Source organism: Pseudomonas sp. 910_21, from assembly GCF_052850735.1.
The window spans coordinates 1-99024 of record NZ_VXCY01000013.1 but is presented as its reverse complement, the minus strand read 5'-3'; the positions used below and the strand labels follow the sequence as shown (position 1 = coordinate 99024).

General features: G+C 64.9%; 93 protein-coding genes, 2 pseudogenes and 1 riboswitch. Of the genes and pseudogenes, 58 read left to right on the top strand and 37 right to left on the bottom strand.

What is annotated here, in order from left to right:
• The 6 genes from FW796_RS30910 to FW796_RS30885 all read left to right on the top strand — a co-directional run.
• Window positions 1-682: aldehyde dehydrogenase family protein (locus FW796_RS30910; protein WP_446440626.1), on the top strand; the 682-nt coding region annotated here is incomplete at its 5' end.
• A 313-nt stretch (window positions 683-995) separates the two neighbouring features.
• Complete coding sequence (gene pqqA, locus FW796_RS30905) at window positions 996-1067, top strand: pyrroloquinoline quinone precursor peptide PqqA (RefSeq protein WP_011060521.1); 72 nt, start codon at window positions 996-998, stop codon at window positions 1065-1067.
• Window positions 1068-1128: 61 nt separating this feature from the next.
• Window positions 1129-2043: a pyrroloquinoline quinone biosynthesis protein PqqB gene (pqqB, locus tag FW796_RS30900; RefSeq protein WP_446440625.1), complete on the top strand. Its 915-nt coding sequence runs from the start codon at window positions 1129-1131 to the stop codon at window positions 2041-2043.
• 265 nt (window positions 2044-2308) lie between these two features.
• Window positions 2309-3472, top strand: coding sequence for an alcohol dehydrogenase-like regulatory protein ErcA (ercA, locus tag FW796_RS30895; protein WP_346635706.1), 1164 nt, complete (start codon window positions 2309-2311; stop codon window positions 3470-3472).
• On the top strand, window positions 3456-5183 hold the full coding sequence (locus FW796_RS30890; RefSeq protein WP_404939178.1) for a PAS domain-containing hybrid sensor histidine kinase/response regulator: 1728 nt from the start codon (window positions 3456-3458) through the stop codon (window positions 5181-5183). Before ercA ends, FW796_RS30890 begins: the two co-directional genes overlap by 17 nt.
• Window positions 5184-5319: 136 nt before the next feature.
• Window positions 5320-6171, top strand: coding sequence for a VanW family protein (locus tag FW796_RS30885; RefSeq protein WP_404939180.1), 852 nt, complete (start codon window positions 5320-5322; stop codon window positions 6169-6171).
• On the opposite strand, the gene FW796_RS30880 is transcribed toward FW796_RS30885, so the two are convergent.
• A complete protein-coding gene (locus tag FW796_RS30880; protein WP_446440624.1) occupies window positions 6145-6693 on the bottom strand; it encodes a YniB family protein in 549 nt (182 codons plus the stop codon). The two genes, FW796_RS30885 and FW796_RS30880, sit on opposite strands and share 27 nt — an antisense overlap.
• A 184-nt stretch (window positions 6694-6877) precedes the next feature.
• Here FW796_RS30880 and FW796_RS30875 point away from each other — a divergent pair, with 184 nt between their 5' ends.
• From FW796_RS30875 to FW796_RS30860, 4 genes are all read left to right on the top strand, one after another.
• Window positions 6878-7546, top strand: a complete 669-nt coding sequence (locus FW796_RS30875) for an ABC transporter ATP-binding protein (protein ID WP_346635710.1) — start codon at window positions 6878-6880, stop codon at window positions 7544-7546.
• 1 nt (window position 7547) lies between these two features.
• Window positions 7548-10028: an ABC transporter permease gene (locus FW796_RS30870; protein WP_446440623.1), complete on the top strand. Its 2481-nt coding sequence runs from the start codon at window positions 7548-7550 to the stop codon at window positions 10026-10028.
• Window positions 10018-11100 carry a lipocalin-like domain-containing protein gene (locus FW796_RS30865; protein WP_404939186.1) on the top strand — a complete coding sequence of 361 codons (1083 nt, stop codon included), beginning with the start codon at window positions 10018-10020 and terminating at the stop codon, window positions 11098-11100. Before FW796_RS30870 ends, FW796_RS30865 begins: the two co-directional genes overlap by 11 nt.
• A gap of 104 nt (window positions 11101-11204) precedes the next feature.
• Window positions 11205-11792, top strand: coding sequence for a hypothetical protein (locus FW796_RS30860; RefSeq protein ID WP_404939188.1), 588 nt, complete (start codon window positions 11205-11207; stop codon window positions 11790-11792).
• Window positions 11793-12129: 337 nt separating this feature from the next.
• On the opposite strand, the gene FW796_RS30855 is transcribed toward FW796_RS30860, so the two are convergent.
• Window positions 12130-12516: a hypothetical protein gene (locus tag FW796_RS30855; protein ID WP_404939190.1), complete on the bottom strand. Its 387-nt coding sequence runs from the start codon at window positions 12514-12516 to the stop codon at window positions 12130-12132.
• Between the two features lie 208 nt (window positions 12517-12724).
• On the opposite strand from FW796_RS30855, the gene FW796_RS30850 reads away from it, so the two are divergent.
• Window positions 12725-13081 carry a hypothetical protein gene (locus FW796_RS30850; protein ID WP_317072614.1) on the top strand — a complete coding sequence of 119 codons (357 nt, stop codon included), beginning with the start codon at window positions 12725-12727 and terminating at the stop codon, window positions 13079-13081.
• A gap of 15 nt (window positions 13082-13096) precedes the next feature.
• Here FW796_RS30850 and FW796_RS30845 read toward each other — a convergent pair whose 3' ends face one another.
• Together FW796_RS30845 and hglS are read right to left on the bottom strand one after the other, a co-directional pair.
• Complete coding sequence (locus tag FW796_RS30845) at window positions 13097-14503, bottom strand: FAD-binding oxidoreductase (protein WP_346635715.1); 1407 nt, start codon at window positions 14501-14503, stop codon at window positions 13097-13099.
• A 145-nt stretch (window positions 14504-14648) separates the two neighbouring features.
• Entirely contained in the window at window positions 14649-16043 is a 1395-nt protein-coding gene (gene hglS, locus FW796_RS30840; RefSeq protein ID WP_446440622.1) for a 2-oxoadipate dioxygenase/decarboxylase HglS, read from the bottom strand.
• Window positions 16044-16352: 309 nt separating this feature from the next.
• On the opposite strand from hglS, the gene FW796_RS30835 reads away from it, so the two are divergent.
• Window positions 16353-17435, top strand: coding sequence for a diguanylate cyclase (locus FW796_RS30835; RefSeq protein WP_346635717.1), 1083 nt, complete (start codon window positions 16353-16355; stop codon window positions 17433-17435).
• 184 nt (window positions 17436-17619) lie between these two features.
• Here FW796_RS30835 and FW796_RS30830 read toward each other — a convergent pair whose 3' ends face one another.
• The 11 genes from FW796_RS30830 to FW796_RS30780 form a co-directional block, all read right to left on the bottom strand.
• Window positions 17620-18534 (bottom strand): ABC transporter substrate-binding protein, encoded by a 915-nt coding sequence (locus FW796_RS30830; RefSeq protein ID WP_446440621.1) that lies wholly within the window; start codon window positions 18532-18534, stop codon window positions 17620-17622.
• Window positions 18527-19279, bottom strand: coding sequence for a (2Fe-2S) ferredoxin domain-containing protein (locus tag FW796_RS30825; RefSeq protein WP_446440620.1), 753 nt, complete (start codon window positions 19277-19279; stop codon window positions 18527-18529). Before FW796_RS30825 ends, FW796_RS30830 begins: the two co-directional genes overlap by 8 nt.
• Window positions 19280-19290: 11 nt before the next feature.
• Window positions 19291-21339 carry a TonB-dependent receptor plug domain-containing protein gene (locus tag FW796_RS30820; protein ID WP_446440619.1) on the bottom strand — a complete coding sequence of 683 codons (2049 nt, stop codon included), beginning with the start codon at window positions 21337-21339 and terminating at the stop codon, window positions 19291-19293.
• Window positions 21340-21368: 29 nt separating this feature from the next.
• Window positions 21369-21571, bottom strand: a riboswitch (cobalamin riboswitch).
• 33 nt (window positions 21572-21604) lie between these two features.
• The gene (locus tag FW796_RS30815; protein WP_346635721.1) at window positions 21605-22678 is read right to left on the bottom strand and encodes an arginine N-succinyltransferase; all 1074 of its coding nucleotides are present in this window, start codon (window positions 22676-22678) and stop codon (window positions 21605-21607) included.
• Between the two features lie 49 nt (window positions 22679-22727).
• Window positions 22728-23744, bottom strand: a complete 1017-nt coding sequence (locus tag FW796_RS30810; RefSeq protein ID WP_446440618.1) for an arginine N-succinyltransferase — start codon at window positions 23742-23744, stop codon at window positions 22728-22730.
• 173 nt (window positions 23745-23917) lie between these two features.
• Window positions 23918-25267 (bottom strand): APC family permease, encoded by a 1350-nt coding sequence (locus FW796_RS30805; RefSeq protein ID WP_123723563.1) that lies wholly within the window; start codon window positions 25265-25267, stop codon window positions 23918-23920.
• Window positions 25268-25451: 184 nt separating this feature from the next.
• A complete protein-coding gene (locus FW796_RS30800) occupies window positions 25452-26204 on the bottom strand; it encodes an N-formylglutamate amidohydrolase (RefSeq protein WP_404939202.1) in 753 nt (250 codons plus the stop codon).
• On the bottom strand, window positions 26188-27543 hold the full coding sequence (locus FW796_RS30795; RefSeq protein ID WP_346635724.1) for a glutamine synthetase family protein: 1356 nt from the start codon (window positions 27541-27543) through the stop codon (window positions 26188-26190). Before FW796_RS30795 ends, FW796_RS30800 begins: the two co-directional genes overlap by 17 nt.
• On the bottom strand, window positions 27540-28184 hold the full coding sequence (locus tag FW796_RS30790) for an isochorismatase family cysteine hydrolase (RefSeq protein ID WP_346635725.1): 645 nt from the start codon (window positions 28182-28184) through the stop codon (window positions 27540-27542). The genes FW796_RS30795 and FW796_RS30790 overlap by 4 nt, the downstream gene beginning before the upstream one ends.
• Before the next feature lie 2 nt (window positions 28185-28186).
• Window positions 28187-29041 carry a MurR/RpiR family transcriptional regulator gene (locus FW796_RS30785; RefSeq protein ID WP_446440617.1) on the bottom strand — a complete coding sequence of 285 codons (855 nt, stop codon included), beginning with the start codon at window positions 29039-29041 and terminating at the stop codon, window positions 28187-28189.
• 766 nt (window positions 29042-29807) lie between these two features.
• Window positions 29808-31805: an EAL domain-containing protein gene (locus FW796_RS30780; protein WP_446440616.1), complete on the bottom strand. Its 1998-nt coding sequence runs from the start codon at window positions 31803-31805 to the stop codon at window positions 29808-29810.
• Window positions 31806-32019: 214 nt separating this feature from the next.
• Here FW796_RS30780 and FW796_RS30775 point away from each other — a divergent pair, with 214 nt between their 5' ends.
• On the top strand, window positions 32020-32583 hold the full coding sequence (locus FW796_RS30775) for a histidine phosphatase family protein (protein WP_404939208.1): 564 nt from the start codon (window positions 32020-32022) through the stop codon (window positions 32581-32583).
• Between the two features lie 87 nt (window positions 32584-32670).
• Window positions 32671-33432 carry a precorrin-6A synthase (deacetylating) gene (gene cobF, locus FW796_RS30770; RefSeq protein ID WP_446440615.1) on the top strand — a complete coding sequence of 254 codons (762 nt, stop codon included), beginning with the start codon at window positions 32671-32673 and terminating at the stop codon, window positions 33430-33432.
• A gap of 152 nt (window positions 33433-33584) precedes the next feature.
• Here the strand turns inward: cobF and ftrA are convergent, their stop codons facing one another.
• Window positions 33585-34553, bottom strand: coding sequence for a transcriptional regulator FtrA (gene ftrA / locus FW796_RS30765; RefSeq protein WP_446440614.1), 969 nt, complete (start codon window positions 34551-34553; stop codon window positions 33585-33587).
• 103 nt (window positions 34554-34656) lie between these two features.
• Here ftrA and FW796_RS30760 point away from each other — a divergent pair, with 103 nt between their 5' ends.
• From FW796_RS30760 to FW796_RS30740, 5 genes are all read left to right on the top strand, one after another.
• Window positions 34657-35091 (top strand): rhodanese-like domain-containing protein, encoded by a 435-nt coding sequence (locus FW796_RS30760; RefSeq protein ID WP_346636403.1) that lies wholly within the window; start codon window positions 34657-34659, stop codon window positions 35089-35091.
• A 274-nt stretch (window positions 35092-35365) separates the two neighbouring features.
• On the top strand, window positions 35366-36145 hold the full coding sequence (locus tag FW796_RS30755; RefSeq protein WP_346636404.1) for an ABC transporter substrate-binding protein: 780 nt from the start codon (window positions 35366-35368) through the stop codon (window positions 36143-36145).
• A gap of 114 nt (window positions 36146-36259) precedes the next feature.
• Window positions 36260-37372: a succinylglutamate desuccinylase/aspartoacylase family protein gene (locus FW796_RS30750; protein WP_404939214.1), complete on the top strand. Its 1113-nt coding sequence runs from the start codon at window positions 36260-36262 to the stop codon at window positions 37370-37372.
• A gap of 121 nt (window positions 37373-37493) precedes the next feature.
• Window positions 37494-37958 carry a hypothetical protein gene (locus FW796_RS30745; RefSeq protein ID WP_346636406.1) on the top strand — a complete coding sequence of 155 codons (465 nt, stop codon included), beginning with the start codon at window positions 37494-37496 and terminating at the stop codon, window positions 37956-37958.
• A complete protein-coding gene (locus tag FW796_RS30740) occupies window positions 37955-38671 on the top strand; it encodes an alpha/beta hydrolase (protein ID WP_346636407.1) in 717 nt (238 codons plus the stop codon). Before FW796_RS30745 ends, FW796_RS30740 begins: the two co-directional genes overlap by 4 nt.
• A gap of 13 nt (window positions 38672-38684) precedes the next feature.
• Here the strand turns inward: FW796_RS30740 and FW796_RS30735 are convergent, their stop codons facing one another.
• Both FW796_RS30735 and FW796_RS30730 read right to left on the bottom strand, forming a co-directional pair.
• Window positions 38685-39263: a hypothetical protein gene (locus FW796_RS30735; RefSeq protein ID WP_404939216.1), complete on the bottom strand. Its 579-nt coding sequence runs from the start codon at window positions 39261-39263 to the stop codon at window positions 38685-38687.
• A gap of 190 nt (window positions 39264-39453) precedes the next feature.
• Window positions 39454-40218 (bottom strand): hypothetical protein, encoded by a 765-nt coding sequence (locus tag FW796_RS30730; RefSeq protein ID WP_446440613.1) that lies wholly within the window; start codon window positions 40216-40218, stop codon window positions 39454-39456.
• Window positions 40219-40652: 434 nt separating this feature from the next.
• On the opposite strand from FW796_RS30730, the gene folE reads away from it, so the two are divergent.
• Genes folE through FW796_RS30715 form a run of 3 tightly spaced genes read left to right on the top strand, consistent with a single transcriptional unit; the run spans window position 40653 to window position 42293 of the window.
• Window positions 40653-41213 (top strand): GTP cyclohydrolase I FolE, encoded by a 561-nt coding sequence (gene folE, locus FW796_RS30725; protein ID WP_446440612.1) that lies wholly within the window; start codon window positions 40653-40655, stop codon window positions 41211-41213.
• Complete coding sequence (locus tag FW796_RS30720) at window positions 41214-41741, top strand: chalcone isomerase family protein (RefSeq protein WP_346636411.1); 528 nt, start codon at window positions 41214-41216, stop codon at window positions 41739-41741.
• A gap of 24 nt (window positions 41742-41765) precedes the next feature.
• Complete coding sequence (locus FW796_RS30715) at window positions 41766-42293, top strand: DUF3833 domain-containing protein (RefSeq protein WP_446440611.1); 528 nt, start codon at window positions 41766-41768, stop codon at window positions 42291-42293.
• A gap of 18 nt (window positions 42294-42311) precedes the next feature.
• Here FW796_RS30715 and FW796_RS30710 read toward each other — a convergent pair whose 3' ends face one another.
• Window positions 42312-42773, bottom strand: a complete 462-nt coding sequence (locus FW796_RS30710; protein ID WP_404939220.1) for a thiol-disulfide oxidoreductase DCC family protein — start codon at window positions 42771-42773, stop codon at window positions 42312-42314.
• Between the two features lie 157 nt (window positions 42774-42930).
• On the opposite strand from FW796_RS30710, the gene FW796_RS30705 reads away from it, so the two are divergent.
• Window positions 42931-44250, top strand: coding sequence for an Nramp family divalent metal transporter (locus tag FW796_RS30705; protein ID WP_446440610.1), 1320 nt, complete (start codon window positions 42931-42933; stop codon window positions 44248-44250).
• 74 nt (window positions 44251-44324) lie between these two features.
• Here the strand turns inward: FW796_RS30705 and FW796_RS30700 are convergent, their stop codons facing one another.
• Window positions 44325-45287, bottom strand: coding sequence for a LysR family transcriptional regulator (locus tag FW796_RS30700; protein ID WP_346636415.1), 963 nt, complete (start codon window positions 45285-45287; stop codon window positions 44325-44327).
• A gap of 192 nt (window positions 45288-45479) precedes the next feature.
• On the opposite strand from FW796_RS30700, the gene FW796_RS30695 reads away from it, so the two are divergent.
• Window positions 45480-45905, top strand: coding sequence for a DMT family transporter (locus FW796_RS30695; RefSeq protein ID WP_404939964.1), 426 nt, complete (start codon window positions 45480-45482; stop codon window positions 45903-45905).
• A 2-nt stretch (window positions 45906-45907) separates the two neighbouring features.
• Window positions 45908-46354 (top strand): DMT family transporter, encoded by a 447-nt coding sequence (locus tag FW796_RS30690; protein WP_346636417.1) that lies wholly within the window; start codon window positions 45908-45910, stop codon window positions 46352-46354.
• Between the two features lie 19 nt (window positions 46355-46373).
• Here the strand turns inward: FW796_RS30690 and glcF are convergent, their stop codons facing one another.
• Genes glcF through glcD form a run of 3 tightly spaced genes read right to left on the bottom strand, consistent with a single transcriptional unit; the run spans window position 46374 to window position 50158 of the window.
• Complete coding sequence (glcF, locus tag FW796_RS30685; protein WP_446440609.1) at window positions 46374-47591, bottom strand: glycolate oxidase subunit GlcF; 1218 nt, start codon at window positions 47589-47591, stop codon at window positions 46374-46376.
• Between the two features lie 3 nt (window positions 47592-47594).
• A complete protein-coding gene (glcE, locus tag FW796_RS30680) occupies window positions 47595-48659 on the bottom strand; it encodes a glycolate oxidase subunit GlcE (protein WP_446440608.1) in 1065 nt (354 codons plus the stop codon).
• Window positions 48659-50158: a glycolate oxidase subunit GlcD gene (gene glcD / locus FW796_RS30675; RefSeq protein WP_346636420.1), complete on the bottom strand. Its 1500-nt coding sequence runs from the start codon at window positions 50156-50158 to the stop codon at window positions 48659-48661. Before glcD ends, glcE begins: the two co-directional genes overlap by 1 nt.
• 252 nt (window positions 50159-50410) lie before the next feature.
• Between glcD and FW796_RS30670 the strand changes: the two genes are divergently transcribed.
• Window positions 50411-50581, top strand: coding sequence for a metallothionein (locus FW796_RS30670; protein WP_123723590.1), 171 nt, complete (start codon window positions 50411-50413; stop codon window positions 50579-50581).
• Between the two features lie 46 nt (window positions 50582-50627).
• Here FW796_RS30670 and FW796_RS30665 read toward each other — a convergent pair whose 3' ends face one another.
• The gene (locus FW796_RS30665) at window positions 50628-50855 is read right to left on the bottom strand and encodes a DUF6555 family protein (RefSeq protein ID WP_011060569.1); all 228 of its coding nucleotides are present in this window, start codon (window positions 50853-50855) and stop codon (window positions 50628-50630) included.
• 235 nt (window positions 50856-51090) lie between these two features.
• Between FW796_RS30665 and FW796_RS30660 the strand changes: the two genes are divergently transcribed.
• From FW796_RS30660 to FW796_RS30650, 3 genes are all read left to right on the top strand, one after another.
• The gene (locus FW796_RS30660; protein ID WP_346636421.1) at window positions 51091-51867 is read left to right on the top strand and encodes an AraC family transcriptional regulator; all 777 of its coding nucleotides are present in this window, start codon (window positions 51091-51093) and stop codon (window positions 51865-51867) included.
• 222 nt (window positions 51868-52089) lie between these two features.
• Complete coding sequence (locus FW796_RS30655; protein ID WP_346636422.1) at window positions 52090-52263, top strand: DUF1427 family protein; 174 nt, start codon at window positions 52090-52092, stop codon at window positions 52261-52263.
• 41 nt (window positions 52264-52304) lie between these two features.
• Window positions 52305-53261: a quinone oxidoreductase family protein gene (locus FW796_RS30650; protein ID WP_446440607.1), complete on the top strand. Its 957-nt coding sequence runs from the start codon at window positions 52305-52307 to the stop codon at window positions 53259-53261.
• 106 nt (window positions 53262-53367) lie between these two features.
• On the opposite strand, the gene FW796_RS30645 is transcribed toward FW796_RS30650, so the two are convergent.
• Together FW796_RS30645 and FW796_RS30640 are read right to left on the bottom strand one after the other, a co-directional pair.
• A complete protein-coding gene (locus FW796_RS30645) occupies window positions 53368-54396 on the bottom strand; it encodes a purine-nucleoside phosphorylase (RefSeq protein WP_446440606.1) in 1029 nt (342 codons plus the stop codon).
• Window positions 54397-54489: 93 nt separating this feature from the next.
• Window positions 54490-55446, bottom strand: a complete 957-nt coding sequence (locus tag FW796_RS30640; protein ID WP_446440605.1) for a nucleoside-specific channel-forming protein Tsx — start codon at window positions 55444-55446, stop codon at window positions 54490-54492.
• 250 nt (window positions 55447-55696) lie between these two features.
• Between FW796_RS30640 and FW796_RS30635 the strand changes: the two genes are divergently transcribed.
• The 3 genes from FW796_RS30635 to mnmH are packed head-to-tail and all read left to right on the top strand — an operon-like array spanning window position 55697 to window position 58239.
• The gene (locus FW796_RS30635) at window positions 55697-56062 is read left to right on the top strand and encodes a nuclear transport factor 2 family protein (RefSeq protein ID WP_404939230.1); all 366 of its coding nucleotides are present in this window, start codon (window positions 55697-55699) and stop codon (window positions 56060-56062) included.
• Window positions 56063-56107: 45 nt separating this feature from the next.
• Complete coding sequence (gene selD / locus FW796_RS30630) at window positions 56108-57142, top strand: selenide, water dikinase SelD (RefSeq protein WP_446440604.1); 1035 nt, start codon at window positions 56108-56110, stop codon at window positions 57140-57142.
• Window positions 57142-58239, top strand: coding sequence for a tRNA 2-selenouridine(34) synthase MnmH (gene mnmH, locus FW796_RS30625; protein WP_446440603.1), 1098 nt, complete (start codon window positions 57142-57144; stop codon window positions 58237-58239). The genes selD and mnmH overlap by 1 nt, the downstream gene beginning before the upstream one ends.
• A 169-nt stretch (window positions 58240-58408) precedes the next feature.
• On the opposite strand, the gene FW796_RS30620 is transcribed toward mnmH, so the two are convergent.
• Both FW796_RS30620 and FW796_RS30615 read right to left on the bottom strand, forming a co-directional pair.
• Entirely contained in the window at window positions 58409-59464 is a 1056-nt protein-coding gene (locus FW796_RS30620) for a permease (protein ID WP_404939236.1), read from the bottom strand.
• A gap of 101 nt (window positions 59465-59565) precedes the next feature.
• On the bottom strand, window positions 59566-60228 hold the full coding sequence (locus FW796_RS30615; RefSeq protein WP_346636430.1) for a histidine phosphatase family protein: 663 nt from the start codon (window positions 60226-60228) through the stop codon (window positions 59566-59568).
• 218 nt (window positions 60229-60446) lie between these two features.
• Between FW796_RS30615 and FW796_RS30610 the strand changes: the two genes are divergently transcribed.
• From FW796_RS30610 to FW796_RS30585, 6 genes are all read left to right on the top strand, one after another.
• Complete coding sequence (locus FW796_RS30610; RefSeq protein WP_346636431.1) at window positions 60447-61151, top strand: glutathione binding-like protein; 705 nt, start codon at window positions 60447-60449, stop codon at window positions 61149-61151.
• A gap of 1029 nt (window positions 61152-62180) precedes the next feature.
• Window positions 62181-63023, top strand: coding sequence for a PhzF family phenazine biosynthesis protein (locus FW796_RS30605; protein WP_446440602.1), 843 nt, complete (start codon window positions 62181-62183; stop codon window positions 63021-63023).
• 220 nt (window positions 63024-63243) lie between these two features.
• The gene (gene hemB, locus FW796_RS30600; protein ID WP_346636347.1) at window positions 63244-64218 is read left to right on the top strand and encodes a porphobilinogen synthase; all 975 of its coding nucleotides are present in this window, start codon (window positions 63244-63246) and stop codon (window positions 64216-64218) included.
• Between the two features lie 118 nt (window positions 64219-64336).
• Window positions 64337-64858 (top strand): sigma-70 family RNA polymerase sigma factor, encoded by a 522-nt coding sequence (locus FW796_RS30595; protein ID WP_346636348.1) that lies wholly within the window; start codon window positions 64337-64339, stop codon window positions 64856-64858.
• The gene (locus FW796_RS30590) at window positions 64855-65826 is read left to right on the top strand and encodes a FecR domain-containing protein (protein ID WP_346636349.1); all 972 of its coding nucleotides are present in this window, start codon (window positions 64855-64857) and stop codon (window positions 65824-65826) included. The genes FW796_RS30595 and FW796_RS30590 overlap by 4 nt, the downstream gene beginning before the upstream one ends.
• A 103-nt stretch (window positions 65827-65929) precedes the next feature.
• Window positions 65930-68404, top strand: a complete 2475-nt coding sequence (locus FW796_RS30585) for a TonB-dependent siderophore receptor (RefSeq protein WP_446440601.1) — start codon at window positions 65930-65932, stop codon at window positions 68402-68404.
• Window positions 68405-68459: 55 nt separating this feature from the next.
• Here FW796_RS30585 and FW796_RS30580 read toward each other — a convergent pair whose 3' ends face one another.
• Window positions 68460-69368, bottom strand: a complete 909-nt coding sequence (locus FW796_RS30580; protein ID WP_404939242.1) for a LysR family transcriptional regulator — start codon at window positions 69366-69368, stop codon at window positions 68460-68462.
• Window positions 69369-69550: 182 nt separating this feature from the next.
• Here FW796_RS30580 and FW796_RS30575 point away from each other — a divergent pair, with 182 nt between their 5' ends.
• Complete coding sequence (locus FW796_RS30575; RefSeq protein ID WP_446440600.1) at window positions 69551-70408, top strand: SDR family NAD(P)-dependent oxidoreductase; 858 nt, start codon at window positions 69551-69553, stop codon at window positions 70406-70408.
• Here FW796_RS30575 and FW796_RS30570 read toward each other — a convergent pair.
• Together FW796_RS30570 and FW796_RS30565 are read right to left on the bottom strand one after the other, a co-directional pair.
• Window positions 70395-71945, bottom strand: coding sequence for an FAD-dependent oxidoreductase (locus FW796_RS30570; RefSeq protein WP_446440599.1), 1551 nt, complete (start codon window positions 71943-71945; stop codon window positions 70395-70397). The two genes, FW796_RS30575 and FW796_RS30570, sit on opposite strands and share 14 nt — an antisense overlap.
• A gap of 63 nt (window positions 71946-72008) precedes the next feature.
• On the bottom strand, window positions 72009-72623 hold the full coding sequence (locus FW796_RS30565; protein WP_123725004.1) for a LysE family translocator: 615 nt from the start codon (window positions 72621-72623) through the stop codon (window positions 72009-72011).
• 228 nt (window positions 72624-72851) lie between these two features.
• On the opposite strand from FW796_RS30565, the gene FW796_RS30560 reads away from it, so the two are divergent.
• Both FW796_RS30560 and FW796_RS30555 read left to right on the top strand, forming a co-directional pair.
• The gene (locus tag FW796_RS30560; protein ID WP_446440598.1) at window positions 72852-73943 is read left to right on the top strand and encodes a DUF1615 domain-containing protein; all 1092 of its coding nucleotides are present in this window, start codon (window positions 72852-72854) and stop codon (window positions 73941-73943) included.
• A 490-nt stretch (window positions 73944-74433) separates the two neighbouring features.
• Complete coding sequence (locus FW796_RS30555) at window positions 74434-75057, top strand: ATP phosphoribosyltransferase regulatory subunit (RefSeq protein ID WP_446440597.1); 624 nt, start codon at window positions 74434-74436, stop codon at window positions 75055-75057.
• A 154-nt stretch (window positions 75058-75211) separates the two neighbouring features.
• Here FW796_RS30555 and FW796_RS30550 read toward each other — a convergent pair whose 3' ends face one another.
• A complete protein-coding gene (locus FW796_RS30550) occupies window positions 75212-76009 on the bottom strand; it encodes a DUF4349 domain-containing protein (protein WP_446440596.1) in 798 nt (265 codons plus the stop codon).
• A gap of 364 nt (window positions 76010-76373) precedes the next feature.
• Between FW796_RS30550 and FW796_RS30545 the strand changes: the two genes are divergently transcribed.
• The 3 genes from FW796_RS30545 (at window position 76374) to FW796_RS30535 (ending at window position 77681) form a co-directional block, all read left to right on the top strand.
• Window positions 76374-76934, top strand: coding sequence for a DUF2975 domain-containing protein (locus FW796_RS30545; protein WP_346636358.1), 561 nt, complete (start codon window positions 76374-76376; stop codon window positions 76932-76934).
• A gap of 9 nt (window positions 76935-76943) precedes the next feature.
• Window positions 76944-77174: a helix-turn-helix domain-containing protein gene (locus FW796_RS30540; RefSeq protein ID WP_123725008.1), complete on the top strand. Its 231-nt coding sequence runs from the start codon at window positions 76944-76946 to the stop codon at window positions 77172-77174.
• A gap of 87 nt (window positions 77175-77261) precedes the next feature.
• Window positions 77262-77681: a PaaI family thioesterase gene (locus FW796_RS30535; protein WP_346636359.1), complete on the top strand. Its 420-nt coding sequence runs from the start codon at window positions 77262-77264 to the stop codon at window positions 77679-77681.
• On the opposite strand, the gene rtcR is transcribed toward FW796_RS30535, so the two are convergent.
• Window positions 77678-79282, bottom strand: a complete 1605-nt coding sequence (gene rtcR, locus FW796_RS30530; protein WP_446440595.1) for an RNA repair transcriptional activator RtcR — start codon at window positions 79280-79282, stop codon at window positions 77678-77680. The two genes, FW796_RS30535 and rtcR, sit on opposite strands and share 4 nt — an antisense overlap.
• 204 nt (window positions 79283-79486) lie before the next feature.
• On the opposite strand from rtcR, the gene FW796_RS30525 reads away from it, so the two are divergent.
• From FW796_RS30525 to FW796_RS30475, 11 genes and pseudogenes are all read left to right on the top strand, one after another.
• Window positions 79487-81037 carry an RNA-binding protein gene (locus tag FW796_RS30525; protein ID WP_404939252.1) on the top strand — a complete coding sequence of 517 codons (1551 nt, stop codon included), beginning with the start codon at window positions 79487-79489 and terminating at the stop codon, window positions 81035-81037.
• 761 nt (window positions 81038-81798) lie between these two features.
• The gene (locus FW796_RS30520) at window positions 81799-83025 is read left to right on the top strand and encodes an RtcB family protein (RefSeq protein ID WP_041117328.1); all 1227 of its coding nucleotides are present in this window, start codon (window positions 81799-81801) and stop codon (window positions 83023-83025) included.
• 4 nt (window positions 83026-83029) lie between these two features.
• A complete protein-coding gene (locus FW796_RS30515; protein ID WP_404939254.1) occupies window positions 83030-84373 on the top strand; it encodes a HEAT repeat domain-containing protein in 1344 nt (447 codons plus the stop codon).
• 16 nt (window positions 84374-84389) lie between these two features.
• On the top strand, window positions 84390-85019 hold the full coding sequence (locus tag FW796_RS30510; RefSeq protein ID WP_446440594.1) for a hypothetical protein: 630 nt from the start codon (window positions 84390-84392) through the stop codon (window positions 85017-85019).
• 15 nt (window positions 85020-85034) lie between these two features.
• Window positions 85035-85823, top strand: coding sequence for a nucleotidyltransferase domain-containing protein (locus FW796_RS30505; protein WP_346636364.1), 789 nt, complete (start codon window positions 85035-85037; stop codon window positions 85821-85823).
• A gap of 8 nt (window positions 85824-85831) precedes the next feature.
• Window positions 85832-86860 carry an RNA 3'-terminal phosphate cyclase gene (rtcA, locus tag FW796_RS30500; protein WP_404939258.1) on the top strand — a complete coding sequence of 343 codons (1029 nt, stop codon included), beginning with the start codon at window positions 85832-85834 and terminating at the stop codon, window positions 86858-86860.
• Window positions 86861-87010: 150 nt separating this feature from the next.
• Complete coding sequence (locus tag FW796_RS30495; RefSeq protein ID WP_446440593.1) at window positions 87011-88123, top strand: site-2 protease family protein; 1113 nt, start codon at window positions 87011-87013, stop codon at window positions 88121-88123.
• A gap of 212 nt (window positions 88124-88335) precedes the next feature.
• Window positions 88336-88629: a DUF3144 domain-containing protein gene (locus FW796_RS30490; RefSeq protein WP_047285710.1), complete on the top strand. Its 294-nt coding sequence runs from the start codon at window positions 88336-88338 to the stop codon at window positions 88627-88629.
• A 324-nt stretch (window positions 88630-88953) separates the two neighbouring features.
• On the top strand, window positions 88954-89370 hold the full coding sequence (locus tag FW796_RS30485) for a fascin domain-containing protein (protein ID WP_346636367.1): 417 nt from the start codon (window positions 88954-88956) through the stop codon (window positions 89368-89370).
• A 255-nt stretch (window positions 89371-89625) separates the two neighbouring features.
• Window positions 89626-90543, top strand: a pseudogene (locus tag FW796_RS30480) (cache domain-containing protein); the annotation flags it as partial.
• Window positions 90529-91665: a methyl-accepting chemotaxis protein gene (locus FW796_RS30475; protein ID WP_446440627.1), complete on the top strand. Its 1137-nt coding sequence runs from the start codon at window positions 90529-90531 to the stop codon at window positions 91663-91665. The pseudogene FW796_RS30480 and the gene FW796_RS30475, both read left to right, overlap by 15 nt.
• A gap of 73 nt (window positions 91666-91738) precedes the next feature.
• Here FW796_RS30475 and FW796_RS30470 read toward each other — a convergent pair whose 3' ends face one another.
• Both FW796_RS30470 and FW796_RS30465 read right to left on the bottom strand, forming a co-directional pair.
• A complete protein-coding gene (locus FW796_RS30470; RefSeq protein ID WP_446440592.1) occupies window positions 91739-92194 on the bottom strand; it encodes a hypothetical protein in 456 nt (151 codons plus the stop codon).
• A gap of 26 nt (window positions 92195-92220) precedes the next feature.
• Window positions 92221-93144: a LysR family transcriptional regulator gene (locus FW796_RS30465; protein ID WP_446440591.1), complete on the bottom strand. Its 924-nt coding sequence runs from the start codon at window positions 93142-93144 to the stop codon at window positions 92221-92223.
• A gap of 127 nt (window positions 93145-93271) precedes the next feature.
• Here FW796_RS30465 and FW796_RS30460 point away from each other — a divergent pair, with 127 nt between their 5' ends.
• Together FW796_RS30460 and FW796_RS30455 are read left to right on the top strand one after the other, a co-directional pair.
• Window positions 93272-94708, top strand: coding sequence for an MFS transporter (locus tag FW796_RS30460; RefSeq protein WP_446440590.1), 1437 nt, complete (start codon window positions 93272-93274; stop codon window positions 94706-94708).
• Between the two features lie 36 nt (window positions 94709-94744).
• Window positions 94745-96469, top strand: coding sequence for an alkaline phosphatase D family protein (locus FW796_RS30455; RefSeq protein WP_346636372.1), 1725 nt, complete (start codon window positions 94745-94747; stop codon window positions 96467-96469).
• A gap of 7 nt (window positions 96470-96476) precedes the next feature.
• Here FW796_RS30455 and lysA read toward each other — a convergent pair whose 3' ends face one another.
• Complete coding sequence (gene lysA, locus FW796_RS30450) at window positions 96477-97709, bottom strand: diaminopimelate decarboxylase (protein WP_446440589.1); 1233 nt, start codon at window positions 97707-97709, stop codon at window positions 96477-96479.
• A 129-nt stretch (window positions 97710-97838) separates the two neighbouring features.
• Here lysA and FW796_RS30445 point away from each other — a divergent pair, with 129 nt between their 5' ends.
• Complete coding sequence (locus tag FW796_RS30445) at window positions 97839-98762, top strand: LysR family transcriptional regulator (protein ID WP_446440588.1); 924 nt, start codon at window positions 97839-97841, stop codon at window positions 98760-98762.
• 33 nt (window positions 98763-98795) lie between these two features.
• Here the strand turns inward: FW796_RS30445 and FW796_RS30440 are convergent.
• A pseudogene (locus FW796_RS30440) lies at window positions 98796-99024 on the bottom strand (acetyl-CoA C-acetyltransferase); the annotation flags it as partial.

Below are 99024 nucleotides of genomic sequence, written 5' to 3'. Positions count from 1 at the left end.
CAAATTCATCGAAAAGGCTGCCGAAGGCCTGGTGCTGGCGTTCTTCAACCAGGGTGAAGTCTGCACCTGCCCGTCCCGGGCCCTGGTCCAGGAATCGATCTACGAGCCATTCATGGCCGAGGTGATGAAGAAGATCGTCAAGATCAAGCGCGGTAACCCCCTGGACACCGAAACCATGGTCGGCGCCCAAGCGTCCCAGCAGCAGTACGAGAAGATTCTGTCCTACCTGCAGATCGCCCAGGAGGAGGGCGCCGAACTGCTCACCGGTGGCGCCGCCGAGCTGTTGGAAGGTGACCTGTCCAGCGGCTATTACATCCAGCCGACCCTGCTCAAGGGCCACAACAAGATGCGCGTGTTCCAGGAAGAGATCTTTGGCCCGGTGGTGGGCGTGACCACCTTCAAGGACGAAGCCGAAGCCCTGGCGATTGCCAACGACAGCGAGTTCGGCCTGGGCGCCGGGCTCTGGACCCGTGACATCAACCGCGCCTACCGCATGGGCCGGGCGATCAAGGCCGGTCGCGTGTGGACCAACTGCTACCACCTGTACCCGGCCCACGCCGCGTTCGGTGGCTACAAGAAATCCGGCGTGGGTCGCGAGACTCACAAGATGATGCTCGACCACTACCAGCAGACCAAGAACCTGCTGGTGAGCTACGACATCAATCCCCTGGGCTTCTTCTAAGGGGCTGGATCGGGCGCGGTGGTTGGGTGCCACCGCGCTTGTGCGGGACGGACACGGGGAGGGCTCATGGGTGGGCACCTCCCCGTGTGCGTTGTGGGCACAGCACGCGATGCGCGCCCCCTACCGGGCAAGCCCGCACCACCGCCATCCCTGTAGGAGCCAGCTTGCTGGCGAAGAGGCCCGCAAGACCAGCCCCCAATCTCCCCCTACCAATGCACCCCGCCGGCTCGTCCCAAAGTAGCATTCGGCCCCCGCGCCTCCCGTGCATTAATGCCTCTACCGGAATCCCCCGGCACAACAAGAGGCTTGACCCATGTGGCATAAACCCGCGTACACCGATCTGCGCATTGGCTTTGAAGTGACCATGTACTTCGCCAACCGCTGAGCCGTCCCACTCCGGCCGCTCCTGGTGTTGGCCGGAGTCTTTTGCCCTTCTGGAGCACGTCATGCATATCCGCATTCTCGGTTCCGCGGCGGGTGGCGGTTTTCCCCAGTGGAACTGCAACTGCCGCCACTGCGCCGGGGTGCGCGACGGCAGCCTGCGCGCCGAGCGCCGCACCCAATCGTCCATTGCCCTGAGTGACCACGGCAGCGACTGGATTCTGTGCAATGCATCGCCGGATATTCGCCAACAGCTGGAGGCGTTCCCGGTGCTGCAACCGGCCCGGCAGCTGCGGGACACGGCCCTGGCCGGGGTGATTCTGCTGGACAGCCAGATCGACCATTGCACGGGGCTGCTCAGCCTGCGCGAGGGCTGTCCGCATCAAGTCTGGTGCACCGAGATGGTCCACCAGGACCTCTGCAGTGGCTTCCCCTTGTTCAACATGCTCAGCCACTGGAACGGTGGCCTTGAGTGGCAACCGATCCACCTCGACGGCCGTGAGTTCAGCTTGCCGGCCTGCCCGGACCTCGCCTTGCGGGCCATTGCCCTGCGCAGCAGCGCGCCGCCGTATTCGCCCCATCGCGGCAACCCGCATCCGGGGGACAATATCGGCCTGTTCATCGAGGATCGGCGCAGCGGCGCCAGCCTGTTCTATGCCCCGGGGCTGGGGCAGGTGGATGAGGCCTTGCTGGCGTGGATGGATCGCGCCGACTGCCTGCTGGTGGACGGCACCCTGTGGCGCGACGATGAAATGCGCATCTGTGGCGTCGGCGACAAGCTGGGCAGCGAAATGGGCCATCTGGCGCAAAGCGGCCCCGGCGGCATGCTTGAAGTGCTGGAGCGTTTTCCCCGGGCGCGCAAGGTGCTGATCCACATCAACAACACCAACCCGATCCTCGACGAAGACTCCGCCGAACGTGCGCAACTGGCCCGCCGTGGCATCGAAGTGGCGTACGACGGCATGGATATTCACCTCTGATCTGCACAGCGCATGCACCGCACGCCGTACGCTACATACCGTAGGAGCCAGCTTGCTGGCGAAGGGGCCCGCAGACCGCCTTCGCCGGCAAGCCGGCTCCTACAATGCGTGGGGCTGCAAGATTGCCTTCGCCGGCAAGCCGGCTCCTGCAGGGGGGATGCAGGCAGGGTCCGGATCACCCCAGCCGATGGTCGGATTGCTTTCAGCAACGGATGCTTTAGGCTGGCGTTCTCCTTCCAGAACAATAAGAAAACAGGCTTCCCCCATGAGCCAGAATCTCAGTCTGCTGCGCAAGTTCGTGTCCCCGGAAATCATCTTTGGTGCCGGTTGCCGGCATAACGTCGGCAACTATGCGAAGACCTTCGGCGCGCGCAAGGTCCTGGTGGTCAGCGACCCCGGGGTGATCGCCGCCGGTTGGGTCGCCGACGTCGAGGCCAGTCTCCAGGCCCAGGGAGTCGACTATTGCCTGTACAGCCAGGTGTCGCCCAACCCGCGGGTGGAGGAGGTGATGCAGGGCGCCGAGGTCTACCGCGAAAACGCCTGCGACGTGATCGTCGCCGTCGGCGGCGGCAGCCCGATGGATTGCGGCAAGGGCATTGGCATCGTGGTGGCCCACGGGCGCAGCATCCTCGAGTTCGAGGGGGTGGACATGATCCGCGTGCCGAGCCCGCCCTTGATCATGATTCCCACCACCGCCGGCACCTCGGCGGACGTCTCGCAGTTCGTGATCATCTCCAACCAGCAGGAACGGATGAAGTTCTCCATCGTCAGCAAGGCGGTGGTGCCGGATGTGTCGTTGATCGACCCGGAAACCACTCAGGGCATGGACCCGTTCCTCTCCGCCTGCACCGGCATCGACGCCCTGGTGCATGCCATCGAGGCGTTCGTCTCCACCGGCCACGGGCCGCTCACCGATCCCCATGCCCTGGAAGCCATGCGTCTGATCAACGGCAACCTGGTGCAGATGATCGCCAACCCCGGGGACATCGCCCTGCGGGAGAAGATCATGCTCGGCAGCATGCAGGCCGGGCTGGCGTTCTCCAACGCGATTCTCGGTGCGGTGCATGCCATGTCCCACAGCCTGGGGGGCTTTCTCGACCTGCCCCACGGCCTGTGCAACGCGGTGCTGGTGGAGCATGTGGTGGCCTTCAACTACAGCTCGGCGCCGGAGCGCTTCAAGGTGATTGCCGAGACCTTCGGCATCGACTGCCGCGGGCTCAACCAGCGGCAGATCTGCGGGCGTCTGGTGGAGCACCTGATCGCCCTCAAGCGCGCCATCGGCTTCCACGAAACCCTGGGCCTGCATGGGGTCAGCAGCAGCGATATTCCGTTCCTGTCCCAGCATGCGATGGACGATCCGTGCATCCTCACCAACCCGCGCGAATCCAGCCAGCGTGACGTCGAGGTGGTCTATGGCGAGGCCCTCTGACGACCAGCAACGGGCCCTGGCCGGGCTCTTGGGGCTGGGCAACCACTCCGCGCGCAAGAGCCATTACCCGGAACTCGCGGCGCGCCTGGAGGACCTGGAAACCGAGCGCAACCGCTACAAATGGCTGTTCGAGCACGCAGTGCACGGGATCTTCCAGGCCAGCCTGCAGGCCGGCCTGCGCGCGGCCAACCCGGCCCTGGCGCGCATGCTGGGTTATCAGGACCCGCAGGAAGTGCTGTTCTCCCTGGCCGACCTGGCCGGCAATCTGTTCGTGGGTGGCGCTGCGGAACTGGCGGCCATCGGCGAGCAGCTGCAGCGCCAGCGCAGCCTGTTGGGTTATGAAACCCAGCTGCGGCGCAAGGACGGCAGCAGCATCGATGTGCTGATGAACCTGCTGCTCAAGCCGGACCAGGACGGGCTGGTGGAAGGTTTCGTCGCCGACATCACCGAACGCAAGCTGGCCCAGCAGCATCTGGAACAGCTCAACGACCAGCTGGAGCAGCGGGTCGCCGCGCGCACCGATGAGTTGCTGGAAGCCAACCGCAACCTGCAGCAGCAGATCGCCCGGCGCGAACGTATCGAGTGCGACCTGCGGGATGCCCGGGACGCCGCCGAGGCGGCCAATCGCAGCAAGGACAAGTACCTGGCCGCCGCCAGCCACGACCTGCTGCAACCCCTGAATGCCGCGCGCCTGTTGATCTCCACCTTGCGCGAGCGGCGCCTGCCGGCCGCCGAGCAACTGCTGGTGGAACGCACCCACCAGGCCCTGGAGGGTGCCGAGGACCTGCTCACCGATCTGCTGGACATCTCCAAGCTCGATCAGGCGGCGGTCAAGCCGGACCTGGCGGCTTATCGCCTGGATGAAATGCTCGCGCCGCTGGTGTCGGAGTTCCAGTCGGTGGCCGAGGCCGCGGGCCTGGATCTGCGAGTACGGTTCGGTGATTTCGCCCTGTTCACCGACCTGCGGCTGATGACCCGGATTCTGCGCAATTTTCTCAGTAATGCCTGCCGTTACACCGAACGCGGCAGCATCCTGCTGGCAGCGCGCCGTCGCGGCGATCAGCTGCGGCTGGAGGTGTGGGACACCGGGCGCGGCATTGCCGCCGACCGGCTGGAGTCGATCTTCCTGGAGTTCAATCAGCTGGATGTGGGCCGTGCCGCCGACCGCAAAGGGGTTGGTCTGGGGTTGGCCATCGTCGAGCGTATCGCCAAGATCCTCGGCTATCGGGTGCAGGTGCAGTCGCGGCCAGGACGGGGCTCACGGTTCAGCATCGAGGTGCCCCTGGCGGAACGGGTGCCATTGCCCATCAGCTTGCAGGCACCGCAGCCGGGCACCGGCAACCCGCTGCCGGGCCGGCGTTTGCTGGTGCTGGACAACGAGCTGAGCATCCTCGAGAGCATGGCCGCGCTGCTCGGGCAGTGGGGTTGCGAAGTGCTTACCGCCACCGATCAGGCTGCGGCCCTGGCGGTGCTCCAGGGGCGGGCGCCGGAACTGATCCTGGCGGATTTTCACCTGGATCACGGGGTGACCGGCTGCGAGGTGGTGCAGCAGCTGCGTGAGCACTTCCAGCAGCCACTGCCGGCGGTGATCATCACCGCCGACCGCAGCGACCCGTGTCGCCGGGCCTTGCAGCAGCTGGGGGCGCCGCTGCTCAACAAGCCGGTGAAGCCGGGCAAGCTACGGGCCGTGCTCAGTCAGTTGCTGGGGTAGGGCGAGGCCTCTGGCACAAGGCTCTCTAGTGTGGGGCTTCTAGTATGGGTTCAGGCTTGCAGCTAAGATGCCGCTCTTTTTTTCAAGGACGAAGCCGGTTCCTGCGCCGTCGCGCCGGGCCGCCGTTTAGCCATCGATGAAACCCTTGTCCTCGTACCACCCGCTGCTGTACTGGATGCGAGTACGTCAGAAGCGCCTGATGCGTCACCTGGCCTGGCGCTTTTCCGGGCGCCGTTATGCCCGGCCCGAGGCCGACAGCCCGCGCTTGCCCCATCGCCTGATCAAGCACACCTCGAAACTGATTCGCACCCTGGGCGACTCCGACCTGGCGCTGCAGCACAACAAGGTGATCAACCTCAGGCTGGCGGTGGCCTGCATCGATGGCGTGCGCATCGCCCCTGGGGAGTATTTTTCTTTCTGCAAACTGGTGGGCCGGCCCAGTCGCGAGCGCGGTTTTGTCGAGGGCATGGAGTTGTCGTTCGGCGAGGCGCGCAGCGGCATCGGTGGTGGCATCTGCCAGTTGAGCAACCTGATCCACTGGATGGCGATTCACTCGCCGCTTGAGGTGGTGGAACGGGCCAACCACAGCTTCGACCCGTTCCCCGACGAGGGTCGGGTGCTGCCCTTCGGTTCCGGGGCGGCGATCTTCTACAACTACATTGATCTGGTGCTGTACAACCCCGGGCCCCAGACCTTGCAGCTCAAGCTGCAGGTCGGCGCGCAACAGCTGGAAGGCGAGCTGCTCTGCGAGCAGCCGCGCGAGCATCGCTATCACGTTTACCAGCGGGCCCATCGCTTTGTTCGTGAGGGTGCCCGGGTGTACCGGGAGAACCAGATCTGGCGCGACATCCGCACCAAGGGGCAGGACGCTGTGCTGTTGCGTCAGGAGTGCCTGTATCGCAACCGGGTGGTGGTCAAGTACCCGGTGGCCGAGGCGCTGCTCGATCAGTCGGCGCCGGGCTCAGATGATGCCCAGCATCCACAGTAGGCCCAGGTAGACCGCCGCACAGCCCAGGGGCCAGAGCACCAGCAGGCGGGTCTGGCTGAAGAACGATGGCGCCTTGCCCACCAGGGTCGAATCCTCCAGCTGTTGCAGGGTCTTGGGGGGCACGCCTTCCTCGACCGGGGCGTTGAGCTGGGCTTCGATCAGCGGCTCGACCTCTTCGACCTTGCGGATCATCCCCCGGCCCGTGGCGAACAGCGCCGCGCCGACGAAGATCAGAAGGTAGATCACCAGGAACTTCCAGTGGGAGGAGTAGCTCAGGTCGATGAAGCTGGGGGTCGGGCTGTTGTCCCAGAACCAGTTCAGCGGCTGGGTATTGGCATTGACCTGGTACACGAAGTATTTGATCGGGCGATTGATGGTCGAGGCCATGGCGGTGTAGCTGTCCAGGCGCCAATAGAGCATTTTCAGGGTCGAGAAAAAGGTCGAGATCAAGGCACCGGCAAACAACAGTGCGCCTGCGGCGATGTACAGCCGGTACTGCAATTGGGCCCTGGTGTAGGTCATGGGTGCTTCCTGCGATGAAGAAAAGGGGCGCAATACTATATTTCGTGGCGGCTGGACGATAGGGGCCAGTAGTCGTCCATCGGTCGCAGAGCTCCTGACGGCCTGTGGGCGGTGAAGGTTTGCGCAAGTCCGGGGGCGACACGGGTTATCCTTGGCTCCCCTCTCAGGTCGGACGAGTCAGCCCATGCTTGAAGTACAAGGAGTGTTCAAGAGCTACGCCACGCCCCAGGGGCCGCTGGCGGTGCTGCAGGGTGTCGATTTGCACCTGGGGCAGGGCAGCAGCCTGGCGCTGATGGGCGAGTCGGGCAGCGGCAAGAGCACCCTGCTGCATCTGGTGGCGGGGCTGGACAAGGTCGATCGCGGCAGCATCCGCATTGGCGAGCACTGCCTGGAGCAGATGAACGAACACCAGCTGGCCCACTGGCGCCGTACTGAAGTGGGCCTGGTGTTCCAGCAGTTCAACCTGATCAGCAGCCTGCGGGTCGAGGACAACCTGAGCTTCCAGGCGCGCCTGGCCGGACGTTTCGATTCCCTGTGGCAGGCGCAGTTGGTGGAGCGCCTGGGCTTGGGAGACTTGCTGCGGCGTTACCCCGAGCAGCTCTCCGGCGGTCAGCAGCAGCGGGTCGCCCTGGGTCGGGCCCTGGCCTCCAAGCCCGGGCTGCTGTTGGCGGATGAGCCCACCGGCAGCCTCGACGAGGCCACCAGCGACGAGGTGTTGCAGCTGTTACTGGAACTCCTGGCCGACAGCCCCACCAGCTTGTTGATGGTCACCCATAGCCAGCGGGTGGCCAGCCGCCTGCAACAGACGGTGGTGCTGCAACGCGGTCGTCTGGCCGACCCGGTCGGGGGTTGAGATGCGGGTCTTTGCCACAGCGATGCAGGCGCTGCTGAGCCACTGGCGTCAGCATCCGGTGCAGTTTTTCAGTGTGCTCACCGGACTCTGGCTGGCCACCAGCCTGTTGACCGGGGTCCTGGCCCTCAACAGTCAGGCCCGGGACAGCTATGCCCGGGCCAGCCAGTTGATCGGCGGCGAGCCCCAGGCCAGCCTGAGCAGCGCCAATGACGCGAGTTTTTCCCAGCAGTGGTTCGTCGACCTGCGCCGTGCCGGCTGGCCGGTGTCGCCGGTGCTCCAGGGGCGGGTGCTGCTCAAGGATCACCCGGACCAGCCCCTGCAAGTGATGGGCATCGAGCCGTTATCGCTGCCCGCCAGCTCCGCGGTGGCCGGGCAGGTCCTTGGGCTGCAACAGATGGTCGAGTTCTTCAGTGCGCCGGGCACCACCTGGCTGGCGCCGCAGACTCTGGCCAGCCTGGGCGTCCAAGAGGGCGGGCAACCCCAGGTACTGGATGGCCAGCGTTTGCCGCCGCTGCGGGCGCGGGCGGACATGGCCCCGGGGCTGCTGTTGATGGACATCGGCTTTGCCCAGCAGGTGCTAGGCCAGCCCGGGCAGTTGAGCCGCTTGCTGCTGCCCAAGGACTTTGCCGCCCAGGCGCCGCCACTGCCGGCGGCACTGGCGGGGCAACTGGTGCTGCGTCAGGGCGAAGCACAGAGCGACCTGGCGCGCCTGACCGAAAGCTTTCACCTGAACCTGGATGCCCTGGGATTTCTCTCCTTTGTGGTGGGGCTGTTTATCGTGCATGCCGCCATCGGCCTGGCCCTGGAGCAGCGGCGCGGTTTGCTGCGCACCCTGCGTGCCTGCGGGATCAGTGCACGGCTGCTGATCGGCTGCCTGAGCGTAGAGCTGGGAGGGCTGGCGCTGTTGGGCGGTGTGGCTGGGGTGGTCAGCGGCTACCTGCTGGCCGGGCTGTTGCTGCCGGACGTGGCCGCCAGCCTGCGGGGCTTGTACGGCGCGCAAGTGCCGGGGCAGTTGAGCCTGAGTCCCTGGTGGTGGTTCAGCGGCATCGGCCTCAGTCTGCTGGGGGCCTTGCTGGCCGGTGGCGCCAGTCTGTTACGGGCGGCGCGCCTGCCGTTGCTGGCCCTGGCCAACCCCCAGGCCTGGCATCAGGCCCATGCCCGCTGGTTGCGGCGCCAGGGCTGGATTGCCTCTCTGGCGTTGTTCGTCGCCCTGGCGGCGTGGCGTTGGGGTGACAGTCTGGCCAGCGGTTTCGTGCTGATGGCGGCTTTGCTGCTGGCGGCGGCCCTGGGCTTGCCGGTGCTGCTCAATGCCGTGCTGGGCCGTTTGCTGGGGCGCAGTCGCGGGGTGCTGGGGCAGTGGTTTCTCGCCGATTGCCGGCAGCAGTTGCCGGCCCTGAGCCTGGCCTTGATGGCCTTGCTCCTGGCCCTGGCGGCGAACATCGGCGCCGGCAGCATGACCGCCGGTTTTCGCCAGACCTTCAACGACTGGCTGGAGCAGCGCCTGAGCGCCGAGCTTTACGTCAACCCGCAAAGTCCCGAACAGGCCCGGCAACTGCTGGACTGGCTGCCGCGTCAGCCCCAGGTAGCGGCGGTGCTGCCCAGCTGGCAGGTGGCGTTGCAGGTTCAGGGCTGGCCGGCGGACCTGTACGGGGTGATCGACCATCCGAGCTATCGCCAGCATTGGCCATTGCTGGAGGCCCTGGGGCCCGATCCCTGGGCGCAGTTGGCGGCGCACGACAGCCTGATGCTCAGCGAGCAGTTAGCCCGGCGGCTCAAGGTCCGCCTGGGGGATCGCCTGGAACTGGCGGTGCCTGCCGGGCACTGGGCGCCCCAGGTGGTGGGGATCTATGCCGACTACGGTAATCCCAAGGGGCACTTGCTGGTGAATGTGCAGCACCTGCTGGAGCATTGGCCGCAGCTGGCGCCGAGCCGTTTCAACCTGCGCCTGGAACCGGGTGCGGTTGCGCCGCTGATCGGTGCGCTGCAACAGCAGTTTCACCTGGACGACAGCCGGATCATCGATCAGGCCCGGCTCAAGGGCTGGTCACTGCAGGTCTTCGAGCGCACCTTCGCCGCCACGGCGGCGCTCAATAGCCTGACCCTGGGGGTGTCCGGCGTGGCGCTGTTCATCAGCTTGCTGACCCAGAGCCAGAGCCGCCTGGGGCAGTTGGCGCCACTCTGGGCCCTGGGGGTGGGCCGGCGCCAGTTGATGCTGCTGAACCTCGGGCAGACCTGGCTGTTGGCGGTGCTCACCCTGATGCTGGCGTTGCCCCTGGGGATTGTCCTGGCCGGGTGCCTGAACAGCGTGATCAATGTCCAGGCCTTTGGCTGGAGCCTGCCGTTGCGGGTGTTTCCATGGCAGCTCCTGCAACTGCTGGGCTTGGCCATGCTGGCCACTCTGGCGGCCTCGGCCTGGCCGCTGTTCAAGCTGTACCGTGCACAACCGGCGGATTTGCTGAGGACCTTTGCCCATGAAGATTGATTGCCGGTGGCTGTCGCTGCTGCTTCTGGCCCTGGCGCTGGCCGGCTGCGACCAGGACGCCGCGGCGCCCCAGGGTTTCGCCGGGCTGGGCAATGAGGCCTCGGCCTTTACCCCGGTGCTGCCGGGGCGCAGGTTCAGCTTTCCTGCCGATCATGGCCCCCACGACGGTTTTCGCATCGAGTGGTGGTACCTGACCGCCGACCTGAAGGACGCCCAAGGCCGGCATTTCGGCGTGCAATGGACGCTGTTTCGCAGCGCCTTGCGCGCCGCGCCCGAGCAGCCGGGCTGGGGCGCACCGCTGGTCTGGCTGGGGCACGCGGCGGCCACTTCGGCCAACAGTCACCATGCCGCCGAGCGTTTTGCCCGGGGCGGGGTGGGGCAGGCCGGGGTCACGGCGCAGCCGTTCCAGGCCTGGATCGATGACTGGCGTTTCACCAGCCTGTCCGCCGGGGACAATCCCCTGGCACAGATGCAGGTGCAGGCCAGCGGGCCGGGGTTCGCCTATCGGTTGCACCTGTCCAGCAGCCAGCCTCTGGTGCTGCAGGGCGCGGGCGGCTACAGCCGCAAGTCGGACCAGGGCCAGGCGTCCTATTACTACAGCCAGCCGTTCTTCCAGGCGTCGGGGCAGTTGCAGATCGACGGCCAACACTATGAGGTCAGCGGCCCGGCGTGGCTCGATCGGGAGTGGAGCAGCCAGCCCCTGGCCGCCGACCAGACCGGCTGGGACTGGTTCTCCCTGCACCTGGACAACGGTGAACGCTTGATGCTGTTCCAGGTGCGGGAAAACAATCGCGCGCCTTACATCACCGGCACCTGGATCAGCGCCGATGGCCATACCCAGAGCCTGGGGCGCGAGCAGATCCGCATGACCCCGGTGGACTATTCCCAGGTACTGGGGCGTCGCCTGCCTACGTCCTGGCACTTGCAGATCCCCGACAAGGGGCTGGACATCAACACCCGAGCGCTCAATCCCCAGGCCTGGATGAACCTGAGCATTCCTTACTGGGAGGGGCCTGTGCACTTGAGCGGCAGTCACAGCGGCAGCGGTTACCTGGAGATGACTGGGTATTGAGGGGGAGGGCGTTCTTCCCGGTGAAAGCCGTCAAGGCGTCTATGCTCAGGGGCCTGGTCTGAACCCACGGACAGGTTTTTTCAACCACTAAGGAAGGTCGAACCATGAAAACCCTCAATACCCTGACCCGCGCCATCGCCCTGGCCACTGTGCTCGGTGCTGCCAGCCTCAGCGCCCACGCTGCGGATATCCCGCTGTCGGGCGCCATTGAAGCCGACCAACTGGTGACCAAGGTCATCTCGGTGGATGCCGCCAAGCATCAGGTGGTGCTGGAGGGCGCCGGTGGCAAGCCGGTGCATGTGCAACTCAGTGACCAGGCCAAGGACCTGGGGCATTTGAAGAGCGGCGATCAGGTCAAGGTCACCGTGACCCACTCGGTGGTGGCGGTGCTGGATACCGATGTGCACAAAGGCAAGCCGGAGGCTGCCGAATCCACCGGTGTGGTGCGCGCCACGGCGGACAATCCCCACCCGGGCGGCGCGGCGTATCGCCAGGTGCAGGTGCAACTGAAGATCACCGACATCGATCTGAAGAAGAACCAGCTGACCTTCGAAGGCCCGGCGGGCAACAAGAAAGTAGTGAGCGTGGAGAAACCCGAAGTCCAGCAGCGCCTCAAGGACCTCAAGGTCGGTCAGAGCGTACTGGTGACCTACACCGATATCCTGCAGGTCACCACCGCCAACGAGGGCTGATGCGGCAGGGCTGGGGGGCGTATTGCTCCGGGAGTTGCGGATAATGCTGGTGTCCAGTTTTATTCAGAATCTGCTCACGGACTTTCCCCCTCAGTTGCACTAGAATGCCAATCGTTCGCCCGGTGCAAGGGCTCTTTACCGGTGCATGGATTGCCAAGGCCAGAGCACTGGGCGAACACCCTCCCTGAGTCCTGTACTGCGACTGCCGTATCCTGCGAGCACTGCGTTTTGTGACTGTCGCGTCCTGCGTTTTTCGAGCCCTTGAAAGGCGCTCGGCCTCCCATTCAAACACTCCCCGGCAGGTTTGCTGTGCTGCGCCGTGGTTCGTCGTGGGCGCTCAAAGGGCAATGGGCTGCAGGCTGACCTGGCGGGCGCGGAGGCTGACCCACTGGGGTGTGCACTCGGGGCCGCCCAGAAGGGACAGAAGGACGATCGATTGGCCTATTGCCAGAGCCGCGACACCCTCTTCCTCGACCCGAACCAGGTGCCCGCTGACTTGCAAGGCCCCCTGGTCCCAGTGCAGGCGGGCCGGGCCGTGGGTACAGGGCTCCAGGTTGTCATTCCAGCTGAATTCGTCTTCCAGGCTCAGTTCCACTTCATAGTCTTGCCCGACCTGCGGCCGGGGCCCCAACCAGTGGCCGCGGCCGTTGCCGAAGGCACTGGAGAAGCCGACGCAGAGGTCTTGCGCTGCAGTGAGGTGGATATCCGTCAGGGTGATACGCATGCCAGGGTTTCCCGATAGGCAGTGAATGGGAGTGGCGCCAAGCTGTTTGCGCGGTTGCCGCGCCGGGCAAGGCTGAAGGCTCTGCCGGCGTCTGGCAAGTGCCCACGGTTTTTCATTGCGCAGTCGCGGGGCCTTCAACAAAATGGCCGACTGCTCCGCGGGACCGCTCGCGGAGGTGGATGGTAGTGGAGATCCTGGATTGATCTGGTTGAAGCGTTTTCTCATGTCGATCGGCGCACTGACGCTGATACTGGTTGCCCTCGGGATTGCCTGGACGAGCCCTTTCAAAGAAGCCGTGCACACATTGCCGGAACATCCCCTAGCCCGGTGGCAGGGCGGTGTCGATGGTGGGTACTACGTTGAAGTCACCCGCAGCGAAGCGCCTTACTACTTCGTCCAGATGCGTTATGAAAGCGGCGACCTGTGGTCCGAGGGCTGGCTGCGGCATGAGCACGGCGGCGGTGCTCCGTTCAGCGCTGACGATGTGATCGCCTTTGACGGCGACGGGGTGATTTACCTGCAGCAACGCAAGGTGCTGGCCGACGACAAGTCCGGGGCCCGTTGAGCCCCGGAGTGCGACCTATTGGTTGCGGGTGTCGCTGCCGTAGGCATCCCATAGCTTGTTGCGAAACTTGTTGTGCGGATCGACCCGCGCCTTCAGCGCCAGAAACTCCCCCGCCCGCGGATAGGCCGCCCGAAACTGCTGCGCGGTGGCGTGGATCTGATAGGGCAAGTAGTAGCTGCCGCCGCGCTTGATGGCGCTGTCCACCAGGGCGCGGGTCCATTCGCCGACCTCATTGCGCTCGGCCTGCGCGGTGCTCTGCTGGTAGTACAGCACCAGGGCGAAGACCTCGGTCTTGGCCCAGGCCAACAGGGTGCCGGGGTCGGCCTTGGCGTGGCGGATCGACAGGTTGATCACATTGACCTTGTGCGCCCGCAGGGTCGCGCCCATTTCAGCGACGAAGCTTTCCAGCTGGTCGGGGGGTACGAAGTATTCCTGCAGCACGTAGGTGCGCTTGGCCCGGGAGCCGGGTTCCAGTTCACGCACGTCGAGGCTGGCTTCGTGGTTGCGCCAGGACACTTGGGGCTTCTTCAGCACCAGGGGGTCGATCACCTCTTGGCGCAGGGTCTTGCCCCCGGGCCATTGGCTCACCACTTTCAGGGCTTTCTGTTCTTTCCAGTAGTTCTGGTCCAGGGGCGTGAGGCGTTCCTTGACCGTTACCGGCAGGTCGGTCTGGCTGTAGGAAACCGCGCGCAGGGTCTGGTACTGGTCGGGGTAGAGCACGGCGTTATGCAGAATGACCTTGGGGTTGTGCTCGACCTGGGCGAGGAAGTAGGGGCGGTAGTCGCTCAGGGGCATTTCTTCGAAGCTGCGCAGCAGGCGCACGTTGTCGCTCAGGCGCAAGGTGGCTTCGACTATCACCCCGAGGCCGCCGTAGCCGCCGATGGCGCCGTAGAACAGTTCGGCGTTGCTGTGGGGGCTGGCCTCGACCACCTGGCCGTCGGCCAGCACCAGCTTGATGGATTTCACCGAGGTCACCAGCGGTCCATAGCCGACGTAGCGGCCATGGGCGTTGACGCTCAGGGCGCCGCCGACGGTGAAATTGGCGTAGCTCTGCATGATGCTCACGGACAGATCGTAGGGGTCGATGAAACTCTGCAGGGCGCGCCAGGTGATACCGGGCTGCACGGTGATTTCCTTGTGCTCCCGGGAGAAGCCGAGCACCCGGTCGAAGCCGCGCATATCGATCTGCAAGGCATGCTCGGTGGCGGTCTGGCCGCCCATGCTGTAGCGGCCGCCGCCAATGGCGATGGGGCCAGGGTGTTCGGCCACCAGTTTGACGATCTGCTCCAGGGTGGTGGGGCGGGCCACCTGGTCCACCACGATGGGGTTGAGCTGGGTGATGTCGTTGACGGTTTCTGCTGCGTGGGTGCTCAGCGCTGCGCCGAGGGCACAGCATAAAAGCAGGGCGGTCGCGAATCTCATGTCGCCGTGTCCATCCTTGGTGGTGGCGCGCCGCGGGTTCGGGCGCAAGTGACGGCAGAATAGCGCTCCGGCCAGGCCATGACCATGGGGGGAAACGACGGCAGGGGAGACGGCATCGACCCGCAAGGCCGATGCCGGACAGGGCTCAGAGCGCAGGCAGGCCCAGGCTGGCGGCGCATTGCTCCAGGGAGCGCTGCTGGGTCTGGGCGTAGAGCTGCAACTCATCCAGGGTGGCGCGGCCCAGGGCCGTTTCGAAGGCCTGGCGGTTGGAGTGTGCGGCGTAGTGGCTCTGGCTGTCGTCCCCCAGGTTGGACTGGAAGATCCCGGCGGCGCTCACTGGCAGGAAGTCCTCATACACCAGGGGTTCGGCCCGCAGGTGCCCGGCCGCCAGCAACGCTGACAAGGTGGTGGGCCGCTGGGGCTGGTTGCGCGCCGCCAGTCCGGCGTCGCTGACGAAGTAGCGGAAATAGGCCAGGCCCTGTTCACGCATGGCGTCGTGGTTGTCGGGGAACTCGTCGAAGTGCGCCTGCATCAGCTGGTTGTAGCGCTGGGCATTGCTCTCGCTGGGGAAGTCTCCCAGGGCGTCGCGGGCCGCGTTCAGCAGGCGGTCGTAGAGGGCCCGGCCCTTGGGCGTCAGTGCCGCGCCGCGTTGTTCGATCTCGCCGAAGCGGGCGCTGTGGCTGCCCTGGCGCAGGTCCTGGTCGGTGAAGGCCACGCTTTCCTCCAGGGCCTTGAAGCTGGTCTGGCGCAGCAGGATCGGGCACGCCCGGCGGGGCGGACCCTCGATCACCGCCTTGGGGGTGATGCCGTGCTCGGGCATCAGCCGTTGCACTTCATCGATATCCAGGGTCCGCGGGGTCAGGTGATTGATGTGCGGGCCCTTGAACGCCACCACATCGGCGATCAACCGGTGCTGGGCGCTGAGGCTGGCGTACTGGGCGGCGGTCACTGTGGCGTGGTGGTGCCAGCGGAAGGTCTCCAGGGCTTCCTGAATGAAGCGTTGGGCATCGCGGTCATCCAGGCCACCCTGGGCGTGGGCCTGTTCGATCAGTTCCAGCACTTTGGGGGTGAAGATCGAACGCCGGGCCAGCACCTGTTCGGTAAAGCGCCGCAGTTCGAGGTTGTCGATCAGTTCCAGGCGCAGCAACGAGGTGAAGACCCGGAACGGGCTGACGTGCAGGGCCTCTTCATGCACCGCGCGAAAGGCCGTGGAGTGCACCGGCACCCCGGCGGGGGTCAGGTCGTAGTAGCCCACCGGCTGCATGCCCATCACCGCGAACAGCCGGGCCAGGGTTGCCAGCTCGGCGGCGCTGCCGACACGGATGGCGCCGTGGCGCTCCAGGTCCAGGCGCTGCAGTTCGCCGCTGTGCTGCAAGTGCCGGGCAATGGCCGGCTGCTGTTCCAGGACCTGGGCATTGACCTGCGCCACCAGCTCCATCAAGGCGCCGTAGAGGGGCACCTCCTCACGGTACATATCCGACATCGCCCGGGAAAATCCCTGGCGGATCAGATCAGGACTGACGAAGTGCTGGTTGCTCATGGACAGGGTTCCCGTGACAGTGGATCGAGGCATGAAAAGGGCGGGGCGGCCTTGATTCTGCTGGGGGCTGCGGGGGCTGACAAACGAAGTTTCCTCTGAACTTCATTCTGCAAATGAATGCATGGCGCGCGACCCCGCTCCGGCTGGTGGAAGGCTGGAGGTTGAGCGCCGCAGATTCCCGCCGTGCGGGCCCGACCGGGCACGGGTAGGGGGTGTACACTGATGGCGCTTTGAACCCATGCTGATAGACTTTCACCGGTTGATGGGTACCCACTCGATCCACCTTTTCCATCGCTGGACGGAGGCGACTTGGCCCCTGCGCAGTACACCAGAGGGAAGGGACTGTCACTGGCCAGGAGGCTTTACACCTCGCGTACCCTGGGCCTGGCCCTGGGCTTTTTCTGCGTCGCCACGGGCATGTCGCCGCTGCAACCGGCGCCCTGGGTCTGGGGCTTCATGCTGTTCAACGCCTTCGCCTGGCCGCACCTGGCCTATCAGTGGGCCCGATTGTCCCGGGTGCCGTTTCGTGCCGAGTACCGCAACCTGCTGATGGATTCGCTGCTGGGCGGGTTCTGGGTCGCGGCCATGCATTTCAATCCGCTGCCGCTGGCCACCACCCTGGGCATGATGGCGATGAACAATATCGCCCTGGGCGGGGTGCGTTTCTTTCTGGCCGGTTGTGGGGCCCAGGTCCTGGGCATCGGCATCGGCCTGTGGGTGTTCGGGCCGTCGTTCATTGCCCTGACCACGCCGGAGCAGTTGTATGCCTGCCTGCCGATGCTGACCCTGTACCCGATGGCGCTGGGCTACATCTGCTACCAGCAGGCAGTGACCCTGGGTCGGCACAAGCGCGAGCTGCTGGCCCTGAGTCGTACCGACAGCCTGACCGGGCTGCTCAACCACGGCGCCTGGAAGGACCAGCTGGAGATCGAGTTCCAGCGTTGCCAGCGCCAGACCCATGGCGGCGCCATCGCCCTGATCGACATCGATCACTTCAAGGCCATCAACGACACCTACGGCCATGTGGCCGGGGATGTGGTGCTGCGCCAGTTGAGCAAGATCCTCAAGCAGAACCTGCGAGTCAGTGATCAGGCCGGGCGTTATGGTGGCGACGAGTTCTGCGTGATCCTGCCGGACGTGCCGCTGGAACATGCCGCCGACCTGATGGAAGCCCTGCGCGGGCGTTTCGCGGCCCTGGGTTACGAACAGAGTCCGACGTTGCAGGTGAGCTTGAGCATTGGCCTGGCGGCGTTCAGCTCCATGCACGAGGACGCCATGGGTTGGTTGAACGATGCCGACCAGGCCTTGTATGCCGCTAAGACCTGCGGTCGCAACAACGTCACCTGCCATCCGCCGGAACTGCCTTCGCGCAGGGTGTTGAATCCCCTGTAATACCTGCCTCTTGTCGGGCTTGCCCGCGATAGCACCGGGGGTACGCCCCGGGGATGGTGGTGCTCCCTTCGCCGGCAAGCCGGCTTCTACAGAGGCTGTGGTTGGTAGGAGCGGGCTTGCCCGCGAAAGCGTCGGGAGGGACGCCGCGAGGTTGGCGGTGTTCCGTTCGCCGGCAAGCCGGCTCCTACGGGGCGGGGTGCAGGCGCCGGGCCAGTTCCAGCGCGGTGCGGCCGCTGGCGATGCCCGGTACCAGTTGGGTGAAGGGGATGTCGAGCAGCCGCTCCTCGCGCACCGCCCGCAGCCGCGACAGCACCGGGTCACGCTGCAGCAGCTGGCGTTTGCGCGTGGCCGGTGACCACAGGGCGTCCGCCAGGAGCAGCACGTCCGGGTCGTTGTTCAGCAGGGTTTCGCTGTCTACCGTCAGGCGCGGGCGGTCGATGGCGGCGAAGCTGTTGCGGGCCCCGGCGGCCTGCAGCAATACCCCGACAAACCCACGCTGGCCCTGGCTGGCGAGGCCGTTGACCTCGCTGTCCAGGTAGAACACCGCCGGCGTGTCGCGGCCCCGATACAAGGCTGCTGCCGCGGCAAGGTCGGCGTCCATGGCCGCGATCAGTTGCTCGGCCCGGGCTGGCTGATGCAACAGCCGGCCCAGGGTCTGCAGGTCGCGGCGTATATGCCCGAAGTAGTCCTCATCATGCCCGGCGCAGGCCGACTCCAGCAGGTAGCTGCCGACGCCGATGGCCCCCAGGCGCTCCCGGGAGCTGAAGTTGTCGGGAAACGCCGAAGCGAAGCCGCCCACCACCAGGTCGGGCTTCAGGCTGTAGAGCACCTCCGCCGACGGGTATTGCCGGGCGATCACCGGCACGCCGTGGTACTGCCCCTGAGCCTGGGCCCGACTGTCGTCGTCCAGGTAGGCGACGCCGATCATCGATGGCCCGGCGCCCAGGGCCAGCAACAGGTCGGCGCTGTGCTGGTTGAGGGCAACGATGCGCCGGGGGGCGTCCTCGACAGTCCAGGTCTTGCCGCAATTGTCATAGCTGGCCGCCAGGGCCGGGCCGGTCGCCAGCCATAGCAGCAGGCCGAGGATTTTCCTAGGCATCCGCCACCCCCGCATAAGGCGAGGGGATCAGCAGATCCTGCACCGGCTCACCTGCCAGCAGATGCCCTTGCACCAGGCGCACGACCTGGCTGTCGTCGCTGACCCGGTACCAGCAGCCATCGGGGTGCACGGTCAGCACCGGCCCCAGGTTGCAGGGGAACTGGCAGGCGGTGCGAGTCAGCAGCACGCCGCCGGGGGTTTCCATGTGCTCAAGGCGCAGCAGTTCACGGCGCAGGGTCTTCCACAGCGCCAGGGCACCGCGGCGCACGCAGCGCGGGCCGGTGCACAGGAACACCTGCCGGGCATGGGGCGGCACCCGGGACCAGTCCGGGTCGCTGGCCACGGCATTGACCTGATCGCAGGGCAGGTGCCGTTCGCCCTGGGCGATGCTGGCGCAGGCCAGCGCCGCATCCAGCCCGCGACGGCCCAGGGCCTGGGCGGTGATCCACAGCTGCGGCGCCTGGGGGTGGGCCCGGGCCAGGCGTCCCAGTTCATCGCGCAGCCAGTCCAGGTAGGCGCTGTCGGAACTGGGCTCCAGGTCCACCACCAGCAGCGCCGCGCCGTCCTCGGGCAAGGGTTCCTCCAGGGCGGCCCAGAGGCTGTCGAAGCCGTCCAGGGTGTCGATCACCCGGGTGCCGGCGTCATCGCTGCGCAGCGCCTTCAGCTCCCGGCCAAAGGCCTCGCCCAGGGCGCCGCCGTGCAGGCCGGGGCCGACGAACAGCACCCGTTGATAGTCCTTGTGCATGTCGATGGGCCTCAGAAGCGGTAGGTGTAGCGCACTTCGGTAGTGAAGGGGCGGCCGAGGTTGTCCACCGCCGGCGAGCTGCTGGTCATGCTGGTGGTGTAGTCGCGGTCGAACAGGTTCTCCACCAGCAGGCTCAGGCGATGTTGCTGGGCCCTGTCGAGGTAGCGATAGGCATCGGCGTCGACCACCGAGTAGTGGCCGTAGTCGACCTTCTTCGCGCTGTCGATCTGGCCGATGTAGCGGAGTGCGCCACCCACTCCCCACTGACGATCCTCGGACTCGTAGCCCAGTCGCGAGCGGGCGAAGAAGCCGGGGATATTGCTCAGGGTCACGCCGTTGCGCGACTCCAGCAGATTGCGGGTCAGGTCCGCCGAGAGGTTCCATCGCGGGCTGAACTGCCAGCGGCCGTCGACCTCCATGCCGCGCACCTTGATCCGCCCCTCGCCATTGACCCAGTGGATGCCATCGAGGGCGATCAGGTCGTCGATCTTGCGCTGGAAGGCGGTGACGCTGGCGTTGAACTCGCCGGCCAGCAGGCTGCCCTTGTAGTCCAGGCCGAGTTCAGCATTCAGGCTCTTTTCCGGCTTGAGGTTGCGGTTGCCTTGTTCGTAGTCCTCGTTGACGAACAGCTGCTCGGCGTTGGGCAGCTTGAAGGCGCTGCCGTACTGGCCGCGCAGTTGCCAATGGGCATTGAGGTCGTACAGGGAGGTGAGCATGCCCACGGTGGCGCTCTCGCCGCCGCTCATCTTCTCGTGGCGGATGCCCAGGCTCGGATGCCAGTCGGGCAGCGCCGCGAACACCGGCCGCAACTGGGTGTACAGGGCATTGGCCTGGGCCTGGTTATTGTCGATCTTGAGCACATCGTCCTGGCCCTTGAACCACTGGTTGTCGGTGCCGAACACCAGCACATGGCCGCCGTCCAGCTCGGCCTTGCCTTCGGCCTGAACGCCCCAGTCGGTGAAGCCCCAGTAGTCGTTACGGTTCCTGGTCACCAGGCTGCCGTCTTTGAGGCTGTCGATCTTGGTGTAGCGCGTGTCCCAGTCGTTGACATGGCCCTTGATGAAGTAGCTGAAGCGCTCGCTCAGGCGCTGCTCGAAGGTCGCGGTGGCGATCTGCTGGATGCGGTCGTTGGTGGTTTTCTTGTTGTTCACCGGGCGGGCGAAATCCAGGTTGGCATCGCTGTACTGGTAGAACAGTTCCAGGCGCGAATCGTCGGCGAAGCCCTGGATCGCCTTGGCGCCGAAGGTGGTCACTTCATAGGCGCGTTTCTTGTCCCGGGTGCTGGCGCTGTAGGCGCTGTTGCGATAGGGCTGGTAGCCATCGGAGACGTTGTGGCTGACATAGGCCAGCAGGCCCAGGTCGCCCAAGCCGTTGCTGAGGATGCGCTCCACCCGGGCATCGCCGCTTTGGCCCATGAAGCTGTCCAGGCCCAGGTTGACCTCGCCGGAGGTGTCGCGGGTCTGGGGGCTGCGGGTGACGATGTTGATCACCCCGGACACCGCCTGGGTACCGAACAGCAGGCTCTGGCCGCCCTTGAGCACCTCGATGCGCTCGATGGCATTGGCCGGCAAGGTGTCCAGGTACAGGCCGCCGTACAGGCGGTTGTTCAGGCGTACGCCGTCCAGCAGGATCAGGGTGTCGTCGTTGCGGCCCCCCAGCAGGGAATAGGTGCCGTAGTCGAAGGGGCCGTTTTTCGGCGCGACGTAGAGGCCGGGCACGTACATCTGCAGGACCCGGGTGATGTCGCTGCTGGGGCCGGCGCGTTCGATCTGCTGGCGATCGATGATCTCCACCTTGCTGCCGTACCTGGCCATCTCGGCCACGGTGGTGGATTCCACCGAAGGCGCGGAAACGAACTGCTGCTCCAGTTGCAAGCCGCTGTCCTCGGCCAGCAGCAGGGGGCTGAACAGGCAGCCCAGCAGGGCGCCCCCCAGGGAGCAGCGCGGTGCACGCCAGTCGCAGGCAGGGGAAGTGTCGAAGGTTGTTGTCATTCTTGGTCTTCTCGAAAGTGTCTTCGGGAAGCACGCAGGAGAAGGTATCGGCCACAGGCACGCGACCATACCGGCCCATGCCCGCCCACCGCAGGATTGCCAAACAGAAGTTCCAGGCCGGTCTCCGGGCTTGCGAGTCTGGCGGCATTCGCCTTCCCATACCTTGGGTACAGTGGCGTGTTGAATGCAGCACTCGCTTACCGTTGCGGGGGCAGCACCGGACTGGCCCTGAAGGGGCGCACCGGTTTCCCGTTTCACCTCGTGCACGGCGGCATGAGGCACCTGAAACTGGGCGGCATATGAACATTCGCCCCGGCGTTCGTCAATCTCGTGGCTACAGGGGCAGGGCGGCGCCAGGCGCGAGGGCGATGCCGGACGGGCCCAGAGGCCGCGCCGGGCAGGCCAACAGTGGCACGGCGCGTACCGAGTCCCCTGGCTGCAGTTGCAGGCGTTTGGCGGTCAGGCGGTCCACCAGCAGGCAGCCGGCTACCAGGCGCCCGGGGGCGGCGGTGATGCGGCAGCTTTCCAGGCGGCGGTTGTGAATCAGCCACACCGGCGCCTGTTCGTCCGGGCTGCCCACCAGCAAGGGCAGGGTCTGGCTTTCACGCACGCTGCGGATCTTCGCCACTTCGGCCTCGATCAGCGGCCCGCCGTCGAAGATATCGATGCAGCCCTGATGGCTGAAGCCTTCGTCGCGCAGGATGTTCACCGCCTGCTCGGTGCTCTGGTGGGCCTGGCCGATGGCCGCCTGGGCCTGTGGGCTGAGCAGGCAGGTGTACAGCGGCTGGCGCGGCATCAGTTCGGCGATGAAGGATTTGCTGCCATGGCTGGACAGGCGATTGGCCTGCTGGAAGTCCATCTTGAAGAAGTGTCGCCCCAGGCTGTCCCAGAACGGTGAGCAGCCCTGGCTGTCGAGCTGGCCACGCAATTCGGCCACCAGCTTGTCGCCGAACAGCGCCGGGTGCTCGGCGACGAACAGCAAGCGTGCAGTGGACAGCAGGCGGCCGGTGTAGCCCTGGCGCTGGTCGCGCCGCAGAAACAGCGAGCACAGCTGGGATTGCCCGGTCATCTCGTTGCACAGGAACAGGGTCGGAACCTGCTTGTCGATACCCAGCCCCGGGGCTCTGCCACGGGTGATGCCGACCCGGTAGTTGTAGCAAGGCTCGCGCAGGCCGATGGCGCCGCTCAGGCCACAAATGCCGATGACTTGCTGGTCGTCGTCCTCCAGCACGAACAGGTAGTCGGCATCGGCCCGTTCCACCTGGCTGGCGAAGGTGCGCTGAGCCCAGCGCAAGCGATGGGCCAGGCGCTCGGGGTCGGTGGAGAGGTTGTTCAACTCGCGACAGCTGCCTTCCAGCAAGGCCAGCACCCCCGGCAGATCGGTAACGCGGATCGGACGGACGATCATCGGTGGACTCCTTGCAGCGGTCCCGGGCAGCGCAGCAACAGCGGGCAACTCATAACGCGATTCCCCGTACCGGTTCGCCCGGTGTCAGTTGCAGGGCCTGGAGCATCGACAGGTCGAGCCCGACCACATCGCCCGGGGCTTCATCCAGGGGCGCGACAATGGCGCGAAATCCTTGCAGTCGGTCATTGCTCAGCAACCAGTGGCGACCGCGGCCGCTCTGGGGGCTGAGGTAGCTGATCGCGACCCGGCTCTGAACGATCGAGCGTAGCTGGTTGTTGCGGGCTTGCAGGGTCGGTCCGGCATCAAACAGGTCCACATACTGGGTAGGCGCAAACCCCTCGTCGAGCAGGATGTCGCAGGCTTCTCGCGCATCGGGGTGAATCTGTCCGATGCAGTCCTGGGCCGACTGCGGCAGCATCGGGATGTACAGCGGGTACTGGGGCATGAGTTCGGCCAGAAAGCCCCGGCCCTGCAGGGCGCACAGGCGTTCGGCCTCGATGTAGGGCAGGTCGAAGAAGTGCTGGCCCACCGCCTCCCAGAACGGCGATTCGCCGGCAGCGTTGCTGTAGCCGACGATCTCGCTGATGGTGCTCTCGGCAAAACGCTGGGGGTGGGCGGCCATGAACAGCAGACGGGCCCGTGACGTCAGCTGCGCCAGGGGCGTGCCCGACAACGCCGGGTCCACATGGAAGCTGCGCAGCAGGGTCTGTTCGCTGAGGTCCTGGCACAGGGACAGGGTCGGCACCCCGTGCTCGATGTTCAGCTCCCTGGAGCTGCTGATGAAGGGCCGGTTGCGCAGGCTGTAGAACGGCGCGGCAAAGCCCGCCGTGGCGAGAATGTCGGAGCAGCCGTGGAGCAGGCCGCTGGCAGGGTCCTCAAGCACCAGAAAGTAGTTCTCCGGGCCCTGGCTGGCCTCGGCCTTGGCGAAGGACGCCAAGGAGTCGAGGATCTTTTCCCGCAGGCAGGTTTCGTCATCCACCAGGGACGTTACGCCCAGCAGGCGTTCGCGGGCCAGGCGCCGCAGTTGGGGCAGATCGAATAACGCCACGGGACGCAAGGCCAGCATGGGTGCACTCCTGTATCAAGGGCCGCTCGCCCCGGGGGCGAACATTGGCCAGACATCACTGTCGGTTACCACGCAGTTCCACGGCCACGGCATCCGGCGGCCTGTCCCCGGGCGGCTCTTGGCGGCTGCCTCGGGGGGAAGCGCGACGCCATCCGGCGCCGCAGGGAAGTCACTTAGGGTTTGAGCGGATCGGGCAGGGCGGCACCGCTGCCCAGCTTGTTCAGCAGGAACAGGTAGACCAGCCCGGCGACTATCCAGATGGCGCCGAGTTTCTGCGCATCCACGCCCATGTTGTACATGATGGCGCTGACGATCACGAAGCCGATCACCGGGCAGATCAGGTGACGCACCACCTGGCCGGATTTCTGCCGGCGCCAGTAGAAATTGATCACCGTGATGTGCAGCAGCATGAAGCCGCTCAGGGCGCCGAAGTTGACCAGTGAGGTCAGGGTGTCCACCGAGTTGATGAACAGGTAGCAGATCAGCAGCGACAGCACCGCCACCAGGTAGATGCTGATGTGCGGGGTGTTGTGTTTCGGGTGGACCTTGGCCAGCACCTTGGGCAGCTTGCCGTCCCGGGCCATGCCGAACAGCAGGCGCGATACCGCGGCTTGCGAGGTGATGGCCACCGCCACGCCCCAGGCCAGCGCCGTGGCCACCCCGGTGAGGGTCGCCAGCCAGCTGCCGGCGGCCAGTTCGGCGATTTCATAGAAGGCGGTGTCGGCGGACTTGAAGCCCATGCCGGCGGCCAGGTCGGTGGCGATCCAGGTCTGCACCACGAAGATCGCCCCCATCACCACCAGGGTGATCAGGGCGGCGCGGCCGACGCTGCGGCCCGGGTCGCCCTTGACCTCTTCGGCCAGGGTCGAGATGGCGTCAAAGCCCAGGAACGACAGCACCGCAATCGATACGCCCTGCATCAGCATGCCGAAGTGGAAGTTTTCCGGGCTGTACAGCGGCGCCAGGGTCAATTGGCCGTTGCCGGTGCCACCGTGCAGAGCGTTCCAGGCGTAGAACAGGAAGATCCCCAGGACCACCAGTTGTGCCAGCAGGAACAGGATGTTCATCCGCGCGGTGAAGGTGATACCCCGCAGGTTGACGAAGGTAGCGCTGACCAGGAACGCCAGGATAAAGCCGACCTTGGGCACTTCCGGGTACAGGTGGTTGAGGGCCATGGCCGCGTAGACGTAGAGCAGCGGCGGGATCAGCAGGTAGTCCAGGAGCATCAGCCAGCCGGCGAGAAAGCCCACGTGGGGGTTGAGGCCGCGCTGGGCGTAGGAGTAGACCGAGCCGGCGATGGGGAAGGCGCGGGCCATGGCGCCGTAGCTCAGGGCGGTGAAGACCATCGCCACCATGCCGATGATGTAGGCCAGGGGCACCATGCCCGGGGCTTCCTGGTTGACGTAGCCATAGACCCCGAACGGGGCGATGGGGATCATGAAAATCATCCCGTAGACCACCAGGTCGCGCAGGCTCAGGCCACGCTTGAGTTCCTGTTTGTAGCCGAATTCTTCAATCTCCATGAAGCAGTTCTCCTTGTAGCCAATGTAAGTGGGCGCATCCGGCGGCGAGGGTCGTCATTGACGCCTCGTGCGCCGGTCTGTGTTTGAACCTGGCAGGGTTAAAGACACACCACAGCGGTTTTTCTTGTTGTTGTACCTGTCCTGCAAACAGCCTTTGTTGCGTTCAAGCGTCTTTCAATATCCGTTACAGCAGCGGCGCCAGACAGTCGCTCCAGTGCTGCACCGCTTCAGGGCTGCGCAACAAGTCGTTGCGCACCTCGATCAGTACCGATTCCAGGCCCCGGGCATCACCGTGCACCGGCACGGTCATGTCGCTCAAGGGGTTGATCTCGTAAGGCTGGTTGCCCGCCACCTTTATCGGCAGGGTCCACAAACCTTCCAGTATTCGCGCCGCGTAGGCCGTGGCACTGCCATACAACACGCCGACTTCCAGCGCACGTGGCTGGCTGTAGTAGATCGGGGTGAAGCTGTGAATCCCCACCACGCGCACCTCGCGGCCTTCGGCCAGGCGCCGGTCGATGAGCCGCTGCAGACGCTGGTGGAACGGCGTGAACAGTTGCTGGCGGCGGTACTCGCGGGTGGCCTCGTCCAGGTGCTGATTGCCCGGCACCTGATAGATCTCGCTTTGCAGCGGGATGCTGTCGGGGGCATGTCGCGGCCGGTTCAGGTCGATCAGCAGGCGCGAATAATTGGCCGCGATCAGGGTTGCGCCCAGGGCCTGGGAAAGGCTTTGGGCCAGTTCCAGGGCGCCCGGGTCCCAGGCGATATGCTCCCGGGCCGCCACCGGGTCCAGGCCCAGGTCGTGCAGGGCCGGTGGAATGTAGTGGCTGGCGTGTTCGCACACCAGGATCAGCGGATGCGTGGAGTCTTCGCGGAACAGGCGATAGGCCGGCTCGGTGTAGAACCCCAGCTCGGCGGGTTTAGTACAGGTGTCCATAGTGCTCACAGAGATCGGCAGCGGTCAGGTGCTCGGTCAGGGACACTTCCTTTTGTTTGACGGCGAAATAGGTGCTCAGCAGCTCCGGCGGCAGGGTCTGCAGCAACTCCGTGTTGCTGCGCAGGCATTCCAGGGCCTGGGTCAGGGTGCCGGGCAGGGGCACGATGCCGCTGGCCAGGCGCTGTTCGGTGCTCAGCTCGTCGGGGACCTTGTCGGTCACCGCGTTGAGGGGCAGCTTCTGTTCAATGCCCAGGCGTCCGGCGATCAGGATCACGGCCATGGCCAGGTGTGGCGAGGCGGTGGCGTCCAGGGCACGGAATTCCAGGTTGTACTGCGGCGCCACGGGCTTGCCGCCGATGTCCACGGTGGGGCAGATGCGCAGCGAGGCTTCGCGGTTGCGCAGGCCCAGGCAAGCGTAGGAGGCGCTCCAGTGATGGGGCAGCAGGCGCTCATAGGACAGCGGCGTCGGCGCAGTGAAGGCGCACAGTGCCGGCAGGTGCTTGAGCACCCCGGCGGCCCAGTGCTGGCCCAGCCGCGACAGGTCGTCGCCGCTGACCGCCTGGGGATCGTAGAGCAGTGGCGTGCCGTCCAGGTCCTGCAGGCTCAGGTGCAGGTGCACCCCGTTGCACACGGCATCCGCCGCGGTCTTGGGGGCGAAGCTGACCCGTTGCCCCAGTTGCCGGGCAATCTCCCGGGTGATCTCGCGTACGTTCACTGCGCGGTCGGCGGCGGCCAGGCCCTGGGTCGGGCGACAGGTGATCTCGTATTGCTGCTTGCCGTATTCGGGGAGGAACATTTCCGGTTCGACACCGGCCGCCCGCAATGCCGAGAGCAGCCAGCCACCGAAGGCCGCGCCCTGGCGCTGGGCCTCCAGGGAGAAGGCCAGGTGCTCGCGCTGAGCGGCGCCGCTGTCGAGGTTGAACTCGTGTTCGAAGGCGGCGGTGATCTGGATGCCCAGTTCACGGTAGCGCTGCACCTCGTTGCGCAGCAGGGTCCGCGGGCAGGCGGCCCAGGGTCGGCCATCGGTCTCGCAGATGTCGGCGTGAATGAAGTCCAGGGGCGCCGACGTGGCATCCGGCCCGGCACCGACAGTGACCCGGCTGTCCAGGTCGGGAATCAGCCGCAGGTCGCCATGGGCGCCCCAGGGGTTGTCCTCGGCGATCAGGTCCTGGGGCGTCAGGGCGCTGTTGGCCGGCACCCAGCCACAGCCGCCGATCCGGTAGCGCTCCAGCTCGTCGCTGGGAAAGGAACGGCCCCGAGTGACGCCGATCAGGTCGGTGGTGACGATGCTGGTCATGGCCAATGGCGTCAGGGCCTCGATGCCCTGGCCGCGACTCATCCGCGGATCTCCCGCAGGCGGCCGAGCACGGTGTTGGTGTCGGTGATCCAGCAGTAGCCCTTGATCGCGTTGAGGCAGGCCTGGTGCCGGGTATCGCCATAGGTGGCGCAGGCGTCCTCGACCAGGGTCACCAGATAACCGCGGTCGGCGGCGTCGCGCACCGCCATGTCCACGCACTGGTCGGTGACGATCCCGGCGATGATCAGGTGGCGGGTTTCCAGGTTGCGCAGCACGTAGTCGATGTTGGTGGAGTTGAACACCCCGGAAGAGGTTTTGGGCAGGACGATCTCGTTTTCTACCGGCGTCAGCTCGTCGATGATCGCTGCCTGGGGGCTGCCCTTGGGCAAGTGCATGTCCGACAGCTTGTGGTCCAGGGAGCGGTCACGGCCGTCGGCGGTCAGGCTTTCGATAATGGTGTGCAGCACGTTCTGGCGTGCTTCGCGCACCGCTGCCAGGAGGCGTTGCTGGTTGGGGATCACCTGTTCCCGGGCTCGCTTGAGAAAGGCCTCGCCCTCGGGGCCTTGCAGGTGCGGGTCGAACTGCGGTTCGAGCCAGGCGCGCTGCATGTCCACCAGCAGCAGGGCGGTGTGATCGACGACGAAGGGCAAGTCCCGGGGCGAACGGTGGGGCAGGCTGAACATCCTTATTTTTCCTCCAGCACATGGGTATCGAATTGCGCCCGCAGGGCGTCGATGCCCTCCAGGCGCTGATCAAGATGGGCGCTGCGCGGGGTCAGGCAGGCGATCAGCGCCTCGACCTGGGCCAGCGCCGGCACCAGGGTGTCGAATGGCGACAGGGACTCCACCGGGGCACTGATGATCAGGTCCGCCAACTCCCGCAACGGCGAGGCATAGATGTCGGTGAACAGCACCACCCGGGCGTTGCGCGCCTTGGCCGCGCTGGCGACCCGCAGGGCCTGGGACTGATAGCGGCGGTAGTCGAACAGCAGCACCAGATCCTGGCGCTGCACATCGAACAGGCGGTCCGGCAGTTGCGCGTTGTCTTCAAGAAAGAAACAGCCTGGGCGCATCAACCGCAGATGGTTGAGCAGGTAGTGGGCCAGGAAGCTGCTGAAGCGTCCGCCGAAGCAGTACAGCTGGTGGCGGCTGTCCAGCAGCCAGTCCATGAGTACGCGGATGTCTTCGGGCTGGGTCAGGGCCTGGGTGTCTTGCAGGGCGCGCTGGCTGTCCGCCAGGTAGCGGCCCCAGGTATCGCCCTGTGCCACTTGCGCCCGTGGGCGCAGCAGGGTGCTGGGCGAGCGCAGGCGGTCGTCCATGTCGCTGAGCAGGGCTTCCTGGAATTTGCCGTAGCCGCTGAAGCCGAGTTTCTTCACCAGCCGCACGATGGTCGGGTCGCTGACCCCGGCGTGTTCCGCCAGGCGTGACATCGGCCCCAGTCCGTTGCGCGGGTAGTGGTCGAGCAGGGCGCGCACGACTTTGCGCTCTGAAGGCGTCAGGTCGAGGGCGGGGTCGGTGATCAGGTCTCTGAGAGAGGGCATCGGGGTGCCTTGGAAGCTGAATGTCGTTTTTGTTTCATAAAATGGCTAAATGATATTTATGTAATGGACGTTACATGTCTAGTGAAATTTGCTTTGGTGGCGAAATGCTTTGGACTGGGGCGTTGGGTTGTGGTTGTAGGGGGGGGAGGGGGCATATCCATTCCTGCGGGTGTGGCGGCTTATGGTTTCGCCCTTACGGCGAGTCACTTTGGAAAGAGCCCAAAGTAACCAAAGGCTCTTGCCCCTCCACTCGGTGCCTCGCCTAGGCTCGGCATGCCCTCACTCCGGCATTGATCCGTGGGCCGCCGCCACCGGCCATCCCTGGCCGGGTGGCGGCTAACCCGGCGTCCTGCCGGGTTACCCACGGCTCAATGCCTGCGTTCGGCCATCGTGGTTAACGGGGCGCTCAGATCAAAATCAAAATCAAAAGCGCGACGGCGGCCTTGCGGCCGGCCTGAAGCTAAGGGTGGGTGCGTTTCTGTAGGAGCTGGCTTGCCAGCGAAGGCGCCCGCCCAGGCGCTACATGTCTCACGGGCCTCTTCGCCGGCAAGCCGGCTCCTCCGGGGAACTGCACGGTGTATCTGTCTGCTGTAGGAGCTGGCTTGCCAGCGAAGGCGCCCGCCCAGGCGCTACATGTCTCACGGGCCTCTTCGCCGGCAAGCCGGCTCCTACGGGGAACTGCACGATGTATCTGTCTGCTGTAGGAGCTGGCTTGCCAGCGAAGGCGTCCGCCCAGGCGGGGGGCGAAAAACTCCGATCAAGGCGCTCAGGCTTGATCCGGGCCGTCGAGCGGTCGAGCCCGGGCGGTTCCCTTTGTCCCAACGCTCCCCAGTGCGATCAGTTCGGCCAGGGGCACCGCCGGGGAGAAGAAGTAGCCCTGGGCGCAGCGGATGCCAATCTTCTGGAGAATGTCGATCTGCTCCTGGGTTTCGACCCCTTCGGCCGTCAGTATCGCCTGGTACAGGCGGGCGCTTTCCTGGGCGATGGAGACCGCGGTGCGCATCCGCTCATAGTGCAGCAGGGAAATCATCGAGTGGTCGATCTTCACTTCGCTGAAGGGATACTTGGCCAGGATGCTCAGGGCCGAGTAGCCGGTGCCGAAGTCGTCAAGGGACAGTCCCACGCCGTGATCCTTGAGCAGGAGCATGTTGTGCGCCACTTGCCGAGTGTCTTGCAACAGGGTGTTCTCGGTCAGTTCCAGGGTCAGGCGTGCACCGGGAAGACCGGCTTCCTTGAGGCGCTGGATCAGCAGGACGGCAAAGTTGGCATCGCTCAGGGTCGAGGAGGAGACGTTCACCGCCAGCGGCCCTTTGAGGCCGGCATCGATGTAGTGCCGGGCGTCGCGGATCACCGCTTCGATGGTCGCCCATTCGAAGGCTTGCTGCAGGTCGTGGTGGCGGATCACTTCCAGTATCAGCAGGGGTGAAATCGTTGCGCCCTGGTCGTCCTGGGCCCGCAGCAGGGCTTCGGCGCCGATGATCGTGCGCTGGCTCAGGCAGAACTTCGGCTGGTAATACAGCGGCGGGGTGTTCGATCGCACCCACTCCAGCAGTTGCTGGCGGATGCGTTCGTTGCTCTGGGCCTGTTCGATCAGCGACTGGTGCAGGTAACGCACCGGCTGGCTGCAGTCCTGCAGGGCCAGGCTGATGTTGCGCAAGGTGACGTTGGCGCTGTCTCCGGCGCACGCATCGATCACGCAGAACTGCAGCTTGGGCGCCAGGCTGCCGTCACTGGGCAAGCCGGCCTGCAAGGTCATCTGCAGGGTAGCGAGCAGCGCCGACTCTTCGACCTGCTGGATGGAACGGTGCGGCACGATCAGTGCCAGGTTCAGGTCCGAGAACATGAAGGTGCGGGGGGCGGCACTGGCTTGCAGGGCATGGCTGGACGCCCCGCTGCTGAACTCTTGCGCCAGGGAGATCAGCAACTGGTCGGTCCAGTCATGGCCGTGGATGGCGACCAGGTCCTTGAGGTTGCTGATGTTGATCACGATCAGGGTGTGGGGCGCGCGCTGCTCTTCGCTTTGTTCCAGCAGTTGGTCGAGGTGGTTGCGCAGGGCGCGTCGATTGGGCAGTTGGGTGGTCGGATCGGTCAGGGCCTGTTGCAGCAGGCTGTGCTGGGCCTGCTGGTAGCGTGCTTCGCGGCGCAGCATGGCGAGTATCAGGATGATCATGGGCAGGGAGAGCAGGGTCGAGCTCAGTCGCAAGGACAGCAGTTGCGCGGTGATGCTGGAGCTGATTGTGCCCATCCAGTCGATGATCTGCATCGGGACGATGGCGGCGCCGACTCGTACCAGAATCACCAGTAGCACTTCCTTCAGGCTCAGGGCGCACAGGTCGCGGGTCTCGAACCAGCGATGGAGCAGCATGCCCCCCAGGGTCACCAGGCCAAAACTGAACAGCGCCTCTTCGAACTGCTCGGCGCCGGCAATGCAGTAGCGAGCCAGCGCCACCAGGGTCAGGCAGGTCATACCGCCCCACCAGCCCCCCAGCAATCCGGCGAGAAACAGCATGTCGTTGCTCAGGAAAATCTTCACCGGGGCCTGCATGAACCCGGAGGCGAGGGCGATCAAAGCGGCGTTGCTGGTGCCCAGAATCAAACCCAGCAGGATCTTTTTCGACTTGATCAGGCGCTGGGCGTCCTGACGCAGCATCAGCAGGATGCTGAAGATCCCCACCAGGGCAACGTATTGCAGCAGGATGATGGGCAGGAGCGAGGCGTTGAGAGCAAGGTCGAGAGACAAGAGCTCCCAAATACCGCTGTGCATGGTGTCGAGGTACCTGAATTCGAGTCGAAGCGTGGGAAGGTCGCGGAGGATAAAGGCGTCCTGCTTGGGCTGCCTATAGGCTGTTTCCTGTTTGGTGGTCAGGCTTTTCTTGAGTTTATGAAGAATTTTCCACCAGCTTTCTGCTGGGAATCTGCCCGGTCGCCGTGCTAAAAACCCTGCCTCAGCCCTGATTGTCCTTTGTCGAGATAGCCCCTTGCCGGCCACCCGTTTGACCCTGATCTGCCACGCCCGTACCGCCGCCCAGAAGCTCGGGCGTTTTCCCCTGGACGAAGCCGTGGAGATGGATTGGCAGGCCCAGGCCCTGAGCCGGGCGCAGCCGTTCAGGCACAAGCTGCAGGTGCTCTGCGGGCCGGAGCGGCGAACCTGTCAGACGGCGGCGCTGTTCAGCGCGGCGCCGCAAGTGCAGGAAGCCTTGCGCGACTGTGGCTTCGGTGCCTGGCAGGGGATGGCTATCGGCGATCTGCAACGGCAGCAGCCGCAAGCCTTGCAGGCCTGGCTGGAGGACCCCCACAGCGCCCCGCCGGGAGGCGAGTCGGTCGCCGAGTTGTGCCAGCGGGTGGCGCAGTGGCTGGAGCTGATGGCCCAGCGTCCCGGGCACTGGTTGGCGGTGACCCATCCCTTTGTCATGCGTGCCGTGCTGCTGCAATTGCTGCAGGCGCCCCTGGCCAGTTTCAATCTGATGGATATCGAGCCCCTGTCACGGATCGACCTCAGCCATGCCGATCGTTGGCGCCTGCGCCTGGATGGCCGCGACTGAGGAGCAGTGTCGGGTGTTGGGGCATTTCTCCGGGCGCCAAAGCCGCCCATACTTGCCCCTTGGCCCAGCAGCGAGAACCTGAACCCCATGAAAACCCTCCTGGTCATCGGCATCGGTGCCGGCAACCCCGACTTCATCACCATCCAGGCGATCAAGGCGCTGAACCGCAGTGACGTGGTGTTCCTGATGGACAAGGGGCCAAGCAAGGATTCGCTGATCGATCTGCGGCGCGAGCTGTGCCAGCGCTACCTCACCGAGCGTCCTTATCGCTTCGTCGAAGCCCAGACCCCGGAACGTCAGCGCGGCGAAGTGGACTACCAGGCCAGCGTCCAGGCCTTGAACCAGGACAAGCAGCAGATCTTCGAGCGCCTGATCAATGAGGAACTGGCGCAGGACGAGACCGGCGCCTTCCTGGTCTGGGGCGACCCGGCGCTGTACGACAGTACCCTGCGCATCCTGCAGCAGATCCTGGCCAGTGGTGCGGCGCAGTTCGAGTATCAGGTGATCCCCGGCATCACCAGCGTCCAGGCCTTGGCGGCGCAGCACAAGGTGGCGTTGAACCGTATTGGCCGCTCAGTGGAAATCACCACCGGGCGGCGCCTGGCGGCGGGGCAGTCCGGTGATGCCGACAGCCGGGTGGTGATGCTCGACGCCGAGGATTCCTACCGCCAGCTGCGCCATCAGGACCTGGACATCTACTGGGGCGCCTACCTGGGCACGGCGGACGAGATCCTCATTTCCGGACGCCTCGACGAGGTTGCCGACGACATCCAGCGGGTTCGTCGCCAAGCGCGCGAGGCACATGGCTGGATCATGGACACCTACCTTCTGCGCAAACCGGAGCCTTAGGCGCCGGCCGGGTTGGACGCCGGCGGATAAGCGTGGTGTTCTTCGCCGGCAGCGGGGTCTCCCTCTTTTCCCGTAGGAGCGGGCTTGCCCGCGAAGAGGCCGGGATGGACACCACCGTATGAACGTCGTGTTCTTCGCCGGCAAGCCGGCTCCTACGGGGGGGATTTTTCGCCGAAGCGTTCGCGGTAGGCCGAGGGCGGCAGGCCCACCAGGCTGCGAAAGGCCACGCGAAAACTTTCCACCGAGCGATAACCGCAACGCAGGGCGATGCTTTCCGTGGTTTCGCTGCCGCTTTCCAGCAGCTCCCGGGCCCGGGCCATTCGCTCATGCTGCAGCCAGGCCTTGGGCGAGGCGCCGGTGGCGTCGTTGAAACGTCGCAAGAAGGTGCGTTCGCTCATCAGCGCCCGGGCCGCCAGGTCGCTCACCGCCAGCGGTTCATGCAGGCGTTGCCGAGCCCATTGCATGACCCGTGACAGGTCGCTGCGCGGGGTGCGGCTGACCGGGGCTGGAATGAACTGGGCCTGGCCGCCGGTACGTTGGGGCGACATCACCAGGCGCCGGGCCACGCTGTTGGCCACCTGGGTGCCGAAGTCCCGGGCCACCAGGTGCAGGCAGGCATCGATGCCGGCGGCGCTGCCGGCAGAGGTGATCAGTTGGCCGGCGTCCACATAGAGCACGTCCGGGTCCACCGAGATGTCCGGGAAGCGCTCGGCCAGCTCTTGGGTGTAGCGCCAGTGAGTGGTGGCGCCCAGGCCGTTGAGCAGGCCGCTGGCCGCCAGAGCGAACACCCCCGAGCAGATCGACAGCAGCCGCGCGCCGCGATGGTAGGCCCGGCGCAGGGCTTGCAGCAGCTCGGGCGGCGGCGCCTCGTCGCGGTTGCGCCAGCCGGGAATGATGATGGTCCGGGCCTGTTCCAGCCGTTCCAGGCCGCCATCGGCCAGTATCCGGATACCGCCCGCTGCGCGCATCGGCCCCGGGTCTACGGCGACGATGCAGTGCTCATACCAGGGAAAATCGAACTCCGGCCGGGCCAGGCCGAAGATTTCCACGGCAATGCCGAATTCGAAGGTGCAAAGGCCGTCGTAGGCCAGGATCGCGACCAAACCGGGGGGATTGTGCATTTGGCGGAAAGTTACCAGTCGGTGTCCGGAGCGCCACTTTAGCGCGGTAGGGCAGGGCCTATAAAGTCCTTCTCACCTTAATCGCGAGTTTCTGGAGACGCCCATGACCAGCCTGGTCCGCAGCACTGCCGCCGCCCCTTCGGCCATTGCCCTGATGCATTTTTGCAACCGCCTGACCTTCGAAACCGACTGTTCCGACGTCTACAGCAGCCAGGAGGCCGGGGAAGTGGATTTTGTCCTGGTGGATGTGCGTGGCCCCGAAGCCTTTGCCCGTGGCCATGTCCCCGGGGCGATCAATCTGCCCGGGCGCTTGCTCACTGCAGAACACCTGGCCGGTTATCCTCGTGACACTCTGTTCGTGGTGTATTGCGCCGGCCCTCACTGCAATGGCGCGAACAAGGCGGCGGTCAAGCTGGCGGCCCTGGAATACCCGGTCAAGGAGATGATCGGCGGTGTCACCGGCTGGCTCGATGAAGGCTTCCAGCTCAGCACCGGGCAAGCGCGCCGCGAGGGAGCGGATCTGTCCTGCGCCTGCTGAAGGGCTCACTGCGCTGGCAGCGGCCTCAGGCTGGGGCCAGCGGGTGATGTGTCGGTAAACATGGCGCGTTCTGAGGCGAACGTCGGGTTTTTCAGGGACAAACGCACCACGTCGGGGCGCGGCAGGAGGTAGAGGGTCGCGGTTGCATATTTTTTATAAGTATTTGTCGCATAAACACAATTTGCTTCCCGGGAGCCGCTCTAGACTGCTGGCCACTTCGATTTGCCCATAATCGAAACCAGCCAATAAAAGTCTCCGTCTCCTGGAGTTATAAATGAACAAGTTTGTGCTGTTTGGTGCCCTGGCACTGTCGCTGTTTTCCTTCACCGCCTCCGCCGACGAGGCCAAGCCGATCCGTATCGGTATCGAAGCCGGCTACCCACCGTTCTCGATGAAGACTCCCGACGGCAAGCTCACCGGTTTCGATGTGGACCTGGGCGATGCCCTGTGTGAGCAGATGAAGGTCAAGTGCACCTGGGTCGAGCAGGAATTCGACGGCCTGATCCCAGCGCTGAAGGTGAAAAAGATCGACGCCATCCTGTCGTCCATGACCATCACCGACGATCGCAAGAAGAACGTCGATTTCACCATCAAGTACTACCACACCCCGGCGCGCTTCGTGATGAAGACCGGCACCGCCATCAAGGACCCGCTGACCGAGCTCAAGGGCAAGAAAGTCGGTGTGCTGCGCGCCAGTACCCACGACCGCTTCGCCACTGAAGTGCTGGTGCCGGCCGGTATCGACCTGGTGCGCTACGGCTCTCAGCAGGAAGCCAACCTGGATATGGTGTCCGGTCGCGTCGACGCGCTGCTGGCGGACTCGGTCAACCTCGACGACGGTTTCCTGAAAACCGACGCCGGCAAGGGCTTCGCCTTCGTCGGTCCCGAGTACAACGACCCGAAATACTTCGGTGGCGGTGCCGGCATCGCCGTACGCAAGGGCGACAAGGAGCTGGCAGAGAAATTCAACACCGCCATCACCGAGATCCGCGCCAACGGCAAGTACAAGCAAGTGCAAGACAAATACTTCGACTTTGATGTCTACGGCGAGTAAGCCGCAGGCTGCAAAGTTTGGCTAAAAAAGGTGGCGCCCGTGATCCGGTCGCCACCTTTTTTGTGCGCCGCTGTTTTATTCTGCGCCACGCCTTTTTTGATCCCCGGAGCCACTATGCAACGCATCGACCATTCCTTGCCCTGGGGCCACCTGGGCACGGCGCGCCAGCTCAGCGTGTTTCGCTTCGGCAGCGCTGGCCGCAAGGTGTATATCCAGGCCAGCCTGCACGCCGATGAACTGCCGGGCATGCGCACGGCCTGGGAGCTGAAGCAACGCCTGGCGGAACTGGAGCGCCAGGGGCGTTTGCAGGGCGTGATCGAACTGGTGCCGGTGGCCAACCCCATCGGCCTGGACCAGCAGGTTCAGGGCAGTCACCTGGGGCGTTTCGAACTGGGCAGTGGCAAGAACTTCAACCGTGCCTTCGTCGAACTCAGTGGTCCGGTGGGCGACCTGATCGGCAAGCAGCTGGGGGATGACGCAGCGGCCAACGTTGCCCTGATCCGCCACACCATGCTCCAGGTGCTGGATCAGCTGCCGGCTCCGGACTCGCAGCTGCAAGCCTTGCACCGGCTGCTGTTGCGCCACGCCTGCGACGCCGATATCACCCTCGACCTGCATTGCGATTTCGAGGCGGCGATCCACCTCTATGCCTTGCCCCAGCACTGGCCGCGGTGGCAGTCCCTGGCGGCACGTCTGAAGGCCGGGGTGGCGTTGCTCTGCGAGGATTCCGGCGGCAGTTCCTTCGACGAATCCTGCTCCTCGCCCTGGCTGCGCCTGGCCCGGGACTTTCCCCGGGCGGCGATTCCCCCGGCCAACCTGGCCGCCACCCTGGAGCTGGGCAGCATGGGTGACACCCGGGTCGAGCAGGCCCGGGCCAATTGTGAAGCCATCCTCGGCTTTCTGGCCGAGCAGGGCCTGATCAGTGGCCAGTGGCCCGCTGCGCCGGGTGAGTGCTGTGAAGGCATGCCCTTCGAAGGCACCCAATACCTGTTCGCCCCGCACCCTGGCGTGGTCAGTTTTCTGCGGGATGCCGGCGAGTGGGTGGAGCGCGGCGACGCCCTGTTCGAAGTGGTCGACCCCTTGAACGACATCGTCAGCACCGTGCGTGCCGGCATCAGCGGCGTGCTCTTTGCCCTGGATCGCGGTCGCTATACCCAGCCGGGAATCTGGCTGGCCAAGGTGGCCGGACGCGAAGCGATCCGCAGCGGCAAGTTGATCAACGACTGACCCGCCAAGGTGACGTCGACCGGGGAAGAAGCGGGCTTGCCAGCGAAACCCCCGGCGCGTCCGCCGTCGATCTGCTTTTGCCCCCTTTGCCGGCAAGCCGGCTCCTGCGCCAGAGGTGTCCATGTCCCGAGTGTCGCTGTGCATCCGCCTGCTGTTTGCCCTCTGCCTGCTGGCGGCGACTTTCAATCACCTGCGCGCGGCCCTGGATCACGGCCTGCTCTGGGATTATGGCTACGGCGCCGAAACGCCCCTGGCCAGCCGCGCCTTCTGGGGCTCGCTGACCCTGTTCGACCCTCTGGCGGCGCTGCTGTTGTTCGTGCGTGCGCGCTGGGGGCTGATCCTGACCCTGGCCATCATCCTGCTGGATGTCCTGCATAACAGCTTCTATGTGGCCGCCCACAGCCAGTGGCTGGAAACCTTCTACCTGTCTCAGGTGGGCTTTGGCCTGGCGGTGGTGGTGCTGTTGCCCTGGGCCTGGCGCGGTCTGGCGCTGGAGCGCGCGGCAACTGATCTTGCAGGCCCGGCGATGCTAGGCTCTGACACTGCATTTTTCGTCACCCCTTCGCAAAAAAGGAGCAGGACATGATCCGCTACCTGGCGCTTCTGGCGCTGTTGGCCGTGCCCTTGGTTCACGCCCAGACCCCGCTGCACGACGACTTGCCGCTGCGCTATCTGGAGCAGGCTCCCAGCGACACCCGCAACCAGCCGCTGGTGATCTTCCTGCATGGCTACGGCAGCAACGAAGCCGACCTGTTCGGTATCCGCGAGCGTTTGCCGGCCAGCTATACCTACCTGTCGGCCCGGGCGCCACAGACCCTGGAAGAGGGCAGCTACCAGTGGTTCAACCGAAAGGGGCAGGGCGCCTATGACGGCGTCACCGAGGAGCTTTCCAGCAGCGCCGAACTGATCGGCCAGTTTGTCCGCGGTGCGGTGGCCAAGTACCAGACCCAGCCGGACAAGGTGGTGCTGGTGGGGTTCAGCCAGGGTGCGGTGATGGCCTATGAAGTGGGCCTGCGTCATCCGCAGTCGGTGCGGGGCATTGCCGCCTTGAGCGGGAAGATCCTGCCGCTTTTGGCCTCCCAGGTGAAGAACAACCCGACCTTGCAGCGCCTGGGAATCTTTATCGGTCATGGCACCGCTGACCAGCGCCTGCCCTACAGCGATGGGGTCGAGGCCAACGACTTGCTGCAGGAGCAGTCCCTGACGCCGCAGTTCCATGCCTACCCGGGCATGGGCCACAGCATCAGCGAAGTGGAGATTGAAGACCTCAACCGCTGGCTGCAGGGGCTCAACCCCTGAGCCGGGGGCCAGGTTACTGAGGCAGGATCTGTTTCATCAACGCTGCGTGACCGGCCTTGTCCGTCCCCCGGGAAATCACCTGGATCACCGCCATGCGGGTGCCGGAGCCGGCGATCAGGGTCGAGTTCAGGGTCAGGCCACCGCCCTGGGTGGCGGTACTGTCGATCTGGCGCACGCCGAGCCCCTTGAGGGTCATGCTCTTTTCACTTTGCTTGCTGAAGTCCGGCAGCGCTGCGGCCTGTTGCGACAGGAATCCGCTGACGGCGGCATCGAGAAAGGCGCCGTCGTTGTCCTTGACCCGAGCACCGTTGGGAATGGTGTTCTGGGCGGCGATCACCACGGTGCGAGTGGTGGCGTTGGAGTACAGGGTGCCGCTGGCGCCCGCGGTGCCGTCGGCCTCGCTGCCGGCCGGCAGGGCCGAGGCGCTGAAGCCCTTGGGCAGGGTAAAGGCCAGCTTGCCGTCGAGCATCGAGACCTTCTCCCCCGGCGCCGGTTTGGCCGAGGACTGGCCGGCGGCAACCGCGTTCAGCGCACCGAGGCCCGCCACTGCGGCGAACACCAGGACCAGGGCTTTTCTAGCGAAGGATGACATGCACAATCTCCAGGCATTGGATCGAAGGCGCGCATCATCCCACGGCCGTCACGGCCTGCTCCAGAGGGATTTTTCCCGACGGACCAATGGCCGGGAATGCGTGCCGGCGCGGCTTGTGCTGGAGCGGTGGGCGGCGTTCTGCTTGCCGGTGCACAAGTCCGCGAGACGGCTTTCGCCGGCAAGCCGGCTCCTACGTGGTTGTTCGAGGTGTGCTCAACAATCGTTTGCTCAGGGCCAGCACCAGCATTGATACCGCCACCCCCAGCACGAAGGCCCACAGCCCCAGCGAGGGCAGGGCTGTGGCCAGCACCAGGCAGAACGCGGCGAAGGAGTACAGGCCGGTGCTCAAGGCACGCAGCAGCACGGTGGTGAAGGCCACCCCATGGCTCTGATGGGAGAACACCGCCAATACGCTGCCCAACACCGGGAAGACCGCCAGCATGCCGCTCCAGCGTTCGCCGACGGTGCTGGCCAGTAAGGTGACGGCCAGGGTCAACAGGGCCCCGGCGAGCATGCGATACACCAGTTTGTCGGACTGGGTGCCGGGCAGGGCGGGCACAGTCCTGACCCGGGGGAACACCCGGGGCGCCAGTAACAGGGCGCTGGCGGCACAGAAAATCGAGAACCCCAGGGAGGCCGGGACCTGGGCGATCACGCTGGCCAGCAGCACCCAGACCAGGGTGGCGATGCTCAGGGCCCCGGGCCAGGCCAGGGTCTGCGCGGCATGGGTGTAGGCAACGCTGAAAGCGATCATGGCGAACAATGCCGAGAGGGCCGCCACTGCGGCGTGGGTGGCGAACACCGGGCCTTGCTCCAGGGCCAGAAACAGCAGGATCGGCCCCACCACTACCGGAAAACCCGCGAGCCAGCCGGCAACATTCGGCCCCCAGCGCTTGCTCGCCAGGGAAATCAACAGCAGGAATCCGGGAACTGTCAGCAGTTTCAACAGCAGCATGGGAGGACTCGGTGGATGAACGGTGCGCCACCCTAGCATCCAACCCGGCATTTGGTGCGTATCTGATACCTGTACCTGGCAAATAGCCAAGCGCCGGAGAGGGTAGGACAGTGCTGGGTTTTCTTGTACGAAACATTGAGGATGAATCGGGTTTTGAGCTTTTTGTACAAGTATTAGTGAGTTTTATCGGGTTTTTATCGATAAAAGTTGTACAAAAATTAAATTCTCGTATAGGTTTTTCAGTGTGGGATGAGGTGATAACTGCCAGTTTTTGCGGCTCAGGCTGTCACTCCCCGCGCTTTTGGGTTCCCGAGGTCAAGCCCTGGTGGAATCGGGGCTGGGTCAGTTGTGTGGTTGGCCACCTCGGGACCCTTTTTTTCCTTGGTGCGTGCAAGGAAATGCCCGCTTCATCAACCTTGCGGAATCTGTGCGCCATGTACGATCCACTCTCCGAACATTTTCACGGCATTCTCCAGGGGCTGGGTGAAGACCCGTACCGCGAAGGCTTGCGGGACACCCCGCAGCGAGCGTCAAAGGCCTTGCGTTATCTGTGCCATGGTTACGAAACCAGCCTCGAAGCGTTGGTCAACGGTGCGTTGTTCAGCTCCACCAGCGACGAGATGGTGATGGTCCAGAACATCGAGTTGTATTCCCTGTGCGAGCACCATTTGCTGCCCTTCATCGGTCAGGCCCATGTGGCTTACATCCCCACCGGCCAGGTACTGGGCCTGTCCAAGGTGGCGCGGATCGTCGACATGTATGCGCGACGCCTGCAGATCCAGGAAAACCTGACCCGGCAGATTGCCGAGGCGATCCAGGAAGTGACCCGGGCTGCCGGGGTGGCGGTGGTCATCGAAGCGCGGCACATGTGCATGATGATGCGCGGGGTCGAGAAGCAGAATTCGCTGATGAACACCTCGGTGATGCTGGGGGCCTTTCGCGAGTCCAGCAGCACCCGCCAGGAGTTTCTCCAACTGTTGCGCAGGCAGCCCTGAATGAAGCGCATCCGGCGAGTGGGCGCGGCCCGGTGGTTGTGGCTGCTGATGCTGCTCTGCGCCACGGCCAATGCCGGCTGGCAAGCGTCGTTGCCCAATGCCCGACTGCTGGGCAGCGGTGAGTTCAGCTGGTTCGGCTTCAAGGTCTACAGCGCGCGGCTCTGGGGCACGGCGTTGCCATTGGCGGACGACAGCCCCTTTGCCCTGGAGCTGACCTACCGGCGCACGATCCGGCGTGACGAGCTGGTGCAGACCAGTCTGGATGAGATCCAGCGCTTGTCCGGCACGGCGGTCAGTGCGGCGCAACTCAAGGATTGGCAGGCGCAGATGCAGCGCGCCTTCGTCGATGTCGAACCGGGTCAGCGCATCACCGGGGTGTTCCTGCCCGGTCGCGGGGTGCAGTTTTTTGTCGACCAGCGCTTGCAGTACACGGTCGACGACGAAGCCTTCGCCCGAGCGTTCTTCGCCATCTGGCTCGACCCGCGCACCCGCAATCCGCAGTTGCGCGCACAACTGCTGGGCCGATAGCGGGCGCAGCACAGGAGATGTTCCATGCTCAAGAAATACTTGCTGGTGCTGTGCCTCGGCCTGGTCGCTTGCAGCGACACCGACGTCAAGCAATACCGTGACCAGAAGCCCGAGCTGGAGCTGCGGCAGTTCTTCAGTGGCCGGGTGGAGGCCTGGGGCCTGTTCCAGAAGCGCTCCGGCGAGGTGATCAAGCGCTTTCATGTGCAGATCGACAGCCGCAGCGAAGGCGAGAAGTTCATCATGCACGAGGACTTTACCTACAGCGACGGCAGCCGCCAGACCCGGGTCTGGACCCTGGTCCAGACGGGCCCCGGTCTGTGGCGCGGGACCGCCGACGATGTGGTCGGTGAGGCCCTGGGCGAAGTCTCCGGCAATGCCCTGCGCTGGCGTTATGTGCTCAACCTGCCGGTGGACGGCAAGACCTATCAGGTGCACTTCGATGACTGGATGTACCTGTTGGACGAAAACACCCTGGCCAATCGTTCCTACATGACCAAGTTCGGCTTCGAGCTGGGGCAGGTGACCCTGTTCTTCCGGCGCCAGCCCGGCTGATGGGGCTCGCTCCGGGTGTCAGGACGGGTCGTCGAGAAAGCGCCCGCGATGGTCGGGGCTGGGCAGCAGGCAGACGTCGTGCCGACCGAACCAGCGGTAGCGGTTGCCGGCGATACGGTCGTAGCCCCAGTCCCGCAGTGGCCGGGGAATCCAGCGCAGCAGGCGCAGCCAGCGCCAGGGGGCGGGCAGTTGCGCCATCAGGCGGATAAAGGCCTCGGAGCGTTGGGACAGACCCTGGTCCTCGATCAGTAGCACTGAGTCGAACTGCTCGGTGGGCTGGCCGAACCATTTCAGCAGCGCCTGGCCCTGGGGCGATTGCATCGACGCCAGTTTGATTCGCCGCTGGCTGTCGTGGTGGATGACGAAACGCACCGAGGCATTGCACAGCTTGCACACACCGTCGAACAGCAGCACCCGGTCGCCGGGATGCAGGAAGGGGGGCTGGGTGTCGGGTTCTGGAACTGGCGCACTGCTGTTCACGGGGCCACCTTGGGCAGGAAGTCGATGCCTGCAGCAGGCGTCGCAAGGGTCTGGAATGGCTGCAGCATACTCGCCTTCAGGGTGAAAATTCAGGCTTGGGTGCCTGCGCTGAAACCTCTAAGCTGGGCCCTTGCGTCAATTCGTCGTGGAAATCCCCGTGAAATTCAGCCTACCGAACATAGCCACCGCCCCCTTTTGTCCGCCGGAAGTGGCGGGCTCCGTGTCCGTCGATCCCCGCGCCTCGCTGTTCAAGCGTTTGTTGCGTTTTGCCGGTCCCGGGTTGCTGATTTCCATCGGTTACATGGACCCGGGCAACTGGGCCACGGCCATCGAGGCGGGGTCGCGCTATGGCTACAACCTGCTGTTCGTGGTGTTGCTGGCGAGCCTGGCCGGCATGGCGGTGCAATGCCTGTGCTCACGCCTGGGTATCGCCACCGGGCGCGATCTGGCGCAGCTCTGCCGGGAACGCTACAGCCCCCGTTCGGCCCGGGCCCAGTGGCTGGCGGCAGAGGTGTCGATCATCGCCACCGACCTTGCCGAAGTGCTGGGATGTGCCCTGGCGTTCCACCTGTTGCTAGGGGTGTCCCTGAGCACCGGGATTGTCATCACCGCCTTCGACACGCTGTTGGTCCTGGCTTTGCAGAATCGCGGCTTTCGCCGGCTGGAGGCGATCATGCTGGCGCTGGTGGCGACCATCGGCGTGTGTTTCTTCATTGAACTGCTGCTGATCAAACCCTATTGGCCGGACGTGGCCCGGGGCTTCACCCCCTCGCTTTCGGCCATCAGCGACGCCGCGCCGCTGTACCTGGCCATCGGCATCCTTGGCGCTACGGTGATGCCCCACAACCTCTACCTGCACACTTCGGTGGTGCAGACCCGCTTGATCGGCCAGGACCGGGCCAGCCGCGCCGATGCCATCAAGCTGGCGCGGATCGACACCATCGGCTCCCTGGCCCTGGCGCTGCTGGTGAACGCGGCGATCCTGATCCTTGCCGCCGCGGCCTTCCACAACACCGGACACAGCGATGTGGTGGAAATCCAGGATGCCTACCACCTGCTGGACCCGCTGGTGGGTGGAGCCCTGGCCAGCGTGCTGTTCGGCGTGGCGCTGCTGGCCTCGGGACAGAGCTCGACCTTCACCGGGACCATTGCCGGGCAGGTGATCATGGAGGGTTACCTGAACCTGCGGATTCCCTGCTGGCAGCGGCGCCTGATCACCCGGGGGCTGGCGCTGATTCCGGCGTTTATCGGCGTCTGGCTGCTGGGGGATGGCGCAGTGGGCCAACTGCTGGTGTTGAGCCAGGTGGTGCTGAGCCTGCAACTGCCGTTTGCCCTGTACCCGCTGATCCGCATGACCAACGACCGGCGCCTGATGGGCGAATTCGTCAACCGCTGGCCGACGCGATGGCTGGCCTGGAGCTTGTTCGCCGTCATCAGCGCAGCCAACACCTGGCTGATCGCCCAACTCTTCCTCTAACAGCCGGCTTGCCGGCGAAGGGGTTGTTGAGCCTTGAGCAGGTCCTGCCGACGCCTTCGCTGGCAAGCCAGCTCCTACGGGGCGGTGGTGGGTGTGGGGGTTGGGCGGCGGTCCCAATACGGCTCCGGGCCGAATTTGTCGACGAAGAAGTCGATCACCGTGCGCACCTTCACCGAGAGGCGCCGGCTGCCGGGCCAGAGGGCGGCAATCTGCTGCGGCTCGAGACTGGTGGCCACATCGAAGTCTTCGAACAAGGCCACCAGGCGGCCTTGATGCAGGGCCTCGCCAATCAGCCATGAAGGAAACATCACCAGCCCCAGGCCCTGTTCGGCGGCCTGGGTCAGGGTGTCGGCGTGGTTGCCGGTCAGGGGGCCCTTGACGCTGTAAGGCGTCCAGTCGCCCCGGCCCTGACGGAAGAACCAGCGCTGCTGGCCGGTTTCGCCCTTGTAGGCCAGGCACTGGTGCTGCTGCAACTGCTGCGGGTGTCGCGGTGTGCCATGGCGTTCCAGATAGGCGGGGCTGGCCGCCACCCGATAGCGCTGGGGGGCGAGCAGGCGTGCCTGCATCGAGGAGTCCTCCAGAACGCCGATGCGAAACAGCAGGTCGGTGCCGTCCTGCAAGGGGTCGATGTAGCTGTCGGTCTGCTGGATATCCAGTTGCAGCTTCGGATAGCGCCCGTGCAGTTCCCCCAGCCAGGGCGACAGGTGCCGCTGGCCAAACACCACCGGAGCATTGATCCGCACCAACCCGGCGGGTTCGTCCTGCTGTTCCTGCAAGGCTTGTTCCGCCTCTTCCCATTGCGCCAATACCCGCCGGGCGTGATGCCCCAGCAGGCGTCCGGCTTCGGTGGGGCTGACGGCGCGGGTGTGGCGATAGAGCAGTTGCTGGCCCAGGGCTTGCTCCATCAGTTGGATCTGCCGCGAGATGGAGGACGGCGCCAGCCCCTCGCGGCGCGCCACGGCGGAGAAACTGCCCTGGTCAAGCACCGCGACGAACAGGCGCAGGGCCTTGAAGCCCAGGTCGTTGAAGCCTTGCATGGGAAATCCTTGCTGTGCGTTTTGCGCAAAGGTGTTGTCGGCATGCTCCCATTTATCGCAAAGCTGACGCAATCGATAATGCCCGCCATTCCTTGATCTCCAAGCAGGTGTTGCATGTCTTCCAATGTTTTAGATCCGGCGCTGCCGACCCCGGCGGCCCTGGTTGAACCCCGCGCTGGCTGGCAGCGCTGGATGTTGTTGCCGCTGGTGATCCTGGCGGGCATGGGGCTGTCGGTGGAGGCTGGTCTGTTGGGGCCGCTGGGAGCCAAGGTCGGTCATCTGTGGGCGACCTTGAGCATCTTCGGTGTGGGCACGGCATTGCTGTTTCTGCTGCTGTTGTTCAGCGGTCCGCAGCCGGGGCCGGCCTTCAGCCAACTGCCGCGCTGGCAATTGCTCGGTGGGGTGCTGGGACCGATCTACGTGGTGGTGCTGACCTTGGCCACGCCCCATATCGGCATTGCCATGACTATGATCGCGATCCTCTCCGGGCAAGTGGGCAAGAGCGTGCTGATCGACCATTTCGGCTGGTTCGGCAGCGCCCGCAAGCCGGTCAACGGCGAACGCTGGCTGGCCCTGGTGCTGATTGTCGTGGCCCTGATCCTGATTGCCCGAGGTTGAACATGAACCTGATTCTATTGTTGGTGCTGGTGGTGGCCGCGGGTGCGGTGCTCAGTGTGCAAGCGGCGATCAATGGCCGCCTGGGTGAAAGCGTCGGGGTGTTGCGCAGCAGCCTGCTGACCTTTGCCGTGGGGGCCTTGATCACCGGTCTGTTGATCGTGTTTTTCCAGCCGCCCCAGGCCATGACCTTGCTCCAGGCGCCGAAATGGCAGCTGACCGGGGCCTTGTTCGGCGTGGTCTACATGCTGGTGATGGTGGGGGCGGTGCCCCGGGTCGGCGCGGCGGTGGCCACGGTGGCGGTGATCCTTGGGCAGTTGGGCATGGGCATGCTGATCGACAACTTCGGCTGGTTCGGCAACCCGGCCATCGAGCTCTCCGCCAGCCGGATTCTGGCGATGCTGTGCCTGGCCCTGGCGCTGCTGTTCATGTACCGCAGCAGCCGGCGTTAGCCGCGGCGCCCGGACTCGATCAGGGCAGGGCGGCTTCCAGCACCTCGATCCAGTGGCGGACCGGGGTGCGGCCGGCACTGTCGAGGTGCGTCTGGCAGCCGATGTTGGCAGTGACGATCAACTCCGGCTGGTCGCTTTCCAGGGCCCGCAGCTTATCGTCCCGCAGTTGTCGGGCCAGGGTTGGCTGGGTCAGGGAGTAGGTGCCTGCCGAGCCACAGCACAGATGGCTATCAGGCACCGTGGTCAGGTTGAACCCCACTCGCTGCAACAGCGCCTCCACGGCGCCGCCGAGTTTTTGCCCGTGCTGCAGGGTGCAGGGGCAATGGAAGGCCAGGCGCTGTTGGCTGTGGGCCCCCAGTTGTTCCACGGGCTCGTCGCGCAGCACCTCCACCAGGTCCCGGGCCAGGGCGCTGACCCGCCGGGCCCGGGGCCCATAGACCGGGTCATGGGCCAGCAGGTGCTGGTAGTCCTTGATAAAGGCGCCGCAGCCGCTGGCGGTCTGGATGATGGCTTCGGCCCCCTGTTCCAGGTACGGCCACCAGGCGTCGATATTGCGCCGCGCGCGCTGCAGCCCGGCTTCCTGAGCGTTGAGGTGATAGTCCACGGCGCCGCAGCAGCCGGCCGCGCTCACCGCTTGCACGCTGATCCCCAGGCGGTCCAGGACTCGCGCCGCCGCGGCGTTGGTGTTGGGTGACAGCCCCGGCTGCACGCAGCCTTCGAGCAGCAGCACTCGGCGTGGGTGGCTCATGGCCGGCCGCGCCTTGGCTGGGGGCACCTGACGCGGCAGTTTGTCCTGCAGCGCCTGGGGCAGTAGGGGATGCAGGCGGGCGCCACTGTTGATCAGGGCCTTGAACAATTGCGCATTGGCGCTCAGGGCCCGCAGTCCGCGACGCAGCCATTGCTGGCCCAGGGGCCGGGGCACGGCGGCGTCCACCACGGCGCGGCCGATGTCCAGCAGGTGGTGATAATCGACCCCGGACGGGCAGGTGGTCTCGCAGTTGCGGCACGACAGGCAGCGGTCCAGGTGTTGCTGGGTCTGCGCGGTGGCGGGGGCGCCCTCCAGCACCTGCTTGATCAGGTAGATGCGGCCCCGCGGGCCATCCAGTTCGTCGCCCAGCAACTGGTAGGTGGGGCAGGTGGCATTGCAGAAACCGCAGTGCACGCAGCTGCGCAGGATGCGCTCGGCTTCTGCCGCCCGGGGCAGTTGCCGGGCCTCTGGGCTGAGGGTGGTCTGCATGGGCTAGAGCTCCGCGTAGAGTCGGCCGGGGTTGAAGATCCCTTGGGGGTCCAGTTGCGCCTTGAGGCGCTGGTGATAGTGCAAGAGGGTGGGCGCCAGGGGCTGGAAGGGGCTGTCCAGCAGGCCGTGGCTGTAGCAGGTGGCGTGACCGCCGACAGCGCTGGCGGCGGCGCGAATGGATGCGGCAGGTGCCTCGGACCTGAGCCAGCGCTGGGCCCCGCCCCAGTCCAGCAGTTGGGCGCCGGGCAGTTCCAGTTGCGCAGTGTTATGGGGCAGCGACAGGCGCCACAGCGGCGGGCCGGGATCGAAGAAATCCAGCTGCTGTTCGTTGAGCTGGCTCCAGTACTGCGAGTCCAGAGGCTCGCCGCCAAGCCGATCATGGGCCGCCGCCACCGAGCCTTCACCGCCCTCCAGGCGCAGGTGCAGGCGGGTGCCGTCATGACAGGCGGCGCTGATGGGCAACGGCTGCTGGCCCCATTCGGCGAGTCTGGCCAAGGCTTGGCGGGGCGACATTTCCAGGCTCAGGCTCAGGCATTGCCGGGGCTTGGGCAGGACCTTCAGCGACACTTCGGTGACCAGCCCCAGGCAGCCGAAACTGCCGGCCATCAGGCGCGACAGGTCGTAGCCGGCAACGTTCTTCATCACCTCGCCACCAAAGCGCAGGTGCTGACCCGTACCGCTGATGATCCGGGTGCCCAGGACGTAGTCGCGCACGGCCCCGGCCCAGGGCCGGCGCGGGCCGGACAGGCCGCTGGCGAGCATGCCCCCCAAGGTGGCGCCGGCGCCGAAGGCCGGGGGCTCGCAGGGCAGCATCTGCCCGGCGGCGTCCAGGGTGGCCTGCAGTTGCACCAGCGGCGTGCCGGACCGGGCACTGATCACCAGCTCCGTGGGGTCGTAGCTGACGATGCCGCAATGGCTGCGAGTATCGAGGATTTCCCCGGCGCACTCGCGGCCGAGAAAGGCTTTGCTGTTGGCGCCCTGGATACGCAGCGGAGTGCTGTCCTGCAGGGCATTGCGGACCTGTTCCAGCAGCGCGGCGCTGGCATCGCCGTCGGGTGGCGTAGTCATCAGAAGCGCTCCAGTTCGGGGAAGGGCAGTTGCCCATCATGGATGTGCATGGCGCCAAATTCGGCGCAACGCTGCAGAGTCGGGATGTTCTTGCCGGGGTTGAGCAGGCCGCCGGGATCGAAGGCCGCCTTGACCCCATGGAACAGGGCCAGCTCGTGGGCGTTGAACTGGGCGCACATCTGGTTGATCTTCTCCCGGCCCACGCCGTGTTCGCCGGTGATGCTGCCGCCCACGGCCACGCACAGTTCGAGGATCTTGCCCCCCAGGGCCTCGGCCCGTTGCAGCTCCCCCGGCTGATTGGCATCGAACAGGATCAGCGGGTGCATGTTGCCGTCTCCGGCATGGAACACGTTGGCCACCCGCAGTTGATGCTCGGCGGCGAGACGGGCAATGCCCCGCAGCACCCCCGGCAGCTGGCGCCGGGGAATGGTGCCGTCCATGCAGTAGTAGTCCGGGGCCAAGCGGCCTACCGCCGGAAAGGCATTCTTGCGCCCGGCCCAGAAGCGTATCCGCTCAGCTTCGTCCCGGGCCTGGCGCACCTCGGTGGCGCCGGCCTGCTGCAGGACCTGGCGCACTCGCTCGCAGTCGTCATGCACATCGGCTTCCACCCCGTCCAGCTCGCACAGCAGGATGGCTTCGGCGTCTACCGGGTAACCGGCGTGGATAAAGTCCTCGGCGGCGCGCAGGGCCAGGTTGTCCATCATTTCCAGGCCGCCGGGAATGATCCCTGCGGCGATGATCTGGGCCACCGCATGGCCGGCGGCCTCCACCGAGTCGAAGGCCGCCAGCAGCACCTTGGCCACCTGGGGTTTGGGCAGCAGCTTGACTGTGACTTCAGTGATCACCCCCAGTAGGCCCTCGGAGCCGGTGAACAGTGCCAGCAGGTCGAACCCCGGGGAGTCCAGGGCCTGGCTGCCCAGCGTCATGGCTTGGCCCTCGACGGTGAGCATCTGCACCTGCAGCAGGTTGTGCACGGTCAGGCCGTATTTCAGGCAATGCACGCCCCCGGCGTTTTCCGCGACGTTACCGCCGATGGAGCAGGCGATCTGCGATGAAGGATCGGGGGCGTAGTACAGACCGAAGGGCGCCGCCGCCTGGGAAATCGCCAGGTTGCGCACCCCCGGCTGGACTCGGGCGCAGCGGGCGGCAGGGTCGATGTGCAGGATGTCCTTGAAGCGCGCCATCACCAGTAACAGGCCTTTTTCCAGGGGCAGGGCGCCTCCGGACAGCCCCGTACCGGCACCTCGGGCGACCACCGGCACTCGGTGCTCGTGGCAGATCTGCAGCAAGCGCCGGACCTCGTGCAGCTGCCGCGGCAGGGCCACCAGCATCGGTGTGGTGCGGTAGGCACTCAGACCGTCGCATTCGTAAGGCTTGAGCTGCTGTTCCTGATCCAGCAGTTCCAGGTCCGGCAATTGGCTGCGCAAGGCCCGGATCAGGGCTTGCTTGTCGACGTCGGGCAGGGCGCCGTCGAGGGTTTCGTCATAGAGAATCGTCATGGGCGGCGAATGACCTTGGGTTGTTCTTGTCAGGTCGAGACAGCATTACGACTGCCTGCATCATTGGCTTGCCGGGCCTGGGTGTCCATCGGTCCGTGCGTGCGCTGGCCGAACCACTTTAGTCGCTGCTGGCGTGGCGGTGGGGCCGGGTTGGCCTAGTCTTTGGAGTACTCGTGCCGTGCAGTGGCCGCCGCTGTCTCAGGTGGTCCGGTGATCGAGTCCCCTGAAAGACTGATAAAAAGGAACCCTGCCATGTCCAATGAAACCTGCGCCTGTCCGGCCTGCACCTGCAAGCTGGGGGCTCATGCGATTGTCCGTCACGGCAAGCACTACTGCTGTCAGGCTTGCGCCGATCATCACGCCCACGGTGAGCCTTGTGCGTCCACCGAAGGGTGCAAATGCGCCAAGGGCGCCCACGGCTGAGGAGCGGATGCGGGTGGGGCTGCGGCTCCACCCGTTGCCGGCAGGCCTAGACCGATGGCCGCCAGGTGACATTCTCGATACCGAACTTTTCCGCCATGGGCTTGCTGGTCTTCTTCACCCGTTCCCGGCCGAAACGGCCGATGCGGCCCACTCCCGCATCACAACTTGCCCAGTGCCAGGCCTCGGCGTTGTCCATCTTCTCCTGGCGAATGATGAAGGACTTGGGAGCGCCGTGAAGGGTGTATTCGATGACGAAGAGTTTTGCGTTGTTCATAAAGCCTCTATTCCTCCCTGTGATCCTTGAGTGATCCCGCGCACGCGCAAAAATTCACTTTGATTGCCCGACTCTGGCACCAACGGTCATGGCGTCCTGCAGCGGCGCTCCAGAGGCCGTGCAAGCGGCGCCAAGCCCCTTGGCAAACAGTGGCCTTCAGAGTGTTTTCGGGTGTCTGGCGGGCCGCAGGGCAGCTAGTTACCATGGGCCCCCGCCGACCCTTTGCGAGCTAGCCATGGCCCTGGCCACCCCACCCGATCTGAGCGACACCGCGATCCCGGTGCAGCCCCTGGCGCGCACCTATCCCCGGGGCCTGTTCATCGAGCCCCACGAGCACGCCTGGGGCCAGTTGCTGTATGCCATGAGCGGCGTGATGTGGGTCGAGACGCCTTCCGAAGCCCTGGTGGTGCCGCCGCAGCGGGCGGTGTGGCTGCCGCCCGGCGTGGTCCACGGCATTCGCGTGGTCAGCGACTTGCAGATGCGCAATATCTACCTGCGTCCGTCCCTGGCGGCGACCCTGGACGCCAGGGTCCAGGTGCTGCAGGTGGACAGCCTGCTGCGGGAGTTGATCGTGCGCCTGGTGGAGCTGGAGCCGCCGCAGCCGGACTACTACGAAGCCCTGGTGAGTCTGGCGTTGCTGGAGCTGCAACGGGCCCGCCGCTCGCAGTTGAAGATCGCCTTGCCGGACGCCTCCGACCGCCGTCTTGGCCGCCTGTGCCAGGCGGTGATGGCCGCGCCGTCCCTGGCCATTTCCTTTGAGCAGCATGCCGATGCGGTGGGTGCCAGCGTGCGCACCCTGGCGCGGCTGTTCAAGGAACAATTGGGCCTGGGCTTTGCCGAATGGCGGCGTCAGGTGCAACTGGCCACCGCGGCCGCCGAGCTGATCCAGGGCGTGCCGGTAAGCCGTATTGCCCGGGAGCTGGGTTACTCACCCAGCAGCTTCAGCGACATGTTCCGTCGTGAGCTGGGTGTCGCGCCGTCCCAGTACGCCGGTGGCGAAGCGACTGCCTGATCGCCCGCCGTGATCGGCTCAAGGGCGCTGGAACCAGGCCCTGTGGCCGGACCTTGCAGCTGTTTCGCGGGCCTGCGAGCCACGACAGGGGCGCCGCTGAATGACGGTGGTTTTGGCCGAAATCCTGAAGCACTTGACCGATGCCCCAGGCGCCCGCTGCCTAGACTTTGCCCCAGACGCCACCACCCTTCGGCGTGATCGCCACGGCTTCTGGAGCGCAGCATGAACTACCTGATTTCCCTGGCGGCCGGCCTGCTGGTCGGACTGCTCTACGGCGCCTTGCAGGTGCGCTCCCCGGCCCCTCCGGCCATCGCCCTGGTGGGCCTGCTGGGCATGCTCGGCGGCGAACAGCTGTGGCCCCTGGGGCGGCAGTTGTTCAGCAACTGGTTGTCCTGAACAGGCCTTTTCTTGCTGATCCCCATTCTTTGGAACCGACGATGAAAGCACTGCAATTTTCCAAGACAGGCGACCTCGCTGCCCTGCGCGTGGTGGAGGTCCCGACCCCGGTCCCCGGCGCCGATCAGGTGCGGGTGCGGATCAAGGCCGCAGGCCTCAACCCCAGTGACGTGAAGAACGTCCTCGGGCGCTTTCCCTACACCACGCTGCCACGGATTCCCGGCCGGGATTTCGCCGGAGTCGTGGAGCAGGGGCCGGCCGAGCTGCTGGGCCTTGAAGTCTGGGGCACCGGCCGGGAATTGGGCTTTTTCGCCGACGGCAGCCATGCCCAATACGTGGTCCTGTCGGCCAGGGGCGTGGCCCTAAAGCCCAGGGTCTTGAGCTTTGCCCAGGCCGCCAGCCTCGGCGTGCCTTACACCACTGCCTGGGATGCCCTGGAGCGCAGTGGCGTGGTGGCGGGTACGCGTTTGCTGGTGATTGGCGGCGGTGCAGTGGCCACTGCGGCGCTGGCCCTGGCCAAGGTGCGCGGCGCTCGGGTGCTGGCGGCGGCGCGACGTCCGGAGCAGGTCCGGATGCTGCAGGTCCAGGGTTATCCGAGCCTGCAACTGGCACAGCCCGAGGCCCTGGCGGCCCAGGTTGCGGAACATTACGCCGATGGCGCTGACGTGATCTTCGACACCACTGGCTTCTGGCTGCCGGCGGCGGTGCCGGCCTTGGCCACCTTCGGCCGCATCGCCATCATTGCCGCGCCGGTGGACGGGCATGTGCAACTGCCGGCCCTGGGCTTGTACCGCAAGGGCGGCTCGGTGGTGGGGATCAACTCGCTGCTGTACGGCGTCGAGGCGTGCGCGGCGATGCTGGAGCAGTTCGGCCGCTATTTCGATGAGGGTTTGCTGCCCTTGCCGGAAGGCTTGTACGAATCGCCGCTGGAGCAGGGGCTGGAGCGCTATGCCGAAGTGAACCAGGGGCGCGGCGAAAAAGTCATCCTCATCCCCTGAAATCCCACGATGCACCTGCGCCCCGGTAGGAGCTGGCTTGCCAGCGAAGAGGCCCCTGAGACCGCCTTCGCCGGCAGCCGGCTCCTACGGGTTATGGGTTGGGGGATCAGGCTTCGGGGACGCCTTTTTCCCATGTCGACCAGTGGGTGAGGATGTCCTGCACCAGGGGGTTGCCGGCCCGGTACAGGTTCTCCAGGGCCGGGACAAAGCCGCCCTGGTCGGCGTACTTGAGCAGGTTGTCGACTTCGCTGGCCCCCGGTGCCGGGCGGTCGAAGTCGGAACCGGCGCGCAGCACCGCCAGCCGCTGGATGTCCACCAGGCCCTCACGGCTGGCCCGCAGCAAGGCTTCGTAGGTGGAGTTGTCTTCCTGTTGGGTGGTGCAATAGGTGCCTTTATTGTCAGTCAGCAGTCGGGTCCAGACTTCGGCCCGTTCGCTCAGGCGAGTGCCGGAGAACCAAGTGTTGCCCGCCAGGGTGTCGCAGCGGGTCACCACGGGTGGCTGGTTGGCTGGGGCCTTGGGGTATTTCAGGCGCCAGGCCGCCGACTCCTGGCTCTCGCTCAAGCTCACCTTGTGGCTCAGGGCGAAGGCCTTGGCCTGGAGCTTGGGGTTCAGCTCGAAGACTTCGGTCTTGTAGTCCAGGGGCGGTTTTTCGTTCGGGCTCTTGGTGTTGATCCCCAGGTAACCGGTGGGCCAGTCCTTGGGCGCATCCCGGGAATCGAGTTCCCACTGGGTGCCGAACTCCACCAGGTAATGAGCCCAGGCCGCGGTGCCGATGGTGCCCTGGTGCGGGCTGATGCCGGCGATTCCGGCAATCAGGAAATAGCTTTTGCGCAGGTCGAATTTGGGCGACAGGGCCAGCGCCAGGGTCGACGCCGCGGCATTGGTCTGGCCCATGCCGGTGGTCAACAGGCACACGTCCCGGTCATTGCAGCGAATGCTCGGATACTCCGCCGCCAGCCCCGGCACGCGAATCTCGCGCTTGAGCTCCAGGCGCTCGATCCAGTGCTGCGCTTCCGGCGCGAACATGCTGATCAGCACCACCTTGGGCTTGATCGGTGCCTCACCGGCCCAGGTGCTGCTGGCGAGCGCAACACTCAAGCCCAGTCCCCACGAAACCTTTTGAATCCCACGCATACAACCTCCATGACTGCCGTTAGCCGGCGCTAATCCTGCCTGATCCAGATGGCAATTCATCGACTGCCCCTGACTTGCCGCTTGCAACTGCTTCTAGAACTGATAGCCGACCCCGGCGTAATAGCCCCAGCCATTGGAGCGGGCACGGAACTCGCCGTCGCCGAAATTCAGCACGCTACCGTCTTCCCAGTTGCCGCCGTTGTGGAAGTAGCGGCCCACCAGGGTGAAGCGCAGGTGAGTGAAGGCGTACAGCAACACGTTGGTAGCCACTGTGGCGTTGGCGGTGCGGGCCGGATTGTCCTGGTGCAGGTCGGAGCCGAAATCGAAATTGGTGAAGCCGATGTAGGTCAGCGAGGCGCCGTTGCTGAAGGTGTCGATGGGCACGATGTATTTCAGCTGGGCGCGGTAGCCGTCCCAGGAATATTCATTGCTGGCACCGTAGTTTTCCCACTGGTAGCGCCCGTAGAAGTTGGCCGAGAGGTTGACCCGCGAATGAGTGTCGATGTCGGTGCCCAGGCCGCTGTACAGGGTGTTGGCGCGGTTGGCGGTGCGGCTGCCGTGGTCGTAGATCCAGTCGAAGGCCACGTACCACTCCTTGAACGGGCCGATGGCCAGGCTGCGGCCGGCCAGGTAGTCGATGGAGATTCGCGGTTCGTGCTCCATGAACAGCGGCGAACCGTGATCCCAGATGCCCTTGTCGTGGCTGTTGCCGATGTCGAGGATCTTCGGCAGGTCGATGTAGCCGTACAGTTCGAAGGGGCCCTTGCGCCCGAAGTATTCGTATTCCAGGTAGATGTCGTCTGCCGGACGCGGGCCGAAGCTGATGTCCTTGCTGCCGATCAGCATCAGGTCCTGGTTGTACCAGTCCGAGAGGTAGGCCCCGGGCTTGGCCGGTTGTACGTCGTTGCTGAGGCTTTCGCCCTGGGCCGATTCGTCCGGCGGGGGCGATTGGGCCAGCGCGGCGCTGCTGAGTAGACCCGTAACGCCGGCCAGCCCAAGGGAAACAGCCCATCGGTGGCGGGAAACGAAGCGTGGAAAGCGGTTGTGCATGGAAAGTCCCTGTTCTTGCGGTGTGAAGTCCCTGATGTCCGCTCGCGCGCATGGCGGTGGCGAACACCCACAAAATTGCAACTCGCAAACGTTTGCACATGGCGTACCAACTTGAAATAGGCAGTTGAAAAACAATTGGAAACGCCTCGGAAGCTGGCTCTGGGGTCAAAAAATGCCCGGGCAGGGGGCGGTGCGCGCGAAAGCGGGGCACTGTTAAAGTCCGGGGCTGGATTTTCTGCGGAGCTCGACCATGGCGTTGCATCAACTCTTGCTGGAATTGGAAACCCGCCTGCAGCAGGCCGAGGTGCGTGGCGATCGCCAGGCGCTGGACGCCTTGCTGGCCGATGATTTCCTCGAATTCGGCGCCAGTGGCGGGCGTTGGGACAAGGCGCAGGTGCTGGAAAGCCTGCCGCAGCAAGTGTTTATCGAGCGCCGGATCAGTGAGTTTTCGCTGCAGCCGCTGGCGGTCGATCTGGTTCAGGTCACCTACCTGTGCCATAACGCCGCAGTGGGCGAGCGCCCGGCCAGCAGCGCCTGGCGCAGCTCGCTGTGGCGCTGCCGTGAGGGCCATTGGCAGATGCTGTTCCATCAGGGTACGCCCCGGCCCGGTGCCTGACCCCCTCTGCTAGAATCCGCCGTCCTGAACTTGACGAGGTGTCCCATGAGCGAACCGATTCGCCTGACCCAGTACAGCCACGGAGCCGGCTGCGGCTGCAAGATTTCGCCCCAGGTACTGGAGGTGATCCTGGCCGGCAGCGGGGCGCAGAACCTCGATCCCAAGCTGTGGGTCGGCAATGCCTCGCGCGATGACGCGGCGGTCTATGCCATCGACAGCGAGCGCGGTGTGGTCTCCACCACCGACTTCTTCATGCCCATCGTCGACGATCCTTTCGATTTCGGTCGCATTGCTGCCACCAACGCCATCAGCGATATCTACGCCATGGGCGGCGACCCGCTGATGGCCATTGCCATTCTCGGCTGGCCGGTGAATGTGCTGGCCCCGGAAATCGCCCGGGAAGTGATCCGTGGCGGGCGCGCCGTGTGCGACGCGGCGGGCATTCCCCTGGCGGGCGGCCACTCCATCGACGCCCCTGAGCCGATCTTCGGCCTGGCGGTGACCGGGCTGGTGGAAAAGCGCTTCATGAAGCGCAACGACACCGCCACGGCCGGTTGCCTGCTGTACCTGACCAAGCCCCTGGGGATCGGCGTGCTCACCACCGCCGAGAAAAAGGGCAAGCTGCGCAGCGCCGACATCGGCCTGGCCCGGGACTGGATGTGCACCTTGAACAAGCCCGGCAGCCGTTTCGGCAAGCTCGAAGGGGTGACCGCGATGACCGACGTCACCGGTTTCGGCCTGCTCGGGCACCTGGTGGAAATGGCCGACGGCAGTGGCCTCAGCGCACAGATTCACTACGACCGGGTGCCCCGCCTGCCAGGCGTCGAGTACTACCTGGACCAGGGCTGCGTGCCCGGCGGCACCTTGCGCAACTACAGCAGCTACGCCGAGAAAATCGGCCGGGTTCAGGAGTTGCACAAACGGGTGCTCTGCGACCCACAGACCAGCGGTGGCCTGCTGGTGGCGGTGACGCCTGAAGGCAATGCCGAGTTCCTCGCCCTGGCGGCAGAACTGGGTCTGCAGCTGGCGCCTATCGGCGAGCTGGTAGAGCGACGGAGTCACGCGGTCGAGGTGTTCTGATGCCTTTTGACTGCACCGATTACCGTGAGATTTTCCTCCGCGACCGGCCGATGATGGACACCCGGGCGCCGATCGAATTCACCAAGGGCGCCTTTCCCGGGGTGCTCAACCTGCCACTGATGACCGACCAGGAACGCCAGCGGGTCGGCACCTGCTACAAGCAGCAGGGCCAACAGGCGGCGATTGTCCTGGGCCATCAGCTGGTGTCCGGCGACATCAAGCAACAGCGCATCCAGGCCTGGGCCGAGTTTGCCCGTGCCCACCCCGACGGCCTGCTGTACTGCTTCCGTGGCGGCCTGCGCTCGCAGATCGTCCAGCAATGGCTCAAGGACGAAGCGGGCATCGACTACCCGCGGGTCGGCGGCGGCTACAAGGCCATGCGTACCTTTCTTCTGGACACCACCGAGCAGGCTCTGCAGCAGTGCGAATTCGTCCTGCTGGGGGGCATGACCGGCACCGGCAAGACCGAAGTGCTGGGCTTGCTGGACAACGCCCTGGACCTGGAAGGCCACGCCAACCACCGCGGCTCCAGCTTTGGCCGGCGCGCCACCGGGCAGCCAAGCAACATCGACTTCGAAAACCGCCTGGCGGTGGATCTGCTGAAAAAGCGCGAGCGCGGCGTGCAGGGTTTTGTCCTGGAAGACGAGAACCGCATGATCGGCAGCTGCGCCTTGCCGTTGCCGCTGTACCAGAGCATGCAGGGCTTGCCCATGGTCTGGCTGGAGGACCGCCTCGACAGCCGAGTGCAGCGCATCCTTGAGGATTACGTGGTCAACCTGTGCGCCGAGTTCATCGAGGTGCATGGCGAGGCGGGCTTTGCGCTGTTTGCCGAGCGTCTGCTGGAGAGCCTGAACAAGATCCACAAGCGCCTGGGGGGCGAGCGTCACCGTCGCCTGTTGCTGCTGATGGAAGCGGCCCTGGCCGAACAGGCCCGTAGCGGCGATGTGGAACTGCATCGGGGGTGGATCGAAGGCTTGCTGGGCGAGTACTACGACCCGATGTACGCCTACCAGCGCGAGAGCAAGGGCGCGCGGATCGAGTTCAGCGGCGACCACGGCGCCGTGCTCGATTACCTGCGCCAGCGCTCACCGCGCTGACCCGTTCGCCGGCAAGCCGGCTCCTACATGGGCAGCTCCCACCAACCGTAGGAGCTGGCTTGCCAGCGAAGGGGCCCGCGAGATCGCCTTCGCCGGTAAGCCGGCTCCTACATGGGCAGCTCCCCACCGACCGTAGGAGCTGGCTTGCCAGCGAAAGGGCCCTCCAGCCCTACAACAACGCCGCGCCAATCAACCCGCAGACAATCCCCACCAGCATGGTCAGCACGGCCACGGTCACCAGTACCCGGGCATCGAAGTCTTTGCGCAGCATCAGCAGTGACGGCAGGCTGATGCTTGGCAGGGTCATCAGCAGCGCCACCGCCGGCCCGGTGCCCAGGCCCAGGGTCATCATGGTCTGGACGATGGGAATCTCTGCCGCCGTAGGGATCACGAACAAGGTCCCGGCAATCGCCAGCGGTACCAGCCACCACAGGCTGTCGCCCATGGCGCCGTCGATATGCGGGAACAGCCAGACCCGCGCTGCGCCCAGCACCAGCACCGCCAGCACGTAGATCGGAATGGTGCTCCAGAACAGTTGCCACAAGGTTTTGCCCCAGCGGCTGAGGAACGGCTGATCGTTCACCGTGCTGGCTTCCACCACCGCATCCACTGCGGCCTCGGGTAGTTGCTCGGGGCCGGCGACCCGTTGCGCCACCAGGGACACGCCCAGCACCAGGACAATGCCCGCCACCAGGCGCAGGGCGGAAAAGCCCCAGCCCAGGACAAAGCCCATGAACACCAGGGTGGCCGGGTTGAGCACCGGGTTGGCGATCCAGAACGCCAGCGCCGCGCCCACCGAGACCTTCTGTCGGCGCAGGCCAGCAGCCACCGGGGCTGCGCAGCAGGAGCACATCATGCCCGGCAGGGCGAACAGCCCGCCGCGCAGGGTCGAGCCGAAGCCGGCGCGGCCGAACAGGCGCAGCAGCCAGTCCCGGGGAATCAGCACTTGCAGCAGCGAGCCGAGGATCACCGCCAGCACCGCGGCCTTCCAGATGGCCAGGAAGTACACCTGGGAATAGGCCAGGGCGGCGCTCCAGGGCGAACTTTGCTGATCGTTGAGGATCGACGCGCCGATGCTATGGCTGTCGGCGGCGACAAAGGCCTTGAGGTAGTAGGGCGACCATTTCACGTAATACAGGCCGATGGCGGCCACGAGTAGAAACAGCAGGGGTTTGCACCAGAACGCCCAGCCGCGGGTGGGCTGGGTGGGGGCGAGGTTGGACATTGAGGCAATTCCGCACAAAGACAATAGGCGCGAATTGTAGCCGCTGGCGCCGGTGCGCCGCGAACCGATAAGCCGGTCCTCGGTCGCTGCTACCGCTGCGCTCAGCTCGGGCAGTCTTGCTCGCCATTGTCCAGGCCCTGCTTGTAGCTCTGGCTGTGCAGGCTGGCCTTGCCGTTGTGCCAGGTCAGGGTCAGCACGTACAGCGAGTCGAAGTCGCTGGAGGCCCAATCCTCAGTGATCGGGCGCTTCTCGCCCACCGCCTCTTCGGCGACCTTGTTGATCAGCTCCGGCAGATAGCCGTGGGACCAGGCGGTGTAGATGATCGAGTTGTGGTAGCGGTCATGCAGCAGCTCATCCGCCAGGTCGCTGGTGTCGTTGGCGGCGAAATCGATGTTCACCGGCAGGCCGAGCTTGATGGCGCTGGGGCTGATGGTCATCAAGGGGCGGATGTAGCTGTAGGAGTTGTCCAGCTCGCCTTCCTCGACATTGCGTGTCGGGTCGGCGGCGAACACGTACTGCGCCTTACCGAACTTTTCCGGTAGCAGCGAGGCCAGGTCGATGGCCCGGTTCAGCCCCTGGCAGTTGAGCTGGCCCAGGCCGCCGGCGGGTTTCTCGGCATGGCGCAGGAACACCAGGGTCTGAGTGCCGTCCGCCGGTTGTGCACGACTGACGCTGGACTCCAGGGACAGGCACAGGGCGCTACCCAGCAACAAGGTCGGTAGCAGCAGGTAGGCGCGGTTCTTGAAGCGGCGGAGCAGGGGCATGGCGGGATTCTTCAGCGCAAGGGGTGGAGGCTGACAAACCTGTGTATTCCCTGTCATCACGGCCGGTGAAGGCAGTGCTTCTGAGTCCCTGGACGGCGTTTGGTTCGATGAGGCGTCAGACTAACCGCGGTATGTTGCCGATTTAAGAAAACCCGGCGGATAATCGCCGACCGTTGCCTTGTGTGGCGCCCCCCTTTGACTGTCATTGGAAGCCTGTCATGACCGATCTTTCCGCTTTTGCCGTTACCCAGAAATGGCCTGCGCAGTTTCCCGAATGGATTCAACTGTATTCCCTGCCGACTCCCAACGGGGTCAAGGTCTCGATCATGCTCGAAGAGATCGGCCTGCCTTATGAAGCGCACCGGGTCAGCTTCGAGACCCAGGATCAGATGACCCCTGAGTTCCTCAGCGTCAGCCCGAACAACAAGATCCCGGCGATTCTCGATCCCCATGGTCCTGGCGATCAGCCTTTGGCGTTGTTCGAATCGGGGGCGATCCTGATCTACCTGGCGGACAAGAGCGGGCAACTGCTGGCTCAGGAATCGGCGGCCCGTTATGAAACTATCCAGTGGTTGATGTTCCAGATGGGGGGCATCGGGCCGATGTTCGGGCAGGTGGGGTTCTTCAACAAATTTGCCGGCAAGGAATACGAGGACAAGCGGCCGCTGGAGCGTTACGTGAACGAGGCCAAGCGTTTGCTGGGGGTGCTGGACAAACACCTGCAGGGGCGGGAGTGGATCATGGGCGAGCGCTATACCATTGCCGATATTGCGACCTTTCCGTGGATTCGGAATTTGATCGGGTTTTATGAGGCGGGTGAGTTGGTGGGGATTGATAGCTTCCCTGAGGTGCAGCGGGTGCTGGCGAAATTCCTCGCGCGGCCGGCGGTGGTGAGGGGGTTGGAGATTCCCAAGGTTGTTTGAGGTGTTTTTTTAGGGGGGAGGGGACATATCCAGTGTTGTGGTGATGGCGGTTTCGCCCTTACGGCGATGGGGGGCGGGGTGCATATCCGTTGCTGCGGTTATGGCCGCTGGTGGTTTCGCCCTTACGGCGATGGGGGGGGTACATATCCGTTGCTGCGGTTATGGCCACTTAGGGTTTCGCCCTTACGGCGACTCACTTTTTTCAAACGCCAAAAAAGTAAGCAAAAACGCTTGCCCCTCCATGGGCCCCTCGCTGGGGCTCGGGGTGCCCTCTCTCCGGCATTGCTCCGGGGGCCCGCCGCCAACCGGCCATCCATGGCCGGGTGGCGGCTAGCTCGGCATCCTTGCCGAGCTGCCCCCTACGCAACGCCTACGCTCGGCCGGCTGGGAAGGGGCCTGAAGATCAAGATCAAGATCAAGGTCAAGAGCAAGATCAAAAGCCAGAGCCAAGCGCGTTTTACGCGCTGTCCGTAGGAGCCGGCTTGCCGGCGAAGAGGCCCGCAAGTCATGCAGCGCCTGGGCTGGCGCCTTCGCTGGCAAGCCAGCTCCTACAGAAACGCACCCACCCTTAGCTTCAGGCCGGCCGCAAGGCCGCCGTCGCGCTTTTGATTTTGATTTTGATCTGAGCGCCCCGTTAACCACGATGGCCGAACGCAGGCATTGAGCCGTGGGTAACCCGGCAGGACGCCGGGTTAGCCGCCACCCGGCCAGGGATGGCCGGTGGCGGCGGCCCACGGATCAATGCCGGAGTGAGGGCATGCCGAGCCTAGGCGAGGCACCGAGTGGAGGGGCAAGAGCCTTTGGTTACTTTGGGCTCTTTCCAAAGTGACTCGCCGTAAGGGCGAAACCCTAAGTGGCCGTTACCGCAGGAATGGATATGTACCCAAACCCCGCTCGCCAGCAGCCACACCCGCAGGAATGGATATGTCCCCACCCCCCGAACCCGAAGCAGCCCCACCCGCAGCACCGGATATATACCCCACCCCGAACCCATTACAATCACCAACCGCCCCCTCACAGGCCCCCCCAATGCCCGCCCTGAACTTCAAACAAGTCGACGTCTTCAGCTCCACCCCGCTCAAAGGCAACCCCCTGGCCGTGGTGTTCAACGCCGACAACCTCAGCGACGAACGCATGGCCGCTTTCGCCACCTGGACCAACCTCAGCGAAACCACCTTCCTCCTCAAACCCCGCAACCCGCGGGCCGACTATCGCCTGCGGATCTTCACCACCACTCAAGAGCTGCCTTTCGCCGGTCACCCGACCCTGGGCAGTTGCCACGCCTGGCTGGAATCCGGCGGCGTGCCTCAGGGCGAGGAGATCATCCAGGAGTGTGAAGTCGGTCTGGTGCGCATTCGCCGTCAGGACCATCAGCTGGCGTTTCTCGCGCCGCCGCTGCTCAAGTCCGGCCCGGTGGAGCCCGAGGTGCTGGAGCAGGTGCGCCAGGGGCTGGGCTTGGCGCTCGGGGACATCGTGCAGGCGCAGTGGGTCGACAACGGCGCCGGCTGGCTGGCGGTGATGCTCGCCGAACGCCAGCAGGTGCTGGACCTGCAACCCGACTACCCGGCGCTGATCGGTCTGGCGGTTGGGGTGATCGCGCCTTGTGATCCCCAGCGTGATGACAGCGACGCACAGTTCGAGGTCCGGGCCTTTATCGCCGGCGATGGCATGCCCGAGGACCCGGCCACCGGCAGCCTCAACGCCGGTATCGCCCAGTGGCTGCTGGGCGCCGGGCTGGCACCGTCGCGCTATTGGGTCAGCCAGGGCCTGAGCATGGGCCGCGCCGGCAGGATCGAGGTGCAGCAGTTGGGCGACGAAGTGTGGATCGGTGGGGCAGCGGTCACCTGTATCGAAGGCAAGCTGTACATCTGAACCGCGAGGCGGCGGGGTCGCTCGATTGCGGCGGATGGTCGCAGGCCGCTCCCGGCAATGTGCGCAGAGTGCCGGGATATGGGGCTTTGCCTGGATTGTTACCGAATAGACAAGGCTCTCTTGGGCGCCGCGGGTTTGTACCACGGCGGCTGCGGGCATAAGCTTTCAGCCTTTTTTCGCCATCGCTTGTGTTGTCCCGCGCTCAGCCTTAGGAAAAATCATGTCCAGTCAGTTCCCAGAAGCCCGTCCCCGTCGCCTGCGTCGCTCCGAACAACTGCGCAGCCTGTTCCAGGAAACCGAATTCACCCTCAATGACTTGGTGCTGCCGATTTTCGTCGAGGAGGAAATCGACGATTTCGTGCCGATCAAGAGCATGCCCGGGGTGATGCGCATTCCGGAGTCCAGGCTGGCCGGGGAGATCGAGCGTTATGCCCGCGCCGGGATCAAGTCGGTGATGACCTTCGGCGTGTCTCACCACCTGGATTGCGATGGCAGCGATACCTGGAAGGAAAACGGCTTGGTGTCGCGCATGTCGCGTATCGCCAAGGACGCGGTGCCGGAGATGATCGTCATGTCCGATACCTGTTTCTGCGAATACACCGATCACGGCCACTGCGGCGTGATGCACGGTCATGAAGTGGACAATGACCAGACCCTGGCCAACCTCGGCAAGCAGGCCGTGGCCGCGGCCCGGGCCGGTGCCGACGTGATTGCGCCGTCGGCAGCCATGGACGGTCAGGTCCAGGCCATTCGCCGGGCCCTGGACGCTGCCGGTTTCACCCAGACGCCGATCATGGCCTATTCCACCAAGTTCGCTTCGGCGCTCTACGGTCCGTTCCGCGAGGCCGGTGGCAGCGCGCTCAAGGGTGATCGCAAGAGCTACCAGATGAACCCCATGAACCGTCGCGAGGCGGTACGTGAATCCCTGCTGGACGAGCAGGAAGGCGCCGATTCGCTGATGGTCAAACCCGCTGGAGCCTACCTCGACATCATCCGCGATATCCGCGAGGCCTCGCGCCTGCCGGTGGCGGCGTATCAGGTCAGCGGCGAGTACGCGATGATCAAGTTCGGCGCCCAGGCCGGGGCCATCGACGAGCAACGGGTGGTGCGCGAAAGCCTCGGTTCGATCAAGCGCGCCGGTGCCGACCTGATCTTCACCTACTTCGCCATGGACCTGGCCCTGGCCGGGATCTGATACCGGGCCACGGCCCTGCGCGATTCCACGGACGCCCTGGCGGCGTTCGTGGCTATTGCCAAGACTTCCACCTCTACATGACAATGCGATTCATTATCAAATATGAATCCTTATTGTCATGCCCGCCGACGACTTATCCCTGCGCTGTGCCGTCACCGATCTGTACACCCATCACCATGGCTGGCTGCAGGGTTGGCTGCGCAGGCGCCTGGGCAACACCTTCGATGCCGCCGACCTGGCCCAGGACACCTTCGTACGGGTGCTCAAAGCGCGCAATGCCTTGGAGATCCGCGAGCCGCGGCCCTACCTGTCGCGCATCGCCAATGGCCTGCTGATCGACCTGTTTCGCCGCCGCTCCCTGGAGCAGGCGTACCTGGAGGCCCTGGCCCTGGTGCCCGAGGGCGAGCATCCGTCGCCGGAGGAGCAGAACCTGATGCTTCAGGCACTGTTGGAAGTCGACCGTCTGCTGGACGGCCTGGGGGCCAGGGTCAAGCAGGCTTTCCTGCTGTCCCAGTGCGATGGCCTGACCTACGAGCAGATCGCCGAACGCCTGCAGATCTCGGTGCGCAGCGTCAATAACTACATGGCCAAGGCCATGGAGCATTGCTGCCTGATGCAGATGCGGATGCAACTCTCATGAGCTTCGCCAGCCTGCAACTGAGCGTGGGCGAGCGCCAGGCCATCAGCGGTGCGGCGCGCTGGTATGCGCAGTTGCGCTCCGGCACTGCCAGCGAACAGGAACAGGCGGCCTGGCGTGAATGGCTGGCCGCCGACCCGTTGCATCGCCAGGCCTGGGAACGCATGCAGCAACTGGGCGAGCAGATGTCGGCCCTGCCTGGCGGCCTGGCTGGCTCCACCTTGCGTGGGGCCGGGCGTTCGCGCCGCGAGCTGATGCGCAACCTGATGGTGCTGGCCTCGGCCGGCTCCCTCGGCTGGCTGGGCTGGCGCAGCGACAGTGCCCAGCAACTGCTGGCGGACTATCGGACCCAGGTCGGCGAGCGCCGTGAGGTGCGTCTGGCGGACGGCAGTGCATTGCTGCTCAATACCGACACCTCGGTGAATGTCGCTTTCGACGGTCAGCAGCGTCGACTGCAGTTGCTCTGGGGCGAGATGCTGGTGAGCACTGGCGTTGATGCGCTGCACAGGCCATTGCGGGTCATTACGCGCCACGGCGAGGTCCAGGCCCTGGGGTCGCGTTTCGTGTTGCGCAGCGACGAGCGCGAGGATCAGCTGGCGGTGCTGGAGCATGACGTGCAGGTCAGCCTGGGCAACGGGGCGCTGGTGCGCCGGGTCGAAGCCGGGCAGCAACTGGCCTTCAACACCCGGAGTTTCGCCGCGCTGCGGCCCAACGACGCTGCAGTAGGCGCCTGGCGCCAGGGCAGCATCATCGCCCTCGACCGACCCTTGGGCGAGCTGCTGGCGGACCTGTCGCGCTACCGCCGCGGCGTGGTGCAGTGCGATCCGCAGATTGCCGGGCTGAAAATCTCCGGGTCCTTTCCCATCGATGACACCGACCGCGCCCTGGCGGCGCTTGAGAGCGGTTTCTCGCTGCAGATCGAGCGCTACACCCGCTACTGGGTGCGGGTGTCCCACCGCCGCGTCGGCTGAAACGGCGCGGCTGAAAATAATTTTTCCGGTCTTTGCACTTTTGCCCATCCTGGTCCGGCTCATCCCCCAGTGGATTCATTTTCGAGAGCGGGGAAGGCAAAGCATGTCTGAAGTTCACAAGTCGAAGTTGGCCCAGGCCATCAAGATCGGGCTCTGGGGAGCACTGGCCGTGTATGGCGCAGCGCTGCTGCCGTTGACCGCGGTGGCGGCCAGCGAACAGACGGCGGTGCGCCGCTTCGATATCGCGGCGGGGGACCTCACCGAGGTCCTGAGCCGTTACGCCAGCGCCGCCGGGGCGGCGATCTCCTTCGATGCGCGACAGACAGCCGGCTTGCGTTCGGCGGGGCTCCAGGGGGATTACGGGGTGCAGGAAGGCTTTGCCCGGATCCTGGCCGGCAGCGGCTGGCAGGCCGAGCCGCAGAGCAACGGCAGCTATGTGCTGCGTCCCGCGCCCAAGGGCAATGGCACCCTGGAGTTGGGCACCACTCAGGTCCAGGGCCAGGAACTGGGGGCCACCACCGAGTATTCCGGTTCCTACACCACCGGTGCCGTGACCATCGGCAAGGGCCAGCACTCGCTGAAGGAAACCCCGCAGTCGGTGACCGTGATCACCCGCAAGATGCTCGATGACCAGAACCTCAACACCATCGACCAGGTGATGGAAAAGACCCCGGGCATCACCCTCTACGACTCGCCCATGGGCGGCAAGTATTTCTACTCCCGGGGCTTTCGCATGACCGGCCAGTACCAGTACGACGGCGTGCCGTTGGACATGGGCAGCAGCTACTTGCAGGCCGACAGCTTCAGCAGCGACATGGCCTTCTACGACCGGGTGGAGATCCTGCGCGGCGCTGCCGGCATGCTCAAGGGCGCAGGCGGTACCGCCGGTTCGGTGAACTTCGTGCGCAAGCGTGGCCAGGCCACGCCCCACACCGAGCTGAGCCTGTCGGCCGGCAGCTGGGACAACTACCGGGCCCAGGTGGACACCGGCGGGCCGTTGAACGACGCCGGGACCATCCGCGGCCGGGCGGTGGTGAGCCAACAGACCCGGCAGTACTTCTATGATCTGGGGGATCGCAAGGACCAGGTCTACTACGGCGCCCTGGACTTCGACCTCAGTGACGACACCACCCTGGGCCTGGGCATGGCCTATGAAGACGTCGACTCACGTCCTTGCTGGGGCGGCCTGCCGCGCTACAGCGATGGCAGCGACCTCAAGCTCGGCCGCTCCACCTGCCTGAACACTGCCTGGAACAATTCGCGCAGCAAGCGCGCGACCTATTTCGCCGACCTCAAGCAGCAGCTCAACGACGATTGGGCACTGAAGGTGGCCGGGGTCTACACCCGCAACACCCAGGACATCGAGTACGCCTTCCCCAGCGGTTCGGTGCCGGTGGGCGCCGGTCGCTCCAGCACCCTGATGCTGGGCAGCACCTATGACTACGACCAGGTGGACTACGGCTTCGATGCCTATGTCGACGGGCACTTCCAGGCCTTTGGCCAGGAGCACGAACTGACCTTCGGCGCCAACGCCAGCCGTTCGATCAAGGACGACTTCTATGCTGTGGCCGGCTTGCCGCAGCGGCAGAACGTGTTGGACCCCGATCACCACCTGCCCAAGCCCGATGACAGCTACTACGAAAGCAATTCCACCCGGGGCGGCCCCACTGATCTGCGGATCCAGCAGCAAGGGCTGTATTCCACTCTGCGCCTGAAGCTCGCCGACCCGCTGACTCTGGTCATGGGCAGCCGGGTCAGTTGGTACAAGTCGCAGAACGATTCCGTGGCCTACTGGCGCGATACCCGCACGCCCAGCAGTGCCCGTTCCAAGGAAACCGGCGAGGTCACGCCGTTCGCCGGGGTGCTGTACGACCTCAACGACAACCTCACGGCCTATGCCAGCTACTCCAGCATCTTCACCCCCCAGGGCAGCTATCGGACCCTGGATGGCGCCTCCCTCAAGCCGCTGGTGGGCAAGAGCTATGAGCTGGGGATCAAGGGCGAGTGGTTCGACGGCCGCCTGAACAGCGCCTTCAGTCTGTTCCGCACCATTCAGGAGGATGCGCAGCAGGACGACCCGGCCTGCCCGGACAGCACCTGCTCGCTGAACTCGGGCAAGGTCCGCGCTCAGGGCTTTGAAGCGGAACTCAGCGGTGAGGTGATCGAGCGCCTGCAACTGCTGGCCGGCTACACCTACACCCAGACCAAGACCCTGGAGGACGCCAACAGCGCCAACAACGGCTTGCCGTTCACCACCTACGTGCCGCGCCACCTGCTGCGGGTCTGGGGCGACTATCAGCTGGGAGGTGCGCTGGAGCGCTTCAATGTGGGTGCTGGGGTCAATGCGCAAAGCGATAACTACCGAGTCTCGCCCATCAGCGGCAATCACGTGCGCCAGGCCGGTTATGCGATCTGGAACGGCCGGATCGGCTATCGCATCGACGACACCTGGTCCCTGGCGCTGAACGGCAACAACCTGCTGGACAAGCGCTACTACACCACCATCGGCACCGAAGGCTTCGGCAACTTCTATGGTGATCCGCGCAACTTCACCCTGTCGGTCAAGGCCAACTTCTGAGGTCGGGTTGACGGTCGCGCCGGTGTTGGCTGTGCAGGGACCGGGCGCGGCCGCTTCAGGCCGTGGGCGGGTGGGCGTCGAGCAGGGCCATGAAGCGTTGCAATTGCGGCGACGGGTTGTCCCGGTGCCAGTTCATGTAGAGCCCGATGCTCGGCCTGGATTGCGTGCCGACGGCGCGTAGCGGGCGGTAGGCGACGCTGCCTTGCAGCGCCGTGTCGGCCATCGATTGCGGTACCAGGGCCACGCCGAAACCGCAGGCCACCAGACCCAGTAGGGTGTGGATGCGCTCCGCTTCTTGGGCCACCTTCGGGGTGAAGCCGGCTGCCGTGCACAGCGCCATCAGCTGGTTGTGGTAACCGCTGCCCAGGGCCTGGGGGGTGAACACGAAATCTTCAGTGGCCAGGTCCTGCAGGTCCACCTCGGATGCTCGGGCCTGGGGGTGGTCGTGGGGCAGGGCGATGACGATCGGTTCATCGAGGATCAGCCGCGAGACAATCTGCCCGGCGGGTAGCGGCAGGTCGCGCATGAAGGCGAGGTCGGTGTCGTCGTTGAGCAGGGCCTTTAGCTGCCCGGCCGATGGCATTTCCCGCAACGCCAGGCGCACCCCAGGCAGGGTCTGGCGAAAGCGTCGCAGGCTGGCGAGCAGCAGCGGGTAGCCGGCCAGTGACAGGCTGCTGATACGCAGGGTGCCGGCCAGCCCCTGGGCGACATCGCGCGCCTGTTGGATGCCTTGCTCCAGGGTTTCCAGGGTGCGTTGGGCGCTGTGCAGGAAGTCCGCCCCGGCCGGGGTCAGGGTTACGCCACGACGATTGCGCAGCAGCAGGCTGAAGCCGAGTTTTTCCTCCAGGCGGGCGATGGCCTGGCTCAGGGGCGGCTGGGCCATGTGCAGGCGTGCGGCGGCCTTGTGAAAGTGCAGCTCCTGGGCGACGACGATGAACTGGCGCAACAGGCGCGTCTCGATCATGGCGAATGCTCCTTGCTTGGGGGGAACCGCTGGGACTGTAAACCTGGAGGTCCATGGTTTCACAGGTTTTTCTTTGATATTCAGAACCTCTCACAGGGGCTGTAATTTAGTATTAAGTCGTTGATTTTCATGCTGTTACTCTGAGATTGAAGCGGCCCGAGGTTCAAACAGGAGGAAAAGCGATGGATTTCAGCGGCAGGACGGCCATTGTCACCGGTGCCGGGCGTGGCCTGGGCCTGAGTTATGCCAGGGCCCTGGCCAGCCGTGGCGCCCAGGTGGTGATCAGTGATTGCGGGAGCGACGGCACGGGCCTGGGGATGGATGAAAGCGTCGCCCATGAGGCGGTGCGGGTCTTGCGGGCCAGCGGCGCCAGGGCGGTGGCCGACACCAGTGACCTGAGCACCGAAGCCGGGTGCCGGGGGCTGGTGCAGTGCGCCGTGGCGGCCTTTGGCGGCCTGGATATCCTGATTCACAATGCCGGCTGGGTCGGCTACCAGGCGCTGGAGGAGCTCGACGCCGAGTTTCTCCAGCGCATGCTGGGGATCAATCTGCATGCGCCGATCTGGCTGGCCAAGCACGCCTGGCCCTTTCTCCGGCAATCCACGGCACCCCGGCTGTTGCTGACCACTTCCGACCGCGCCCTGTATGCGGAATATGCACAGCCCGGGCTGTTGGCCTATTGCGCGGGCAAGATGGCCCAGGTGGGCATCATGAATGCGCTGAGCCAGGAAGGCGCGGATTACGGGATTCGGGTCAACGCGGTGTCGCCGGTGGCCAAGACCCGCATGTGGGGCGTCAGCGACGAGCCGCTCGAACTCAAGCCGGACTGGGTGACGCCGGGGGTGATGTTTCTGGTCAGCGAGGGGTGCCAGGACAGCGGCTATATCCTGCGGGCCAGCAACGGCCAGTTCAGCGCCTGGCGCCCGCAAGAGGCGCCCGGGGTGGATTATCCCCGGGACCTGAAGCGGGTGCGGGCGGCCACGCCGGAGCAGTTCGCCCAGCGCTGGACGCAGATCAGGCTGCCTTTCACCGGGGCTTGAGAGGCGCTGTGCCGCTCTGCGGGGAGAGCTCGCGCTCGCGGAAGTAGCGCTCCAGTAGCCGCGGGTCGCCAGAGCGGTCCGCCAGGGCCACGTAGGTATCCGGGCGCAGCAGGTAGAAGGCATTGCGCGCCAGCCCTGCTGCTGCATGGGCCGGGCGCCAGTCGAAAATCCGCAAAGGCACCCGGTGCGCGCTGCACCAGTCCCGCAGGGCATCGCTGGTGGTGCCATAGACATGCACCTGCCAGCCCAGGTATTCCAGGCTGTCGAAGTTGTCATGCTCGCCGTCCCTGACCCAGGGCAGGCGATCGCCACCGTGCACCGGGCCGACGCCGCCGGCACTCAGGGGCATGCCCCGATAGTTCAGGGTGATCTGCGACACGGTGCGAAAGAGAAATTCCCGGGCACTGTCGAAGGCGGCGATCTTCGGCAGCAGCAAGGGTGCCAGGCGGGTGCGCACCAGATAGGCGATCGGGCCGTCGGCGGTAGCGAAGCTGAACACCCGGTCGGTGGTGGCCACCAGGCGCCGGGCGAATTCCATGCGTTCTATCTCGTAGCTGTCCAGCAGGCTTTCGGCGCTGTTGCCCTTGAGTACCGTCGCCAGCTTCCAGGCCAGGTTGATGGCGTCGCCGATCCCGGTGTTCATGCCCTGGCCACCGGCGGGGCTATGGACGTGGGCGGCGTCCCCCAGGAGAAACACCCGCCCCAGGCGAAACTGCTCGGCCACCCGGTGATGCACCTTGTAGGTGGAGAACCAGTTGACTCGGGTGACGTTGACCTTGAGCTGATGCATGGCGCGCTGGCTGACGTCTTCGAAACGCAGGTTTTCCGGGTGCTCGGCGCGCTCGTCACGCACGGTGCCGATCAGTCGTGCACGGCCGCTGTGAGCCAGGGGAAACACTGCGAGAAAGTCGGCGTCGTCCAGGTCCACGTGCAATTGGCCGTCGATGCTCGGGCCGTCGGCCTCGACATCGGCGACGTAGAACACCTGCTGGTAGGTGCCGCCGGGAAAGCCGCTGCCCAGGGTCTTGCGCACCGTGGAGCGGGCACCGTCGCAGCCGGCCAGATAGAAGGCCTGGCAGTGTTCCTCGCGGCCGTCGGGGCCGCGCAGGCGGGCGTTGATCAGGTTGCCGTGATCGGTGAAGGCCAGCAGCTCGGTGTCGCGCTCGACGCTGACGCCCAGCAGGGCCAGGCGTTCGATCAGCAGTTGCTCGTGCTCGTCCTGGGGAAAGATCTGCAGGAAGGGGTAGGGGGTCAGGTCTTCGCCGATGGCGTTGAACGGCAGTTGCGCGGCCCGTTCGCCCTTGACCCAGAGGTTCACCGCCGGCACATGGTGGCCGCGCTCGACGATGGCCCGGGTCAGGTCCAGCTGGCGATACAGCTCAAGGGTCCGGGCCTGGACCGCCAGGGCCCGGGAGGTGGTGCCCGGCCCCAGGGTCTTGTCGATGATCCGCACCTTGATCCCCTGCTGGCGCAACCAGAGCGCCAGCACCAGGCCGGTGGGGCCGGCGCCGATGATCAGTACGTCGCTGCAGTTCATGTGTTTGCCCTCGGTAAGAGATCAACGTCATGCATCTGGCTGCGGGCGGCGCCTGCCGCGCAATCAACGCTGGGCGAAGGCCAGGTTCAGGCCCAGTCCCGCGAAGCTCGCGGCAAAGCTGCGGCGCAACCAGCTCTGGACCTTGGGCGACTCGATCACCGCGGTGCGGAACAGATTGGCCAGCAGGCCATAGAGCACGAACACGAAGAAGGTCATGGCCATGAACACGCCGCTCAGGAGCAGCATCTGCGGGATCGGGTCGCTGCCGTCATGGGCGATGAACTGGGGCAGGAAGGCCAGGAAGAAGATGGTCAGCTTGGGGTTGAGGATATTCAGCAGGCAGGCCTTGAGCATCAGCGCGCCGGCGCCGTGGCTGACCGCGTTGCTGTCCACAGCAAAGGCCGAGCGATCACGCCAAGTGGCATAGGCCAGGTACAGCAGATAGGCGACTCCGGCGAACTTCAGGCCCTGGAAGGCCAGGGCGCTGGTGTGCAGGATCGCCGACAGACCGAGGATCGAGGCCAGCAGGTGGGGGACGATCCCGGCGGTGCAGCCGATGGCGGTGAACAGGCTCGCGCGCTTGCCGGCCACCAGGGCGGTGGAAATGGTCAGAATCACGCCGCTGCCGGGAATCAGCACGACAATCAGGCTGGTGAGCAGAAAATCCAGGGTCAGCATCCGGGTATCACTCCATGGCGGGGCAAGCATCGAGCCTGATTCAGGGTTGGGTGCTCACCGAGATCGGGGTCATCAAAGTACACCTTGAGGGCGCCGATCAGTAGAGGGATTTTAGCCCGGCTTGAAGAAAGCCCAAGCCTGAGTGGAACAGCCCCGTTCATCTCCGGTCGAAAGCGGCGTGCCGATGCTTTACTGCACTTGACCCTGTCCCGCGCACTGTGGAGAACCATGACTTCCTACCGTCTTATCAGCAGTCTGCTTGGCCTGTTGCTGCTGGCCGGTTGTGCCAGCCAGCGCGGCCCCCAGGCGCCGGCGCTGACCCCGGACCAGGCTCAGGCGCGCATCCTGCGCCTGCTGCCGTCCCAGGTGAGCGACCGCCAGGGCTGGGCCCGGGATATCCAGGTGGCCTTCAGCGCCCAGGATCTTGAGCCGAGCCAGAGCAACCTGTGCGCGGTGCTGGCGGTGACCGAACAGGAGTCCACCTTCCAGGTCGATCCGACAGTGCCGGGCCTGGGGCGCATTGCCCGGGAGGAAATCGACCGCCGCGCGGCCAAGGTGCATGTGCCGGCGCTGCTGGTGAGTGCCGCCCTGCAGGTGCGCGGCGCGAACGGCCAGTCCTACAGTCAGCGTCTGGCCAAGGCTCGCAGTGAGAAGGAGCTCAGTGCGATCTTCGATGACTTCATCGGCATGGTGCCCTTGGGCAGGACCCTGTTTGGCGGCTTCAACCCGGTGCATACCGGCGGGCCGATGCAGGTCAGCATCGAGTTCGCCCAGCAACAGGCCCGGGGGTATCCGTACCCGGTGCAGGACTCGATCCGCCATGAAGTCTTCAGTCGTCGTGGCGGTATGTACTTCGGCATCGCCCACCTTTTGGGCTATCCGGTGGACTACCCGCAGCCGCTGTATCGTTTCGCCGACTTCAATGCCGGCTGGTATGCCAGCCGCAATGCGGCGTTCCAGAGTGCGGTCAGCCGGCTCAGCGGGATCAAGCTGGCCCTGGATGGCGACCTGATCCGCTATGACTCGCTCCTGCCTGGCAGCACCGAACTGGCGGTGCGCACCCTGGGCAAACAATTGGGGCTGCGCAACCCGCAGATTCGCGCCCAGCTGGAAAAGGGCGACAGCCAGGCCTTTGCCCAGACCGAGCTGTACCGCCAGGTGTTTGCCCTGGCCGATCGTGGAGCGGGCCGGCCGGTGCCTCGCCAACAGTTGCCGGGCATCGAACTCAAGAGCCCGAAGATCACCCGGCAGCTGACCACCGCCTGGTTCGCCAAGCGCGTGGACGAACGCTACCAGCGCTGCCTGCAAAAGCCGCTGTAGAACGGCTCAGGCGTTGTCGACGCGGGCTTCACGCGATGTGCGGGCTAACCAGTAGGAACTGGCATGCCAACGAAGACGCCCTTGAGAGCGCAGCAGGATTCGCTGGCCTCTTCGCCGGCCAGCCGGCTCCTACGGGGCTTTACGCGATGTGTAGGTTAACCGTAGGAGCTGGCTTGCCAGCGAAGGCGTCCTTGAGGGCGCTGCAGGACCCAGGGGCCAGTCGGTTCCTGCCCCGAATGCCGGATGATTGGGCCGCTTGTCAGACGCTTGAGCGGCGTGGCAGGATGCGCCATGAATTTTTTCCGTCTCGTCTCCCGCACTCATCACCATCGACCTCATTCCCGGGGCCGTGGTCGCTTGTGCGCGTCGAGCCGTCAGTTATCGAGAGAACGCGATCACTGACCGTCGATGAAAAAAACCAAGGCGCCCCGCAAGGCGCCTTTTTTATTGCCTGTCAAAAACCAAGAGGAAACACCCATGACCATGCTCCGTGGCACCCGCATCATCACTGGCCCGCAAGCCGCCGCCCTGCGCACTCTGGAAGGACGCTTCCGGAGCTGGCTTCATCGAAGCGGGCGCTGAAGAAGTCATAGTCCCGGCGCTGTGGGGCCAGGACACCTTTATCGAAAAGGCCGGAGGCAGCGAAGTCATCGGCCAGATGTGGGCCTTCAACGACAAGGCCGGCCGTCCGTGCTGCCTGATTCCGGAAGCCACTGCACTGTTCCAGGAAACCGCCCGCGAGCTGTTGGCGGGACGGGAGCAGGCGATCTTTTTCTACGTTGCTCGCTGTTATCGCTATGAACGGCCGCAAGCCGGGCGGTATCGAGAATTCACCCAGTTGGGTCTGGAGATATTGGGGCCCGAACCCTTGCAGGCGCTGGAGCGCGCGCGGGAACTGTGCGTCGGCTTTCTGGATGCCCTGGGCCTGGAGTACGAGCTCAACCTTGGGGTCAAGCGCGGCTTGACCTACTACCTCAATGGCGAAGGTTTCGAGGTGCGTTGCCCGCAGTTGGGCGCGCAACAGCAAGTGGTGGGTGCCGGCGCCTACCGCGAAGGTGCCGGATTCGGCATCGGCCTGGAGCGCCTGCAACTGGCGCTGCAACCCCAGCCGTAGGCGCTGGCTGGCCAGCGAAGGCGTCCTTGAGAGCGCTGCAGGATTTGCGGGCCTCTTCGCCGGCGAGCCGGCTCCTACTGGGCTTTACGCGATGTGTAGGCTAACCGTAGGAGCTGGCTGGCCAGCGAAGGCGCCCTTGAGAGCGCTGCAGAACTCAGGGGCGACGACGCACGAACTTGCGCCACAGCCAGACCCACAGCAGCGCCAGCGGGAAGGCCAGGATCAAGAAGGGCAGGGCCTGGCTGCCTTTCTCCAGGGCTGCGGCAGTGCCGTCGGCCAGGTTGTCCGGCAGGTTGCTGAAGGCGCGCTTGAGGTTCGAGCCGCGTTCGGTGCCGTTGCTGGGCAGGAAGTTCAAGGTCAGGCGGTTGGTGTCCAGGCGACGCTGTTGTCCGGCAGCCGCCTGGGCCAGCGCCTGCAGGTCGTTCTCGATTCCCGCTTGCTCCTTGCTCAGGGCGATCAGGTCGCTGACGCTGATGTCCTTGCGCGCCGCCAGTTCATCCAGGCGCTGTTGCTGGGCCTTGAGTCGCTGTTGCTGGCGTTGTACATCGGCCACGGCGTCGGCCAGGTCTTCGGCGCTGGTGATGCGCTCACCCAGTTCCGCTCCCTGTGATGCCTGCTGGACAATGGGTTCGACCCCCTCCGGAACGATTCGCAGCACCACCCGGGCGCGGTACGGGCCTTGCTCCAGGAGCAAGATGTTGCAGGTGCCGAACTGGGCTTTTTCGCAGGCTTCACGGGTTTGTGTCAGGTGCGGACCGATTTGCTCGGCAGGCAGGGACAGGGTCAGTTCGTGCTCGTAGGCCAGTAGGGCGCCGGCCTTGCCCTGGGCACCACCGAGGGCCACCGCAGAGCTGTTGTGATCACTGGGAGAGCAGGCGCTGAGGGCCAGGGCGCCCAGCAGGGCAAAGGCCAGTCGGCGTGGGATGGAAGGGTGATCGTCCTGATGTTGCATGGGGGCTCCTTGAGTACTTGAAACTGCGACTATGGCGCAGGCGCGCATCTTAGCGTCCTTCTCGGGATGGCTACGATCTTGTTGTGGTTCATGAAAGCCAAATACCGCCCAGGCACTTCGTTTCGCCAGATCGCTCGCAGCGATGCGGCCGTTCGTGATCGGGCTAGGCGCATCGTCACCCAGCCGATGAGGCTGGCCCACAACTGTCGAACACAGCCAACAAGGTCGTCATCCCTGTCTAGGGCTAGACTGCAATGGCGATCGCCTTAATAAGAAATTAATTAGCAAATTACGTATAAAAATTATTGCTACACGATAATTTAATTTGTATTGTCTGCGCCTCAATCATTCATGAGGCAAACCGATGTCCCTTAACCCTCTCGCTCAATTTAGCCAGCGTATGGCTGTTCTAACGCTGGTGTTCATTACGTGCATGCTGGTTTTCAATGCCGCGCTGTGGATCTTTCCGATACTGGGGTCAAGCGATGGATTGGGAGTCGGATTTTCACTAAGCGGAGTGATGCTCAACCAGCTTGCTGTAAAAATTGAAACGCTTGCATGGTGGCAAGTGGTAGGGGCGATTCTGGTCTCCAGTGTGCCTTTGGTCGCCTTGGCCAGTGGCTTGAATCACCTTCGTCGCCTGTTTCAGGGATATGCCCGTGGCGAGTACTTTTCCAGTAGCGCTGCGGTTCACTTGGGGAAAGTGGGGCGTGGGGTCGTGCTCTGGGTGGTTTCAGGCTTTATATGTACGCCGCTACTGAGCATTCTGGTCACCCTGCATGCGCCGCCCGGCGAGCACATTTTTACTGTCAGCTTCACGCCTGCCGATTTCGTCGCGCTTTTCCTTGCCGGATGCATTGCTGTGATCGCCCGGATTTTGCTGCGGGCGAGTGAAGTCGACTCTGAAAATCAAACTTTTGTATAAGGTCACTTCATGACAATCATTATTGAGTTGGACGTGATGCTGGCGAAACGCAAGGTGAAGTCAAAAGACCTTGCGGCAGCGATTGGCATCAACGAACAAAATCTGTCCTTGTTGAAGCAAGGCAAGGTCAAGGGGGTGCGCCTCAGTACGCTAGAAGCGATTTGTCGCCATTTGAGTTGCCAGCCTGGTGACCTGCTGGTGTATCAACCGCAACCCTACGTGTTGACCGATTCTGTTTAGCCGCCTCATTGCGAGCTGCTGGTTGGAGGGCTCTGGAGGCTGGCGTTGGTAACTACCCATCGGACTACCTTTTTCAAGGAAAACACCATGAGTGAATCGACTATCCCCCAGGGTTTCAGTCCCTTGCCTCGCAGCAGTCCGCTGCTGGAGCTGATCGGCCCGGTCTATGGTCGTGGCAGTGGCCGCGAGCTGTGCCTCGGTCTGCGTGCCGACACCCGGCATGCCAATGGCCGGGGCACGGTGCATGGCGGCATCATCGCCACCCTGGCGGACATCGGCATGGGCTACGCCATGGCGTTTTCCAGCGATCCACCGCTGCCCTTGATCACCGCCAGCATGACCCTCGACTACCTGGGGGCGGTGCAGGTAGGGGATTGGATCGAGGTGCGCCTGGAGCATGCCAAGCGCGGTCGGCAGATGGCCTTTGCCACGGTGCTGCTGCGGGTCGGCGAGCGTGAAGTGGCGCGGGCCAGCGGGGTGTTCGCGGTGCCGGCACCGCGGGATTAGTCGCCGGGGGTGATCTGCTTCCAGTCCAGGCCGAAACGCGCCAGGTATTTGCGCAGACGGTCGGCGTCGTTGGGGTTGGCCTTGCCCAGGCGTGACACGCCGAACAACCGGCGCCCGGCGTCCGACAGGCTGTCGGCGCGACGGCATTCGGCAATCACCGCCTTGAGCTGCAGGCGGTCGAACAGGTCCAGTTCCGCTGCGTCGCCCAGCAGTTCCTGCAATTGGTCCTCGGTGTTTTCCAGGCCCCAGGCGTGGCGCAGGCGCTGGATTTCCTCCTCGACCTGGGCCTGGTCGATGCGTCCGCTGTCGGCCAGGGTGGCCATGCGGGTGATGGAGGCCGACAGCTCGCGGAAGTTGCCCAGCCACGCCGCTTCGCTGGAGCTGGCAAAGGCCAGGTAGCGGCGTCGCGCTTCCAGGTTGAAGCGCACCAGTTGCCCCTGTTCCCGGGCGTGGCGCTCCAGTTCGAAATCGATGTTCGGTTCGATGTCCTCGCGGCGTCCCGCCAGCCCCGGCAGGTTGAAGGTCCAGAGGTTGATCCGCGCATACAGGTCTTCGCGGAACAGGCCCTGGGCCACTCGGCCGCGCAGGTCGCGGTGGGTGCCGGCGATGATCAGGAAGTCGCTCTCCACTTCCTGGTCCGCGCCCATGGGGAAGAAGCGTTTTTCCTCGATGGCCTTGAGCAGCATCGCCTGTTCGTCCAGTCCCAGTTCGCCAATCTCGTCAAGAAACAGCATGCCGCTGTGGGCCGCCCGCAGCAGGCCCTCCCGGGCATTCTGGGCGCCGGTGAAGGCTCCCTTGATATGGCCGAACAGTGCCGACATGGCACCGTCGCCGCGCAGGGTGGCGCAGTTGACCTCGACAAAACGCCCCTGCACCTGATGCCGTCCGCGCTTGAGTTCATAGATGCGCCGGGCCAGGAACGACTTGCCGGCACCGGTTGGGCCGATCAGCAGCATCGGCGCCTTGGAGCGCACCGCGACCCGCTCGATCTGCTCGATGGAACGGTTGAATGCCGGGTTGCGGGTGGCGATCCCGGACTTGAGGAAGGCCAGGCCTTCCAGGCGCTTGTGGGCGAAGCGTGAGGCGATGCGGTCATAGCGCGACAGGTCGAGGTCGATCAGTGCATGGGTGCCGGTGGCGTGTTCGTCGGGGTCGCGACGCCGGGCCGGCGAGGTCTGGATCAGTCGGGCGGGGAGGTAGCGCGCCTCGGTCAGCAGGAACCAGCAGATCTGCGCCACGTGGGTGCCGGTGGTGATGTGCACCAGGTAGTCCTCGCGTTCGGTGTCGAACGGGTAGGCGCTGGTGAAGTCGTGGAGGGCGCCGTACACCTCTTCGAAGTCCCAGGGATTTTTCAAGCCCATGGGGTGCAGGCGCACTTCGGTTTCCGGCGACACCTGGCGCACATCGTTGGCCACCCGTTCGGCCAGGCTGACGTCGCGGGCATCCAGGCCGTGGATCAGCTCCAGGCGATTGATCAGCACGTCCTGCTGCTGGCACAGGCCAACCGTGGGACGCCAATGGCTCCAGCGATTGGCGCCTTTGCCAACGCGGTCGAGTGTGGAACCGACAAAACCTATGGCGACCGTGGGCTTGCTCGACATGTTTATACCTGAAGATAAAAAGCGATAAGCAAAGATATAAAATTATCGAGGTGTTTGTCTTGTCGAACGCTCAGTGAAAAAGCGATTAAAAATAAAAACGTTATAAATCAGTAAGTTAAAAAATAATTTGCTGGAAAAACAAAACCTGGCACAGCGGCTGCATTGTATCTGGCAACGAACAAGACAACAGAGCGAGACGCCAAGATGGCCAACTTCCAGCTGTTCAACACCCAACAGGCAAAAGCGCCAGCGAGCACCACCCTGAACGCTTCCAAGGCACCGGCTTATGCCTACAACGCCAAGCATCGCCTGGCCCAGCTGGCGGTCACCGGTTGCCTGAACTCGACCTTCTACACCTCGCCTGAAGGTCAACTGGAAGCGGTACTGCAATTGGTGAGCGAACTGGACAGCCGCTTCGTCGCCCAGGCCGCCCGTTACGCTCGGCAGCAAGGCCATATGAAAGACATGCCGGCGCTGCTGCTGGCGGCGCTGACGGCGCAACGCTCGGCCCTGGTACCGGAGCTGTTCGCTCAGGTAGTGGACAACGGCAAGATGCTGCGCAACTTCGTGCAGATCCTGCGCAGCGGCGTGACCGGGCGCAGATCCCTGGGATCGCAGCCCAAGCGTCTGGTGCAGAACTGGTTGAACAGTGCTACCGAGCGCCAGCTGTTGCAGGCCTCGGTGGGCAACCAGCCGTCCCTGGCGGACGTGGTGAAGATGGTTCACCCCAAGCCAAGTGAAGCCTGGCGTGAAGCCTTCTTTGCCTGGTTGATCGGCAAGCCGGTGGATGTGCAGGCGTTGCCTGAGCTGACCCGCGAACTGCTGGCGTTTCGCAGTGGCGCGACAACCCAGGTGCCGCAGGTGCCGTTCCAGTTGCTGGGCAACGAGACGCTGAGTGCCGAGCAATGGGCCGCTCAGGCCCGCAACATGGGCTGGCAGGGACTGCGCATGAACCTCAACACCCTGGCCCGCCACGGCGCGTTCCAGGTGCCGGGTTGCACTGAGTATGTGGCGGCGCGGCTGGCGGATGCCGGTGAAGTGGCCAAGGCCCGGGTTTACCCGTACCAACTGCTGGCGGCCTACCGCATGGCTGGTGAGGATGTACCGCAGTTGGTCCGCGAGGCGCTGCAGGATGCCCTGGAACTGTCTCTGGCCAACGTCCCGGCGTTGCAAGGCAACGTGGTGGTGTGCCCGGATGTCTCGGGGTCGATGCACAGTCCGGTCACCGGCTATCGCCAGGGCGCTACCACGGCGGTGCGTTGCATCGATGTGGCGGCACTGGTGGCGGCAGCGGTGCTGCGCAAGCAGCCGGCGGCGCGGGTCATGCCGTTCGAGCGGGAGGTGGTGAACATCCGCCTCAACCCTCGGGACAGCGTGATGAGCAACGCCCAGAAGCTGGCGGACATCGGTGGTGGTGGGACCAACTGCTCGGCACCCCTGGCCCAACTGGCCAACGCCAAGTGCCGCGTGGACACCCTGATCCTGGTCTCGGACAACGAGTCGTGGATCGATGCGCGGCGTCATGGGGCCACGGAAACGATGCGCCAATGGGAGCGGATCCGTGCCATCAATCCGCAGGCGCGGCTGGTGTGCATCGATATGCAACCCGGCGCCACGACCCAGGCGCCAGACCGCGAGGACATCCTCAACGTCGGCGGCTTCAGTGACGCAGTGTTCGATGTGATCGAACAGTTCACCGCAGGCAACTACGGTGCGCAGCACTGGGTGGAGGCGATCGAGGCGATGCCGCTCTGATCGCTGGAACATGAGATAAACCGTGCGCCGGCCAGCCGGCGCACCCCACAGACTTTTTGATCATTGGCCCTGAATGCCGCTGTGACTACATCCAAAGACGTCTCAGCAACTTTTGTCAGGGCCGGTGAGGGCACGAATGCCAGTGGCTGTACATCCTGGTTCTGCCGGTTCGACTCCGGCTATCAGTCACTCCTTTTGTCGTGCCACCCTTTGGTTTTTTGCGACGAATGCTGATGGAACTACATCCCAGGTTCGAGATGCGGGTTCGATTCCCGCCGGTGCTGGAAAACGGTGCCGTGGTTCAATGGTCAGAACACGAACGCAATGTTTCATCGACCCTTGTCGTCGCATCTTTTTCCCCGCCTCGGCGGGATGGCAGCGAATGCCACAGGTACTACATGGTGTCGCGGGTTCGAACCCCGCCAGCCGCAAGGCTGTAGCTCAGTTGGTAGAGCAAATGTGCCTGTTCCCTTGTCGCTGCCCGCAGGCCCGGCCTGCACCGATTGACCCGGCGAATGCCGGTGGAACTACAGGACAGCGTGGTCGCGGGTTCGAGTCCCGTTCACCGCAAGGTGCTAGCTCAGAGGCAGAGCGCGCTGCATGTTCCACCTCCACTTGTCGCCGTCTGCACCGAACACCGCAACTCCGTAGGAGCTGGCTTGCCAGCGAAGAGGCCCCCGAGATCGTCTGCTGCGCCCCGGCTCCTGCACAACCTATTGAACAAGGCCGAATCACCGGCCACAGGAAAAAGAGTCAACGACATGGAACACAAAACCTACCAACTGCTGGAAGTCGCCAACGGCAAGCCGATCAAGATGTGGACCCAGGGCGTGCCCGTGGAAAACGAAGCCCGCCAGCAGTTGATGAACACCGCGAAGATGCCGTTCATCTTCAAGCACCTGGCTGTGATGCCGGACGTGCACCTGGGTAAGGGGTCGACCATCGGTAGCGTGATCCCCACGGTGGGCGCGATCATCCCGGCCGCGGTCGGGGTGGATATCGGTTGCGGAATGATCGCCGCCCGTACCTCGCTGACTGCCTCCGACCTGCCGGATAACCTGGCCGGGTTGCGTAGCGCCATCGAGCAGGCGGTGCCCCACGGCCGTACCTCGCCCCGTAGCGGTCGCGATAAAGGTGCCTGGGGTGATGTGCCGCAGCAGACCGACCTGGCTTGGGCGGCCTTGCATCCGCGCTTCAAGGCGATCACCGATAAGTACCCGGCGCTGGCCAACAGCAACAACCGCCAGCACCTGGGAACCCTCGGCGGAGGTAACCACTTCATCGAGGTCTGCCTGGATGAAGCCAACCGTGTCTGGTTCATGCTCCACAGCGGTTCCCGTGGCGTAGGTAACGCCATCGGCAACCTGTTCATTCACCTGGCCCAGGCCGATATGCGTCAACATATCGCCAACCTGCCGGACCGCGACCTGGCCTACTTCGAGGAAGGCAGCCAGCACTTCAACGATTACGTGGAAGCCGTGGCCTGGGCCCAGGATTTTGCCCGGCAAAACCGTGAGCTGATGATGCAACTGGTGATCCAGGCCACCCGCAAGGTGATCAGCAAGCCCTTCGAAGTGGCGCTGGAGGCAGTCAACTGCCACCACAACTACGTGCAGAAGGAGCGCCACTTCGGTGAAGAGGTGCTGGTGACCCGCAAGGGCGCGGTGTCGGCGAAGAAGGGCGAGCTGGGGATCATTCCGGGTTCGATGGGGGCCAAGAGCTTCATCGTTCGCGGGCTGGGTAACGAAGAGGCGTTCTGCTCTTGCAGCCACGGTGCCGGGCGTACCATGAGCCGCACCAAGGCCAAGAACACCTTCACCCTGGCCGACCAGATCCGCGCGACCGCCCATGTGGAGTGCCGTAAGGACGAAGCGGTGATCGATGAAATCCCGATGGCCTACAAGGACATCGACCAAGTGATGCACGCCCAGCGCGAGCTGGTGGAAGTGCTGCACACCCTGCGTCAGGTGGTGTGCGTTAAGGGGTAGAACAATGGACGACATGGACGCCTTGATAGCGGCGCCGCCCGGCTGGCATTACCAGCTGAGCGACTACGAAGCCCGCCGCGTGCGGGAAGTGATGGACGAATTGGACAGGCACAGCGCCTGGCTGGAACTGAGCCGCTTCGGCAACGGTTTCGTGCGTCAGGCCGCCGTGCGCGGCCTGGCCGCGCAGCCCTCGGCCGAGGCTTTGGCGGCCTTGCTGGAACGCCTCAACGACTGGGTGCCCCAGGTGCGCCAGGAGGCGGCCGCGGCGCTCGAGGGTTATCTGGCACCCGAGCGCGCCGAGCTGCTGTTGCAGAGCCTGACACCGCTGCTGGCCCTGGCCGGCAAACAGCGCGCTGACCACGGCGCGACCCTGGAGCGGGCGCGTTCGGTGTTGCAGTTGGCCCAGGTACGCAAAGAAGTTGAAGACGCTTTTGGCGGTTGTCGGGGCAAGGCTGCGCGCTTTGTCTTCGAACTGTTGCTCGAAGGGGCGCAGGATCGGGCGGCGCTGCTGGCTCGGGCTCTGCGCCACCGTGAGGTCAGTGTGCGGCAGATGGCGGTGGATGCCTGCGCCGAACTGCCGGCCGCGCAGGCCGTGCCTTTGCTGGAAGAGGTGATGCACAGCTGCGGTGCCAGTGTGCGGGTCAAGGCTCTGCGCTTGTTGCTGCCGTTGCTGGCCGATCCTCGCGAGTATCTGAGTCAGGCATTGCTGGACCCTTCGGGGGCCTTGCGTTGCCTGGCCCATTGGGCCGCGCCCCGTCACGGGCTGGACCCGCGTGAGGTGTTGCTGCAGCGCCTGCAACTACCGGCACCACGGAACAAGCGTGGTTGGCTGGGCCTGCTGGGACTGGTCAAGGAACTGCAGGAGCCCCGGGCCGACGCCATGGTGCAACAGGCCCTGGCCTCGCCGGCGCCGAGTGTGCGTCTGCTGGCCCTGCAGACCCTGGGCGAGCGCGGCATGGCTCAGCAACTGCAAGCCTTGGACGATGCTTCGGACAAGGTCTTCAACTGCGCGCTGGGACTGTTGCACGAGCAACCCTGGGCGGTGTTCGACGAGGCCCTGGAACAGCGTCTGGATCAGCACTGGCATGAGCTGCCCAAGGCGCGGCGCTGGGCCCTGCTGGCCCTCAAGCCGGGCTGGCGTCAATTGGAGTACCTGCTGTGGCGCCTGGGGCAGGGCGGCAGTGAAGCCGCCTATTGGCGCGAGACCCTGGCGCGCTGGTGCGATAGCCGCTACGGGATGTTCGACCCGGTCACCCCCAAGCCGCTGCGCGAAGCCATGGTGCAGCGTTTGCAGGCCATGGAAGCGGCCGGGGAACTGCCCGCCGGTTCGGCCAAACGGCTGCTGTGAAGAAGGGAGAGCCGAGATGTTGAGCCCATTTGAAGATGAGCACAGCCGGGCGCTGCGCCAACAACTGCAAGCGGCGTTTTGCGTGTTCGATTTTGTGCGGCTGACGGTGGAGCCGGGTGTTGAGGTGAATCAAGCCTTGCACCGCCAGGGATTGCAGTACCTGTATCAGCACTTGATGGCCTCGCGCCGCGAGGCCTTGGAAAAACTGCGTCAGGACCCGCGTTACGCCGACGTTGGCGAACCGCAGTTACGCTGGGAAGCAGAGCGTGCGCTGCCTGAGGTACTCAGCCAGGAACAAGTCCGGCAGCTGGTCTGCGAAAACCTGGAGCAGCAGGACCTGGCCTTGTACCGAGCGTTTCGCCAGCCGCCATATGGGCTGCATTTCCCTGGCGGCGCCGAGCAGGCTCGGCAGGTGTACGGCCAATGGCTGGACTTGCTGGGGCTGGACCCCGAACAGCAGCCCCAGGTGATCAACTGGGTGGGCAACCTGGAACTGGACTGTCAGGCGCCGGACATGGGGCCGCACTTGCAGCCCTGGAGTGAGTATTTCGACGAAGGCCTGGAGTGGTGGGGCGTCTGGTGCCTGACGGTGTGGAACCCCGAGCGCCGGACCCTGAGTGTGCTGGTCGCCAGCGCCACGGATTGAACAAGGAACAGGATCATGGAACACCTAGAGCGCCATCCCCTGAGCAGCGCCATGCGCGAACGGGTATTGGCCGAGCTGGCGCGGATCGAGCGCGAGCGCAATGTGCAGGTGCTGTATGCCTGCGAATCCGGCAGTCGGGCCTGGGGCTTTGCCTCCACCGACAGTGATTACGACGTGCGTTTTGTCTATGTGGAAAAGCCCGAGTGGTTCATCCAGGTCGATGCCGGGCGCGACGTGATCGAGCGACCCCTGGATGACGAGCTGGACATCAGCGGCTGGGAACTGCGCAAGACCCTCGGGCTGTTGCGCAAGTCCAACCCGACCCTGCTGGAATGGCTGGATTCGCCCCTGGTGTATCGCAGCGAGCCGGTCGCCGCTGCGCGCCTGCGCGAGCTGGCGGAGGCGTTCTACAGCCCGCCGGCAGCGCGCAATCATTATCTGTCGATGGCCAAGAAGAACTTTCGCGGTTACCTGCAAGGCGACAGCGTGCGTTTCAAGAAGTACTTCTACGTGCTGCGGCCGTTGCTGGCGGTGCGCTGGATCGACCAGGGCCGCGGCCGACCGCCGATGACCTTTGCCGATCTGCTGACCACCGTCGACCATCAGCCACTGCTGGACGAAGTGGCTGAGCTGCTGGCCTTGAAGCGCAGTGCCGACGAGTCCGCCTACGGACCGCGGCGCCAGGCGCTGCACGCCTTTATCGCCGCCGAGCTGGAACGCCCGGTGCCGAAACTGGCGCGTACCCATGAAGACAACGCGTTGCTGGACGCCTACTTGCGAGAAACGGTCCGGCACTACGCCTGAGGAATGTGATGAAACAGGATGTAATCGAACTGGACGGCGCCATCGGCGGCGGTCAGGTACTGCGCAGCGCCTTGAGTCTGTCGATGATCAGCGGCAAGACCCTGCGCATTCATAATATTCGTGCCCGGCGCAGCCGCCCGGGGTTGCTGCGTCAGCACCTGACGGCGGTGCAGGCTGCGGCTCAGGTCTGTGGCGCCAAGACCTCGGGGGTCGAGCTCGGCTCCCAGGCGCTGAGCTTCGAGCCGGGGCCGATCCGTGGCGGCGACTACCGCTTTGCCATCGGCACTGCGGGCAGTTGCACCCTGGTGCTGCAGACTCTGCTGCCGGCCTTGTTGCAGGCGCCGCAGCCGAGCCGCGTGAGCATCAGCGGCGGCACCCACAATCCCCTGGCGCCGCCGGTGGATTTTCTCCAGCAGGCCTGGTTGCCACAGCTGCGGCGCATGGGGGGGCGGGTCGAGCTGCAACTGCTGCGCCACGGCTTTGTCCCGGCCGGCGGTGGTGAGCTGGAGGCCTTTGTCCAACCGTCGGTGCTGCAGCCCCTGCACCTGGAGGAGCGTGGCGCATTGCTGGGGAGTCGGGCCTGGGCGTTGAGCGCGGGCCTGCCCGAGCATGTAGCGGAGCGCGAGTTGCGTCGGGTGCACAATCGTCTGGAACTGCCTCGGGAGCACCTCACCGCGGTGCAGCTGGATGAACAATACGGCCCGGGCAATGTGCTGTTGCTGGAGTTCGCCTTCGAGCACCTGACCGAGCTGTTCAGCGGTTTCGGCCAGAACAGCCTGCGGGCGGAAAAGGTTGCCGACGGCGCCATCGATCAGGCCCGGGACTGGCTGGATTCCGGCGCGGCGGTGGCTGAGCACCTGGCCGATCAACTGCTGCTGCCCATGGCCCTGGCTGGTGGCGGCAGCTTCACCACGCCGCGCATGACCGAGCATCTGGAGAGCAACATGCGGGTGATCGAAGCGTTCCTGCCGGTACGTATCGAATCGCGTTTGCTGAGCGAGCAACGGCTGCGCGTGGAGTGTCACGCTCTGGTTTGACCTGTGTAGAGTGCTGCGCCATCCGGACGTTCTCGCCCTGCTGCAGCGCAGGCGTCTCTGAGGATGATGCAGGGCTCAAGGGCCTCTTCGCCGGCAAGCCGGCTCCTACAGTTTGTGCAACGGTTGGTTTGACTCTCAGGGAAGTACGCAATGGATGGCAACGCCTGGCTCAAGGCCTTGAACAAACTGCTGACGATGGTGCAGCGCGTGGTGTTGCTCAGTGGCTGGTTTCTCGCCGCTCTGGTGCTGGGGCTCACCATCAAGTCCGGGTTGCAGCCCTTTCTTGCCATGTTCCTGGCCTCGTTGCTGGTGATCATCAGCGTGCTGGTGCATGAAGGCGGGCATTACCTGGGCGCCCGCTGGTGTGGGATGCCGGTGTTGCAGGTACGGATTGCTGCCGTGGAGTTGCAGGTGCTGCGCCGCGGCTGGCGCCTGCGGTGGTCGCCGCAGCTCAAGCGCAATCGCCTGGGGGGCTACGTGATGGCCGCAAGCAATCCGCAACGGCCGTTGCGTGGTCAGTGGATGGTGGTGGCGCTGAGCGGGCCGCTGCTGAACCTGTTGGTGGGCGGTGCGGCCCTGGGGCTGGGGTTGCACTGGCAAGGGGTGCCCGGCGCCATTGCCCTGGCCTTTGCCGTCATCAATCTGGTGATGGGGGTGGGCAACCTGCTGCCGGCCTGGCGGGTATCACCCAGCGACGGCATGCTCTTGCTGAGTTGGTATGTGCATCGCGACGATCAACGTCCGGAACTGGCCCAGGCGCGCCTGCTGGCCTTGACCGTGTCTGGTGTCCCCAGCGCGCAGCTGCCGGCCCAGGACCTTGAACGTCTGGCCCGGGGCGCCATGCCAGAACCCCTGGTCGCTTTCGGCTACCGGCTCAACGCAAGGCAGGACCAGGGCGACTGGCCCGGGGTGCTGCAAATGGAGCAGGAGCTGGATGAGCTGCTTGAAGCCCGGGCCGGGGAGCTCACGGGGATGAGCGTTGTGATCGAGTTGTTGCGCGGCGAACTGGCCTTCAGCCGTGCCTATCTGCAGCGCGACGCCAGCGTCCTGAAGAACGCACCGATGGGAGCCGATGTCGACTGGTATGCGCCTTGGCTGCGGCCGCGCTGCCTGGCTTTGCAGGCGATCCTTGAGGGTGATCGACAACAGGGCGAGGCGTATATGCAGCAAGCACTGCAGGCGGCGCAGAACTGCGTGGTGCTCTCTCAAGGCCAGAGCGAAGCCCTGCTGGCCGAGCACCTGCGGGCCCTGCCGAAGCCATAGCCCGGCCGTTGCGCCGGCTGTTCGTGAGAGTCAGGGGAGCCCCGGGCTTGCCAGCGAAGGCGTCCCTGAGGAGGGCGCCGGGCTGACCGGCCTCTTCGCCGGCGGGCCGGTTTCTGCCGGGGGGATGCAGTGGGCGAAAGTGATCGGTATGCGCGCGCAAAACTCTTATACTCCGGCGCTTTATTTTCCCTACCCAGCAAGAGGAACACCCCGTGGCCAACGAACCGGATCAGGATTTCTTCAACCGCGCCGACGCCATCATCGAGTTGACCAACTCTCACATTGCCGACAGCAGCCGGGGCAAGGCCAGCGCTTCGCTGATGTACGCCAACGCGCGTTTCAGCGCCTGGGTCAGCGCCTGCGGTTGCCGCAATGCCGAGGAACTGGCGGCGTCCAAGCAGCAGGCGGTGGACTATTTCCTTGAGGAGTTTCGCCTGATGCTGGAGGAGAACCTCACCGATTACGTTGAGAACTACTCGCGCTACATGAACGCCAATCCGGATTGAAAACAGTCGCCGCGGTCTTGCCCAGGCCGCTTTCGTGAGTCGGTCGGGCAGTCGCTTGCTGCCCCGTTGCAACCCGGGCACTTATCGCCTCGGGTTGTCTGCCGCGCACCTTGCATAGCCCTTTGATCTGAGCGTTCCAGGACCGTGGCAACCGTTGGTCCTGTTGTCTTGCGGCCATCCCGAGCGCCGCCAGGGGCTCAACTACACTGCGCCTGCGGCAAGCCTTGCCGGTCGTCATACCTCCTTCTCAGGGAGGCCGACGGCCCGGTGGTTTCAGGCCCCGCGACCCACAGGAACACACCTAATCAGCAAGGAGTGCCAACCATGATCGTCATTCCACAACGTGTCATTGAAAACGGTAGTGTCATCTCGCTGCGCGGCGACTCGGGCAACTATATGTCGCGGATGGGCGCGACCGGGCTTGAGCTTTCCAAGGGCTCCATCGACCAATACTGCAAGTTCCGGGTGGTGCTGGTGCAAATCGGCACCGACAAGAAACTCGCGCTGCAGGGCGACACAGGCAAGTTCATGTCGCGCATGGGGGCGACGGGGCTGGAGTTGTCCAAGGACAGCATCGATCAGTATTGCCAATTCGCCTATGCCATCGATACCGCCAGCGGGCAGATTTCCCTGCGCGGCGACAACGGCAAGTGGATGTCGCGGATGGGCGAGACAGGGCTCGAGTTGTCCAAGGACGGGATCGACCGGTTCAGCCAGTTCATGCTGGTCCTGGAAGGTTGATGCCCGGGTGATCGAGTAGCTCCCAGGCGCCGGCCGGGGCAAGACGGTGACGGTCTTTCGCAGGTGCGAGCATTCGTCCACCGATTGAACCCGTGGTGCAGGGCCGGACACGCTCTGTCGAGCGTCAGTGCTGTCATCAGCGCCGTTGTCGAGCCGGTCGCGGGTATTCACACACACACACATACTGGTCACAGAAAACGTGACCGGCGTCACTCTTTTCTCAAGTGATCCATGACCCTGGTCGATAAGCTCTGAATGCCTATTGATATGGAGTTCGTCATGGCCTTGCTACCGGTTCGTCTGTCTCATCGTTTGACCCTCGGCAGTGTGCTGCTGTTGCTGTTCACGGCGTTGGCGGTATTTGCCGTGATGACCCTGCGGGGGCAGCCCAGAGTGGTGGAGGCGAGCTCGGCGTTGATCGAACAGACCGGCAGTGCCATCGTCCGGCAACTGGCCTTGCAGTTGGCCGGGATCGAAGGGGTGACCGCCAGCATGGCCCATCTGGTGGAGGGGCTGCCCAAGGAGCAGGCGCTGGTCATGGCCACCTTGCCCAAGGTGATCGACCACGAAGGCGACAAGGCGATTGCCGGTGGCGGTATCTGGCCGCAACCCAATGCCTTCGAGGCGGGCGTCGAGCGCCGCAGTTTCTTCTGGGCCCGCAGCGATGCCGGGCCCCTGGCGTTTTCCGATGACTACAACGCTGCCGGCAGCGCCGGCTATCACCACGAAGCCTGGTACACCGGCGCGCGCAACAGTGCGCCGGGGCGTTGCCTGTGGTCCGAGGCCTACCAGGACCCGGTGACCCAGGTGCCGATGACCACGTGCAGCGTGCCCTATCGTCAGGACGGCACTTTTGCCGGGGTTGCCACCATCGACCTGCGCCTGGATGACCTGGCACGCTTTCTCAAGGAGCAGGGTTCGGTCACCGGCGGTTATGCCTTTGCCCTGGATCAGGCCGGCAATGTCCTGTATTTCCCCGATGCCCAGGCCGGTGGCGGTGGGCAGATGCTCAGTTTTGAGGCCTTGAGCAAGCAGCAGCCCTGGCTGCATCCGGTGGCCGAGGCCCTGGCCAAGGCGGCGCCTGCCGGGCAGGTGCGCAGCCTGGATCTGGCGGAAGATGGCCGGCTGCAGGAAGCGGTGCGGGTCAGTCTGTTCAGCATGCCCGGCAGTGGCTGGACCATTGGCCTGGTGACCCCGGAGCAGAAGGTCACCGGCCTGGCCCGGGCCATGACCACCGAGATCCTGGTGTTTCTCTTGCCGTTGCTGGCCCTGCTGCTGTTCTTCGCCTGGCTGGGCGGGCACAAGCTGATTGCCCAGTTGGAAGAAACCACTCAGCAGATCGACGCCCTGGGCCGTGGCCAGGCCACGGACAACGCCGAGTTGCACGTGGCCCGGGCCGATGAGATCGGTGCCTTGCGCGGCGCGGTCAACCGCTACGCCGGGCAGTTGCGGCAGATGCTGCAGAAGATCGCCAGCGAAGCCCGGCAGTTGCAGAACGAGGCCGGGCGCCTGGGCGAGTTGAGCGGCACCCTGGCCCAGCGGGCCGAGCAGCAACGCCAGGAAAACACCCAGTTGGCCACGGCCATTACCGAGATGTCCTCCAGCGCCCTGGAAGTGGCGCAGAACACCAACAACTGCGCCGACACCGCCCGCCAGTCCCTGGTGGTGGTACAGGACGGCCAGCAGCGAGTAGCGGCCAACAGTCAGTCGATCCAGCAACTGTCCACGGAAATGGCCGAGGCCACTGCGGTGATCCAGCGCCTGGAACAGGACAGCCAACAGGTCGGCGCGGTGCTGGATGTGATCAAGGCCATCTCCGAGCAGACCAACCTGCTGGCGCTCAATGCCGCCATCGAGGCCGCTCGGGCCGGCGAGCAAGGCCGCGGCTTTGCCGTGGTGGCGGATGAGGTGCGGACCCTGGCCGGCCGGACCCAGACCTCGGCCAACGAGATCAGCGGCATGATCAGCGATCTGCAGCTGGCGTCACGTCAGGCGGTGCAGGCCATCCAGGCCGGCGAAGCACGTACCCGTGAAGCCGTGGGCGAGGCCTCCGGCGCGTCGCAGGCACTGTCGAGCACTGTCACCAGCTTCGACGATATTTCCCAGCGCGCGCAGCAGATTGCTGTGGCGGCGCAGCAGCAGAGCCATGTGACCCAGGAGATCAACGAACTGGCGGTGCGTATCCACGGCATTAGCGAGGACAACGCCCGGGACGCCCAGGCCCTGGATAAGGTCAGCGAGGCGATGCAGGCCCTGTCCGGGCGCTTGTCGAACCTCAGCCAGGGCCACAGCTGAGGCATTGCCTGCCCGGGCCGCCAGTGCTCCGGGCGGGTTGCAGTCCCCCCCGGGCCGCAGTCGCCGGCCCGTTTCAGATCTGGCTGAACATCATCAGCTTGAAGTTCAGCAACAGCCCCAACGACACCCAACCGATCCCCAGCAGGCCATTGATCAGCGGCTTGCCGGGCGCCACGCGCGTGGCCAGGAAACGGGCGATGGCGGCGCCGATCAGCGCGCCGGGAAAGTCGAACAGGTAGAACAGCCAGCCCATGGCGTCCTCCGGGGAACTGATCCACAGGCTGAACAGCTGCAGGTGCGCGGCCAGGGCCAGGGCCACCCCGGTGAACAGCGCCGGCGTGGGCCGGGTGCACAGCAGCAGGCCGAGGATCAGCCCCTGGGGCAGCCAGTAGGCGGCGAAGTTTTCCCAGAAGTAATCCAGCGGTTGCCAGGCCCGGACGACTGCCAGGGACAGCCCCCAGAGGAGCGCGACGAGGGCGGGCAGGTACTTGAGGGGGGCAACGGGTACAGCGAGTGAGGGTGAGGGCATTGCAGAGTCTCGACGATCAAGGGGCATCAGCGGTGGTGGCCGCCGGGTAGGGTAGCGGTGGTATCGCTGCAGAGTTCGTGGACGCATTGGCGCAACCAGCGATGGGCCGGATCGGCCTCCATGCGCGGGTGCCAGAGCAGGGAAATGGTCATCTCCGGCAGCGGCACCGGCAGGCTGAAACTGTGCAGGCCTTCTCGCAGGTTGCTGGTATGGCGTTCGGGCACCATGGCGATCAGGTCCGACCCCCGGGCCAGGGCCAGGGCCGCGGAAAAACCGCTGACCAGGGTGACGATCTGCCGCTGCCGGCCCAGGGCCTGCAGAGCATCGTCCATACGGCCGTGGTCGTGCCCCTGGTGGGACATCAGGATGTGCTGGCCGGCCAGGTAGTGGTCGAGGCTCACCGGGCCGCGGCTCAAGGGATGGCCGCTGCGCACCACGCCGATGAAGCGATCGCGAAACAGCGCCCGGGTACGCAATTCGGGACTGGTGTCGGCATCGATCACTGCAGTTTCCAGGTCGACGCTGGCCTCGCGCAGGGGCTTGCTGTCGCGGTCCAGCTTGGGCACGAAATGCACCCGTACCCCGGGCGCTTCGGCCCGCAGGCGGTTGACCAGTGCCGGGCCGAAGTTCTCGACGAAACCGTCGCGGCTGCGCAGGGTGAAGGTGCGTACCAGTTGCCTGAGGTCGATCTGCTCGGCCGGGCGCAGGGCGGCCTGAGCTTGCTCCACCAGCGGCCCGACCAGCTGGCGCAGCTCCAGCGCCCGGGGTGTGGGCACCAGGCCGCGTCCGGCGCGGACCAGCAAGGGGTCACCAGTGGCCTGGCGCAGGCGGGACAGGGCCCGACTCATGGCCGACGGGCTCAGGTTCAGGCGCAGGGCGGCCCGGGCCACACTGCCTTCGCTCAGCAGTACGTCCAGGGTCAGTAGCAGATTCAGATCGGGAGTCGACATGGGCGGAATCTAGCACGCCTAAAGCTGACATGGCGTTGCGTGCATCAATTAACTGCAAAGCTTGCGTCTTCCGCCGGGTCTGGTGCGGACATAGGCTTGCGGGCAATGCCTTGATGGAGTCTGCGCAATGCCCACCCTTGAGTCGAACCGTCCCGCGCTTCAACCCCGGGCGCGCTGGGCCCTGGCCAGCCTGTCGCTGGCGATGCTGATGCCGTCCCTGGACACCAGCATCGCCAACGCTGCGCTGCCGAGCCTGGCCAGGAGCCTGGAGGCATCCTTCCAGCAGGTGCAGTGGATTGTCCTGGCCTACCTGCTGGTGATCACCACCTTGATTGCCAGCGCCGGGCGCCTGGGAGACCTGCTGGGTCGGCGCCGGGTGCTGCTGGGCGGGATCGCCCTGTTCACTCTGGCTTCGCTGCTCTGTGGCCTGGCCCCCAGCCTCGGCTGGCTGCTGGCGGCCCGGGCCCTGCAAGGCCTGGGGGCGGCACTGATGCTGGCCCTGAGCATGGCCCTGGTGGGCGATGCGCTACCCAAGGCCCACACGGGAACGGCCATGGGCGTGCTGGGCAGCATGTCGGCCCTGGGCACCACCCTGGGTCCGTCCCTGGGCAGCCTGTTGCTGGCCGGTGTTGGCTGGCGCTGGATTTTCCTGGTCAATGTGCCGTTGGGACTACTCGCTTGGCTGCTGGCCTGGCGTTGCTTGCCCGAGGACCCCAAGGCCACCTCAGCCAGCGCTTTCGATCTTCCCGGGACTGTGCTCCTGGCCCTGAGCCTGGGTGCCTATGCCCTGGCCCTGACCCTGGGGGACAACCCGCTGGCCCTGTTGAACCTGGGGCTGTTGTCGGCAGCGGTGGCAGCGGGCGTGCTGTTGGCGTGGGTAGAGCGACGGGCCGCCGCGCCGCTGTTTCAGCCTGCCTTGCTGCGCCGGCCGCAACTGCGCCGCAGCCTGCTACTGAGCCTGCTGGTGTCCACGGTGATCATGACCACTCTGGTGATCGGGCCTTTCTATCTGTCCCAGGGGCTGGGGCTGGCGACCGTCTGGGTGGGCCTGTGCCTGTCCCTGGGCCCGCTGGTGGCGACCCTGAGTGGGGTGCCCGCCGGGCGCCTGGTGGATAGGCTCGGCGCCCGGCTCTTGTGCCGGCTCGGGCTGCTGGGCATGTTCATCGGTTTGTGCCTGCTGGCACTGTTGCCCGCGAGCCTGGGGCTGGCGGGGTACTTGTTGCCCATTGCCCTGGTGACCGCCAGCTATGCGCTGTTCCAGGCCGCCAACAACAGCCTGGTGATGCTCGACGTGACAGCGCAGCAACGGGGGCTGACGGCGGGCCTGTTGAGCCTGTCACGCAACCTTGGTCTGATCAGCGGCGCCGCCGCCATGGGGGCGTTGTTTGCCGGGATGTCGCAGACGGGCGAGGGCGGTCCTGCCGATGTCGCGGCGGTGGCCCGCGGCATGCACTGGACCTTTGCGGTCGCCGCCGTCTTGATGCTGCTGGCGCTGATTGTCGCCCGTTGCGACCGGTTGTCCGAGGCGCCTGATCGGGCTTGTCGGTTGCCGCGCCCGAACTAAGCTTGGCCTGCACACCCCACCAAGGAGCAGGTCACCGTGAGCACACTTCGCACTCCTTCTTTAGGCCCGATTGTCGGGCACACCACCGATACGTCCTGCCGTTTATGGATCGCCGCTTCCGATGCCCTGGACGAGAAGGGCGTGGCGGAGGATATCCGCACCATCGGCGTGATTGGCGTGGTGGGCAGCAACGGCCGGGTCGCGGCGGACAACATCTTCTACTTTCGCCTGCGACGCGAGTATCACCGTACCGGCACTTTCAATCTCGGGGTGGACACCAGCCTGTGGGGCAGCCAGGCCGCGCGCAAGCAGCTCAAGCCCTTTTTGCTGACGCCTGACACCCGGTATCGGGTGCGCATGGCGTCGCTCAACGTCGATGACTCGGGCAACAACGATGATGATGTTTCCAGCGAGTCGGTGGTGCAGCGCCTGCCCGAGCCTGGGGCCTGGGCCAATGACCTGAACCGCACCGGGGTCGACAAGATGTACGTCGAGGCCGAGTTCACCACCCACGCCAGCGCCGCCGCCAAACCGGCGCCCCTGAGCTTTTTGCTGGGGTCCTGCCGCTACCCGGGGCTGCTGTGGAAACGCAAGCATTCCGACACCATCTTCGGGCCGATGCTGGCGGACCATGGGGATGCGCAACTGGTGCTGATGGTGGGTGACCAGATCTATGCCGACCTGTTCAACCGCCTGGTGCCGGTGGGCCTGGCGGATACTTTCGAGGAATTCGAGGAGCGCTACCACAGCGCCTTCGGCTCGCCGAACATCCGCCAATTGCTGGCCCACCTGCCCACCTACATGATCCTTGACGACCACGAGATCGAGGACAACTGGACCCAGGACCGGATTCGCAAGGACCGTGAAAAGCGCCTGCTGTTCAACTTCGCCATGGGGGCTTACATGAGCTACCAGTGGAGCCATGGACCGCGCTTTGCCGACAGCTATGTCCATGGCCGGGCCATGACCGGTGACGACAAGTACCTGCAGCAGTTGCAGACCAACCAGCTGTTCTATGACTTCTCTTGTGGCAACTACCCGTTCTTCGTGCTTGACACCCGTACCCAGCGCTTTCTCGACGATGTGCCGGACGCCCTGGAGGACAACCATCTGCTGGGCCGTCCTTCATTGCATCCCAGCGAACCGGGTCAGCTCGACCGGCTGTGTGCCTGGTTGCGGCACATGCAAGAGGATCGGGGCAACATCCCCAAGTTCGTGGTCACTTCCAGCGTCTTTGTGCCCAACGGTGTGGATACCGTGGGCACAGACTCTGATGCCGTGCGCCACAAGAACGACAGCGACTCCTGGTCGGCTTTCCCCGCCACGCGGCGCGCGGTGCTGGAAACCATGATCGAGCACCAGGTGCAGAACGTGGTGTTCCTGTCCGGAGACATTCACTGCTCGAACATTTCCCGGTTGGCGTTCAGTGCCGCGGGTCAGGCCCTGAAGTCCTACGCCGTCACCTCGTCGGCCTTCTACTGGCCCTTTCCCTTTGCCGACGGTGACCCGGCCGGTTACGTGCACGACTCAACGGCGCCGCAGACGCCGGACAGCTTTGCGCTCCTCGACGGTACCCACACCATGGATTACCACACCTGGGCCTTTACCCAGGCTGATAACTTCGCCCGTCTTGACTTGCATCCCGACAGCGCCGAGTTGGTGGTGCAGTTCTACGGCGCCGACGGTGAGCCGCTGGTGACCCGCAAGCAGGACGATGGGGTCAACAACCAGCCGGAACGGCTGCGGCTGGAGCCCTGGTAACGGCGCCTTACAGCCCCAGTTCCAGCGCCAGCAGGTCGGCCAGTGGCTGGCGCCGGCGGATCAGCTGTGGCTGGCCGTTGGCGAACAGCACTTCCGGCAGCAGCGGCCGGCTGTTGTAGTTGGAGGACATGCTGGCGCCATAGGCGCCGGTGTCGTGCAGCACCAGCAGGTCGCCGACCTGGGCCTGGGGCAGCAGGCGCGGGGTCAGGCATTCGTCGTCCTGAGTGAAGATGTCGCCGGACTCGCACAGCGGGCCGCCGACCACGGTCAGCTGTTGCGGGCGCTGCACCGGCTGGCCGGCGGCGTCCAGCAGGCTCATGCCGTGGTAAGCGCCGTACATGGCCGGGCGCATCAGGTCGTTGAAGCCGGTGTCCACCAGCACGAAGTGATGCTGGCCGGCGGTCTTCACCACCCGCACTTCGCTGACCAGGCAACCGGCCTCGGCCACCAGGAAACGCCCCGGTTCGATTTCCATGCGCACGCCGTGGCCCAGGTAGGCCTCGATCTCCCGGCGCGCAACGCTCCAGGCATTGGCGTAGCGCTGCACATCCACCGCAGTGTCGCCGTCGCGGTAAGGGGTGGACAGGCCACCGCCGATGGAGAACGCCTCGATGTCGTGGTCCAGGGATTTCACCGCCGCCACCATGGCCGCGCCCACTTGCTCCAGGTGGTCGTAGTCGACCCCGGAACCGATGTGCATGTGCAGGCCCACCAGGTGCAGGCCGTGCTGGCGGATCACCGCCAGGGCTTCGTCGACCTGATCGTGCCAGATGCCGTGCTTGCTGTTCTCGCCGCCGGTGTTGGTCTTGCGGCTGTGACCGTGGCCGAAGCCCGGGTTGATCCGCAGCCAGACCCGATGCCCCGGGGACTGTTCCCCGAGTTGACGGAGCATGTCGATGGAGCCGGCGTTGACTTCCACTTGCAGCTCCACCACACGCTTGAGGGTGGCTTCGTCGAACAGGTCGCAGGTGAAGACGATACCGGCATCGACCGGGCTGAAGCCGGCCAGCAGGGCCCGCTCGATTTCCCCCAGGGATACGGCGTCGACCCGCACCCCGGCTTCGCGGATCAGGCGCAGCAGGTGCAGGTTGGACGAGGCTTTCTGCGCGTAGCGCACCACGTCGAAGGCCTGTAACTGGGCAATGCGCGCCTGGATGGTGGCGGCGTCATAGCACCACAGCGGGGTGCCATATTGGCGGGCAGCGGCGACGAGTTGAGCGGGAGAGAAGGGAATGGCCATGGCGATTGCGGTCTGTGGTCAGTGAGAGTGGCTGCAGCATGCCGATTTCTGGCTATTCAATAAAATATCTATTCTTTGTTACATGATTCAGATTTGATATGGGTCGAGCGATCAAGCGAGCCTTTGTTCATGGACATCTCACTGCGGCACATCGAAGTATTCCGCGCCATCATGCAGGCCGGTAGCGTCACTGGCGCCGCGCGCCTGCTGTTCACCTCGCAGCCCACGGTGAGCCGGGAACTGGCGCGGCTGGAAGCGCTTTCCGGCCTGCGCCTGTTCGACCGTGAAGGCGGGCGCCTGCTGCCCACGGCCCAGGCCATGCTGCTGCTCGAGGAAGTGGAACGGGCCTATGTGGGGCTGGAGCGGATCAACAGCGTGGCTCAGTCGATCCGTCGTTTCGAGCATGGCCAATTGAGCCTGAGCTGCCTGCCGCTGTTCTCCCAGACCCTGCTGCCGAGGGTGTGCAAGCACTTCCAGGAGCGGCACCCGGGGATCGGCCTGAGCATCACCGCCCAGGAATCGCCGCTGCTGGAAGAATCCCTCAGTGCCCAGCGCCATGACCTGGGCCTCACCGAAAGCGAGCACCTGCCACGAGGCACCCAGGGGGAACTGCTGTTTTGCGCCGACATGGTCTGCATCCTCCCGGACGACCATCCGCTGCTGGTCAAGTCGCGGCTGGCCTCTGAAGATTTTCGTGGGCAGAACTTCATCAACCTCTCGGGCCTGGATATCTACCGGCAGACCCTGGACGAGCACTTTCGCCAGGCCGGGGTCGACCGCCGGGTGGTGGTGGAAACCACCAACGCCGCCTCGGTGTGCGCCATGGTGCGACAGAAACTGGGGGTGGCGATCATCAATCCCTTGAGCGCCATGGAAGAGGTGGGGCGTGGCTTGGCGATCCGTCCGTTGCAGTTGTCGGTGCCGTATCGAGTGATGCTGATCCGCCCTGACTACCGGCCTTCATCGAGTTTTGTCGAGGGCTTCTGCGAGTCGTTGCGGGGTGAGGCGGGGCGTCTGGATGAGCAGTTGAGCAGGCTAGTGCAGGCGCTGTAACTGCAACAGCGCCTCTAGTGTGGCGAGGAAACCCTAGCGCTCGATGGCCAATGCCACGCCCTGACCGCCGCCGATGCACAGGGTCGCCAGACCTTTCTTGGCATCGCGCTTGAGCATTTCATGCAGCAGGGTCACCAGCACCCGGCAGCCCGACGCGCCGATCGGGTGGCCGATGGCAATGGCGCCACCGTTGACGTTGACCTTGCTCGCGTCCCATTCCAGCTCCTTGGCCACGGACAGGGATTGTGCGGCGAAGGCTTCA

What these genes read in the sequence shown, in the direction of transcription:
- glcF (WP_446440609.1), bottom strand. Translation starts at nt 47,591, where the DNA reads ATGCAGACCACCCTCAGCCCAGAGGCCCGGCAACTGCCCCGGGCGGCA.
- FW796_RS30815 (WP_346635721.1), bottom strand. Translation starts at nt 22,678, where the DNA reads ATGATCGTCCGTCCGATCCGCGTTACCGATCTGCCGGGGGTGCTGGCC.
- FW796_RS30465 (WP_446440591.1), bottom strand. Translation starts at nt 93,144, where the DNA reads ATGTCGACTCCCGATCTGAATCTGCTACTGACCCTGGACGTACTGCTG.
- FW796_RS30565 (WP_123725004.1), bottom strand. Translation starts at nt 72,623, where the DNA reads ATGCTGACCCTGGATTTTCTGCTCACCAGCCTGATTGTCGTGCTGATT.
- FW796_RS30515 (WP_404939254.1), top strand. Translation starts at nt 83,030, where the DNA reads ATGGACGACATGGACGCCTTGATAGCGGCGCCGCCCGGCTGGCATTAC.
- FW796_RS30485 (WP_346636367.1), top strand. Translation starts at nt 88,954, where the DNA reads ATGATCGTCATTCCACAACGTGTCATTGAAAACGGTAGTGTCATCTCG.
- FW796_RS30540 (WP_123725008.1), top strand. Translation starts at nt 76,944, where the DNA reads ATGACAATCATTATTGAGTTGGACGTGATGCTGGCGAAACGCAAGGTG.
- FW796_RS30445 (WP_446440588.1), top strand. Translation starts at nt 97,839, where the DNA reads ATGGACATCTCACTGCGGCACATCGAAGTATTCCGCGCCATCATGCAG.
- folE (WP_446440612.1), top strand. Translation starts at nt 40,653, where the DNA reads ATGTACGATCCACTCTCCGAACATTTTCACGGCATTCTCCAGGGGCTG.
- selD (WP_446440604.1), top strand. Translation starts at nt 56,108, where the DNA reads ATGAGCGAACCGATTCGCCTGACCCAGTACAGCCACGGAGCCGGCTGC.
- FW796_RS30620 (WP_404939236.1), bottom strand. Translation starts at nt 59,464, where the DNA reads ATGTCCAACCTCGCCCCCACCCAGCCCACCCGCGGCTGGGCGTTCTGG.
- FW796_RS30755 (WP_346636404.1), top strand. Translation starts at nt 35,366, where the DNA reads ATGAACAAGTTTGTGCTGTTTGGTGCCCTGGCACTGTCGCTGTTTTCC.
- FW796_RS30865 (WP_404939186.1), top strand. Translation starts at nt 10,018, where the DNA reads ATGAAGATTGATTGCCGGTGGCTGTCGCTGCTGCTTCTGGCCCTGGCG.
- FW796_RS30640 (WP_446440605.1), bottom strand. Translation starts at nt 55,446, where the DNA reads ATGCACAACCGCTTTCCACGCTTCGTTTCCCGCCACCGATGGGCTGTT.
- FW796_RS30665 (WP_011060569.1), bottom strand. Translation starts at nt 50,855, where the DNA reads ATGAACAACGCAAAACTCTTCGTCATCGAATACACCCTTCACGGCGCT.
- FW796_RS30825 (WP_446440620.1), bottom strand. Translation starts at nt 19,279, where the DNA reads ATGCACAAGGACTATCAACGGGTGCTGTTCGTCGGCCCCGGCCTGCAC.
- FW796_RS30645 (WP_446440606.1), bottom strand. Translation starts at nt 54,396, where the DNA reads ATGCGTGGGATTCAAAAGGTTTCGTGGGGACTGGGCTTGAGTGTTGCG.
- rtcA (WP_404939258.1), top strand. Translation starts at nt 85,832, where the DNA reads ATGAAACAGGATGTAATCGAACTGGACGGCGCCATCGGCGGCGGTCAG.
- ftrA (WP_446440614.1), bottom strand. Translation starts at nt 34,553, where the DNA reads ATGCACAATCCCCCCGGTTTGGTCGCGATCCTGGCCTACGACGGCCTT.
- FW796_RS30505 (WP_346636364.1), top strand. Translation starts at nt 85,035, where the DNA reads ATGGAACACCTAGAGCGCCATCCCCTGAGCAGCGCCATGCGCGAACGG.
- FW796_RS30870 (WP_446440623.1), top strand. Translation starts at nt 7,548, where the DNA reads ATGCGGGTCTTTGCCACAGCGATGCAGGCGCTGCTGAGCCACTGGCGT.
- FW796_RS30695 (WP_404939964.1), top strand. Translation starts at nt 45,480, where the DNA reads ATGTTGTTGCCGCTGGTGATCCTGGCGGGCATGGGGCTGTCGGTGGAG.
- FW796_RS30460 (WP_446440590.1), top strand. Translation starts at nt 93,272, where the DNA reads ATGCCCACCCTTGAGTCGAACCGTCCCGCGCTTCAACCCCGGGCGCGC.
- FW796_RS30535 (WP_346636359.1), top strand. Translation starts at nt 77,262, where the DNA reads ATGAGTGAATCGACTATCCCCCAGGGTTTCAGTCCCTTGCCTCGCAGC.
- rtcR (WP_446440595.1), bottom strand. Translation starts at nt 79,282, where the DNA reads ATGTCGAGCAAGCCCACGGTCGCCATAGGTTTTGTCGGTTCCACACTC.
- FW796_RS30610 (WP_346636431.1), top strand. Translation starts at nt 60,447, where the DNA reads ATGACCGATCTTTCCGCTTTTGCCGTTACCCAGAAATGGCCTGCGCAG.
- FW796_RS30860 (WP_404939188.1), top strand. Translation starts at nt 11,205, where the DNA reads ATGAAAACCCTCAATACCCTGACCCGCGCCATCGCCCTGGCCACTGTG.
- mnmH (WP_446440603.1), top strand. Translation starts at nt 57,142, where the DNA reads ATGCCTTTTGACTGCACCGATTACCGTGAGATTTTCCTCCGCGACCGG.
- cobF (WP_446440615.1), top strand. Translation starts at nt 32,671, where the DNA reads ATGAAAACCCTCCTGGTCATCGGCATCGGTGCCGGCAACCCCGACTTC.
- FW796_RS30510 (WP_446440594.1), top strand. Translation starts at nt 84,390, where the DNA reads ATGTTGAGCCCATTTGAAGATGAGCACAGCCGGGCGCTGCGCCAACAA.
- FW796_RS30880 (WP_446440624.1), bottom strand. Translation starts at nt 6,693, where the DNA reads ATGACCTACACCAGGGCCCAATTGCAGTACCGGCTGTACATCGCCGCA.
- FW796_RS30635 (WP_404939230.1), top strand. Translation starts at nt 55,697, where the DNA reads ATGGCGTTGCATCAACTCTTGCTGGAATTGGAAACCCGCCTGCAGCAG.
- pqqB (WP_446440625.1), top strand. Translation starts at nt 1,129, where the DNA reads ATGCATATCCGCATTCTCGGTTCCGCGGCGGGTGGCGGTTTTCCCCAG.
- FW796_RS30655 (WP_346636422.1), top strand. Translation starts at nt 52,090, where the DNA reads ATGAACTACCTGATTTCCCTGGCGGCCGGCCTGCTGGTCGGACTGCTC.
- FW796_RS30525 (WP_404939252.1), top strand. Translation starts at nt 79,487, where the DNA reads ATGGCCAACTTCCAGCTGTTCAACACCCAACAGGCAAAAGCGCCAGCG.
- FW796_RS30660 (WP_346636421.1), top strand. Translation starts at nt 51,091, where the DNA reads ATGGCCCTGGCCACCCCACCCGATCTGAGCGACACCGCGATCCCGGTG.
- glcE (WP_446440608.1), bottom strand. Translation starts at nt 48,659, where the DNA reads ATGACTACGCCACCCGACGGCGATGCCAGCGCCGCGCTGCTGGAACAG.
- FW796_RS30590 (WP_346636349.1), top strand. Translation starts at nt 64,855, where the DNA reads ATGAGCTTCGCCAGCCTGCAACTGAGCGTGGGCGAGCGCCAGGCCATC.
- FW796_RS30875 (WP_346635710.1), top strand. Translation starts at nt 6,878, where the DNA reads ATGCTTGAAGTACAAGGAGTGTTCAAGAGCTACGCCACGCCCCAGGGG.
- FW796_RS30760 (WP_346636403.1), top strand. Translation starts at nt 34,657, where the DNA reads ATGACCAGCCTGGTCCGCAGCACTGCCGCCGCCCCTTCGGCCATTGCC.
- FW796_RS30520 (WP_041117328.1), top strand. Translation starts at nt 81,799, where the DNA reads ATGGAACACAAAACCTACCAACTGCTGGAAGTCGCCAACGGCAAGCCG.
- FW796_RS30795 (WP_346635724.1), bottom strand. Translation starts at nt 27,543, where the DNA reads ATGAGTCGCGGCCAGGGCATCGAGGCCCTGACGCCATTGGCCATGACC.
- FW796_RS30475 (WP_446440627.1), top strand. Translation starts at nt 90,529, where the DNA reads ATGCCCGGCAGTGGCTGGACCATTGGCCTGGTGACCCCGGAGCAGAAG.
- FW796_RS30820 (WP_446440619.1), bottom strand. Translation starts at nt 21,339, where the DNA reads ATGGTCGCGTGCCTGTGGCCGATACCTTCTCCTGCGTGCTTCCCGAAG.
- FW796_RS30595 (WP_346636348.1), top strand. Translation starts at nt 64,337, where the DNA reads ATGCCCGCCGACGACTTATCCCTGCGCTGTGCCGTCACCGATCTGTAC.
- lysA (WP_446440589.1), bottom strand. Translation starts at nt 97,709, where the DNA reads ATGGCCATTCCCTTCTCTCCCGCTCAACTCGTCGCCGCTGCCCGCCAA.
- FW796_RS30470 (WP_446440592.1), bottom strand. Translation starts at nt 92,194, where the DNA reads ATGCCCTCACCCTCACTCGCTGTACCCGTTGCCCCCCTCAAGTACCTG.
- FW796_RS30845 (WP_346635715.1), bottom strand. Translation starts at nt 14,503, where the DNA reads ATGAGATTCGCGACCGCCCTGCTTTTATGCTGTGCCCTCGGCGCAGCG.
- FW796_RS30545 (WP_346636358.1), top strand. Translation starts at nt 76,374, where the DNA reads ATGTCCCTTAACCCTCTCGCTCAATTTAGCCAGCGTATGGCTGTTCTA.
- FW796_RS30740 (WP_346636407.1), top strand. Translation starts at nt 37,955, where the DNA reads ATGATCCGCTACCTGGCGCTTCTGGCGCTGTTGGCCGTGCCCTTGGTT.
- FW796_RS30575 (WP_446440600.1), top strand. Translation starts at nt 69,551, where the DNA reads ATGGATTTCAGCGGCAGGACGGCCATTGTCACCGGTGCCGGGCGTGGC.
- FW796_RS30495 (WP_446440593.1), top strand. Translation starts at nt 87,011, where the DNA reads ATGGATGGCAACGCCTGGCTCAAGGCCTTGAACAAACTGCTGACGATG.
- FW796_RS30550 (WP_446440596.1), bottom strand. Translation starts at nt 76,009, where the DNA reads ATGCAACATCAGGACGATCACCCTTCCATCCCACGCCGACTGGCCTTT.
- FW796_RS30585 (WP_446440601.1), top strand. Translation starts at nt 65,930, where the DNA reads ATGTCTGAAGTTCACAAGTCGAAGTTGGCCCAGGCCATCAAGATCGGG.
- glcD (WP_346636420.1), bottom strand. Translation starts at nt 50,158, where the DNA reads ATGACGATTCTCTATGACGAAACCCTCGACGGCGCCCTGCCCGACGTC.
- FW796_RS30560 (WP_446440598.1), top strand. Translation starts at nt 72,852, where the DNA reads ATGACTTCCTACCGTCTTATCAGCAGTCTGCTTGGCCTGTTGCTGCTG.
- FW796_RS30890 (WP_404939178.1), top strand. Translation starts at nt 3,456, where the DNA reads ATGGCGAGGCCCTCTGACGACCAGCAACGGGCCCTGGCCGGGCTCTTG.
- FW796_RS30800 (WP_404939202.1), bottom strand. Translation starts at nt 26,204, where the DNA reads ATGGACACCTGTACTAAACCCGCCGAGCTGGGGTTCTACACCGAGCCG.
- FW796_RS30715 (WP_446440611.1), top strand. Translation starts at nt 41,766, where the DNA reads ATGCTCAAGAAATACTTGCTGGTGCTGTGCCTCGGCCTGGTCGCTTGC.
- FW796_RS30605 (WP_446440602.1), top strand. Translation starts at nt 62,181, where the DNA reads ATGCCCGCCCTGAACTTCAAACAAGTCGACGTCTTCAGCTCCACCCCG.
- FW796_RS30615 (WP_346636430.1), bottom strand. Translation starts at nt 60,228, where the DNA reads ATGCCCCTGCTCCGCCGCTTCAAGAACCGCGCCTACCTGCTGCTACCG.
- FW796_RS30855 (WP_404939190.1), bottom strand. Translation starts at nt 12,516, where the DNA reads ATGCGTATCACCCTGACGGATATCCACCTCACTGCAGCGCAAGACCTC.
- hglS (WP_446440622.1), bottom strand. Translation starts at nt 16,043, where the DNA reads ATGAGCAACCAGCACTTCGTCAGTCCTGATCTGATCCGCCAGGGATTT.
- FW796_RS30730 (WP_446440613.1), bottom strand. Translation starts at nt 40,218, where the DNA reads ATGCTGCTGTTGAAACTGCTGACAGTTCCCGGATTCCTGCTGTTGATT.
- FW796_RS30735 (WP_404939216.1), bottom strand. Translation starts at nt 39,263, where the DNA reads ATGTCATCCTTCGCTAGAAAAGCCCTGGTCCTGGTGTTCGCCGCAGTG.
- FW796_RS30780 (WP_446440616.1), bottom strand. Translation starts at nt 31,805, where the DNA reads ATGCACAGCGGTATTTGGGAGCTCTTGTCTCTCGACCTTGCTCTCAAC.
- FW796_RS30810 (WP_446440618.1), bottom strand. Translation starts at nt 23,744, where the DNA reads ATGCTGGCCTTGCGTCCCGTGGCGTTATTCGATCTGCCCCAACTGCGG.
- hemB (WP_346636347.1), top strand. Translation starts at nt 63,244, where the DNA reads ATGTCCAGTCAGTTCCCAGAAGCCCGTCCCCGTCGCCTGCGTCGCTCC.
- FW796_RS30650 (WP_446440607.1), top strand. Translation starts at nt 52,305, where the DNA reads ATGAAAGCACTGCAATTTTCCAAGACAGGCGACCTCGCTGCCCTGCGC.
- FW796_RS30670 (WP_123723590.1), top strand. Translation starts at nt 50,411, where the DNA reads ATGTCCAATGAAACCTGCGCCTGTCCGGCCTGCACCTGCAAGCTGGGG.
- FW796_RS30745 (WP_346636406.1), top strand. Translation starts at nt 37,494, where the DNA reads ATGTCCCGAGTGTCGCTGTGCATCCGCCTGCTGTTTGCCCTCTGCCTG.
- FW796_RS30830 (WP_446440621.1), bottom strand. Translation starts at nt 18,534, where the DNA reads ATGCCTAGGAAAATCCTCGGCCTGCTGCTATGGCTGGCGACCGGCCCG.
- FW796_RS30750 (WP_404939214.1), top strand. Translation starts at nt 36,260, where the DNA reads ATGCAACGCATCGACCATTCCTTGCCCTGGGGCCACCTGGGCACGGCG.
- ercA (WP_346635706.1), top strand. Translation starts at nt 2,309, where the DNA reads ATGAGCCAGAATCTCAGTCTGCTGCGCAAGTTCGTGTCCCCGGAAATC.
- FW796_RS30790 (WP_346635725.1), bottom strand. Translation starts at nt 28,184, where the DNA reads ATGTTCAGCCTGCCCCACCGTTCGCCCCGGGACTTGCCCTTCGTCGTC.
- FW796_RS30700 (WP_346636415.1), bottom strand. Translation starts at nt 45,287, where the DNA reads ATGCAAGGCTTCAACGACCTGGGCTTCAAGGCCCTGCGCCTGTTCGTC.
- FW796_RS30580 (WP_404939242.1), bottom strand. Translation starts at nt 69,368, where the DNA reads ATGATCGAGACGCGCCTGTTGCGCCAGTTCATCGTCGTCGCCCAGGAG.
- FW796_RS30805 (WP_123723563.1), bottom strand. Translation starts at nt 25,267, where the DNA reads ATGGAGATTGAAGAATTCGGCTACAAACAGGAACTCAAGCGTGGCCTG.
- FW796_RS30570 (WP_446440599.1), bottom strand. Translation starts at nt 71,945, where the DNA reads ATGAACTGCAGCGACGTACTGATCATCGGCGCCGGCCCCACCGGCCTG.
- FW796_RS30785 (WP_446440617.1), bottom strand. Translation starts at nt 29,041, where the DNA reads ATGCCCTCTCTCAGAGACCTGATCACCGACCCCGCCCTCGACCTGACG.
- FW796_RS30885 (WP_404939180.1), top strand. Translation starts at nt 5,320, where the DNA reads ATGAAACCCTTGTCCTCGTACCACCCGCTGCTGTACTGGATGCGAGTA.
- FW796_RS30690 (WP_346636417.1), top strand. Translation starts at nt 45,908, where the DNA reads ATGAACCTGATTCTATTGTTGGTGCTGGTGGTGGCCGCGGGTGCGGTG.
- FW796_RS30720 (WP_346636411.1), top strand. Translation starts at nt 41,214, where the DNA reads ATGAAGCGCATCCGGCGAGTGGGCGCGGCCCGGTGGTTGTGGCTGCTG.